General features: G+C 58.1%; 122 protein-coding genes and 1 pseudogene (2 of these 123 only partly in view). 55 read left to right on the top strand and 68 right to left on the bottom strand.

Going from position 1 to position 110,348, the window contains the following annotated elements:
* The 4 genes in view from ICY20_RS18460 to ICY20_RS18445 are tightly spaced (at most 3 nt apart) and all read left to right on the top strand, a layout consistent with a single transcriptional unit that may run on beyond the window.
* Window positions 1-426 carry the 3' portion of an ABC transporter substrate-binding protein gene (locus tag ICY20_RS18460; protein WP_194938356.1) on the top strand. 1,188 nt of this gene lie to the left of the window's left edge, so only the last 426 of its 1,614 coding nucleotides appear in the window; its start codon lies beyond the left edge, outside the window; its stop codon occupies window positions 424-426.
* The gene (locus tag ICY20_RS18455; protein ID WP_194938262.1) at window positions 423-1,373 is read left to right on the top strand and encodes an ABC transporter permease; all 951 of its coding nucleotides are present in this window, start codon (window positions 423-425) and stop codon (window positions 1,371-1,373) included. Before ICY20_RS18460 ends, ICY20_RS18455 begins: the two co-directional genes overlap by 4 nt.
* Before the next feature lie 3 nt (window positions 1,374-1,376).
* The gene (locus tag ICY20_RS18450; RefSeq protein WP_194938261.1) at window positions 1,377-2,276 is read left to right on the top strand and encodes an ABC transporter permease; all 900 of its coding nucleotides are present in this window, start codon (window positions 1,377-1,379) and stop codon (window positions 2,274-2,276) included.
* Window positions 2,273-3,892, top strand: a complete 1,620-nt coding sequence (locus ICY20_RS18445) for a dipeptide ABC transporter ATP-binding protein (protein ID WP_194938260.1) — start codon at window positions 2,273-2,275, stop codon at window positions 3,890-3,892. The genes ICY20_RS18450 and ICY20_RS18445 overlap by 4 nt, the downstream gene beginning before the upstream one ends.
* A gap of 165 nt (window positions 3,893-4,057) precedes the next feature.
* Here the strand turns inward: ICY20_RS18445 and ICY20_RS18440 are convergent, their stop codons facing one another.
* The 4 genes from ICY20_RS18440 to ICY20_RS18425 form a co-directional block, all read right to left on the bottom strand.
* The gene (locus ICY20_RS18440; RefSeq protein ID WP_194938259.1) at window positions 4,058-5,398 is read right to left on the bottom strand and encodes an ABC transporter substrate-binding protein; all 1,341 of its coding nucleotides are present in this window, start codon (window positions 5,396-5,398) and stop codon (window positions 4,058-4,060) included.
* A 175-nt stretch (window positions 5,399-5,573) separates the two neighbouring features.
* Entirely contained in the window at window positions 5,574-6,587 is a 1,014-nt protein-coding gene (gene dmpG, locus ICY20_RS18435) for a 4-hydroxy-2-oxovalerate aldolase (protein ID WP_159957124.1), read from the bottom strand.
* Between the two features lie 10 nt (window positions 6,588-6,597).
* On the bottom strand, window positions 6,598-7,536 hold the full coding sequence (locus ICY20_RS18430) for an acetaldehyde dehydrogenase (acetylating) (protein WP_194938258.1): 939 nt from the start codon (window positions 7,534-7,536) through the stop codon (window positions 6,598-6,600).
* A 43-nt stretch (window positions 7,537-7,579) separates the two neighbouring features.
* Window positions 7,580-8,887, bottom strand: coding sequence for an MFS transporter (locus tag ICY20_RS18425; protein WP_194938257.1), 1,308 nt, complete (start codon window positions 8,885-8,887; stop codon window positions 7,580-7,582).
* A gap of 198 nt (window positions 8,888-9,085) precedes the next feature.
* Here ICY20_RS18425 and ICY20_RS18420 point away from each other — a divergent pair, with 198 nt between their 5' ends.
* The 10 genes from ICY20_RS18420 to ICY20_RS18375 all read left to right on the top strand — a co-directional run bounded on the left by ICY20_RS18420 (window position 9,086) and on the right by ICY20_RS18375 (window position 23,478).
* Window positions 9,086-10,825 carry an IlvD/Edd family dehydratase gene (locus ICY20_RS18420; RefSeq protein ID WP_159957130.1) on the top strand — a complete coding sequence of 580 codons (1,740 nt, stop codon included), beginning with the start codon at window positions 9,086-9,088 and terminating at the stop codon, window positions 10,823-10,825.
* A gap of 104 nt (window positions 10,826-10,929) precedes the next feature.
* Complete coding sequence (locus ICY20_RS18415) at window positions 10,930-11,652, top strand: FadR/GntR family transcriptional regulator (protein ID WP_159957132.1); 723 nt, start codon at window positions 10,930-10,932, stop codon at window positions 11,650-11,652.
* Between the two features lie 76 nt (window positions 11,653-11,728).
* Window positions 11,729-12,265 carry a sterol desaturase family protein gene (locus ICY20_RS18410; RefSeq protein WP_159957134.1) on the top strand — a complete coding sequence of 179 codons (537 nt, stop codon included), beginning with the start codon at window positions 11,729-11,731 and terminating at the stop codon, window positions 12,263-12,265.
* Between the two features lie 154 nt (window positions 12,266-12,419).
* Window positions 12,420-13,787, top strand: a complete 1,368-nt coding sequence (locus ICY20_RS18405) for a cytochrome C (RefSeq protein WP_194938256.1) — start codon at window positions 12,420-12,422, stop codon at window positions 13,785-13,787.
* On the top strand, window positions 13,784-14,296 hold the full coding sequence (locus ICY20_RS18400; protein WP_194938255.1) for a sorbitol dehydrogenase: 513 nt from the start codon (window positions 13,784-13,786) through the stop codon (window positions 14,294-14,296). Before ICY20_RS18405 ends, ICY20_RS18400 begins: the two co-directional genes overlap by 4 nt.
* Window positions 14,293-16,503: a GMC family oxidoreductase gene (locus tag ICY20_RS18395; RefSeq protein ID WP_194938254.1), complete on the top strand. Its 2,211-nt coding sequence runs from the start codon at window positions 14,293-14,295 to the stop codon at window positions 16,501-16,503. Before ICY20_RS18400 ends, ICY20_RS18395 begins: the two co-directional genes overlap by 4 nt.
* Window positions 16,504-16,796: 293 nt before the next feature.
* The gene (gene mexE, locus ICY20_RS18390; RefSeq protein WP_159957142.1) at window positions 16,797-18,038 is read left to right on the top strand and encodes a multidrug efflux RND transporter periplasmic adaptor subunit MexE; all 1,242 of its coding nucleotides are present in this window, start codon (window positions 16,797-16,799) and stop codon (window positions 18,036-18,038) included.
* A 15-nt stretch (window positions 18,039-18,053) separates the two neighbouring features.
* Window positions 18,054-21,233, top strand: coding sequence for an efflux RND transporter permease subunit (locus ICY20_RS18385; RefSeq protein ID WP_159957144.1), 3,180 nt, complete (start codon window positions 18,054-18,056; stop codon window positions 21,231-21,233).
* Window positions 21,230-22,645: an efflux transporter outer membrane subunit gene (locus tag ICY20_RS18380; protein ID WP_159957146.1), complete on the top strand. Its 1,416-nt coding sequence runs from the start codon at window positions 21,230-21,232 to the stop codon at window positions 22,643-22,645. Before ICY20_RS18385 ends, ICY20_RS18380 begins: the two co-directional genes overlap by 4 nt.
* Before the next feature lie 305 nt (window positions 22,646-22,950).
* Entirely contained in the window at window positions 22,951-23,478 is a 528-nt protein-coding gene (locus tag ICY20_RS18375; RefSeq protein ID WP_194938253.1) for a hypothetical protein, read from the top strand.
* Window positions 23,479-23,653: 175 nt separating this feature from the next.
* On the opposite strand, the gene ICY20_RS18370 is transcribed toward ICY20_RS18375, so the two are convergent.
* The 3 genes from ICY20_RS18370 to ICY20_RS18360 form a co-directional block, all read right to left on the bottom strand.
* The gene (locus ICY20_RS18370) at window positions 23,654-23,914 is read right to left on the bottom strand and encodes a hypothetical protein (RefSeq protein WP_194938252.1); all 261 of its coding nucleotides are present in this window, start codon (window positions 23,912-23,914) and stop codon (window positions 23,654-23,656) included.
* 308 nt (window positions 23,915-24,222) lie between these two features.
* Entirely contained in the window at window positions 24,223-27,768 is a 3,546-nt protein-coding gene (locus tag ICY20_RS18365; protein ID WP_228758479.1) for a hypothetical protein, read from the bottom strand.
* A 114-nt stretch (window positions 27,769-27,882) separates the two neighbouring features.
* Window positions 27,883-28,899 (bottom strand): AraC family transcriptional regulator, encoded by a 1,017-nt coding sequence (locus ICY20_RS18360; protein WP_194938250.1) that lies wholly within the window; start codon window positions 28,897-28,899, stop codon window positions 27,883-27,885.
* A 167-nt stretch (window positions 28,900-29,066) separates the two neighbouring features.
* Between ICY20_RS18360 and efeU the strand changes: the two genes are divergently transcribed.
* From efeU to efeO (ICY20_RS18340), 4 genes are read left to right on the top strand one after another with little or no spacing between them, the layout of a single operon-like run.
* A complete protein-coding gene (gene efeU / locus ICY20_RS18355; protein ID WP_194938249.1) occupies window positions 29,067-29,912 on the top strand; it encodes an iron uptake transporter permease EfeU in 846 nt (281 codons plus the stop codon).
* 10 nt (window positions 29,913-29,922) lie between these two features.
* Window positions 29,923-31,125: an iron uptake system protein EfeO gene (gene efeO, locus ICY20_RS18350; protein ID WP_194938248.1), complete on the top strand. Its 1,203-nt coding sequence runs from the start codon at window positions 29,923-29,925 to the stop codon at window positions 31,123-31,125.
* A complete protein-coding gene (gene efeB / locus ICY20_RS18345) occupies window positions 31,122-32,444 on the top strand; it encodes an iron uptake transporter deferrochelatase/peroxidase subunit (protein ID WP_194938247.1) in 1,323 nt (440 codons plus the stop codon). The genes efeO (ICY20_RS18350) and efeB overlap by 4 nt, the downstream gene beginning before the upstream one ends.
* Before the next feature lie 24 nt (window positions 32,445-32,468).
* Entirely contained in the window at window positions 32,469-33,287 is an 819-nt protein-coding gene (gene efeO / locus ICY20_RS18340; protein WP_194938246.1) for an iron uptake system protein EfeO, read from the top strand.
* A gap of 30 nt (window positions 33,288-33,317) precedes the next feature.
* On the opposite strand, the gene ICY20_RS18335 is transcribed toward efeO (ICY20_RS18340), so the two are convergent.
* Both ICY20_RS18335 and pssA read right to left on the bottom strand, forming a co-directional pair.
* Window positions 33,318-36,704: a hypothetical protein gene (locus ICY20_RS18335; RefSeq protein WP_194938245.1), complete on the bottom strand. Its 3,387-nt coding sequence runs from the start codon at window positions 36,702-36,704 to the stop codon at window positions 33,318-33,320.
* A 96-nt stretch (window positions 36,705-36,800) separates the two neighbouring features.
* Window positions 36,801-38,144 (bottom strand): CDP-diacylglycerol--serine O-phosphatidyltransferase, encoded by a 1,344-nt coding sequence (gene pssA / locus ICY20_RS18330; RefSeq protein WP_194938244.1) that lies wholly within the window; start codon window positions 38,142-38,144, stop codon window positions 36,801-36,803.
* A gap of 119 nt (window positions 38,145-38,263) precedes the next feature.
* Between pssA and ICY20_RS18325 the strand changes: the two genes are divergently transcribed.
* Window positions 38,264-38,743 (top strand): nuclear transport factor 2 family protein, encoded by a 480-nt coding sequence (locus tag ICY20_RS18325; RefSeq protein ID WP_194938243.1) that lies wholly within the window; start codon window positions 38,264-38,266, stop codon window positions 38,741-38,743.
* 142 nt (window positions 38,744-38,885) lie between these two features.
* Here ICY20_RS18325 and ICY20_RS18320 read toward each other — a convergent pair whose 3' ends face one another.
* From ICY20_RS18320 to ICY20_RS18305, 4 genes are all read right to left on the bottom strand, one after another.
* Entirely contained in the window at window positions 38,886-40,043 is a 1,158-nt protein-coding gene (locus ICY20_RS18320) for a PQQ-dependent sugar dehydrogenase (RefSeq protein WP_194938242.1), read from the bottom strand.
* An 11-nt stretch (window positions 40,044-40,054) separates the two neighbouring features.
* Entirely contained in the window at window positions 40,055-40,369 is a 315-nt protein-coding gene (locus ICY20_RS18315) for a hypothetical protein (protein ID WP_194938241.1), read from the bottom strand.
* A 210-nt stretch (window positions 40,370-40,579) separates the two neighbouring features.
* A complete protein-coding gene (gene lpxO / locus ICY20_RS18310) occupies window positions 40,580-41,479 on the bottom strand; it encodes a lipid A hydroxylase LpxO (RefSeq protein WP_194938240.1) in 900 nt (299 codons plus the stop codon).
* 255 nt (window positions 41,480-41,734) lie between these two features.
* Window positions 41,735-43,051: a Wzz/FepE/Etk N-terminal domain-containing protein gene (locus ICY20_RS18305; RefSeq protein ID WP_407692631.1), complete on the bottom strand. Its 1,317-nt coding sequence runs from the start codon at window positions 43,049-43,051 to the stop codon at window positions 41,735-41,737.
* A gap of 400 nt (window positions 43,052-43,451) precedes the next feature.
* Between ICY20_RS18305 and ICY20_RS18300 the strand changes: the two genes are divergently transcribed.
* Window positions 43,452-43,838, top strand: coding sequence for a TIGR03067 domain-containing protein (locus ICY20_RS18300; RefSeq protein WP_159957187.1), 387 nt, complete (start codon window positions 43,452-43,454; stop codon window positions 43,836-43,838).
* A gap of 138 nt (window positions 43,839-43,976) precedes the next feature.
* Here the strand turns inward: ICY20_RS18300 and ICY20_RS18295 are convergent, their stop codons facing one another.
* Window positions 43,977-44,789 carry a class I SAM-dependent methyltransferase gene (locus ICY20_RS18295; protein WP_194938239.1) on the bottom strand — a complete coding sequence of 271 codons (813 nt, stop codon included), beginning with the start codon at window positions 44,787-44,789 and terminating at the stop codon, window positions 43,977-43,979.
* A gap of 155 nt (window positions 44,790-44,944) precedes the next feature.
* On the opposite strand from ICY20_RS18295, the gene ICY20_RS18290 reads away from it, so the two are divergent.
* From ICY20_RS18290 to ICY20_RS18280, 3 genes are all read left to right on the top strand, one after another.
* Window positions 44,945-46,183, top strand: a complete 1,239-nt coding sequence (locus ICY20_RS18290) for an MFS transporter (protein ID WP_194938354.1) — start codon at window positions 44,945-44,947, stop codon at window positions 46,181-46,183.
* 68 nt (window positions 46,184-46,251) lie between these two features.
* Window positions 46,252-46,830 carry a hypothetical protein gene (locus tag ICY20_RS18285; protein ID WP_194938238.1) on the top strand — a complete coding sequence of 193 codons (579 nt, stop codon included), beginning with the start codon at window positions 46,252-46,254 and terminating at the stop codon, window positions 46,828-46,830.
* Window positions 46,831-46,862: 32 nt separating this feature from the next.
* Window positions 46,863-47,189, top strand: a complete 327-nt coding sequence (locus ICY20_RS18280) for a DUF2388 domain-containing protein (protein ID WP_194938237.1) — start codon at window positions 46,863-46,865, stop codon at window positions 47,187-47,189.
* 1,125 nt (window positions 47,190-48,314) lie between these two features.
* On the opposite strand, the gene ICY20_RS18275 is transcribed toward ICY20_RS18280, so the two are convergent.
* The 4 genes from ICY20_RS18275 to ICY20_RS18260 form a co-directional block, all read right to left on the bottom strand.
* A complete protein-coding gene (locus ICY20_RS18275; RefSeq protein ID WP_194938236.1) occupies window positions 48,315-49,850 on the bottom strand; it encodes a sensor domain-containing diguanylate cyclase in 1,536 nt (511 codons plus the stop codon).
* Window positions 49,851-50,430: 580 nt separating this feature from the next.
* Window positions 50,431-50,793, bottom strand: coding sequence for a response regulator (locus ICY20_RS18270; RefSeq protein ID WP_194938235.1), 363 nt, complete (start codon window positions 50,791-50,793; stop codon window positions 50,431-50,433).
* Window positions 50,794-50,816: 23 nt separating this feature from the next.
* Window positions 50,817-52,259: an ATPase domain-containing protein gene (locus tag ICY20_RS18265; RefSeq protein ID WP_194938353.1), complete on the bottom strand. Its 1,443-nt coding sequence runs from the start codon at window positions 52,257-52,259 to the stop codon at window positions 50,817-50,819.
* Window positions 52,260-52,806: 547 nt separating this feature from the next.
* Entirely contained in the window at window positions 52,807-53,817 is a 1,011-nt protein-coding gene (locus tag ICY20_RS18260) for an AraC family transcriptional regulator (protein WP_194938234.1), read from the bottom strand.
* Between the two features lie 152 nt (window positions 53,818-53,969).
* On the opposite strand from ICY20_RS18260, the gene ICY20_RS18255 reads away from it, so the two are divergent.
* The 4 genes from ICY20_RS18255 to ICY20_RS18240 all read left to right on the top strand — a co-directional run bounded on the left by ICY20_RS18255 (window position 53,970) and on the right by ICY20_RS18240 (window position 56,491).
* Window positions 53,970-54,647, top strand: a complete 678-nt coding sequence (locus ICY20_RS18255) for a glutathione S-transferase family protein (RefSeq protein WP_228758477.1) — start codon at window positions 53,970-53,972, stop codon at window positions 54,645-54,647.
* Between the two features lie 132 nt (window positions 54,648-54,779).
* On the top strand, window positions 54,780-55,532 hold the full coding sequence (locus tag ICY20_RS18250; RefSeq protein ID WP_194938233.1) for a methyltransferase domain-containing protein: 753 nt from the start codon (window positions 54,780-54,782) through the stop codon (window positions 55,530-55,532).
* Window positions 55,533-55,664: 132 nt separating this feature from the next.
* Entirely contained in the window at window positions 55,665-55,874 is a 210-nt protein-coding gene (locus ICY20_RS18245; protein WP_194938232.1) for a hypothetical protein, read from the top strand.
* Window positions 55,875-56,056: 182 nt separating this feature from the next.
* A complete protein-coding gene (locus tag ICY20_RS18240) occupies window positions 56,057-56,491 on the top strand; it encodes a hypothetical protein (RefSeq protein ID WP_194938231.1) in 435 nt (144 codons plus the stop codon).
* 210 nt (window positions 56,492-56,701) lie between these two features.
* Here the strand turns inward: ICY20_RS18240 and ICY20_RS18235 are convergent, their stop codons facing one another.
* The 7 genes from ICY20_RS18235 to ICY20_RS18205 all read right to left on the bottom strand — a co-directional run bounded on the left by ICY20_RS18235 (window position 56,702) and on the right by ICY20_RS18205 (window position 63,583).
* Complete coding sequence (locus ICY20_RS18235; RefSeq protein WP_194938230.1) at window positions 56,702-57,280, bottom strand: lecithin retinol acyltransferase family protein; 579 nt, start codon at window positions 57,278-57,280, stop codon at window positions 56,702-56,704.
* Window positions 57,281-57,376: 96 nt separating this feature from the next.
* Window positions 57,377-57,850, bottom strand: a complete 474-nt coding sequence (locus ICY20_RS18230; RefSeq protein WP_194938229.1) for a DUF2514 family protein — start codon at window positions 57,848-57,850, stop codon at window positions 57,377-57,379.
* Window positions 57,847-58,356 (bottom strand): glycoside hydrolase family 24 protein, encoded by a 510-nt coding sequence (locus ICY20_RS18225; protein ID WP_194938228.1) that lies wholly within the window; start codon window positions 58,354-58,356, stop codon window positions 57,847-57,849. Before ICY20_RS18225 ends, ICY20_RS18230 begins: the two co-directional genes overlap by 4 nt.
* A gap of 59 nt (window positions 58,357-58,415) precedes the next feature.
* Entirely contained in the window at window positions 58,416-59,072 is a 657-nt protein-coding gene (locus ICY20_RS18220) for a hypothetical protein (RefSeq protein ID WP_194938227.1), read from the bottom strand.
* 334 nt (window positions 59,073-59,406) lie between these two features.
* Window positions 59,407-62,502, bottom strand: a complete 3,096-nt coding sequence (locus tag ICY20_RS18215; protein WP_194938226.1) for a host specificity protein J — start codon at window positions 62,500-62,502, stop codon at window positions 59,407-59,409.
* 60 nt (window positions 62,503-62,562) lie between these two features.
* Entirely contained in the window at window positions 62,563-63,141 is a 579-nt protein-coding gene (locus ICY20_RS18210; RefSeq protein WP_194938225.1) for a tail assembly protein, read from the bottom strand.
* A 43-nt stretch (window positions 63,142-63,184) separates the two neighbouring features.
* Window positions 63,185-63,583: a hypothetical protein gene (locus ICY20_RS18205; RefSeq protein ID WP_194938224.1), complete on the bottom strand. Its 399-nt coding sequence runs from the start codon at window positions 63,581-63,583 to the stop codon at window positions 63,185-63,187.
* Window positions 63,584-63,706: 123 nt separating this feature from the next.
* Here ICY20_RS18205 and ICY20_RS18200 point away from each other — a divergent pair, with 123 nt between their 5' ends.
* Complete coding sequence (locus ICY20_RS18200) at window positions 63,707-64,252, top strand: hypothetical protein (RefSeq protein WP_194938223.1); 546 nt, start codon at window positions 63,707-63,709, stop codon at window positions 64,250-64,252.
* Here the strand turns inward: ICY20_RS18200 and ICY20_RS18195 are convergent, their stop codons facing one another.
* From ICY20_RS18195 to ICY20_RS18065, 27 genes are all read right to left on the bottom strand, one after another.
* The gene (locus ICY20_RS18195; protein WP_194938222.1) at window positions 64,253-65,029 is read right to left on the bottom strand and encodes a C40 family peptidase; all 777 of its coding nucleotides are present in this window, start codon (window positions 65,027-65,029) and stop codon (window positions 64,253-64,255) included.
* Between the two features lie 4 nt (window positions 65,030-65,033).
* Entirely contained in the window at window positions 65,034-65,717 is a 684-nt protein-coding gene (locus ICY20_RS18190; protein WP_194938221.1) for a phage minor tail protein L, read from the bottom strand.
* A gap of 60 nt (window positions 65,718-65,777) precedes the next feature.
* A complete protein-coding gene (locus tag ICY20_RS18185) occupies window positions 65,778-66,188 on the bottom strand; it encodes a hypothetical protein (RefSeq protein WP_194938220.1) in 411 nt (136 codons plus the stop codon).
* Entirely contained in the window at window positions 66,185-67,402 is a 1,218-nt protein-coding gene (locus tag ICY20_RS18180) for a hypothetical protein (protein WP_194938219.1), read from the bottom strand. Before ICY20_RS18180 ends, ICY20_RS18185 begins: the two co-directional genes overlap by 4 nt.
* Window positions 67,399-67,737, bottom strand: a complete 339-nt coding sequence (locus ICY20_RS18175; RefSeq protein WP_194938218.1) for a phage tail protein — start codon at window positions 67,735-67,737, stop codon at window positions 67,399-67,401. The genes ICY20_RS18180 and ICY20_RS18175 overlap by 4 nt, the downstream gene beginning before the upstream one ends.
* Before the next feature lie 42 nt (window positions 67,738-67,779).
* Entirely contained in the window at window positions 67,780-70,851 is a 3,072-nt protein-coding gene (locus ICY20_RS18170) for a phage tail tape measure protein (RefSeq protein ID WP_194938217.1), read from the bottom strand.
* Between the two features lie 70 nt (window positions 70,852-70,921).
* On the bottom strand, window positions 70,922-71,164 hold the full coding sequence (locus ICY20_RS18165; protein ID WP_194938216.1) for a hypothetical protein: 243 nt from the start codon (window positions 71,162-71,164) through the stop codon (window positions 70,922-70,924).
* 282 nt (window positions 71,165-71,446) lie between these two features.
* Window positions 71,447-71,737 carry a DUF1799 domain-containing protein gene (locus tag ICY20_RS18160; RefSeq protein ID WP_194938215.1) on the bottom strand — a complete coding sequence of 97 codons (291 nt, stop codon included), beginning with the start codon at window positions 71,735-71,737 and terminating at the stop codon, window positions 71,447-71,449.
* A 17-nt stretch (window positions 71,738-71,754) separates the two neighbouring features.
* Window positions 71,755-72,135 (bottom strand): phage tail assembly chaperone, encoded by a 381-nt coding sequence (locus tag ICY20_RS18155; protein WP_194938214.1) that lies wholly within the window; start codon window positions 72,133-72,135, stop codon window positions 71,755-71,757.
* A gap of 3 nt (window positions 72,136-72,138) precedes the next feature.
* Window positions 72,139-72,795, bottom strand: a complete 657-nt coding sequence (locus ICY20_RS18150) for a phage tail protein (RefSeq protein WP_194938213.1) — start codon at window positions 72,793-72,795, stop codon at window positions 72,139-72,141.
* Window positions 72,796-72,868: 73 nt separating this feature from the next.
* A complete protein-coding gene (locus ICY20_RS18145) occupies window positions 72,869-73,285 on the bottom strand; it encodes a phage tail terminator-like protein (RefSeq protein ID WP_194938212.1) in 417 nt (138 codons plus the stop codon).
* Window positions 73,282-73,878 carry a hypothetical protein gene (locus tag ICY20_RS18140; RefSeq protein WP_194938211.1) on the bottom strand — a complete coding sequence of 199 codons (597 nt, stop codon included), beginning with the start codon at window positions 73,876-73,878 and terminating at the stop codon, window positions 73,282-73,284. The genes ICY20_RS18145 and ICY20_RS18140 overlap by 4 nt, the downstream gene beginning before the upstream one ends.
* Complete coding sequence (locus ICY20_RS18135; protein ID WP_194938210.1) at window positions 73,875-74,243, bottom strand: hypothetical protein; 369 nt, start codon at window positions 74,241-74,243, stop codon at window positions 73,875-73,877. The genes ICY20_RS18140 and ICY20_RS18135 overlap by 4 nt, the downstream gene beginning before the upstream one ends.
* A gap of 51 nt (window positions 74,244-74,294) precedes the next feature.
* Window positions 74,295-74,621 (bottom strand): helix-turn-helix domain-containing protein, encoded by a 327-nt coding sequence (locus ICY20_RS18130; RefSeq protein ID WP_228758476.1) that lies wholly within the window; start codon window positions 74,619-74,621, stop codon window positions 74,295-74,297.
* A gap of 91 nt (window positions 74,622-74,712) precedes the next feature.
* Window positions 74,713-75,216, bottom strand: coding sequence for a DnaT-like ssDNA-binding protein (locus ICY20_RS18125; protein WP_194938208.1), 504 nt, complete (start codon window positions 75,214-75,216; stop codon window positions 74,713-74,715).
* 59 nt (window positions 75,217-75,275) lie between these two features.
* On the bottom strand, window positions 75,276-75,860 hold the full coding sequence (locus tag ICY20_RS18120) for a hypothetical protein (RefSeq protein WP_194938207.1): 585 nt from the start codon (window positions 75,858-75,860) through the stop codon (window positions 75,276-75,278).
* A 46-nt stretch (window positions 75,861-75,906) separates the two neighbouring features.
* Complete coding sequence (locus ICY20_RS18115) at window positions 75,907-76,869, bottom strand: major capsid protein (protein ID WP_194938206.1); 963 nt, start codon at window positions 76,867-76,869, stop codon at window positions 75,907-75,909.
* Between the two features lie 12 nt (window positions 76,870-76,881).
* A complete protein-coding gene (locus ICY20_RS18110) occupies window positions 76,882-77,610 on the bottom strand; it encodes a hypothetical protein (protein ID WP_093546469.1) in 729 nt (242 codons plus the stop codon).
* An 82-nt stretch (window positions 77,611-77,692) separates the two neighbouring features.
* Window positions 77,693-78,778, bottom strand: coding sequence for a minor capsid protein (locus ICY20_RS18105; RefSeq protein ID WP_194938205.1), 1,086 nt, complete (start codon window positions 78,776-78,778; stop codon window positions 77,693-77,695).
* The gene (locus ICY20_RS18100; RefSeq protein ID WP_194938204.1) at window positions 78,753-80,171 is read right to left on the bottom strand and encodes a DUF4055 domain-containing protein; all 1,419 of its coding nucleotides are present in this window, start codon (window positions 80,169-80,171) and stop codon (window positions 78,753-78,755) included. Before ICY20_RS18100 ends, ICY20_RS18105 begins: the two co-directional genes overlap by 26 nt.
* Window positions 80,168-81,469, bottom strand: coding sequence for a terminase large subunit domain-containing protein (locus tag ICY20_RS18095; RefSeq protein ID WP_194938203.1), 1,302 nt, complete (start codon window positions 81,467-81,469; stop codon window positions 80,168-80,170). The genes ICY20_RS18100 and ICY20_RS18095 overlap by 4 nt, the downstream gene beginning before the upstream one ends.
* On the bottom strand, window positions 81,456-81,917 hold the full coding sequence (locus ICY20_RS18090) for a DUF2280 domain-containing protein (protein ID WP_194938202.1): 462 nt from the start codon (window positions 81,915-81,917) through the stop codon (window positions 81,456-81,458). Before ICY20_RS18090 ends, ICY20_RS18095 begins: the two co-directional genes overlap by 14 nt.
* Before the next feature lie 31 nt (window positions 81,918-81,948).
* Window positions 81,949-82,572 carry a putative metallopeptidase gene (locus ICY20_RS18085; protein WP_194938201.1) on the bottom strand — a complete coding sequence of 208 codons (624 nt, stop codon included), beginning with the start codon at window positions 82,570-82,572 and terminating at the stop codon, window positions 81,949-81,951.
* A 56-nt stretch (window positions 82,573-82,628) separates the two neighbouring features.
* On the bottom strand, window positions 82,629-83,096 hold the full coding sequence (locus ICY20_RS18080; RefSeq protein WP_194938200.1) for a hypothetical protein: 468 nt from the start codon (window positions 83,094-83,096) through the stop codon (window positions 82,629-82,631).
* A 62-nt stretch (window positions 83,097-83,158) separates the two neighbouring features.
* A complete protein-coding gene (locus ICY20_RS18075; RefSeq protein WP_194938199.1) occupies window positions 83,159-83,413 on the bottom strand; it encodes a hypothetical protein in 255 nt (84 codons plus the stop codon).
* A 56-nt stretch (window positions 83,414-83,469) separates the two neighbouring features.
* Window positions 83,470-83,814, bottom strand: coding sequence for a hypothetical protein (locus ICY20_RS18070; RefSeq protein WP_194938198.1), 345 nt, complete (start codon window positions 83,812-83,814; stop codon window positions 83,470-83,472).
* Window positions 83,811-84,137 carry an MFS transporter gene (locus ICY20_RS18065; protein WP_194938197.1) on the bottom strand — a complete coding sequence of 109 codons (327 nt, stop codon included), beginning with the start codon at window positions 84,135-84,137 and terminating at the stop codon, window positions 83,811-83,813. Before ICY20_RS18065 ends, ICY20_RS18070 begins: the two co-directional genes overlap by 4 nt.
* Window positions 84,138-84,211: 74 nt before the next feature.
* On the opposite strand from ICY20_RS18065, the gene ICY20_RS18060 reads away from it, so the two are divergent.
* Window positions 84,212-84,820 (top strand): hypothetical protein, encoded by a 609-nt coding sequence (locus ICY20_RS18060; protein WP_194938196.1) that lies wholly within the window; start codon window positions 84,212-84,214, stop codon window positions 84,818-84,820.
* A gap of 130 nt (window positions 84,821-84,950) precedes the next feature.
* Here ICY20_RS18060 and ICY20_RS18055 read toward each other — a convergent pair whose 3' ends face one another.
* From ICY20_RS18055 to ICY20_RS18005, 11 genes are all read right to left on the bottom strand, one after another.
* A complete protein-coding gene (locus tag ICY20_RS18055) occupies window positions 84,951-85,253 on the bottom strand; it encodes a hypothetical protein (RefSeq protein ID WP_194938195.1) in 303 nt (100 codons plus the stop codon).
* Window positions 85,254-85,407: 154 nt separating this feature from the next.
* Window positions 85,408-85,953, bottom strand: a complete 546-nt coding sequence (locus ICY20_RS18050; protein WP_194938194.1) for a hypothetical protein — start codon at window positions 85,951-85,953, stop codon at window positions 85,408-85,410.
* Complete coding sequence (locus ICY20_RS18045) at window positions 85,950-86,594, bottom strand: recombination protein NinG (protein ID WP_194938193.1); 645 nt, start codon at window positions 86,592-86,594, stop codon at window positions 85,950-85,952. Before ICY20_RS18045 ends, ICY20_RS18050 begins: the two co-directional genes overlap by 4 nt.
* On the bottom strand, window positions 86,594-87,010 hold the full coding sequence (locus ICY20_RS18040; RefSeq protein ID WP_194938192.1) for a recombination protein NinB: 417 nt from the start codon (window positions 87,008-87,010) through the stop codon (window positions 86,594-86,596). Before ICY20_RS18040 ends, ICY20_RS18045 begins: the two co-directional genes overlap by 1 nt.
* Window positions 87,007-87,345 carry a hypothetical protein gene (locus tag ICY20_RS18035; protein ID WP_194938191.1) on the bottom strand — a complete coding sequence of 113 codons (339 nt, stop codon included), beginning with the start codon at window positions 87,343-87,345 and terminating at the stop codon, window positions 87,007-87,009. The genes ICY20_RS18040 and ICY20_RS18035 overlap by 4 nt, the downstream gene beginning before the upstream one ends.
* On the bottom strand, window positions 87,342-87,848 hold the full coding sequence (locus tag ICY20_RS18030; RefSeq protein WP_194938190.1) for a hypothetical protein: 507 nt from the start codon (window positions 87,846-87,848) through the stop codon (window positions 87,342-87,344). Before ICY20_RS18030 ends, ICY20_RS18035 begins: the two co-directional genes overlap by 4 nt.
* The gene (locus ICY20_RS18025) at window positions 87,845-88,642 is read right to left on the bottom strand and encodes a hypothetical protein (RefSeq protein ID WP_194938189.1); all 798 of its coding nucleotides are present in this window, start codon (window positions 88,640-88,642) and stop codon (window positions 87,845-87,847) included. The genes ICY20_RS18030 and ICY20_RS18025 overlap by 4 nt, the downstream gene beginning before the upstream one ends.
* Window positions 88,629-89,606, bottom strand: a complete 978-nt coding sequence (locus ICY20_RS18020; RefSeq protein WP_194938188.1) for an SIR2 family protein — start codon at window positions 89,604-89,606, stop codon at window positions 88,629-88,631. The genes ICY20_RS18025 and ICY20_RS18020 overlap by 14 nt, the downstream gene beginning before the upstream one ends.
* Window position 89,607: 1 nt before the next feature.
* On the bottom strand, window positions 89,608-90,468 hold the full coding sequence (locus tag ICY20_RS18015) for a BRO-N domain-containing protein (protein WP_194938187.1): 861 nt from the start codon (window positions 90,466-90,468) through the stop codon (window positions 89,608-89,610).
* Window positions 90,469-90,537: 69 nt separating this feature from the next.
* Entirely contained in the window at window positions 90,538-91,152 is a 615-nt protein-coding gene (locus tag ICY20_RS18010; RefSeq protein ID WP_194938186.1) for a hypothetical protein, read from the bottom strand.
* A gap of 50 nt (window positions 91,153-91,202) precedes the next feature.
* On the bottom strand, window positions 91,203-91,439 hold the full coding sequence (locus ICY20_RS18005; protein ID WP_194938185.1) for a helix-turn-helix domain-containing protein: 237 nt from the start codon (window positions 91,437-91,439) through the stop codon (window positions 91,203-91,205).
* A 112-nt stretch (window positions 91,440-91,551) separates the two neighbouring features.
* On the opposite strand from ICY20_RS18005, the gene ICY20_RS18000 reads away from it, so the two are divergent.
* The 10 genes from ICY20_RS18000 (at window position 91,552) to ICY20_RS17955 (ending at window position 98,998) form a co-directional block, all read left to right on the top strand.
* Entirely contained in the window at window positions 91,552-92,388 is an 837-nt protein-coding gene (locus ICY20_RS18000; protein WP_194938351.1) for a S24 family peptidase, read from the top strand.
* Between the two features lie 4 nt (window positions 92,389-92,392).
* A complete protein-coding gene (locus tag ICY20_RS17995) occupies window positions 92,393-92,632 on the top strand; it encodes a hypothetical protein (protein WP_194938184.1) in 240 nt (79 codons plus the stop codon).
* 268 nt (window positions 92,633-92,900) lie between these two features.
* On the top strand, window positions 92,901-93,134 hold the full coding sequence (locus ICY20_RS17990) for a hypothetical protein (protein WP_194938183.1): 234 nt from the start codon (window positions 92,901-92,903) through the stop codon (window positions 93,132-93,134).
* Between the two features lie 68 nt (window positions 93,135-93,202).
* Window positions 93,203-94,078 carry a protein kinase family protein gene (locus ICY20_RS17985; RefSeq protein ID WP_194938182.1) on the top strand — a complete coding sequence of 292 codons (876 nt, stop codon included), beginning with the start codon at window positions 93,203-93,205 and terminating at the stop codon, window positions 94,076-94,078.
* Complete coding sequence (locus ICY20_RS17980) at window positions 94,075-94,950, top strand: DUF3037 domain-containing protein (RefSeq protein WP_194938181.1); 876 nt, start codon at window positions 94,075-94,077, stop codon at window positions 94,948-94,950. Before ICY20_RS17985 ends, ICY20_RS17980 begins: the two co-directional genes overlap by 4 nt.
* A gap of 404 nt (window positions 94,951-95,354) precedes the next feature.
* Entirely contained in the window at window positions 95,355-95,981 is a 627-nt protein-coding gene (locus ICY20_RS17975; protein WP_194938180.1) for a PDZ domain-containing protein, read from the top strand.
* 130 nt (window positions 95,982-96,111) lie between these two features.
* On the top strand, window positions 96,112-96,876 hold the full coding sequence (locus tag ICY20_RS17970; RefSeq protein WP_194938179.1) for a hypothetical protein: 765 nt from the start codon (window positions 96,112-96,114) through the stop codon (window positions 96,874-96,876).
* Between the two features lie 136 nt (window positions 96,877-97,012).
* Complete coding sequence (locus ICY20_RS17965; protein WP_159957296.1) at window positions 97,013-97,339, top strand: DUF2388 domain-containing protein; 327 nt, start codon at window positions 97,013-97,015, stop codon at window positions 97,337-97,339.
* Between the two features lie 92 nt (window positions 97,340-97,431).
* Window positions 97,432-97,755, top strand: a complete 324-nt coding sequence (locus tag ICY20_RS17960) for a DUF2388 domain-containing protein (protein ID WP_194938178.1) — start codon at window positions 97,432-97,434, stop codon at window positions 97,753-97,755.
* Window positions 97,756-98,518: 763 nt separating this feature from the next.
* The gene (locus tag ICY20_RS17955; protein WP_194938177.1) at window positions 98,519-98,998 is read left to right on the top strand and encodes a hypothetical protein; all 480 of its coding nucleotides are present in this window, start codon (window positions 98,519-98,521) and stop codon (window positions 98,996-98,998) included.
* A 51-nt stretch (window positions 98,999-99,049) separates the two neighbouring features.
* On the opposite strand, the gene ICY20_RS17950 is transcribed toward ICY20_RS17955, so the two are convergent.
* A complete protein-coding gene (locus ICY20_RS17950; RefSeq protein WP_194938176.1) occupies window positions 99,050-99,361 on the bottom strand; it encodes a DUF1654 domain-containing protein in 312 nt (103 codons plus the stop codon).
* Window positions 99,362-99,881: 520 nt separating this feature from the next.
* On the opposite strand from ICY20_RS17950, the gene ICY20_RS17945 reads away from it, so the two are divergent.
* The 10 genes from ICY20_RS17945 (at window position 99,882) to ICY20_RS17900 (ending at window position 105,823) form a co-directional block, all read left to right on the top strand.
* Window positions 99,882-100,049, top strand: coding sequence for a hypothetical protein (locus tag ICY20_RS17945; protein ID WP_194938175.1), 168 nt, complete (start codon window positions 99,882-99,884; stop codon window positions 100,047-100,049).
* Between the two features lie 879 nt (window positions 100,050-100,928).
* Complete coding sequence (locus ICY20_RS17940; protein ID WP_194938174.1) at window positions 100,929-101,195, top strand: hypothetical protein; 267 nt, start codon at window positions 100,929-100,931, stop codon at window positions 101,193-101,195.
* Complete coding sequence (locus ICY20_RS17935) at window positions 101,173-101,403, top strand: hypothetical protein (protein ID WP_194938173.1); 231 nt, start codon at window positions 101,173-101,175, stop codon at window positions 101,401-101,403. Before ICY20_RS17940 ends, ICY20_RS17935 begins: the two co-directional genes overlap by 23 nt.
* Window positions 101,400-101,627 carry a hypothetical protein gene (locus tag ICY20_RS17930; RefSeq protein WP_194938172.1) on the top strand — a complete coding sequence of 76 codons (228 nt, stop codon included), beginning with the start codon at window positions 101,400-101,402 and terminating at the stop codon, window positions 101,625-101,627. Before ICY20_RS17935 ends, ICY20_RS17930 begins: the two co-directional genes overlap by 4 nt.
* Before the next feature lie 57 nt (window positions 101,628-101,684).
* Window positions 101,685-102,845 (top strand): coiled-coil domain-containing protein, encoded by a 1,161-nt coding sequence (locus ICY20_RS17925; RefSeq protein WP_194938171.1) that lies wholly within the window; start codon window positions 101,685-101,687, stop codon window positions 102,843-102,845.
* Window positions 102,846-102,898: 53 nt separating this feature from the next.
* Window positions 102,899-103,888 carry a RecT family recombinase gene (locus ICY20_RS17920; protein ID WP_194938170.1) on the top strand — a complete coding sequence of 330 codons (990 nt, stop codon included), beginning with the start codon at window positions 102,899-102,901 and terminating at the stop codon, window positions 103,886-103,888.
* On the top strand, window positions 103,888-104,550 hold the full coding sequence (locus ICY20_RS17915) for a lambda exonuclease family protein (RefSeq protein ID WP_194938169.1): 663 nt from the start codon (window positions 103,888-103,890) through the stop codon (window positions 104,548-104,550). The genes ICY20_RS17920 and ICY20_RS17915 overlap by 1 nt, the downstream gene beginning before the upstream one ends.
* A gap of 2 nt (window positions 104,551-104,552) precedes the next feature.
* Window positions 104,553-104,795, top strand: coding sequence for a hypothetical protein (locus ICY20_RS17910; protein ID WP_194938168.1), 243 nt, complete (start codon window positions 104,553-104,555; stop codon window positions 104,793-104,795).
* Window positions 104,792-105,253 (top strand): hypothetical protein, encoded by a 462-nt coding sequence (locus ICY20_RS17905; RefSeq protein ID WP_194938167.1) that lies wholly within the window; start codon window positions 104,792-104,794, stop codon window positions 105,251-105,253. The genes ICY20_RS17910 and ICY20_RS17905 overlap by 4 nt, the downstream gene beginning before the upstream one ends.
* Before the next feature lie 81 nt (window positions 105,254-105,334).
* Window positions 105,335-105,823, top strand: coding sequence for a hypothetical protein (locus ICY20_RS17900; RefSeq protein ID WP_194938166.1), 489 nt, complete (start codon window positions 105,335-105,337; stop codon window positions 105,821-105,823).
* A 4-nt stretch (window positions 105,824-105,827) separates the two neighbouring features.
* Here the strand turns inward: ICY20_RS17900 and ICY20_RS17895 are convergent, their stop codons facing one another.
* Together ICY20_RS17895 and ICY20_RS17890 are read right to left on the bottom strand one after the other, a co-directional pair.
* Entirely contained in the window at window positions 105,828-106,040 is a 213-nt protein-coding gene (locus tag ICY20_RS17895; RefSeq protein WP_194938165.1) for a hypothetical protein, read from the bottom strand.
* 35 nt (window positions 106,041-106,075) lie between these two features.
* A complete protein-coding gene (locus tag ICY20_RS17890) occupies window positions 106,076-107,071 on the bottom strand; it encodes a DUF2971 domain-containing protein (protein WP_194938164.1) in 996 nt (331 codons plus the stop codon).
* Here ICY20_RS17890 and yejK point away from each other — a divergent pair.
* Entirely contained in the window at window positions 107,064-108,071 is a 1,008-nt protein-coding gene (gene yejK / locus ICY20_RS17885) for a nucleoid-associated protein YejK (RefSeq protein WP_194938163.1), read from the top strand. The two genes, ICY20_RS17890 and yejK, sit on opposite strands and share 8 nt — an antisense overlap.
* Before the next feature lie 4 nt (window positions 108,072-108,075).
* Here the strand turns inward: yejK and ICY20_RS17880 are convergent, their stop codons facing one another.
* Window positions 108,076-108,369: a hypothetical protein gene (locus ICY20_RS17880; protein WP_194938162.1), complete on the bottom strand. Its 294-nt coding sequence runs from the start codon at window positions 108,367-108,369 to the stop codon at window positions 108,076-108,078.
* A gap of 77 nt (window positions 108,370-108,446) precedes the next feature.
* Here ICY20_RS17880 and ICY20_RS17875 point away from each other — a divergent pair, with 77 nt between their 5' ends.
* The 5 genes and pseudogenes from ICY20_RS17875 (at window position 108,447) to ICY20_RS28265 (ending at window position 110,161) form a co-directional block, all read left to right on the top strand.
* Window positions 108,447-109,205, top strand: coding sequence for a DNA cytosine methyltransferase (locus tag ICY20_RS17875; protein WP_407692630.1), 759 nt, complete (start codon window positions 108,447-108,449; stop codon window positions 109,203-109,205).
* A complete protein-coding gene (locus ICY20_RS28460) occupies window positions 109,169-109,372 on the top strand; it encodes a DNA cytosine methyltransferase (protein ID WP_407692629.1) in 204 nt (67 codons plus the stop codon). Before ICY20_RS17875 ends, ICY20_RS28460 begins: the two co-directional genes overlap by 37 nt.
* Window positions 109,373-109,414: 42 nt before the next feature.
* Entirely contained in the window at window positions 109,415-109,846 is a 432-nt protein-coding gene (locus ICY20_RS17870) for a hypothetical protein (RefSeq protein WP_194938161.1), read from the top strand.
* A pseudogene (locus tag ICY20_RS28310) lies at window positions 109,843-109,911 on the top strand (DUF4406 domain-containing protein); the annotation flags it as partial. The gene ICY20_RS17870 and the pseudogene ICY20_RS28310, both read left to right, overlap by 4 nt.
* Before the next feature lie 82 nt (window positions 109,912-109,993).
* Entirely contained in the window at window positions 109,994-110,161 is a 168-nt protein-coding gene (locus ICY20_RS28265; RefSeq protein ID WP_267464007.1) for a DUF4406 domain-containing protein, read from the top strand.
* On the opposite strand, the gene ICY20_RS17860 is transcribed toward ICY20_RS28265, so the two are convergent.
* On the bottom strand, window positions 110,136-110,348 hold the final stretch of the coding sequence (locus tag ICY20_RS17860; protein ID WP_194938160.1) for a hypothetical protein. The gene runs 399 nt beyond the window's last position; the window shows 213 of its 612 coding nt (coding positions 400-612); its start codon lies beyond the right edge, outside the window — the gene reads right to left on this strand; its stop codon occupies window positions 110,136-110,138. The genes ICY20_RS28265 and ICY20_RS17860 overlap by 26 nt on opposite strands.

Raw genomic sequence — 110,348 nt, 5'->3', positions numbered from 1 at the left:
GACCAACTGCGCAAGGTCGGTATCGAGCTCAAACTCAGCGTGGTCACCCGCGCCGAATGGGTGGCCAACAACTCGGCCGGCAACTACGACCTGACCATCAACTACATGACCCGCGCCGACCCGATCATCCTGCAAACCATCCTCGACCCGCGTAGCGCCAACAGCGCCACTGTCGCCACCAACACGTTTGAGCCAGGCGCACTGGGCAAAGCCAAGGCCTTGTTCGATGCCGGCATCACCGCCACCCAAAGCCCGCAACGCGCAGCGGCCTATGGCGACCTGCAAGACTTGCTGATCGATGAAAGCTCGGCCTTCCCAGTGTACGAGCGCGTGTGGCAGGCGGCGACGTCGGCCAAGGTGAAGAACTTTCGCTGGACCGCCGAGGGCTTTGCGCTGCTGGGTGATATCGAGATCGGCACGCCATGAGCCGCTACCTGCTGGGCCGTGTCGGGCAGGCACTCTTGGTGTTATGGGGCGCCTACAGCATCACCTACTTCATCCTGTATCTGCTGCCGGGAGACACGTTGACCCTGATGCTCAGCGCTTCGGGGATGGAAGCCGATGCGCTGTCAGTGGAAGACCTGGCCAAGGCGCGGGCTTATTACGGTTTGGACAAGGGCGTGTTCGAGCAATATTTCAGCCTGCTGTGGGGGGCGCTGCGCGGTGATTTTGGCCAGTCGCTGTCAATGAACCGCCCTGTGGCCCAATTGCTGGTTGAACGGCTGCCGCAAACGCTGTCCCTGGCCGGGCTGGCGATTGTACTGTCATTGCTCGGCGGTATTGGGCTGGCCTACTTGACTGCCTATATCCGCTGGCAACCGCTGAAAAAAGCACTGACACGCTTGCCGTCCCTGGGTTTTTCGGTGCCGGTGTTCTGGATGGGGCTGTTGCTGATCCAGGTGTTTGCGTTTGGCCTGGGCTGGTTTCCGGCTACTGGCAGCAAGGGCGTGGAAAGCCTGATTTTACCTGCCGTCACCCTGGCAATCCCGAGTGCTGCGGTCTACGCCCAGGTGCTGCAGCGCAGTTTCCAGGGGGTATGGCAGGAGTCCTACATCATCACCGCCTACGCCAAGGGCCTTAGCCGCAGCCAGGTGCAGGCGCGCCACGGGTTCAAGAACGCCGCGCTGCCGATCCTCACCCTGATCGGCTTGCAGGTGGGCAATACGGTGTCCGGCGCAGTGCTGGTGGAAACCATCTTTGCTCGCAACGGCATTGGCCGGCTGGCCCAGGAAGCCGTGTTGCGCCAGGACATCCCGGTGGTGCTGGCCATCGTCGCGGTGTCGGCGGCGGCGTTTGTCCTGGTGAACTTGTTGGTCGATCTGCTTTACCCGTGGTTCGACCCGCGCATCTCCCACACGCCAAAGGTGTCCTGAATCATGACTGTTCTTGAGCAGAACCTGCGCGGCAAAGCCCTCCCGGCCAGCCACCCGCTGTGGCGTCGCCGCAGCCGCCTGCAACGCGCCACGGCGGTGGTGTTGCCATTGCTGCGCCGGCCCGGTTTCAGCCTGGCGGTGCTGCTGGTGTTGTTTGCCTTGGTGTCGGCCGTAGCGCCACACCTGCTGACCAGTTTTGACCCCTACGCCACCTCCCCCGTCGACAAACTGCGTGCCCCCAACCTCACCCACTGGTTCGGCACCGATGAGCTGGGCCGCGACCTGTTTACCCGGGTGGTGTACGGCTCCAGCCTGTCGATGCTGGCGGCCTCGCTGGCGGTGGGCATCGCCCTGTTGGGCGGCTTGGGGCTGGGCATTTTGTCGGGCTTTGCCGGCGGGCGTATCGATTCGGTGATCATGCGCTTTGTCGATGTGCTGCTGGCTCTGCCCGGCGTATTGCTGGCCCTGGCGATTGTCACGGCCATCGGCTTTGGCACAGTGCCGGTGGCCATTGCAGTGGGCGTGGGCATTATTCCGGGGTTTGCACGCACTACTCGCGCCGAGGTGCTGCGGGTCAAGACGCTGGCGTATGTCGAAGCGGCGCGCCTGGGCGGGGCAAGTTGGGGGCGCACGTTGCTGCTGCATATTCTGCCCAACGCCTGGGGCCCGGTGGCGGTGTTGGCCACGTTGGATTTCGGCGCCGCCATCCTCGCCACCGCCGGGCTGAGTTTCCTCGGTTTTGGCGCTGTGCCGCCCGCCGCCGAATGGGGCACCTTGATCGCCAACGGCCGTCACTTCCTGATCACCGCCCCTTGGGTATCACTGCTGCCCGGCCTGTTCCTGGTGGCCGTGGTGTTCAGCCTTAACCATATCGCCCGCACCTTTGAGGAGAACCCGCGATGAGCGCTTTAGTGGATGTTCGTCAACTCAGTGTCAGCTATCGCACCCATGGGCAGGTCAACCAAGCGGTGCGCTCGCTGTCGTTTGCCATTGCACAGGGCGAGACGGTGGCGATTGTCGGCGAGTCGGGCTCGGGCAAGTCCACACTGGCCAACGCGATCCTTGGCTTGTTGCCAGCCAATGCGCACATCAGCACCGGGCAGTTGTGGGTGGAGGGCAACGACCTGACCCACGCCAGTGAACGCCAGAAGCGTGCCGTGCGCGGGCGTACGGTGGGCCTGGTACCCCAAGACCCAATGGTCAGCCTCAACCCAACCCAGCGCATTGGCCAGCAAATCGCCGAGGCGCTGGTCCTGGGCAAGGGTAAGCGTTACCCCGGCGTGGATGCCGATATCGTCGAGCTGCTGCAACAGGTGGGCATCGACAACCCGGTACTGCGCGCCCGCCAGTACCCCCATGAACTCTCCGGCGGCATGCGCCAGCGCGTGCTGATCGCCATCGCCCTGGCCGGCAACCCACGCCTGATCATCGCCGACGAACCCACCAGCGCCCTTGACGTGACCGTACAGCGCAAGATCCTCGACCACCTGCAACGCCTGGTCAGCGAGCGCGGCATCTCGCTGCTGATCATCACCCACGACCTGGGCGTGGCCACCGACCGCGCCGACCGCATCCTGGTGATGCAACAGGGTGAGTTGGTAGAACAAGGGCCGCCCGGCCAGATCCTCAACGCACCGCAGCATGACTACACCCGGGCGCTGATTGCGGCGGCGCCGGCGTTCGCCAAGCGGCGTGAACCGCTGATTCGTATCGACCCTATGGAAGAGCCGATCCTGAGCCTGAAGAACGTCGGCAAGACCTTCGCCCTGCCCAAGGTCAAGGGTGAGAACAGCACCTTCGTGGCCCTGGAAAACCTCAACCTGGACGTGTATGCCGGCCAGACCCTGGCGATTGTCGGCGAGTCCGGCTCCGGCAAAAGCACCGCCCTGCGCATCGCCCTCGGCCTGGAAAAACCTACCCAAGGCCAGGTGTGGTTCGAACAGCAAGACGTGACAAACCTGAGCTGGCGAGACTTCCGCCCACTGCGCCAGCGCCTGCAACTGGTGCAGCAAAACCCCTTTGCCGCCCTCGACCCGCGCTTCACGGTGTTCGACAGCATTGTCGAACCCTTGGTGTCGTTCGGCTTGCTCAAGGGCCCGGCCCTGGAGCAGGCGGCACGAGAGCTGATCAGCCGAGTGCATTTGCCGGTGAGCTTCCTTGATCGCCTGCCACGGGAGTTGTCCGGTGGCCAATGCCAACGGGTGGCCATCGCGCGCGCCCTGGCATTGAAGCCGGATCTGTTGCTGCTGGATGAGCCGGTGAGTGCGCTGGATGTGTCGGTGCAGGCACACATCCTCGACCTGCTGGAGGAACTGCAACGGGAGTTGGGCATTGCGTATGTGCTGGTGTCCCACGACCTGTCAGTGGTGGCCAACTTTGCCCATGAGGTGTTGGTGCTGCGCAATGGCACGGTGGTGGAGCAAGGGACGGTGGACCGTATCTTCAACCGCCCGGCCAGCGATTACACCCGGGAGTTGATTGCGGCGATTCCAGGGCAACAAACGGCGAATGCGGCGTGAGGCCAAAGGCTGGCCGATGCCCGCCTGATGCACAAAGATCAATAGGTGGGAGCGGGCTTGCTCGCGAAGGCGGTGGGTCAGCCAAGAAATACGTTGAATGATCCACCGTCTTCGCGAGCAAGCCCGCTCCCACATTTGAACCGAGTGATGCCTTGTATTGGCGGTTTATTGGGCAGCGCAATCCCGCGCCACGATGCCTTTTTCCTGGGCATACGCAGCAGACTTGGCCTCGATCAGCGGGCGCAAGGTAGCGCGGTCGGCCTGGAGCCAATCGGTCACCAGCACCCACTTCTGCCCATCCCACTGCTGAACCCGAGCCGAGCCGCCGCCTTCATGGTCGGCGCAGGACAGTTTCAATGGCGCCAGCAACCCTTCCAAACCCAATGCCTTCAGGCGCGCGGCGTCGATGTCCAAGTGTTCGAAAGCCCAGCGGGTTTCCTCACCGTTCAACGCCCGGTTACCAAACCTGGCCTGGCCGGTGCGCAGGGCTTCGACGGCAATCGCGGCGTTGATCAGGCCGATGTTGTAGTAGACCTTGCCAAAGTAGCTGTGGTCCTTGAGATTGCTCTTGCCCGGGTCGAGGATGTACTGCTTAAGCCTGCGGTGGATCTCAAAGGTGTCGCCCCCCGGAAATGGCGCCAGCGCCTGGTAGCCCTTGGCGGCGGTGCCGGCAGGGATCACATCGGCTTCGGAGCCGGCCCATACATCGCCGATCAGGCGATCCACCGGCACACCAAAGCGCACGGCGGTCTTGATCGCCACCGGCGTGGACACGCCCCAAGTACGTAAAAACACCCAGTCCGGGTTGATCTGGCGTACCTGGCGCCATTGGGTGGATTGCTCGCTGCCGGGGTCGGCGACCGGGATCTGGATATTCTCGAAGCCGTATTTTTCCGCCAGCAACTGCATCGCTGCCTGGGTTTCCCGGCCATAAGCCGAGTCGTGATAGACCGTGACGATCTTCTTGCCCTTGAGCTTATCCAGGCCACCTTCACGCTCGGCAATGTAGTTAATGCCCACCGAGGCCTGGCCGTAATAGTTAAGCAACAGCGGGAACGCATAGGGGAACACGCGGCCATCGGTGGATTCGGTACGCCCACCGGCGCCGTCGATCAAGGGGATGTGGTCCTTGGCGGCACGGTCCATCAACGCATAGGAAGCAGGTGTGCTGTGGGTGAAGAAGAACCCGGTGGGCGCGCCGTCCAGGCCGTCTTTGTAGCGTTCATAGCATTCGATGATGCGGTCGGTCTTCCACTCGGTCTCGCATTCCTGCCAGACCAGCTTGACCCCGTTCACGCCGCCCTCGACCTCGTTGATATAACGGAAGTAGTCGATCTCCCCCGCCCACCACGGAATACCGCTGGAGGCATAAGCACCCACGCGGTAAGTGGCCAAGGGGATGAACTGTTGATCATTGGCCGCTTGGGCGGCGGCCGGCAGCAGTGCGCCCAAGGAACTGAGCGCCACCAGGCTGGCGATGAGGGTGCGTTGCAAAGCGTTGTGCATGGCTGTGGGTTCTTATGAGAAGTGGTCGGTTGGGTCACCCCCACTCAACACACAATTCATGCCAACGCTTTAAGCCTTTAAATTCAACTAGTTGAATCAAATCCAAAACACCATCGGCGACGACAATCGGGCAGTTTATTGAACCGCTGTTGCGCCACCAACACCTGCTGCGCGATTACGCCTTGTTGTTGAGCAAGTCCAGCGCCACATCCACGATCATGTCTTCCTGGCCGCCCACCATGCGTCGTTTGCCCAGTTCCACCAAAATGTCGAGGGTCTTGAGGCCGTACTTGGCGGCGGCGATTTCGGCGTGGCGCAGGAAGCTTGAATACACACCGGCATAACCTAGCGCCAGGGTTTCGCGGTCAACCCGTACCGGGCGATCTTGCAAGGGGCGCACGATGTCGTCGGCGGCATCGAGCAAGGTGTACAGGTCGGTGCCGTGGTTCCAGCCGAGGCGGTCGGCGGCAGCAATGAACACTTCCAGCGGCGCATTGCCTGCGCCGGCGCCCATGCCGGCGAGGCTGGCGTCGATACGGTCACAGCCCTCTTCCACCGCCGTGATGGAGTTGGCCACGCCCAGCGATAGGTTGTGGTGCGCATGCATGCCGGTTTCGGTTTCCGGCTTGAGGGTGGCCTTGAACGCCCGGAACCGGTCGCGTACATCTTGCATGTTCATCGCGCCACCGGAGTCGGCCATGTACACGCAGGTGGCGCCGTAGCTTTCCATCAGCTTGGCTTGGGCGGCGAGCTGCTCGGCGGGGATCATGTGGCTCATCATCAAGAAACCCACGGTGTCCATGCCCAGCTCGCGGGCGTATTCGATGTGCTGTTTGGACACATCCGCCTCGGTGCAGTGAGTGGCGATGCGCACGACGCGGGCCCCGGCGTTGTAGGCGGCCTTGAGGTCGTGCACCGTGCCGATACCGGGCAGCAGCAAGGTGGTGATCTTGGCATGGCTGATCACGTCGGCGGCCGCTTCGATCCATTCCAAATCGGTGTGGGCGGCAAAGCCGTAGTTGAAGCTTGAACCTTGCAGGCCGTCACCGTGGGCGATTTCGATGGCATCGACCCGCGCCTTGTCGAGTGCGCGAGCGATGTCCTGTACGTTCTGGATCGAATACTGGTGGCGGATCGCATGGCTGCCATCACGCAGGGTTACGTCGCAGGTATACAGCTTTTTAGTCATGTCGGTTTCCTTAGGCCTTCAGCAGCGACTGCGCCATACGCTCGGCGGTCGCCAAGGCTGCAGACGTCATGATGTCGAGATTGCCGGCATAGGCAGGCAGGTAGTGGGCGGCGCCTTCGACCTCAAGGAACACAGAAGTCTTGAGCCCCGAGAACGTGCCCAGGCCTGGCAGGTGCAGCGGCGCGTCTTCGGGGATCACATCGAACTGGACTTTCTGCTTGAGCCGATAGCCCGGCACATAGGCCTGCACAGCGGCGGCCATCTCGACAATTGAGGCTTCTACCAGCGCCTGGTCGGCGGCTTCGGACAATACAAACACCGTGTCACGCATCATCAGCGGTGGCTCGGCCGGGTTCATCACAATGATCGCCTTGCCCTTGGCCGCGCCGCCGATGACTTCGATGGCCTTGGAAGTGGTTTCGGTAAATTCGTCGATATTGGCGCGGGTGCCCGGGCCCGCCGATTTACTCGCAATCGAGGCAACAATTTCGGCGTAATGCACCTTCGCCACCCGCGACACCGCAGCCACGATAGGGATGGTGGCCTGGCCACCACACGTGACCATATTCACGTTGAGTTGCGCCAGGTTCTGCTCCAGGTTGACCACCGGCACGCAGTACGGGCCGATGGCTGCGGGGGTCAGGTCGATCAGGCGGATACCGGGTTTGACCGCACGCAACAGCGCATCGTTAGCGACATGGGCACTGGCCGAGGTGGCATCAAACACAAAGTCGATGTCCCTGAACACCGGCATGCGCGCCAGCCCTTCGACACCTTCGTGGGTGGTGGCCACGCCCATGCGCTGGGCGCGGGCGAGCCCATCGGAGGCCGGGTCAATGCCAACCATCACCGCCATCTCCAGGTGTTTGGCGTTGCGCAAAACCTTGATCATCAGGTCGGTGCCGATGTTGCCGGAACCGATGATCGCCACTTTCAATTTTCCAGTCATATCACTACTCCAGGTCGGCAGGCGTCCATGCCCGCCTGGGCAATCAGGACGCCTGGCCAAGCGCTGGGTTGGGCGCGGCCGCGGCTTTCTTTTCCAGTTTTGTATAAACGATGTACGTCAGCACCACACCCGAGAGCATCACTGCCGCCAGGAAATACAAACCGGACGACAGCGTGCCGGTGTATTCCTTCAACGCGCCGATACCAAACGGGCCGATATAGCCGCCCAGGTTGCCGAACGAGTTGATCAGCGCAATGCCGGCAGCAGCCGAAGCCCCCGAGAGGAAGCGACCCGGCAGCACCCAGAAAATCGCAGTCACCGAGAACAGGCTGAAGGCCGTCAGGCACAGCGCGGCCAGTTGCAAGGTCGGCAGGCTCAGCCAGGCACTCAAGAACAGACCCACTGCACCCAGCACATACAGCACGGTGAGATGCCCGTAGCGGTCGTTTAAACGGTCGGAACTGCGTGGCACCAACAGCAGGCCAATCACCCCAAACACATAAGGGATCGCCGAGATGAAGCCCGTGGTCAGGTCACTGCCACCGAACTGTTTGACCAAGGTGGGTAACCACAGGCTCAGGCCGTAGGTGCTCAATGTGCTCGGCAGGTACAGCAACGCCAACAGCAACACACGACGGTCGGCCAGGGCCCGCAAAGGGTTGGTGTGCTCGGTCTGGCCGTAGATTTCACGATCTTTATGCAGCTCACCCAACAACCATTGGCGGTCGGCCTCAGCCAGCCAGCGTGCGTCCTTTGGTGTATCCGGCAGCAGTTTCAAGGTTGGCCAAGCGAGCAGGATGGCAGGCAGGCCGATGGTGATGAACAGCCACTGCCAACCCGCCAGGCCCCAGATGCCATTCATGCCCAACAACCAACCGGCCAAAGGCCCGGTGACCATCAGCGCGACAGGCTGGGACAGGATGAAGAAGCCCAGCACCTTGCCGCGATGGCAGACCGGGAACCAGCGCGTGATGTAGTACAGCACCCCTGGGAAGAACCCGGCCTCGGCCGCACCCAGCAAAAAGCGCATTACATAGAAGCTGTAGCTGCCCTGGACGAAGGCCATGCCGACGGTGATCGCGCCCCAGGTCACCAGGATTCGCGCAAACCAGCGCCGTGCGCCGAAACGCTCAAGCAGCAGGTTGCTGGGCACCTCGAAGAAGAAATAGCCAATAAAGAACAGCCCTGCGCCAAAGCCATAGGCCATGTCGCTGAGGCCGATATCGGCATTCATGTGCAATTTGGCGAAGCCCACCGCCGAGCGATCGATGAAGGCGACGAGGTACAGCAGGATCAGGAAGGGAATCAACCTGAGCGTGAGCGTGCGAATAATCCGAGCGTCCGGATTCATAGTCTTCTCCATCGTTGTTTTTGTTATGGAATGCGTCGATCCGGCCGGTCCGCCAGCGGTCAATCGACCGCCGACATTGGCAACTGGCGAAAACAATATAGTAATACAAATACTCACGCAATCGTTTCAAAACGGCTTTTTATGCGGTAGATTCGTCGTGTAAATTTTGATTAGTCATACAATAAGAGTGACCTCGCCATGACAGGTAAAAAGACTCCGCTTCGTTCCGCCCAGTGGTTTGGCACGTCCGACAAGAACGGTTTCATGTACCGCAGTTGGATGAAAAACCAGGGCATCCCAGACCATGAGTTCCAGGGCAAGCCCATCATTGGCATCTGCAACACCTGGTCTGAGCTGACGCCGTGCAACGCCCACTTCCGCAAAATTGCCGAGCATGTGAAGAAGGGTGTTCTGGAGGCCGGCGGGTTCCCGGTGGAGTTCCCGGTGTTTTCCAGTGGCGAGTCAAACCTGCGGCCTACCGCGATGCTTACCCGCAACCTGGCGAGCATGGACGTCGAAGAAGCCATTCGCGGCAACCCGGTGGATGCCGTGGTGCTGCTGACCGGCTGTGACAAAACCACCCCGGCCTTGCTGATGGGTGCTGCCAGTTGCGATGTGCCCGCCATCGTCGTCACCGGTGGGCCGATGCTGAATGGCAAGCACAAAGGCAAGGACATCGGCTCGGGCACCGTGGTGTGGCAGATGCACGAGGCCTATAAGGCCGGGCAGATCAGCCTGGATGAATTCCTCTCTGCCGAAGCCGGCATGTCGCGCTCGGCCGGTACCTGCAACACCATGGGCACCGCCTCCACCATGGCCTGCATGGCAGAAGCCTTGGGTACATCGCTGCCGCACAACGCCGCGATCCCGGCGGTGGATTCACGCCGTTATGTGCTGGCGCATTTGTCGGGCATGCGTATTGTCGACATGGTGCATGAAGACCTGCGCCTGTCGAAGATCCTCACCAAGGCCGCGTTCGAGAACGCCATCAAGGTCAACGCCGCCATCGGGGGTTCGACCAACGCAGTCATCCACTTAAAAGCCATCGCCGGGCGCATCGGTGTGGAGCTCGACCTGGAAGACTGGACCCGCATCGGTCGCGGCACCCCGACGATTGTCGACATGCAGCCGTCGGGGCGCTTCCTGATGGAGGAGTTCTACTACGCGGGCGGCCTGCCCGCCGTGATCCGCCGCATGGGTGAAGCCGGCCTGCTGCCCAACCCCGATGCGCTGACCGCCAATGGCCAGAGCATCTGGAGCAACTGCCAGGCATCGCCGCAATACAACGACGAAGTGATCCGCCAGGTCGACAACCCGCTGGTGGCCGACGGTGGCCTGTGCATCCTGCGTGGCAACCTGTCGCCACGCGGCGCGGTGCTCAAGCCATCGGCCGCGACCCCTGAGTTGATGCAACATCGTGGGCGTGCCGTGGTGTTCGAGAACTTCGACGACTATAAGGCGCGTATTGCCGACCCGGACCTGGACGTCGATGAAACCTGCGTGCTGGTGCTCAAGAACGCTGGCCCCAAGGGTTACCCTGGCATGGCTGAAGTCGGCAACATGGGCCTGCCTCCCAAAGTGCTGGCCAAGGGCGTGACCGACATGGTGCGCATCTCTGACGCAAGGATGAGCGGCACTGCCTATGGCACCGTGGTGCTGCACGTGGCGCCGGAGGCCGCTGCCGGTGGGCCGTTGGCCGCCGTGCGCAACGGTGACTTCATCGAACTCGACTGCGCCGGTGGCCGCCTGCACCTGGACATCAGCGACGAAGAACTGCAAGCGCGCCTCAGTGACCTCAAGCCGGACACCAGCGCCAAGATCTTCTCCAGCGGCTACGCCCGCCTCTATGTGGACCACGTGCTGCAAGCCGACGAAGGTTGCGACTTCGACTTCCTGGTGGGCTGCCGTGGCTCCGAGGTACCGCGCCACTCGCACTGATTCACAGGCTGCGCGCCAGCTTCTGGCGCGCATTTGCGTCCCGCCAAATCGATCCGAAAGCGATGCTATGATGCAGCGTATTTCGTCAGAGCCACGTCGTCGTCATGAATTACCAGACTCTCCAGCCCGGCAAAAGCATGCATGCCCAGATCGTTCAGGAACTGGGCATGCACATCGTTTCCGGGCGCTTCAAACCCGAAGAAAAGTTGCCGGCTGAAGCCTTGTTGTGCGAGGAATACAAGGTCAGCCGCCCGGTATTACGCGAAGCCACTCGCGTGCTCAGCGCCAAGGGCCTGGTCTACTCAAAGACCCGTGTGGGCACGGTTGTGCGCCCACGCGTGGAGTGGCATCTGCTCGACCCGGACGTGCTGTACTGGCTGATGCAGTCGACGCCTCACAGCGAATTTTTCCACACGCTGGCCGGGGTGCGGCGCATCCTCGAACCGGAGATTGCCGCCCTGGCGGCCACCACGGCGACCGAAGCGGACATCGCCAGCATCGAAGATGCCTACCGGCGCATGGAGGCGGCGAAAAGCCCCGCCGAGCTGTTGCAGCCCGACCTGGACTTCCACCGCGCCGTGGCCAACGCCACCCACAACGACTTGCTGGCCAACATGTGCAACATGCTCTCGCTGCCGTTGCGCGAGTCTATCAACGTCACCAACCAACGCCCCAATACCCAGGCACTGAGCCTGCCGCGGCACAAGGCGATTCTGACCGCGATCAAAAATCGCGATGCGCTCAGCGCACGGCACGCCTCCCTGGTGCAACTGGATGACACCCGTTCGGCCCTGGATACCGTGATGAATGTGTTGACGCCGTTGTAGCGTTGATTGCAGGCCAGTGGCATGCTGCGCGCGCATTTTGCACCACCCCATCGCGCACTACAGGGATATTCCGCACATGGCTGCCTCAAATAAATGGCTGATGTCATCAGTCGCTTATTACCTCGATTTCTTCACCGTTCCGTTTTTCATCCTCATTGCCCTTTTCCTCGCGCCGTTCGACGCGGGCCTGGCGTTGATTGGGCTGTTGGCTTGGACGTTGGTGGAGTATTCGGCTCACCGCTTTCTGTTTCATTCGCTGTACCGTCGCGAGCACTGGACGCACCATGTCGATGTGCTGGCCTATATCGGTGTGTCCAGCTGGAAAACCAGCTCCACCTTCGCCGCCCTGCTGCTGTTTGCCTGGTACACCGGCCTGACCTCAGTATTTATTGGCGCCGTCACCGGCTACTTCTATTACATCTCGGTGCATTACGTGATGCATCGCCCCGAGCATTGGGCCTACCGATTCATGCCAAGGCTGGTGGCCAATCACGACTTGCACCACCGGCAAGGGATCGAGAAGAACTTCGGGGTTTCATCGCCGTTGTGGGACCATGTGTTTCGCACCTTCATTCGGCCTCAACGCTGCAGTGCCGATAAAGAGCGTGCTTGAAGCGCCTCAGCGATTGTTTTTATTACGAATAAATCTAGTCGCCCATACACCTGCGTCTCCTGCCTTATCTACGCTCAAGCCCGTGCCAGGAGGCGCATTGAAGAGTCCATGACGGACCCCCTGTCTCCTGGTGCCTGATGCCAAGGAGATACCGATGAGAAAGGAAACCCATCGCCCCCGGCCCGGGTTCGGCTGCGCTTTGTTTGGCGCATTGCTGAGCCCGCTGGTCGACGCGGCCCCCACACTGTCTACGCAAATCCCCTTCGATGTCACGGCCACACCGCCGTTTTCCCTCACCAGCCTGCAACAGAACTTCGATGACATGTCGTGGCAGACGTTTATCGCGCTGAACTGGCCTGCCCTGGCCGATGGCAACCCCAACACCGGCGTGCAGATCGGCCAGCAGGATGCCGCAACGGTGTGGGAAAGCTACAAGGAGAGTTACCAGGTGTTCCTGCCGCAAGGGCAAAAACCGTTGCCGTTTCACGCCCCGGCGAGCGTGCCCAAGGCTTGCGAAGGCAAGGGTTCCGGGCGTTTGCTGCAACAGATGGGCAAGGTGCCGGATGTGCTGGACGAGTTTATCCAGCCGTTTGAAAGTGGCCCGCTGGTGGACCAAAGCGGCGTGTACACGCGCAATGAAATCGTGGTCAACCAATCGATGTTCGACGGCATCGTCAACAACGGGCTGTACAGCATCCAAGGCCAGCAGGCATTTTTTGCCGCCAACCCCACCAATGCGGTGGCGTTCAGTTGCGGCAACCCGGCCACCAGCGAAGTGGGTTCGCTGATGGTCAAGGCGGCGTGGAAGGTATTGGACGGCAACGACAAGCCCGGCAACTTCCATACGGTGGATGCGCTGGTGTATACGCCGGGCAACAGCGACCCAAGTAAGGGGCCGGTGGTGGCCGAGTCCTGCACGGCCGAGCCGGTGGGGCTGGTGGGGTTGCATATCGTGCACAAGACCACCAGCGCGCCGCAGTGGGTGTGGTCGACCTTCGAGCACATCGACAATGTGCCGGAAAAAACCACGCCGCCCGCCGAGCGTAAAGGCCCGTACCTGTTCTACAACGCCAGCAGCCATGCCGAGGTCAACCAGCCACCGCCCCGGCCGTGGAACCCCGCAGTAAAAGCCACACCCTCACAGATCGTGCGCGAAATCCCCCTGACCGATGCCACCAAGGCGCTGAACAGCACCTATCAAACCCTGTTGCGCAGCGTGAACCCCAACAGTGTGTGGGCCAACTACCAGTTGATCAGCACCCAATGGCCCACCCTCAGCGGCCAACCGCCGTGCCAAATCTCGGCCACCGTGCCGTTGGGCAAACCGGCGCCGTCGTTCCTTGCCAATGCCACGCTGGAGACCTATATCCAGGGCACCGTGCCCCAGGCCTCATCCAGCTGCATCGCCTGTCACGGCAACGCCGCCACCCACGTGACCCAGTCGCCGCGCACCAGCTTTGCGGACTTCACCTACCTGCTCGAACGCGCCCAATCCACCGGCGCAACAAGGAGTCAGCCATGAGCACCGACCTGGACAATTTCACCGGCCTTAGCGTGGTGCTCACTGGCATCAATCAGGAACTGCTGGCACCGTCCGTGGACCCTATCGGGCTGCCCACTACCTTTCTCAATTTTATCGGCCCACGCCTGGGGCAAAGCGTGCTCAATGCCCTCCTCGCGCAGTACGCATCGCTGGTGGCCGAGCAAGCGACACCGCAACAAATCGGTACCGCGATCCTGATGCAGAACGGCCAGCCTGCGCCTACGCAAACGGCTCAAGCGGCACGCGCGATCATGAAACTCTGGCTGCTTGGCGTGTGGTACCAGCCCTACACCCAGGGCGAGTTCTCCACCGGCGAGCAAACCGTGGTCAGTGACGAGGCCTATACCCAAAGCTGGGCCTGGAACATCGCCCAGGCCCATCCCATGGGTTACAGCGAGTTCTTCTTTGGCTACTGGAACAGCCCACCGCCGAGCCTTGAGGATTTCACCGGGGTACCCGCCAGCACGCAGCCAGGAGCATCATCATGAGTACCGAACAAGCGGATGTAGTGATCGTCGGTGCTGGCCTGGCGGGCAGTATCATTGCCTATCAACTGGGCTTGGCAGGCGTGAAGGTACTGGTGCTGGAATCCGGCCCGGAAATTCCACCCAACCGTAACCAGTACCTGGAGCGGTTCTATACCGCGACGCTAAAAACCCCCGAGTCCCCCTACCCGCCCGTGAGCACCTTGAGCCCGGCGCGCAACCCCACCGAGCAGAACGCGCCCCGCGCCACCATTGCCGACCTGATCAATGGCTGGAACAACCCCGACGTCAGTTACCTGGTGCAAAAAGGCCCGCTGCCGTTCACCAGCACCTATGAACGGGTGGGCGGCGGCACTACCTGGCATTGGGTCGCGACGTGCCTGCGCATGCTGCCCAATGACTTTCGCATGAAGTCGCTCTACGGCGTGGGTGTGGATTGGCCCATCGGCTACAACGACTTGCAAAGTGCCTATTGCCGGGCCGAAGCGGAAATCGGCGTGGCAGCCAATGTGGCGGACCAGGCATACCTGGGCATCACCTTCCCTGCCAACTATGAGTTCCCCATGACCAGCATCCCGCTGTCGCTGGTGGATGGCAGTTTTGTCAGTGCAGTACAGGGCCAGTCGTTCCAAGGCCTGCCCTTGGTGGTCAGCCCGACCCCGGCCGGGCGCAACTCCCAGCCGTATGCCGGGCGACGGGTCTGTGCGGGCAACACCAACTGCACGCCCATCTGCCCGATCCAGGCCAAGTACGATGCCACCGTGACCATGAACAACGCGCTCAACACCGGCAATGTGCGGGTGCTTTACAAGACCGTGGCGAGCAAGGTCACGGTGGCGGCGGACAAGACCATCAGCGGTATCGAGTTCATCCAGTACCAACTCGGCGATGGGCCGCCGACCGGCACAGGTGTTGCCGTGGGCCAGCGCTATGTAATCGCCGCACATGCCATCGAGACGCCCAAGTTGTTGCTCAACTCCACCAGCAGTGCCTGGCCCAACGGGGTCGCCAACAGCAGCGGTCAGGTCGGTCGCAGCCTGGCGGACCACCCGATCTACCTGGCCTGGGGCTTGATGCCCGAGGGCAAGACGGTGTTCCCATACCGGGGGCCGGTGTCGACCTCGGGCATCGAAAGCCTGCGCGACGGGGCGTTTCGCAGCCAACGTGCCGCGTGGCGCATCGAGATCGGCAACGAAGGTTTCAACTGGCCGATTGGTGACCCGTACACCACCGTCGCCGACCTGATCGATGGCACCAACGTCAGCCGTACCAACCCGTTGCCTAATACCAGCGACGCCTCGCAAGTGCTGTTCGGCACGGCGTTGGTGCAGCAGTTGAACAACCTGCTGACACGGCAATTTCGCGTGGGCTTCCTGGTGGAACAAGTCGAAGACGACCCGAACAACGCCAACTGCTACATCATGCCGTCCAGCCAGTACAAGGACCGCCTGGGCATACCGCGCCCGGAGATCCACTACGACCTGTCGGACTACACCAAGGAGGGCTTCAAGCAAGCACGCATCCTCGCAAGCCATGTGATCACCGAACTGTTGGGCGCCACCGAGTTGACTGCCGATATCGCCCCTGGGTTGTTCGACTATCAAGGAGAGTCCTATTCCTTCCAGGGCGCCGGGCACCTGATGGGCACCTACCGCATGGGCGCCGACCCCACGACATCGGTGGTCGACAAATACCAACGCAGTTGGGACCACGCCAATCTGTTCCTGGTGGGCGACGGTGTGTTCCCCACCACCGGCACGTCCAACCCGAGCCTGACCATCGCTGCATTGTCGATCCAGGCCGGTGACACCTTGTGCAACGACCTCAAGGCCGTGACGGTGCAGGTGCAAGCCAACCAACCCTGGCAAGCCACCGGCGTGCAGATCAGCGGGCCGAGCCCACGGTTGGTGCGTTACGTCAGTGGCAAGTGGTTGGCCAGCCCGGTTGGAGGCATGGTCGATGGTAATGGCAGCCCAGGCCTGATCGCCAAGGCGGGGTACACCTTGCCGGGAGCCAATGAAGGCGCGTTGATCGGCCGCGTGGGCAGTGGCGGCACGCCGTTTCTGGTGGGGGATTTGGCGGAGATTCCGCCGGGGCAAACGGGGGAATTGCAGCTGTGCATCAATGATGACCTGGAAGGTCGGTATGGGATTGGGTTGGGGGATAACCAAGGGGCGCTGACGGTGCAGGTGGGGTTTGGCATGTTGTAATCAATGTGGGAGGGGGCTTGCCCCCGATTGCGGTGTATCAGTATCAGATGTGCTGGCTGACACACTGCCATCGGGGGCAAGCCCCCTCCCACATTTAAAGTGTGTTGCGCGCCTTGTAACAGTGCTTTGTCATCAACCACATTGATAGCACCCTAACGAAAAGCCCATCCTAGAGGGCTTTTCCAGCGCTTATATCATTCCGAATGATAGTTACCTTTGCTTCATTCGATTCGTGACATAGCACCCCGCCGCGCATGATCCGCCCATCTCAAATACATTGGCGGATGCACCTCATGGAACAGTCACTCAAACATTTGCGCTTCCCCCTGGCGATTCTGGCCGTGGTGGTGATGAGCGCATGCGGCAAGACCCCGGAACAAGCGGCCGCCATGCCTGCTGCTGCCGTCAGCGTAGCCAAGGTGCTCGAACAACCGGTCAACGAGTGGGATGAGTTCACCGGTCGCCTGGAAGCCCCCGAAACCGTGCAGATCCGCCCACGGGTGTCTGGCCAGATTGACCAAGTCGCTTTCATCGAAGGCGCTTTGGTCAAGAAAGGCGACCTGCTGTTCCAGATCGACCCGCGTCCGTTCCAGGCTGAGGTGCGCCGCCTTGAAGCCCAATTGCAACAAACCCGCGCCGCCGCCACCCGCAGTGATAACGAAGCCCAGCGCGGCGAGCGCCTGCGCCAGAGCAATGCGATCTCCGCCGAACTGGCCGACTCGCGCACCACCGCCGCCCAGGAAGCCCGCGCCGCAGTTGCCGGTATTCAAGCGCAGTTGGACCTGGCCAAGCTGAACCTGAGCTTTACCCGCGTGACCTCGCCCATCAGCGGCCGTGTCAGCCGTGCCGACATCACCGCCGGCAACCTGGTGACCGCCGATGTCACCCCGCTGACCAGCGTGGTCTCCACCGACAAGGTGTACGCCTACTTCGACGCCGACGAGCGTGTGTTCCTCAAGTACACCGAGCTGGCCCGCCAAGGCCGTCGCGGTGCTACCACCCCGGTGTACCTGGGCCTGTCCAACGAAACCGGCAACCCGCACCTGGGCCAGATGAACTTCGTCGACAACCAGGTCAACCCGGCGACCGGCACCATTCGTGGGCGCGCCGTGTTCGATAACAGCAAGGGCGAATACACCCCTGGCCTGTATGCGCGACTGAAGCTGGTCGGCAGCGGCACCTACTCCGCTGTGCTGATCAATGACGAAGCCGTTGGCACCGATCTCGGTAAAAAATTCGTGTTGGTGATGGACGGCGACAAGCCGGTTTACCGCTCGGTGGAACTGGGGCCGAAGATCGAAGGTTTGCGCATCGTGCGCAACGGCCTGAACAAGGACGACACCATTATCGTCAAGGGCCTGCAACGTGTGCGCCCAGGCTCGCCGGTCGCCCCGGAAACGATTCCGATGGCCAGCAAGGAAACCCTGGCCGCCTTGGCCCAACAACGACAAGCGCTTGAAGCCAGCAACCTGGAGCAAGTGGCGCCGGATAAAACCGCGCCCAAGCTCGCAGCCGTTGCGACTCCACGCGGTTAAGGGATACGACTCAAGATGAATTTTTCCAAGTTCTTCATTTCGCGGCCGATCTTCGCAGCGGTGCTGTCGCTGTTGATCCTGATTGCCGGTGCGATCTCGCTGTTCCAATTGCCGATCAGCGAATACCCGGAAGTCGTACCGCCGACTGTAGTGGTGCGCGCCAACTTCCCGGGTGCCAACCCCAAAGTCATCGGTGAAACCGTGGCCGCTCCCCTGGAGCAAGCCATTACCGGCGTCGAGAACATGCTCTACATGTCCTCGCAGTCCACCGCCGACGGCAAGCTGACCCTGACCATTACCTTCGCCCTGGGCACCGACCTGGACAACGCGCAGGTGCAGGTGCAAAACCGTGTGACGCGCACGCAGCCAAAACTGCCTGAGGAAGTGACGCGCATCGGTATCACCGTGGACAAGGCCTCCCCCGACCTGACCATGGTGGTGCACGTCACCTCCCCGGACCAGCGCTACAACATGCTCTACCTGTCCAACTACGCGATCCTCAATATCAAGGATGAGTTGGCGCGATTGGGCGGTGTGGGTGATGTGCAGCTGTTCGGCATGGGCGACTACTCCCTGCGTGTGTGGCTGGACCCGAACAAGACCGCTTCGCGCAACCTGACCGCCACCGATGTGGTGACGGCGATTCGTGAACAGAACCGCCAGGTGGCGGCCGGTGCACTGGGCGCACAGCCTGCGCCTAATGACACCAGTTTCCAGCTGTCGGTCAACACTCAGGGCCGCCTGGTCACTGAGGAAGAGTTCGAAAATATCGTGATTCGCGCCGGTGACAACGGCGAAATCACGCGCCTCAAAGACATCGCGCGGGTTGAGCTGGGTTCCAGCCAATACGCCCTGCGCTCGTTGATCGACAACCAGCCGGCCGTGGCGATTCCGATCTTCCAGCGCCCTGGCTCCAACGCCATCGACATCTCCAATGAAGTGCGCGCCAAGATGGCGGAGCTGAAAAAGAGCTTCCCTGAAGGTATGGATTACCGCATCGCCTATGACCCAACGGTGTTCGTGCGAGGCTCCATCGAAGCGGTGGTGCACACCCTGTTCGAAGCGCTGATCCTGGTTGTTTTGGTGGTGATCCTGTTCCTGCAAACCTGGCGCGCCTCGATCATTCCGTTGGTGGCGGTGCCGGTATCGTTGATCGGTACGTTTGCGGTGATGCACCTGTTTGGCTTCTCGCTCAACGCGCTGTCGCTGTTCGGGTTGGTATTGGCGATTGGTATCGTGGTGGACGACGCCATCGTGGTGGTGGAGAACGTCGAGCGTAATATCGAGCTGGGCCTTGAGCCCTTCCCCGCCACTGAAAAAGCCATGAGCGAAGTGACCGGCCCGATCATCGCCACCGCGTTGGTGTTGTGTGCGGTGTTTGTACCGGCAGCCTTTATCAGCGGCTTGACCGGGCAGTTCTATAAGCAGTTCGCCTTGACCATTGCGATCTCGACGGTGATCTCGGCGTTCAACTCGCTGACCTTATCGCCTGCGTTGGCCGCGGTGTTGCTCAAAGGTCACAATGCGCCGAAGGATCGCTTCTCGAAGTTCCTCGACAAGATGCTCGGTGGCTGGTTGTTCCGCCCCTTCAACCGCTTCTTCGAAAAAGCCAGCCATGGCTATGTCGGCACTGTGCGCCGGGTCATCCGTGGCAGCGGGATTGCACTGTTCCTGTACGCCGGCCTGATGGTGTTGACCTGGGCAGGTTTTGCTCACACCCCGACCGGTTTCGTACCCGCCCAGGACAAGCAATACCTCGTGGCCTTCGCCCAACTGCCAGACGCCGCGAGCCTGGACCGCACCGAAGACGTGATCAAGCGCATGTCCGACATCGCCTTGAAACAGCCAGGCGTGGAAAGCGCTATCGCCTTCCCGGGCCTGTCGATCAACGGTTTTACCAACAGCCCGAACAACGGCATCGTGTTCGTGACCTTGAAACCCTTCGATGAGCGTAAAGACCCAAGCATGTCGGCCGGTGCGATTGCCGGTGCGTTGAACGGCAAGTACAGCAGCATCCAGGAAGCCTACATGGCGATCTTCCCACCGCCGCCGGTACAGGGCCTGGGCACCATTGGTGGCTTCCGCCTGCAAATTGAAGACCGTGGCAACCTGGGTTACGACGAGCTGTACAAAGAAGTGCAGAACGTCATCACCAAAAGCCGTGGTGTGCCGGAGCTGTTTGGCCTGTTCACCAGCTACACGGTCAACGTGCCCCAGGTCGATGCAGCCATCGACCGCGAAAAGGCCAAGACCCACGGCGTGGCCATCAGCGACATCTTCGACACCCTGCAAATCTACCTGGGCTCGTTGTATGCCAACGACTTCAACCGCTTTGGTCGCACCTACCAGGTCAACGTGCAGGCTGAGCAGCAGTTCCGCCAGGATGAAGACCAGATCGGCCAGCTGAAAGTACGCAACAACAAAGGCGAGATGATCCCGCTGGCGACCTTTATCAAGGTCAGCGACACCTCCGGCCCGGACCGCGTGATGCACTACAACGGCTTTATCACCGCTGAGATCAACGGCAACGCTGCACCGGGCTACAGCTCGGGTCAGGCTGAAGCGGCGATTGAGAAACTGTTGAAAGAGGAATTGCCCAACGGCATGACCTACGAGTGGACCGACCTGACGTATCAGCAAATCCTCTCGGGCAACACTGCACTGTTCGTGTTCCCGCTCTGCGTACTGCTGGCCTTCCTGGTACTGGCCGCCCAATACGAAAGCTGGAGCCTGCCATTGGCGGTGATCCTGATCGTACCGATGACGCTGCTGTCGGCTATCACCGGGGTGATTATCTCGGGCGGCGACAACAACATCTTTACCCAGATCGGCTTGATCGTATTGGTAGGCCTGGCGTGTAAGAACGCGATTCTGATCGTCGAGTTTGCCAAGGATAAACAGGCCGAGGGTCTCGACCCACTGGCCGCGGTACTGGAAGCCTGCCGCCTGCGTTTGCGGCCAATCCTGATGACCTCGTTCGCGTTCATCATGGGTGTGGTGCCTCTGGTGTTGTCCAGCGGTGCCGGTGCCGAGATGCGTCATGCCATGGGTGTGGCGGTGTTCTCCGGGATGATCGGTGTGACCTTCTTCGGTCTGTTGCTGACGCCAGTGTTCTACGTATTGATCCGTCGCTATGTGGAGCGCCAAGAGGCGCGCAAAGCGGCCAAGGCCTTGAAGCTGGAGACACAGCAATGAGCGTGAAAGTCTTTTTGCCGAGCTTGCTGGTACTGGCGTTGAGCGCCTGTGCCGTAGGCCCGGACTACAAAACCCAAAACCTGGAGGCGGCCAATATCACGGCCGCCGCCGACACCAAAAGCTATGACCACGCCAAGTACGAAGGCATCTGGTGGCAGCAGTTCGACGACCCGACCCTCGACCAACTGGTGACCCAGTCGCTGAGCGGTAACCGTGACCTGCGTGTGGCGTTCGCCCGACTGCGAGCGGCCCGCGCGATTCGTGACGATGCGGCCAACGACATCATGCCGGTGGTCACCTCCCGCGCCAGCAGTGAAGGGGGCAAGGGCCAAATTCCTGGCCAGACCACCAAGCGTGTCACCAGCGAGCGCTATGACCTGGGCCTGGACATGGCCTGGGAGGTGGACTTGTTCGGTCGCATCCGGCGCAACCTGGAGGCCAGCGACGCTGACCAACAGGTCGCCGAAGCCGACCTGTACCAACTGCAAGTGACCATGATTGCCGAGTTGGTGGACGCCTACGGTCAACTGCGCGGCGCCCAATTGCGCGAACGCATTGCCCTGGACAACCTGAAAAACCAGCAGGAATCGCGCACCATCACCATCAGCCTGCGTGATGCTGGCGTCGGCGATCAGTTGGATGTGGAACGCGCCGATGCGCGCCTGGCCGCCGTCGAAGCCAGCGTGCCGCAACTGCAAGCCGAACAAGTGCGCGAGCGCAACCGCATCGCCACCCTCCTCGGCCAGCGTCCCGACAAGCTCAGCGTAGACCTGAGCCCCAAAGACCTGCCGGCGATTGCCAAGGCCTTGCCGATTGGCGACCCGGGCCAACTGCTGCAACGTCGCCCAGACATCCTCAGCGCCGAACGTAAACTGGCCGCCGCCACTGCACGTATCGGCGTGGCCAAGGCCGACCTGTTCCCACGGGTCAGCCTCAGCGGCTTCCTCGGCTTTACCGCCGGGCGCGGTTCACAAATCGGTTCGGCCGCCGCGAATGCTTGGTCCCTTGGCCCGAGCATCACCTGGGCCGCCTTCGACCTGGGCAGCGTGCGCGCTCGTTTGCGCGGGGCGAACGCTGAAGCCGACGGCGCTTTGGCGACGTATGAGCAGCAAGTGTTGCTGGCGCTGGAAGAGTCCGAGAATGCGTTCAGCGACTACGGCAAGCGTCAGCAACGCCTGGTGTCGCTGATCCGCCAGAGTGAATCGAGCCGCGCCGCCGCCGACTTGGCCGCGATCCGTTATCGCGAAGGCACTGTGGACTTCCTCGTACTGCTCGACGCCCAGCGTGAGCGCCTTGCCGCAGAAGACTCCCAGGCCCAGGCTGAAGTGGATTTGTATCGTGGCATTGTTGCTATCTACAAGGCGTTGGGCGGTGGTTGGCAGCCGGATACGGTGGTAGCCAGCAACAAGTGATGTAAAGAGCTCCTTTGGTTGGTCGCATCCAGCCAATTTTTAGCCCTGCGGCCTGTTCGGACGCGGGGCTTTTTTTTGAGCTTTATTTGTGGGATTGGTCCTGAATAGTTGAGGGAATTAACCGTAGGAACTAAAGAGCTACGTCGTAGGCTCATTCCTAATCCTGCCCAGGGCATGTGAATCAGCGTATTTGCATTGACTTATACGCTGCGCCATTCGAAAAACATCAGCGCTGGCGCTATTAAAGAATAAAACCTTACTGTCGACAAGCGGATGTAACGTTCAATTTCCCGGAGGGTTTTATCATGGCGATTTTGCTGACGGCGGAACAAATGCGATATACCAAGGCGTCGAATCCTTATCAGATAAAGAATCCTGGGCAGGTGACGAATCAGTTTACGATAACGGAGGCATCTGAAGCGGCGCAGACATTGAAACTGAATGACCGTGAAGACATCAACTCATTGAAAACCTTTCTTAAGGGCTATGACATGACCTCCATTAGCACTGATGAACTAAGAGATGTTGGTCGTCGCCTTTATAAAAGTGAAATGATCAGCTATCGCTCGTTCGGCATGTTCATCGTTGGCAATGGCGCGAATGATGACAACGGGCGACCAACGCAAACCCACGTTAAATTCAACGCAATCGCTCTATTTAACGAAAAGCTTGAAGATACTATTGCTTTTTTTAAATCCGAACCTGCGCTTTCCAAAAGCGAAGGAGCAACGGACCACTTGCAAGGTATGGTAGATGCTAATCACGCGATAAACGCCCTGGCTTATTTCGTAAACTCCAACAGTAGTAATTTGGCCATTGACGAACGCGCCTGAGGCAAAATAGGCCCCGTGCATTTAGAAAACCTAAACGTACTGGCCGTTTTAGCAGGCTACCGTCCGTAACGAGTCGTTCCTGAATAAGCTTTTGGAAGCTCTTCGCCATTTCTTACCCGCACTCGGTAGGTGCCCAGAGGGCCGTTATAAGAGGCATTTGCGCCAATACCGAAAGTCACCCTATTCCAAGAACCACCGACCTGTCTCTCGATAATGTCTCTGGTGCTCTGCCAACACCGAGAACAGATACTCGTGCATCAATATTTGCATTAGAACATCCATTAGCAGAGGTTACAGTAAACGGACCATAGGCCGTTTGTTCAACGCCTCCCGACACGATCCCGCTGTAACTGTCGGTAATATACAAACACACCGCACTCGCCTGAAACGACGACAGCGCCAAAGCCAAAAAAGGCACAGCAAAAATACTTTTCATGATTTTCACCTCAAGGTTAAGTCATTAATAGCTTCGCACTCAGCGGCATTACATCAATCGCTCTCATTTATGCACAAGGCGCCCTCGACTCAGAACGCCATCCCAGCAGTTGCAGTAACGCGCTGACAAAAAAGACAATGCATGACTTATTGCCCTAAGTAAGCCAGTCGCATCCTAAAATATTGAAAGACCGATCTGTAGTACGCTTGAAGCGCAACGTCAGTTATGTCCTAGTACCGCCCCACCGTGCACGCTCGGGCAAAGCCCCTATTAGCGTAAGTTGACAAGGGTGCGGTATCTCGCGGCCTTCAAAAAACAAGATGCTCCTGCACATGGTTTTTGAACGCTTGGTTTCGCGCCACTTGAGTCGTCGGCGGCTGTTCGGGTTTAGCCGCACCTGGCGGTTGAGGCATCCTTTTGTAAACCCCGATCAATTTTCCGCTTGCCTCATCCACCGCATAAATCAACTGAGGCCCCGGCTCACCGACGGAGCGCTTGCTGACGATTCTTATACCCACCTGGTCGGTGATCGGCTGTGCGCCGAAGGTAGTCAGCGCCTCTTCTATCATGGTCCGATTCTGCTTGAACAACGCCGGGTCAGTCTTGAGTTGCGACAACAGCGCCACACTGGTCATGGTGGATTCAGCATTCATGCTGCCCGCACGCGAGCCATACATGCTTACGCCCGTTTTACCCACCAATTCAGGCGCTTCGGAGCCAGGAAGCAGCAGGTCGGCAGGGTCGACATGCCCCTTAGCAAGGTTTAACAAACCCCGCGCATTTTCAGTGTTCTTTTCCAGTCGCGTCAGGTAGGCAAAATCCACCGAGCCTTGGGTTACCGTTCCAGGGAGATGGTCCAGTTCATGAATCAACGCATTGCTCATGGCACCTCCATGGGAACCAAAGTGCTGGTAATAATGCTTGGCACCATCGATGTTGACCTCAAAAAACTTCCCGGACTTGTCCACTTTGTAAGCACTCGGGTCAGTCTGTGCAACCCAGTTGTGGTCTTTGGAGCGCATGAACTTAATGTTTTTCGTGGTCAGTGCTTGAGCCTTGGTCTTGAGCCCCGCAAGCCGCGACGTCATCATTTTGCGGGCCTGGGTGGGCGACATGCCTTGGAAGTGCTTTAGCACAAAGTCAACGTCGTCCGTTAATGCAGGGTCCGCCATCACTTTAAGTGCATCGTCCAGTTTGGAGACAGCCAATGGCTGGGCACGTTGGACGATGTTCTTGACCTCCGCGCGTGTGGCTTGCAGTTCGGGTTTGAGCGCTTTGATGCCCGGTAGGCCGGCGTCAATGACCCCGGTTCCGTCAAGCGACTCCCTGCGCATTTGTCGAGGCCGGCCAAAGCGCTGTTCGTCCAGTTGCGCATGCCAGGCGGCACGCACGGCACCTTGAGGTTTGCTGAGCCGAGCGACGGTGTTTTTCTCTAACCACTTCCCCACCTTGAGCAGGGGCTCGGAAAGCCCCGCGGCAGGGTTCAGCAGCGCGTTAGTGAGGCTGCCTACTGCCCGAGTGGTCGCTGCCAGCTTTGAAAACCCACCCTCCGCTCGGGTGACCGCTGTTACACCTTCGGCTACACCGCCGCCGACGACTGCAATCGTCATTACTACGTCGGTAGCGCAACCGGTCATGGCACCCAGGTCTTTACTGACGCGGCCGGACACGATGTCGTCATAGCAGGCTTTAAATGGAATCAGGATATTGAGCACCGTCTTCCCTGCCAGTTTAAGGTTGCCGACGAAACGTTCCTGAGGAGTTTCACCCTTTGCCAGTGCCTCCAGTTGATCGGGGTGCAGTACCAGGTTTTGTCTCGCTACATACTGGGCAATCGCATCGGCCCGTTGCGAGAAAAACCCCAGCGGGGAAATCAATACCGACGATGCTTTGGACGCGGGCACTGTCTCACGCAACGCCCGGATCTGGACCTCGGACTCCCCAGCATTTTTCCCACCTGCGTGGGACTTCATCCGCGTAACCCAAACGCGCGGGACAATCGCTTCGCCCTTGGCCAGCGTGGCGAGAAAGTCCGGCCGCTCGACGTAAATACCGCTCATGGGGAAAAACTCAAAACACTTGGCGTCTTTACCCTTCCCGGCACTTACCAGAAAACCGTAGCGCCCCTGGACCGCCGCCGCTTGCTCATCAGCGCCTTTTATGGGGGTGCCTTTCCCATTGATGGATTCGGTTTCGACCCGATAAAACGTCAGCTCCTGGGTTTGCAGCGCTTGGCGATCGGCGTAGGGCATTTTGCTGAGAATATCTTTCAAGCCTGTTGAGATCGCGTCGCGCAAACTACCGGTATTGTCCTGGATGGATTGATTCAGTGATTGCTCAGAATGCTTGAGCGCTTTGAAGTGCGGTTGCAGGCGCAGGATCTCGGGGTCGTATTCATTTTTGTGCAGCGTGGCGCCAATCAAGTTCTTAAGATTGCTAGCCTTGAACGTGTTGTTTTTGAGCTGCCCCATCATGTGCAAGTCCACGAGACTTTGCTGATACCCGATGCCTGGCATCGGCCATGTCGGTCGGTACTCCACCGTGTGCATTGGCTTGCTCAGGTCGCGATCGGGAAACACCGACTTCAAGTCAGCCGTCGCCAACTCACGCCGGGTTTTCACCGGGGTGCTCAATACCGTTGTGGCCTGGTGAGTGGCTTCGATGTAGGCGTTGTAGTTTTTTGCGGCGACAGCGACGTCGTCGACGGTGTATTGGTCGTCCGCACGGGTGGCAATGACGCCGTGCATTTTCGCCCAGTCCAGCAGAGGGTCTGTCTCAGCCGCGTGAAACAGTACGGTTTGCTCGGGTGTCAGCGGTTTGAGAACCGCACGGTCCAGCACTTGGCCAAAGGTGAGGACGCGGCTGGAGCCCTCGGCGGACTCCTCAAGCAAGGCGACGGTTTTTCTGAGCGCCACCCAGGCGGGCGCTCCGACGTGCAACGTGTCAGGCACGCCACGCACCAGAAACTCCGGCGCGACGCTCGCCAGCAGGATGTGCGCCGTCGCGTCTACCGCTGCGGGGCTAACGCCTTTGTTGCGCACCAAATGCTCTTTCAGATCACCGCGTACTTCTGCCAGGCTACGCCCGGCGTTGGCTTGGGAATACAGGTCATAGCCTGCGATACGGTTTCTGCGCATCCCCAGTTCGGGGTCGATTTGCAACATTTGGGCGGTGAGCAGGAATTGGTTGCGTTGCTCGGTTGTAGCCCCGGCAACTCTGCGACCTATCGACTCCATTAACGTGTGCTGCCTGAAGCGATTGAGCCCTGCGTGGTCCTTGAGGTGGCGGCTGATTTGATCATCCATATTGCCTGCGGTCAGCGGCATGCTGTCGAGAATGCCGTTGCCGACATTGCGTTCAAACGCCGCCAACAACTGTGTGCGCTCTTGTGGGCGCAAGGCAGTCTGCCCGCTCAAAAACAGGCCGGTGTAGCTATCCAGGGCGGGGTTCGACGGCAGTGGATGCCGTTGCCAGTTGATAAGGTTGCGCACTTGAGCAGCAGTTTGGGGCAGGTTTTCAGCCCCCAGACTCGGCAAAACACGCTTGAGGTAGCGCTTGGCCGTCAGGTCCCTTTCGGGTTTTTCACCACGCGCCGTCAACGTAAACACAATGCCCGCCAGATCCACGGCTGCGTTGTCCGGCTTGCCGAGTACGCTGCGTTCCAACGCGATGACCCAACGCTCCCTGTCTCGCGCATCCGCCACAGCAGCGGAGATTGCCTGCTGCGAGCCCTGCGACTCGGCCCGCCATTGCGAAGGCACTTGATGTTCCACGGTTGGTAGCGTGACGAAAGGCGCGGGTTCAAAACGTGCAGTCGAGGGAGGTGGTATGGCAACAGGCACTTTTGACAACACGTCGTTCGCTCACACAGAGAAAAAGGCGCCTAGAGTGCGAGGTTCAGCGAGTTGACTGAATAGGAAAAAGCTGTTGAGCGAGTGTGCGCATTCGACGCAATCCGTAGCCGGTATTCAGCCCGCATCGCCCAGGATAAGGCTGCGATAATGCCCGGGGTTTGAGCCCGACCACTTGCGAAAGGCTTTATAGAACGAACTGGTGTCAGCAAACCCCAACCGCGTTGCAATCTCGGCAAAACTGATCTGAGGCTCCGCCAGCCACACGATCGCCAGCTCCTTACGCACACTGTCCTTGAGCCCCTGATAAGTCTGCCCTTCTTCTGCTAGTCGGCGGCGCAGGGTCGACGCTGAAATACAGTGAGCGGTGGCAAGGCCTTCGGTTTCGGGCCAGGTGTCAGGAGGCATCTGGCGCAGCTCATGCTTGATGCGAGCGGCAAAGCTCTCGGGGTCGCGGTATTTGACCAGGATGTTGGCCGGCGCATGGGCCAGGAAGCGCTTGAGCTCTTCGGCACTGCGCTTGACCGGCAGCTCCAGGCAGTCGGCGGAGAAGATCATGCGCGTGCGGGGTCGGTTGAAACGCAGGTTATCGGAGAACATCACCTGGTAGTCATCGCAAAAGTCTGGTTTTGAACCGCGCAGCTCGATCGCCAGGATCGGAATCCGTCGCCCCGCCAGCCAACACGCCACGCCGTGCACGATCATCCAGTAGGTAAAGTAGGTGAAGGCTCGATTCGGTTGAGCCTCGGGCTCAAGCAATACGATCTCTGCCAAGCCTTGCTGGCGCACCAGTTGAGCTGGCATTCGCTCCAGCATCAGTGACAGAAACCCCAGGCCGGTTTCCAGGCTATCGGCCAGGGTTGGCTGCGCCATCGCCACACGGCAGAGGAACGCCAGGCTGCCGGACTTTAGCTTGCGTGGGTCCATGCCAAAAAACTCGTCATCCGTGCGCCGCGCCAATAAACGCCACAGGCGCGCATAGGACGTGGCCGGTACACGCGCATGCGTTTGCTCCAGCAACGCAGGATCGATACCGGCTTTAAGCAGGACCTCAATGCTGGCTGCCCCCGGCGCGCAGCTCTGTAACAAGGCTTCGCGCACAAGGTGAATGGAGATGGTGTCTTTTTCCGACATGGGAGATTGTGCATCCGTCGCCGCAAACAAGGGCGAGCATCATAAGGTGGCTTGCGCTTCGCCACCACCGTTCAGCCCATGTTCAGCAAACGTCAAGATTGCTTGTTTAGTAATGAGTATCATTATGTTACAACTTAGCTTCCTATCTAGTTGTCATGCGGTGCCGAATGCTCGTTCCCTTTCTGATCATGCTGCGCGAAGGCATTGAAGCCGCCCTGATCGTTGGCATTATCGCCAGTTACCTGCAACAGACCGGCCGTGGCCAGTGGATGCCCGCCGTGTGGATTGGCGTGTTCCTCGCCGCCGCCCTGGCCCTGCTGGTGGGGGGTGGCCTGGAATTGGTCAGCGCCGAATTCCCGCAGAAACAACAGGAGCTGTTCGAAGGCATCGTCGGCCTGGTCGCTGTGGGCATTCTCAGTTCCATGGTGTTTTGGATGCGCAAAGTGGCGCGGTCCATCAAGCATTCCCTGCATCAATCCCTCGACCACGCGTTGGCAGGTTCCAAGCACCAGGTCACGGCGCTGATCCTCATGGTGTTTTTTGCCGTGGCTCGCGAAGGCCTGGAAACAGTGTTCTTCCTGCTGGCGGTGTTCCAACAGAGTGAAGGCCCGGGCGCGCCGATTGGCGCCCTGCTCGGCCTGATTCTGGCGATCATCGTCGGCTTTCTGATCTACACCGGCAGCATGCGTTTGAACCTTGGCGCGTTTTTCCGCTGGACCGGCTTGTTCATCCTCGTCGTTGCCGCGGGCATTCTCGCCAACTCGGTGCAGGCCCTGCATGAAGCGGGCGTGTGGAACCACCTGCAAACCGTGCTGTTCGATTTCAGCGCCGCGCTGCCGATGGACAGCCCGTTGGGCTCGGTACTCGCCGGTATGTTCGGCTACCAGGAAGCGCCGACCGTCAGCACCCTGGGCGCCTACCTGATTTACCTCGTGGTGGCGCTGGTGATGTTCTTCCTGCCGGCGCCACCGGGCAAGCCGGTCGCCAGACCTTCTTCCGTTTCCAGCCAGTAAGGACCGTCCCTTGTCCAACCCTACTCCTCAACCGGCTTCGCCACCCCGCGCCTTGCGCTGGGCCGTGGCGGGCTCGGTGGTCGTGATGATCGCCGCCGGTGGCCTGTTCTATTACGCCTCGCAACTGGCCGCGAGCAAGCGCCAGACCAACCACAATGAAATCGCCGTGACCATCCATGCCCACGCGTGTGAGCCGAATGCGCTGACCGTACCCGCCGGGCATGCCAGCTTTCGCATCATCAACCGCTCCGACCGGGCAGTGGAATGGGAAATCCTCGACGGCGTGCTGGTGGTGGAAGAACGGGAAAATATTGCACCCGGCCTGAGCCAGGTGATCAACGCCAACCTGCTGCCCGGCGACTACGCGATCACCTGCGGGCTGTTGAGCAACCCCCGCGGCACCTTGCATGTCACGCCAACCGCCGAGTCCGACGCCCAGGCCAAAGCCAAGCCGTCGATGGTGGCGTTTATCGGCCCGTTGTCTGAGTTCCGCGTGTACCTGAGCAGCCAGGGCAGCGCACTGATCAAGGCCGCGACCGCACTGCAACAGGCCATCGCTGCCGGTGACCTGGCCCAGGCTCAGGCGCTCTACGTGCCGGCCCGCGAAGCCTACCAGCGCCTGGCCCCTGCGTCTCAACGCCTGGCAGAGTTGGACAACGCCATCAACGCCCGCGCCGACTACTTTGAAAAGCGCGAGCAAGACCCAGCCTTCAGCGGCTTCCACCGCCTCGAATACAGCCTGTTCCAGCAACGCAGCGTTGATGGCCTGGCGCCGACTGCCCAGCGCTTGGTGACCGACGTCACTGCCCTCAAGCAGCAACTGCTGGCCCAGTCTCTGCCCCCGGAGCAACTGGTGAGCATCGTGGTGCGCAACCTCAACAGCCTGGCGGACGTGCGCGCCATCAGCGGTGAGGAGGAACGCTACAGCCACACCGATTTGAATGGTTTCGTCGCCAACCTCGAAGCCGCGCACAAAGTGGTCGAGCTAATGCGCCCGTTGCTGACCAAATCTGCCGCCGACCTGCTGCCAAACATCGACAGCGCCCTCGCCGCCTTCGATGCCGAGTTGCAAGGCTTCAAAGTCGAAAAAGGCTACGCGAGTTATGACAGCGTCACCGCCGATCAGCGCAAGCAGATCGCCGACAAGGCCAAGGCTCTGGCCGCCGCACTCGATGGAATCGACCCCGCCCTTGGCCTTTCCGGCCTGCAGTGAAGACGACCGCACACATGAGTGAAACAGAACACACCAACCTACAGCGTCGCCGTGTCTTGCTGGGCATGGCGGCCACTGGCGCGGCGATTGCCAGCAGTGCCTTGACCTGCCCGGCCATGGCCGCCACCGCTGAGCAAGTCACCACCGCACCGCGCAGTGACAAGACCCAAGACCACCACGACTTCTTCGGCAAGCACCAGAGCGGCATCGTCACCCCACGCCCAGCCTGCGGCATGCTGGTGGCATTCGACGTATTGGCCAGCGACCGTGACGACCTTGAGCGCCTGTTCCGCACGTTGAACGAGCGCATCGCGTTTCTGATGACCGGCGGCACCGTGCCGCAAGTCGACCCGAAGCTGCCACCCACAGACTCCGGCATCCTCGGCCCGGTGGTCACGCCGGATAACCTGACCATCACCGTCTCTGTCGGCGAATCCCTGTTCGATGAGCGCTTCGGCCTGGCCAAAGCCAAGCCCAAGCGCCTGAGCCGCATGGTGGGGTTTCCCAACGATGCACTGGAGCCGGCACAGTGCCACGGCGACCTGAGCTTGCAGTTCAGCTCCAACACGCCGGACACCAACATTCACGCCCTGCGCGACATCGTGAAAAACCTGCCCGACCTGTTGCTGGTGCGCTGGAAACAGGAAGGCAGCGTACCGCCCCAAGCCCCAGCCCGCCCTGGCGAACCGGCACAAAGCGCGCGCAATTTCCTGGGTTTTCGTGACGGCTCGGCCAACCCGAACTCCAACGACAACAGCGCCATGAACCAGATTGTGTGGGTGCAACCCGGCAGCGACGAGCCGACCTGGGCCGCCAATGGCAGCTACCAGGCAGTGCGCATCATCCGCAACTTCGTCGAGCGCTGGGACCGCACCCCGCTGCAAGAACAGGAAAGCATCATCGGCCGCGTCAAGACCACGGGCGCGCCCATGGATGGCCGCCAAGAAAGCCAGGTGCCCGACTACGCCAAAGACCCCGAAGGCAAGTTGACCAAGCTTGATGCCCACATCCGCCTGGCCAACCCGCGTACCCCGCAGACACAGGCCAACCTGATCCTGCGTCGGCCGTTCAACTACTCCAACGGCGTCAATAAAAACGGTCAGCTGGACATGGGGCTGTTGTTCATTTGCTACCAGGCTGACCTGGAGAAAGGCTTTATCAGCGTGCAAACCCGGCTCAACGGCGAGCCTTTGGAGGAGTACCTCAAGCCCGTGGGCGGCGGGTATTTCTTCACCTTGCCGGGGGTCACCGGGCCAACGGATTTCATTGGTCGCACGCTGCTGGCTGCAACGCACCCTCAAACAGCTGCCAACACCTAACACAAACCCCAGAGCGCAATTTCCATGAAAAAGTCGTCTATCGCGTTGTCGTTGTTGCTGACCCTTTCGCCGCTTGCAGCGTTCGCCGCTACCGCGCCCCTGGACCTTGTAGGCCCAGTGTCGGACTACAAAATCTACGTCACCGAAGAAATCGGCGAGCTGGTCACCCAGACCCAAGCGTTCACCGACGCCATCAACAAGGGCGACCTCGCCACCGCCAAGAAGCTCTACGCGCCGACCCGCGTGCACTATGAGTCCATCGAGCCGATCGCAGAGCTGTTCAGCGACCTCGATGCGTCCATCGATTCGCGTGTCGACGACCATGAAAAAGGCGTGACCGCTCAAGACTTCACCGGCTTCCACCGCATCGAATACGCGCTGTTCTCGCAAAACACCACCAAAGGCCTGGAAGCCCTGACCGCCAAGCTCAACACCGACGTCAACGACCTCAAGACCCGCGTCGACGGCCTGACCTTCCCGCCTGAAAAAGTAGTGGGCGGCGCCGCTGCCCTGCTCGAAGAAGTCGCCGCCACCAAGATCTCCGGTGAAGAGGACCGCTACAGCCACACTGACCTGTACGACTTCCAGGGCAACATCGACGGCGCCAAGAAAATCGTCGACCTGTTCCGTGGTCAGATCGAGAAACAAGACAAGGCCTTTTTGGCCAAAGTCGACAAGAACTTCGCCACCGTGGACAAGGTCCTGGCCAAGTACAAGACCAAGGATGGCGGCTTCGAGACCTACGACAAGGTCAAGGAAAACGACCGTAAGGCCCTGGTAGGTCCGGTCAATACCTTGGCTGAAGACCTGTCGACCCTGCGTGGCAAGTTGGGTTTGAACTGATAGAGCTCGCCTACACGAGAGGTCGCGGGTTTAGCGCACCGACACGAACCCGCTTAATGGCACGCCAAAAGGCCGGCCATTAAGCGGGTCAATGGCGTACCAACGGCCGTTTTTGTTCATGGCACGCACCGCAATACCCTGGCTTGTACCTGAAAACCCCACCTCAGGAGACACGGGTGTCGCTGTGGTACCAGAAGCCGCCATTAGATAGCTGCGCGTCTTCTCCTCGGCCGTTATCAAATGCGGTGCAGCCTTACCCAACTTTTTGATTCCACCTGCCACCAGTATCGGCAACTTCGTCAGGCCCTTCACAGCCGCACTGACCATTTGCGGGTAGCCATCGAACGGATTGAGTGCGGCACTGGTGAACAACACGCTTTCCTTTATGAAATCGAACGCCTTGTCGCTGAAGGACGCCACCGGCTTCGCCCAGGCCGTTTTGGCTACAAGCGGGCTGACCGTGGATGTCATTTGCCGCAGTACACCCGTGACGGGGGTTTGCGCCAGCGCCCTTCCTGCTCGTATCAATGAGCGTGCCCGACCCGCGGCCGCCAGTGCCACCGCGCCCACATCCAGTGCCAAGCTGAATAACCCGCTACCGATGTTGCCCGCCGCAAGCTCTTGATAGGCGCCTACAAAAGGCACCAACCCCAGCAAGATCTTGTGATCGCGAGCGACGGCCTCTCGGTGCTGCTCAAGGGGCAGCACACCCTTTGCCCGTTTGAACATCGCGTCTTGCGACTCATAGAAGTTGTCCTGGGCGATTCGTGTCGCAATAGTGGCTGTCTTCGACGACGAATAGCTGTTGGGCACGTAGTCAGCGGCGATGAGCCCGGTTGGCGGCAATGCGCCAGCCAGTTCACCGCCAAGCTTTTCAACAATCACCTTTGAGGGTTTGAGACCTGATCGAGGCGCGCTGCCTTTGGCGTAGGCGTCGATGTCAATCGCCAACTCAGTTCCGCGCACCATCGGGACACGAATTGCACCGTACGGGACCGGGACACGCTTAATCTCAACCACGCCCCCTGGTACCAACCGACGCGGAAGGTCCTGACGCTTGACGATCGTCCCATTGGCAAAGACTTCGTAATAGTTGACGGTATTGCCGTGCTCAGCGCGTATGAGGGTACCTTGCCGGTATTTTAAGGCTTCGCGATGCTCATCAGTTTCGTTGGCTAGATTCTGTCCTGTTTCACCGCGCAAGGTAAAGAGTTCGACCTTGGCCAGTTCCAGCGTCCGGCGGTCTTCCAGTGGCAGACCGGCGATTGTGAGTTTTATTTGGGTCGCATAGGCATCCTGCAAGGCGCTGCGGTGTTCGTTGACAGCCTCCTTAAGCACATTTTCTATATCCGGCAGGCGGCGAATGCGCGCGTCGAGTTCTTCGCGCTTTTGGGCAGGCACCTCAACTTCGCGGGCCGGCTGATAGGGCGTCTTCTTTGCTTGGACGGGGGGCAGATCACTGCTCAACACCCATTTGCCGGGAATCAGGTCGCCGCTCATATAGGTTTCTACCAGCGAACGCGTCCGCGGTTCGGAAACCCGCATATTACGGCGCTCCTGAGCGTCGACGATGCTGACCTTCATGCCTTCCAGGCGACTGGCCGTGACGCCGGGAAATACCTTCAGCAGTTCGGCAACGGCCATTGACCTGCGCGTTGGCAAATCGGATGCACAACGGGTAAATGCACGGCTGACGTCTTCGCGCTGTTGCTGAAATGCCAAAGACGCAGACTGGATCATCGACTTGGAGTACTCGCCATCGGCGGCAGCGGGAATCACCCCGTTGAGCACGGCCCAATCGGTAATGATCGGCAAACCAAGCAACCGCATCAGGGTCGCCTGGGCCTCACTGGTCGGGCCTAGCACCGTCATCGCGCTGATCTGTTCTTCGTCCATCGCCCGAGAGGTGCCTGGCGCGATGTTGTCCACCATCGCACACCCCAGGCGCAGCTCCATCCAAGCCGGGGTTCCCATGCCGATCGCATCTGGCACATTGCGCACAAGAAACTCCGGCGCTGCCTGGGCCAGGCCGATATGGGCGGCCAATACCGCCAGTTTCGGGTCGAGGCCTACGACCTCTTGCAGATGCTTTTCCAGGTCGCTGCGTATGGCGTCGAACGTACGCCCCATATTGGCAGGCTGGTAGAGGTTATAACCGGCCAATTGCCCCGGTTTGCCCGGTGCCTGTGGGTCGGTGTGCAGTTTGATTGCAGCAATGAGCATCTGTTGACTCGCCGCTTTAGGCGCTACGGCACCGATTTCGCCCGTGCCGTACCCCTTCACACTGCGGGCCAGGCGCTCACCCAACGCCAATGCGTCGGGGCTGGCGAGCAGGCGTTGCAGGTGAGCGGCTGGATCTGACCGTAGGTCCTCGACGCCTAGGCTCTCCAGGTAGTCAAGGGGCTCAGGGGGCGTTGCGCCCAAGTGCACGTTGGCCAAAGCGCCCAGCGTGGCCTTGTCTGCCGTTGACAACTGCCCTGGTGCCCACTCCCAATCCATGAAGCCTGCGTAGTTACCCAAAGGCGGGGCCGGTGGCAACGTAGTGCGCAGCCAGTTGATGACATTGCGTACCTCTCCAACCGTCTGCGGGGTTCCCAGGTTGTTTTTCTCAATGGCCTGGCTCAGCGTATCGGTACCGTCGAGGTGCTGCGCACCATCCCAGGCGGTGGCGTCCGGCAAGCCCTCGATGAGCTGCTCCAACCGGCTCGCCAAGCGGGGACGACTCTCAAGCTCAGCGATAGCCTTATTAGCCTGCACGAGGGCACGCTCTATCGATCGTGCTTGCTCGGGCTGCATCAACAGGCCTTGAGTGCGTAACTGCTGTTTGAGGTGATCAGCCTCTTCCACGGATGACGGGTTAGCGATGTCGAAGGCCTGGAGAACCAAATGCCGTGGCACCCAGGTTTCCTCACCGGCCAGAGGGTTGAGGCCCCGGTCCTGGGGGTCCAATACTTCACGTGCCGCGCGTAAAGCCGCTGAAGCCTGCCACCACCCCGAATCATCGCTTGTGGAGAAACTGACAGCCGTGCGCACGCCACCTCGGTCGGCGTATCCATGGAGGGTGTCTTTATGCAAAGTGAGGGTATGCATTTCAAGGGCCTTGCTGGTCAGCCAAGCCTGCAGGGTTGGCTCGCTCCAACGTTGCTGGTACAGCGCCAGCGAGGGCGCGAGGCTGCTGTTGGCGGGCACTTCAAGCATGGTGTAACCGTTTTGCATCGCATCGCCCAACCGCTGCCCCAGAAGGATGTCGGCAGAAGAACGATCATCTCCCTGCGGTTCTGCGGCGCGTCGAACCCTCAGCAGCGGCGGCGAATGTACAACCGGCAATGGGTCATGCTGCAGCGTAAGGGCAGCGTCCCCGCCGCCGTTGGTATTGAATACGGTAACTTGTCGGCGAATGAGCGCGGGGATTGTCATGAGGTCGTTCTCTTCGGGTGATATACGCCAAAAGAGTGGTCCCGAGCCGAGCAAACGTTCTCAGTAAATCGTGAGAAAATTCGTCACGAGAAGCGCTTAGAGAATCCGATACAGCAACCGCTCGATCCTCACCCGGCTGACCCGGCGTAAAAACTTGCCAACTGCTTGCGGGTACTCCACCAGCGTCTGCAAGTCCTGGTATCGCTGAATGCGCGTGGTATGCAGGAAGATCTGCGCCAACTCGGTACGTCGCGGCTCAAGCCATTGGCCCTGTGGGTCGTCGATCAACAAGGCGTTTTCCAGGTCCAGGCGAAACGCCCGTGGGTTGAGGTTGTTGCCGGTAAGCAGGGTGTAACGCTGGTCGACCCACATGCCCTTGAGGTGATAGGTGTTATCGCCATCACGCCACAGGTGCAAGCTCAGCTGGCCGCTGTCGATCATCGGCTGGTGGCGTTTGGCGAAGCGGCGCAGGCTGATCTCATACAAGTAAGGCAACGCTGCGATAACCCTGAACGGCTCGCTCGGCGGGATGTAGAAGTCGTTGGCGGTCTTGTCGCCGACAATGATGTCGATCTTCACGCCACGTGCCAGGGCGCGGTTGATTTCGCGGGTCACCGGCAGCGGCAGGTTGAAGTACGGTGTACAGATAGTGAGTTGGTGTTGGGCGCTGGCGATCAATTCGAGGATCACCCGGCTCAGCGGGTTGTTCTTGCCCACGCCAAGCAGCGGGCTGACCGACAAATGACCATTGGCCAACTGCCCCGCCGTGGTGTCGTAGGCTGCGTGTTTCAAGCGGCTGCGCAGATCGCCGATGTCGTTGCGCAAACTGCGGGTGGTGGGTGGGTTGGGCAAGTCAAGACGATGCACGGCCTTGGAGGCCACCAGGCCATGCTCTACCAGGTGCTGCATGGAGTCGGCCAAGGGTTTGCTGTGGATCAGGTGATAACGATCAAAGCGGTACTTGTCGAACTTGTGCAAGTACACATTGTTCAGGCTCGCGCCGCTGTACAGCACCGTGTCGTCAATCACAAAACCCTTGAGATGCAACACGCCAAACAGCTCGCGGGTTTGCACCGGCACGCCGTATACCGGCACCTCACTGGCATGGGATTGGGTCATGGCCTGGTACCAGGCGCTGTTGCCCGGCTGCTTGCCGGCGCCGATCAGCCCCCGCTGGGCGCGCAGCCAGTCGACCATCACCACGATTTCCAACTCCGGCCGCGCAGCCTTGGCCGCGTGCAGCGCGTCGTAGATCTCCTGCCCGGCTTCGTCGTGCTGCAAGTACAGCGCGACGATGTAGATACGCCGTGTGGCCTGGGGGATTTTCTCCAGCAGGCAACGGCGATACGCAGCCGCGCCAGACAGGACCTCGATGGCATCAGGAGTGAGGGGGAAACCGCGCAGTTTGGGCAACAGGGAGCGTTTGAAGAACGACGGCATAAGGCTCGCAATGGGTCGAATCCGAAGAGGCCCCGAGCTTACACCATGGGGGTGCTCAGGTCTCGTCGCCGGGGATAGACTGTCTCGCCTTGCACTGTGTCGACTTCAGGAGCCGTGATATGTCACCGATCCAAGAACCCCGCCCGCCACTGCCGCCGTTCACGCGTGAGTCGGCGATTGAAAAAGTACGCCTGGCCGAAGACGGTTGGAACTCCCGCGACCCACATCGCGTATCCCTGGCCTATACCCTGGATACACAGTGGCGTAACCGTGCCGAATTCGCCCATAACCGCGAAGAAGCCAAGGCTTTCCTCACCCGCAAATGGGCCAAGGAGCTGGGCTACCGGCTGATCAAGGAGTTGTGGGCGTTTACCGATAACCGCATTGCCGTGCGTTATGCCTATGAGTGGCACGACGATTCGGGCAACTGGTTCCGCTCTTACGGTAATGAGAACTGGGAGTTTGATGCGAACGGCCTGATGGCCAATCGGTTTGCGTGTATCAATGACCTGCCGATCAAGGAAAGTGAACGCAAGTTTCATTGGCCGCAGGGGCGACGGCCGGATGATCATCCCGGTCTGTCTGAGCTCGGGCTATAGACTCACACCGTGCAAATGTGGGAGCTGGCTTGTGTGGTGAGGGGGCTTTCACTGGAGATCCAGGGGGCTGCTACGCAGCCCAGCGCGGGGCAAGCCCGCTCACCACAGCAAGCCCGTTCCCATAGGGGATCGTGTAATTGGCTTAGTCCTGGTTCAGGCCCACGCGATACAGCACGCCATTGTCCTCATCGGTCAGCACGTACAAGTAGCCATCCGGCCCTTGCCGCACATCGCGGATGCGCGCTTTCAAGCCGCCCAGCAAGCGCTCCTCGTGCACAACCTTGTCACCCTCGAATTGCAGGCGAATCAGCTCCTGACTGGCCAACGCGCCAATAAACACGTTGTGCTGCCAAGGCTTGAAACGGTCGGCGTCGTAGAACGCCATGCCACTGATACCGGGTGATTTTTCCCAGACATGATGGGGCGCTACCGTGCCTTCCACGCTCTTGCCCTGTGCTTCGGGGATCGCGGCCATGGAATAGTTGATACCGTGGGTCGCCAGCGGCCAGCCGTAATTCTTGCCGCGCTCGATGATATTGATCTCATCGCCGCCACGGGGCCCATGTTCGTTTTCCCAGATCGTGCCACTCCAGGGGTTCAACGCCAGACCTTGCGGGTTGCGCTGGCCGTAGGACCAGATTTCCGGGCGTACGCCCTCCTGGCCGACGAAGGGGTTGTCATCCGGCACGCGACCGTCCGGGTAGATGCGCACAACCTTGCCTTGCAGCTTGTCGAGGTCTTGGGCAGTGGGCCGGTCGTTATTTTCGCCGAGGGTCACGAACAGGTAGCCATCCCGGTCGAAGGCCAGCCGCGAGCCGAAGTGGTTGCCGGTGGAAAGCTTGGGCTCCTGGCGCAGGATTACCTTGAAATTAGTCAGACTCTTGAGGTCGGCCGACAATTGCCCGCGCCCCACTGCCGTACCGGCCGTGCCGCCCTTGCCGCCGCCTTCGGCGTACGAGAGATAGACCGTACGGTCTTGCTTGAAGTCTGGCGACAACACCACATCGAGTAAACCGCCCTGCCCCTTGGCCCAGACTTCGGGCACGCCGGTCAACGGTGCTGACAGCTTGCCGTCCGGGCTCACAAAGCGCAGGTGGCCGGGGCGCTCAGTCACCAGAAAACCTTGCTTGTCCGGCAGAAAAGCCACCGCCCAAGGGTGATCCAAGCCCTTGGCAACCGGCGTGACGCTAAGGCTGCCTTGTTCACTCGGAAATTGCTGGCTATCCGCCGCGTACACGCCCGCCAAAGGCAGCACAGCGGTTGCACACAGGGCAGCGAGAAGGGTTTTACGTAGCAACATAAGACGAGTCCTTAGCGGCGATTACCGTTGGCATCATAAGTGGGGGCTTGGGTTTCAGGGGCTGGGCGGCTGGGGGCGGGATCGCGCTTGGGGTAGCTATTGCCGATACCCCGGTTTTCCAGGGTTGGCGTGCGCTGAGTGGGCCCGATCTGCGTGCCGCGAACCGCCGGCGCATTGGGCTGGGTGCCTTGCATGCTGTTGGGGTTGGCCCGGTGAATCGGGCTGTTGTTGGAATCTGTGCGGCCGGGCAGGTTTTGCGCCTGCCCCATCGGCATCAGGCCAAAACCCAGCAACAGCGCTGCAACGTGACGCATACAACTGTTCATGACAAAGCCTCTCTGGAGCGAGTGGTACGTGCTTTCGATAACACGCTACGCCCTGGGTTCGGCTTTGGTAACTAAATAGTTTCTCATCAGGTGCAACACGATGTGTCGGGGTGCCCACAGAAACGTTTCTCGGCCCCCGTCAGCCACCTGAAGATTCGGCCCTCTGAAGGAGAACAGCCTTGCCGCCAGCAATCTGGGGCGCCGGTTTGCTCAGATCAGCACGAAGATGAGCGCCAGTGCAGCGAAAATCGCCCACTTTTCGAGGTAGTAACGTGCGCGGTTGCGCTTTTTCAGCTCTTTGCCCCGTAGGCGAATCTTGTACAGGCGGGTAAACGCACGGTTCAACCCACCGGTCTTGTCACCCGCATCGTTCGGTGAGCCTGCCGCAGCCATCACATGGCGGCTGAACCAGCGGTTGAACGCTGCGGCCCAGCGGTATTTCATCGGCCGCTCGATGTCACAGAACAAGATGATACGGTTCTGCTGCGTGGTGTTCTCGGCGTAGTGGATATAGGTTTCGTCAAACATCACCGGCTCACCGTCGCGCCAGTAATAATTCTCGCCGTCCACATTGATGTAGCAGCCAGGGTCGTTCGGCGTGTCCAGCCCCAAGTGGTAGCGATAAGAGCCCGCATACGGGTCGCGATGGCGCACCAGCTTGGAGCCCGGCGGCAACTCGGCAAACATCGCCGCCTTGATCGAGCCGATGCTCTGCACCAGCTCAGTGGTGCGTGGGCACAGCTTCATCGCCGAAGGGTGGCTGTCGCCGTACCACTTCAAATAGAAGCGCTTCCAACCCGACTTGAAGAAGGAATTGAAACCTACGTCATTGTATTGGTCCGAGCGTTTGATCTCACCCGCGCGCATCAGGCTCTGACCCTCCCGGCGGATTTCTTCCCAGTGCTCCTGCAAGGGCCTCAGGTCAGGGAAATCGCCCGGTGAAAGATAGGGTCGGCCAGGCAGTTTGGAGAACAAATAGAGGAAGCAGTTGATCGGCGCCAGGAAGGTTGAATGGTCGCTGAGCTGGCGGCCCAGCTTGTGTCGCACCCGTCCACGCAGGTGTACATACGCAATCGAGGTAACGTAGAGAGCAACAATGATGAGTTTCAAGGAATTTCGTCACACGTCAGAAGAGAACAGGCTGCTCCTGCGTGCCCACAACGGCCGAGGATTAATAAGCAGCACCTGAAATCACAATTCACACGGTCGACCTGAACGTACGGGCAGCCACCCGACACCGGGTCATCGGCAGTTATTTAGCCACAGTTTGTAACCAAAAGTTAACCAAGAATTGTGAAACGCTGTCCACTGAATGCGGTTCAACGGGCTCGCGTTGCAGTGAGCCCATCGCGATTTCGGCCAGGCTTATAGGCGCGGCAGGCTACGCTCGTCTGCCATCGAAAAAGGCCCGGCCACGCGTCGAACCTGAGCGAAATGCAGGATCAATGCGACCAACATCCCAAGCATTAGCCCGGCCAGCACACTCAAGCCAATAACCACTAATTTCCTCGGTTTGATAGGCCCCAGTGGCTCTTGTGCCTGCCGGTCGATGGTCACCAATTTGAGTTCGCTCATATCGATATTAAGGCCACGCAACCGCGCTTGTTCGGCCCACAACCGTTCAACGTCCTGCAGGAACACATCCTCGTTCGTACGGCCGTTCAGCACCTCTACCTCACGGTTCACGTCAAGCATGCTCAGTTCCTTGCCGATTTCGGCAATGCGCACGTTGGTAAAGTCGTCGTTGGTGCGCAACTGCAACACTGTTCGCTCTGCCTCCAGTACCTCGGTGCCCATGAAGTACAGCGGTACCGTCTGGCTGGCTACCACCGTGCGCATGACCTGGCTGGACCCGTGCTGATCCTCGCTCCCCATTACAGAGGGCACGGTAGGTTTTCTGATGCCAATGGTCGTGGCAATCGTAATGGCCTCGGCCAGTTCCGCAAGACGGCTCGTGCGCTCCATTTTCATCTGCAAGCGCAAGGCGCTGAGCTCATCCTGCAAACGGGCGCGCCTGACCTTGTCGGCCTCCAGCAGCCTGGCGATTTTCGATTCTTTTTCCGTGTCGTAGTTGGCGCGGGCCGCGGCGATCTTGCCCTTGAGTTCATTGAGTCGATTATTGACGATCACCTTTAGGTCAGCGCCTACCTGCTCGCGCTCCAGGCTGATGGCGAAGTCGACAAACCCGTTAAGGATCGCCACCCCGTCAACGCCCTCGGGATACTGCATTTCCAAACGGACAAAGCTGCTCAGTGACTCGGATTGTTTCGGGTCGGGCAGCACCAGCTTGATAGCGTCGCGGTTAAACGCTTCAAAACTCTGCTCCAGGCTTTGACCTGGTCGCTGGAAAGCTTCAAACAGCGAGGGGTTGGCTCTGAAAAAACCCAGCCGGGCTTCGTAGGAATCCAGTTGCGCGGCAACCTTGGCCAGTGCATCAGCCGGCGGCAATTTATAGACTTCTGAGCGATTGAGTGCATCCAGTTCATTGATGGCCGCAGGCCGCAACACGCTGCTTACCTGGTAAACCCGCGGCGCAAGAAAGGCATAGCCTACTCCCAGAAGGCCAACAAGAATCGTGCAGCCGATAACCCATTTTTTTTGTTTCCAGATGGCATGAAACAGCTCAAAAAGATCGACTTCATCCGAAGCCATATGACGGTGAAGCTGGGGAGTGTTATTCAAAATTCATACACCCTGATGAGTTGAAATTCAGCGCCCAAATACTCAGACCTGGATAACAACTGGATAAACAGGGGGCAACGTCTGGGCTCACGATACTCGTGGCCCTCCGCCAGCAACAGGAGCACCCACTTGACTGGCCCGCTAGCCTAAGCAGCACACGGTTGACTTCAGTCACATGGATGTCATTACTGACAGACATGCAGAGCATAGACGGTCCGTTACAAGACGTTACCCAACGGCCAGGCAAATTAACGCTAATTACCTGTCAATAAAGGAAAAATCAGAGAAAAAACTAAAAGATAAGATGATTCCTACACTTGATTACACGTCAGATTACGCAGAACGCTGTATTACCGCTTTCAACTAGCGGTTAGCCCTTGCACAGAAAAAGGAATTTTACATGTCATCCATTACAGATCCGGACTACCTGGCCCTCCAAGGTGCCTGGGAGCAAACCTCACTCGAAGACAGCGGCGTGCTCAACCCGCCCGACGCCCATACCGCTCCAGGCGCAATCACCACCATCACCGGCGACCGCTTCGAAGTGAACACTGTCAATGGCGAGGTATTGCTGGCGGGCCGATTTTTCCTCGACAGCACGACCCACCCCAAGAGCATTACCTGGGTCGATGACATAGGGGACGATGCCGGCAAACAGTTGCCCGCCAGCTACCGCCTTGACGGAGATGAATTCGTATTTATTGCAGCTGATGAAAGTATGCCTAGGCCAACCTTATTCAGTACGGGCCCAGGTCAAACCATGCGCACGTTCGTACGCCGTTCGTGATTGGCGCTAGCCATCCGAAGTTGCGACACCATTTTCACAAAGCCTTCACTTTCCCGTCTATAGGGTGAAGCCTACCTACTCCAGTGAATCCCTTAGCCCGCCCTCCTCGCGTGCTTTTTTTGCTTGGTGAAAACCCAGTCAACGGGCGCGCTTGCTTGCGGTCAAGGTGAAGCACAGCGGCAGTTGCGCTGGCTGGTGTTCGTACTGGTCATACAGCTCTTCGCGATTGGAATGGGGGTACTCCTGCAAATGACTGATCTGCAGGTTGGCGCCAATGGCCGCGCTGACCACATCGCCCATGGTGTGCACAAACCAATACGATGTCGGCCCCGCTTGCTCGCCCAAGCCCTCATAGACGATGGACTCCCGCAGCACAAAGGGCTCGCGCTGAAAGTACGAGCTGGCGGGCAGCATCGGGTTGTCAGCCCTGGGGTCGAACACCTCAAGAAACGGGTGGGTTTCGTACATCACCAGACTGCCGCCAGGTTTCAAGGTGCTCGCCGCATGACGCATGAACTGCGCAACATCCGGCATCCAGCCCAGTACTCCGATGGTCACCAAGGCGATATCAAAACGCTCGTGCAGATGCGCCGGCAAATGGTGGATATCACTTTCGATAAATTCGGGGTGATGGGGTGAGACCTCCGCCAGCTCGCGGGCCTGTTGCACAAAGGCCCGGGATTGATCCACCCCCACTACCGCGCGTGCGCCGAGGCCATACAACGACAGGCTTTCACGACCGTTGTTGCAGCACAGTTGCACCACATCCTTGCCGGCCACGCCGAGGCTTTGCAGCACAGCGGTGATCGTTGGGTCGAGGCAGGAAAATCCAGGGTTACCTACTGACGTGAGCAAGGCGGCCCAGGTGTCGGTGGTTTTGTGCAGGCTGGCGGATTGATCCCAGGCCTCCTTGTTGCAGGCAATCGCCTGCTGAGCTGAGGGCATGTCCATTGCGTCTCCAGAAAATCGTGTTAGCGGGGCTCAGAAAGTAATCCAGCAGCGCGCCGATTAAAACCCCAGGCAGCACGCGAAACTTAACGCAGAAGTCGTAGGTCAGTAGCGCAATGAGTGTTCAGCCGTTGAACGCCCCTTCTGTAGTCATCGTCATGGCCAAACACGCCGACCTGCGTAATACCCTGTCACTGGACAGCCTGAATTTCTTTCTCGCCGATGTGCGCGACGGTCTCGGCCCGTACCTGGCGATCTACCTGTTAGCCGTACACAAGTGGGACCCGGCCAGTATCGGCGTGGTCATGACCCTGGCCGGTATCGCCGCGCTGATTACCCAGGGCCCGGCGGGCGCCCTGATCGATCGCACCCGCAGCAAGCGCGCGGTCATCGCGCTCGCCGCGCTGCTGGTGACGGGCAGTTGCTTGATACTGCCCTTTGTCAGCTCGTTTACCTGGGTCGCCTTGACCCAATCAGCCAGCGCCGTGGCCGCGTCGGTCTTCGCCCCGGCGATTTCCGCGATTTCATTAGGCATCACCGGCCCACGGGCGTTTACCCGCCGTACCGGGCGCAACGAAACCTTCAATCACGCGGGTAATGCCGTGGCTGCACTGCTCGCCGGCGGGTCTGCGTATCTGTTCGGGCCGGTCGTAGTGTTTTACCTGATGGCATTCATGGCATTGGCCAGTGTGGTGGCGGTCAGTTGCGTGTCGGCGCAAGCCATCGACCATGATGTCGCCCGTGGCTTCGACCCCGCTCACTCCACGCATCACGAACAGCCCTCCGGCATCCGGGTGTTGCTGGCCAACCGCCCGTTGCTGCTGTTCGCCATCTGCTGCGCGCTGTTCCACCTGGCCAATGCCGCGATGTTGCCGCTGGTCAGTCAGAAGCTCGCGCAGATCAACCTGCAGATGGCAACGCCGCTGACCTCGGCGTGCATCGTCGCCGCCCAACTGGTGATGGTGCCCGTGGCCTGGCTGGTGGGCGTCAAGGCGGATCTATGGGGGCGCAAGCCGCTGCTGCTGGCCGGTTTTATGATCCTGCCGCTGCGTGGCGTGCTCTATACCTTGTACGACGATCCTTACTGGCTGGTGGCCGTGCAACTGCTCGACGGCATCGGTGCAGGGATCTTTGGTGCGCTGTTCCCGGTGATCGTCAAGGACCTGACCCAGGGCACTGGCCGCTTCAATGTCAGCTTGGGCGCCCTGTCTACCGTATTTGGGTTGGGCGCCGCGCTGAGCAGCAGCTTGGCCGGGTTTGTGGTGCAACAGGCCGGCTATAACGCGGCGTTCCTGACCCTGGCCGGCGTTGCGACCGTGGCTTTGGCGCTATTGTGGGTGGCCATGCCGGAGACCTTGGCGAAACCCGCGCTCACGGGCCATGTAACCGCAGTCTGATATAAGCCACAATGTCGCCCGCAAGGACAGATGACAGCCCTACCTCGACCACAAATGGATTTGGCCCTTTGAAAAAGCACCTCATTTATCCGTTATTGATACTACTCGCGGGATGCAGCACGGGCCCCTACCTCCATCCGGAATCCGCCCTGGGCCAAAACGCATTGCTCGAACGCACCTGCCCCGGGCCGAAAGCAGCCATCAGCTATGCCCCGTTATCAGAAGAACTCAGCTGGGTGCATGTGCTGGTCTACGTCGCACCACCCGGCACATCGAGCTGGCCGGGCAACCTACGATCCACCGATACCGAGTTGCGCCTGTTTGGACGGCTCTATACACCGCAACGCCTGCACACCCTCGGTACTGACCAGCCACCGACGCTTCGGGTCAGCGCCGCATCGCCGGTCGTCACCGTGACGCTGGCCAGCGGCGAGCGCTATCGCGTGACGATCGAACAACTCAAGACCGGCTTTGATCCACGGGCCGTATTTCACAGCGGGTTCAAAGGGACTGCCCTAGGCAAGGGCGATATGGATGACTTCACCCTCACCTTCCCCGACATCTTCGTCAACGGCGAAAAAGTCCCCATGGCCCCCATTCACTTCAAGAAACGCGAGGAACGCTACGCGCCCGTGTTTAACTGCTGAACACCCACCTCACTGCAAGGAAGCAATAAAGAATGACGTTATGGAAAACACTGGCGGCCGTCTTTAGCTTGTCGCTCGGCAACACCACATTTGCCGCCGAAAACAACAACCCGTTCCAGGCCACGCTGATGATCACCTCGATCGTTCCCACCGTGATCATTGGCGGCGCAACGGCGGCAACCGCCTATATCCCGGAGTTGTTCAAATCATCCAAGAGCGATGCCCTTGTATTCATGGGGTCGGATGGCGAGATCCGTGGCGCGCAATTTGAGCAAGCGGTGCGCTATTACCGCGCCACGTATCACCCGCCACTGATGACCGACCAGCAACTGGCGCAGGCTATCGTCGCGGCTTTTTGAGTTTGGAGGGTGGTGAGCAGGAACGTCGTCGGTTTCGCCATACAACTGTCGCCTCACATATGCGACAATGCGCGCCAAATTCCAACACACATCCCAAATTTCTGCTCAGCGACCGGGTTTCGCACCTTGATGTCGCTGTTGATGCATGCCTGAAGGCTCCTGCCGCCACGCTCGCAACCCATTGATAGGTAAAGTAATTGATCTCCACAGCTAACATCACCATGCGGTCTGAAACGCATACTGGTGATTAATGCTGATCAGTGTTTACTGGGCCAAGTCGTCATGAGTAATCAACGATAAACCACCGAAATGCACCCGTTGGTCCCAAGATTGGTCCCAACGGGCAAATTTCAGCCCATGCCGAAACTGCATACCCTTTCCCCGGCGTCCTGCCGACTGAACACAAACCACCAAATTGCCCCACTACTCCCCCGAGACACGTCACATGGCAGCATTCGACCCATGGCAGTCAGTAGACTGATCACCTGGAGGCTGTCAAAAGCAGCTTGGTGCGAATCAAATCCGGCAGGCTGTTGTTTAGGGAGAAACACATCACTCATGTATCTTTGTTTACCCGCAAGCGATCAACGACAGCCTTCCACACCTCAACCCGAGTGGACGCCATCGCCTGCTGTGTTGCATTCCGAATCAGTTGAGCTCCCGCGGAGCATGCGTGCAACCAAAAGCCTCATGGTAAGCACGTATAGCAGCAGCGTGGCGTTTAACCGCATGCAATGCGCTCAACCGCAAAGACCAGATCTTTGAACCCTGTCGATTGGTAAGCCTGGCAGATCGGTGGTTTCGAATAAGGGGTGGACTTGCACGAGCCATTAAATTAGCGCGGGTTATGCGCTTACCAGTAGGGGGGGCATGGTAGGCCAGTGTAGGAGCGTTGGTTACTGCAGCCACTAAAATGCCCCCGCACGAGGCTAACCGTAGGGGCGCTTTAAACATAAACCGCGTTATTCGCACCTGTCATCAAGGGCCGTAGGTGAGCCATTGTTACCTTTCGAGGAATGCAGCTAACGGCCAAAAACTGAGTTTCGGAAGCGTCCAAGAAATACGGAGCTATTCACCGTTCATCTAAATGGATCTGCAGAATATTCGATCTATAGCCGAGCCGCATTATGTTTCTACGACTTCCCGCGACTGATGCTCTACTCGATTGCGCCCCAGTTTTTTTGCGTGATACAGAAGAACGTCGGCTTTTTCCAACAAATCAATCGCTACAGTTACGGCACGCTGATGGTTGGAAATGACACCTGAGCTGATGGTGACAATGCCTGCCGTACTGCCTTTGTGTTCTATTTTTGCGGCCTCAATTGCTGAACGCACTTCCTCAGCGATCTTTATTGCACCTGCAAGTTCTGTTTCTGGAAGCAGGATTACAAACTCTTCACCACCATACCGGGCAGCGAGGTCGGCGGGACGCTTTATATTTTTACCTATCAACTCTGCGATTTGCCTTAAGCATTCGTCGCCGAGAACGTGACCATAATGGTCGTTATACTGTTTGAACCAGTCTATATCGATAAGTATGAGCGCTAAGCTATTTCCAGTGCGGCATGCTCTCGACCACTCTTGTGCCAATGTAGCGTCGAAACACCTACGATTGGGCAACCCCGTAAGGCTGTCTGTTTTAGCAATATGTTCCAAATCTTGATGCGCGAGACGCAGTTCTTCTTCCGCCACCAACAAACGTTGAATTTGTCGGTAAAAGAGAAAGCCTATGCTGGTCAGCACCAAAATTATAAGCACCAACATAATCGATGCCTGATAGACGTAAGTCCACCATGTTGCAAATACCGAATCTAGCGACAACCCTGCCGCAGCCACTATCGGAAGGCCCCGTATGCGGCTGTACGCATAGACTCGTTCGACCCCGTCTACGACGGAAGTCCAGTTCGCTGTTCCTTCGTCGCTGTTTTTTAAGTATCGACTAAACAGCTCTCCCTTTGTGATATTAGTCGTCATTAGCGCGTCAATCATTGGTCGTCGGGCCAGCAAATCGCCACTATCTAGTGCCAGCAGTATCACTCCTTGTTTTTCGACGTCTAAGCGTTCAAAGAAATTTTGAAAGTATGCGACGGGCAACGTTGCCAAAACCACGCCGCTGAAGCTGCCATCTGGGTATTGGGTGCGGCGGCTTACAGGAATGATCATGTCGCCGGTGGTGCGGCTCAAAATGATTTTGCCTATATGTATGGCCGATCCAGGATGGTTCTTGTGGTAGGTAAAATAAGAACGATCGCTATTATTCTTTGCGACAGTCTCTGATGAGAACGAATTTACTACCCAGTCGCCATTCTTGTCGTAAATGAACAATCCTTGAATTCCATCGGTTGCCTCAACGTTCTTGGCCATCAATTTGGACAACCGAAGTCGCTGCTCGGCGTCAAGTTTGTCATTTTCAACGCGCTCAGCAAGGTTACTGAGAATATTTTCAGCCTGGCGCAAGGTGTCTTGAGCCTGCTGATCAGAAGCGCGAACAATGTTATGGACAGCGATTTTGGCATTAGTCAATCGTTCGTCCGCCGATTGTTTTAACTGCCAGGCAATTGCGAAAACCAAGGTGACACAGACAAGGGAGATGAAAGCTATCAGGCCAACAGACAGAGCTTTAGGTGTTAATCGGCCAGACACGAGCGTTATGTTTTTCATTGAGTTCATCATAGCGTTGAAATGCTGAACCTTCCTGTGAGTTATCTAAACTCATCAAGATCCAGGTTGAGCGTATCCACAGCGATCGGGATTCCGAGTCAATATAGGTTTAGTTACCCCAACATGCACGCTATAAATCTAAAAAGAGTCATCGTTGCGAAACCGCAAACGGGGCAGCAAGGGCGTGGGAACCAGGATAGGTGGCCTGATGACATGCCCTCCGCACACTCAGTGACAGGCGCAATTTTTGCACCAAAATAGAGCGCCAATCCCATGATGGTCCCATGGGGCCATTTTAAACGCCAAAAACCACAAACCCCCAACTTTCTCTCGGAAAATCAGGGGTTTGTATTTTCAGAATATGGCGATGAAGGAGAGATTCGAACTTGCAACAAGTCAATCAGCTAAACAATTCACTCGGCGTCCGCGCAATGACGGCTTCCGGCCAATAGCTTCCTGTCGGGACCGGCTGAAATCGACCCGAAGCGGCTGTTCATGAGTGAGTTCTGTCGTCCAAAAACGGAAACCAAGAATGTCTACGGAAACCAGGGTGATTCAAATTGCCTTGAGCGGCTGCGAGCTACTCGGAACCTAAGAGCTTTCTAACCTCGGCGATGATCAAATCGATATTGAATGGCTTTGCCAATACTGCATCAAACAGATCCGATCTCTGCATACCGATGTGTGCCTGAGCACCGCTCATCAAGATGATCGGCAAATCGTGAGCGGAAGGAAGTGCCCGTACAGCTGTAGCGAATTCTAGACCGTCCATGACCGGCATCATAAAGTCGGTAATGATTAGGGCAGGCCTTTCCCTATCGAGTACCTCGAGCCCTTTTCGACCATTGCTGGCGGTTACCACCATGAACCCCTCATCCTCCAGCGCGAAACTGAGAATGTCAGCGATCAAATACTCGTCGTCGACGACCAGGATGGTGGTCATTTCAGTTCAACCCACTCAAAAGCTTAAGAAATCGAACCTGGAGGTGACTCAGTGGGGGCTGACGGTTCATGTCTTGAAGCCTTTGTCAGAAAAACATCTTTATCATGGATGACTACCTCAAAGCGCGAGGGGTCATAAGAGCTGTCTCGTACTTTAAGAATGGAAAGCGTCCTGCTTAGTTCAGAGTGATTCTCAGAGAAACGCATAAGCATCAGGTTGTCGACGATGCTGGACAGGTCAGAGTTTGGCGCGCTTACCTCGGATCCAAATAGATCACGCATTTCCCAGGATGCGAATACGGTTACGCCCCTGGATCGCAGCTCATTCATGAGCGCACTGAAGAAGTCAGTAATTCGCGCCGGATTTGTGGAGACTCGTGTCATACCGCTAAGGCTATCTATGAACAGGCGCTTGATACTCTTTTCTTCAACGATCCTCAGCAGTCGTGCGCCCAGCCCATCAAGCAGGCCTTCCGTGGTGGGCTGCCAGGCAATGCTCAAAGCGCCGCTGTCCTCCATACCCTTGATATCGATACCCAGTGATTGGCCTTTGAGTCGCAACCGTTGTGGGCTTTCGTAAAAGCCAAAATGCAGCCCCGGAGCATCGACCGTCGACTCTGCAAGAAATTTGAGACCCAGAGTCGTTTTACCGATGCCGGAGGGGCCCATGACCAGAGACACACTGGAACTGTATAGGCCTCCACCCAATATGCCGTCCAGCGAACCAATGCCACTAGGAATACGCGTCATGTCGGCGCTGTCAGGGGCCGACGGGTGGCTGTAAAGACTTTCGAGTCGAGGGTAAACCACCAATCCTTCGTCGGTAATCTCACACTCATGAAGGCCTGTCATTGCTCCACTGCCGCGAGTTTTACGCAGTTGAATACGACGTACGGAGCGAGTGCCAAATAGCTCTTCGCCCATTTCAATTACACCATCAACCATGGTGTGCTCAGGGCTGCCGTCGTCGAGGCGGGAGCTGGTGAGAAATAGCACAGTGCAACCCGCGAAAGCAGCGTGCCCTTGCAACTCAGAAATGAATTTCTTGGTGTCGATGTGCGAGTCGGCTTTTGAGCGAGCATTGAGCAGGCCATCTACCACCATCACTGTTGCTTTTTGGCGACTTATCTCGCGCCGAAGCAGTTTCACCACCTCGTCCAGTCCTTCGTTTTCTAGGGTGTCAAACGCGCTGACAAACTGAATTTCGGCGCCGACTTTGGATGAGTCGAAAAAGCTCAGAGTAGAAAGAAACTGAAAAAGACGGTCGTGTGACTCGGCCAGCAGTGTGGCGACCAGAACCCGGCCTCCATTATTCGCATGATGGAAGCCAAGTTGGTTGGCTAGGATCGTTTTGCCAGACCCTGGCCGCCCTTGGATTATGTATGAAGCGCCCGTAACCAGCCCTCCCTTGAGCAGAGCGTCAAGCCCTTCGATTCCACTTTGGAGGCGTTTTAGCTTTTCCACGATGCGACCCTGATCTAAAAAACAGGCTGTTTAAGCCGAGTGAGGCGGAATGCTAACGCCATTTTCGCTCTGGGGCCATTCTCGCCTAGAGCATGGCGGTCTAAGAGAGTGGTATGCCCAATTTTAGTCGCCTTTACCTCGGACTTCATTACTCTAAAGTCATTGCGGAATCAACGTTGCTAGCAGATGCCCCTTCTAATCTTGCAGCGATTCAATCGCAGTAACCAACCCCGAGCGCTTGCATGCAAAATGCAGGGGTGGGAGCCTGAATCGCCCAAGATTTCTTAAATAGTGTGCGACCGCTTATGGCCGAGGCTGTGTAAAAACGCATTCACCGTTTTGAACTCTGCACTGCTACATAAAATCTGTCAGCGTTTGGATAGTCAGACAGACCTGAAATTTGTGTAGGAGCGCGATTTTCTTTGCGATTCTGACTGCCAAGCTCGCTCTAAAACGCTTTCACACAGCCTACGCCGAAAGCCGCCGTTCGTAAGGGGCGGCTTTCGGCCAGAAGCGGACATCTCAGTTCACATATTGCCAGCGTCACACATCATGCATTGGAAAGTCGCCACTGACTGAGTGAAACCTTCTCCCACTGCCTAAATGCCCGGTGATAAGAGTTGACGTCCTCGTAGCCGAGCAGGTAGGCCACCTCTTTTAGTTCAAGGGTCGTATCAGCAAGCAAATGAAATCCGACTTGGCGCCGCGCCTCATTGAGCAGTGCGCTGAACGTCGTACCCTCTGATGCTAATCGTCGTTGTAACGTTCGCTCGCTCAGCAATAGTTCTTGGGCGAGATTCTGCAAACTTGGCCGCCCCCCCGCCAAGGCTCGTTTCAGAACTTCAATGACCTGCTCACAGAATCCTTCGGGAGCCTCAATCTCTCGCATTGCTGCGGTAAGGCCAGGGTTCATCATATGCAACACGTCCGGATTGTGTTCAAGAAACGGTGAATCGAGGTCGGCGGCGCTAACGGTCAACTCGTCACGGTCCGCGCTGTAGCGAATGGGGCAACCGAAATAAATCGAGTGGGTTTCTGAGGTCGGCGCTGGCCGTCTTAAACTCAATTCGACAGGTACCAACTGTTTGCCGGTGCCTCGTCTTCCTAGTTCTAGTACCAGAGCAAAACCCGCGTCCACTGAAATGTAAGGCGCCGGCCCAGTACCTGAAGGCCACTGAATCGTGAATGACACACTGCCCTTACGCTCTTCGATGCCAATTTGGTCGGGACTGCATAGGCGTTTGAAGCGGGAATACCTCGCTATTCCGTCGCGGTAGTCGGCCCCATATAACGCAGCGAGGAATGCCATTTTGTGTTTCGCACTGGGCGTGTCGCGTACCATTTTTATCGCGAAAGCAGGGTCTGCAGAAAGCGCCTCGATGGAATTCCAAACGGCAAAGAGCTGACGAGTGCTTATAACAGTGGCTTCGTTCAGGTGAATGTCATGGGGCAGTTTAGCCTGCTGTTGAATCAACGCGGGATCGAGCACCAATTGCTCTATCGACTGCCAGAATACTCTGGGCAATTTACACCGCTCCGCGCTGTTCTGAAGGTGCGACATTTCTATGCTCCGAACCGCATGTGAGCGGCCGACGTAACAGAACGCCCGGCTAATGGCGCGTTCCGCAAGTATTCTGGCGTAAACCGCCCACGGGGTTATGCAGCTCCGCTCTTAACATTGTCGTCACTGAACCGGGCCAAGAGGAGCTCACGATGACAATGACGTTCTATACCAATCCCAACTCTCGCGGGCGCATGGTGCGCTGGATGCTCGAGGAAATCGGTTGCACCTATGAAACGATCATTCTGGATTACCAGCAGACCAGCCAGGATGATCGCTGGGGCGGTGCTGCGCTGGCAGTACCGGCGGCGGCCGCCCCAGCTGATCCAAGCGTTATTTTCTTTCGCGACGTGAACCCGATGGGGAAGATTCCCGCACTCGTGCATAACGGGCAAACCATAACAGAAACCGCTGCGATCTGTGCGTATCTGGCCGAAGCGTTCCCCGATGCAAACTTGGCTCCCGTGTTATCGGAGCGAGCCTCCTACTACCGCTGGATGTTTTTTGCAGCGGGCCCCTTGGAGCAGGCTGTGACCAACCACCGCGCCGGCTTCAACCCAGCGCCGGATCAGGAGTTCTTCTTTGGCTATGGGAGCTACGAGCGCACCGTGGATCAACTCGAGCGCGCAGTGTCGGCTCACCGGTTCATTGCAGGAGAGCGTTTCACCGCTGCCGACGTTTATGTGGGCTCTCACATCGGCTGGGGGCTAGGGTTGGGCACCTTGCCGCACAGAGCTGCGTTTCTTGCTTACGCCGAAAAACTAATGGGCCGTGACGCTTATAAACGTGCGGTAGCGAAGGATGCAGCGCTGCTGGGGGCGGCGAGCTAATACGCGAAATGAGCCTTCACAAACGCCGCTAAGGTCGATTGCTGCCAATCTTCGCAGGCAGCTTTCGCTACGAGGAGGCATGATGGCTAAACGGTGCAATACGCCTACTCATAAACACATTGAGGCTTAGTAATGTCGACCAACCTACTCGACTTCACCACACGTTTGCTGATCGACGCAGGAATCGGAAAAGGGATGCGAGTCCTGGACGTAGGCTGCGGTTCGGGTGATGTATCTTTTCTGTTGTGTGATCTGGTAGGTAATGACGCAGAGATCATCGGAATTGATCGTGACGCCGAAGCCATCGCCATTGCAAGCCAGCACAGTGAATCACGAGACCACCCTGCGCTGAGATTTCTCCAGTGTGATCTTTTAGAACTGCACGACTCTCTCGGTACTTTTGACGCAATCGTTGGGCGGCGTGTCCTGATGTATCAGAAGGATGCGATGGCAGCGATGCGTGCGCTGTCAAAGTATTTGCGCCCCACTGGCATAGTAGTATTTCAAGAACACGATACGACGATGGTGCCTAAAAGTCTGGATCCCTTCCCTTTGCATAAAAGAGCGCAATCTTGGATACAAGAAATGATTGCTCGCGAAGGGGCCGATCTACACATCGGTTTCAATCTGCACGGAATTTTTACACAGGCAGGGCTCACCGTTGAAAACGTGCGAGCCGAATGCCTGATACAAACACCTGATACACGCTACAGCCTTGGCGCCATTGTTCGGGCGTGCTTACCGCGAATCACTGCATTAGGGGTAGCCAGTAGAGAAGAGGTCGAAATTGAAACGCTGCAAGAGCGACTGGATCAGGAGCGTTCAGCCTCTTCAGGCATCTACATCGGCGATGTGATGTTCGGAGGCTGGGCACGCAAAATTTGACTAATTTAAATGTCGATGATGCCCCAGCACATTCACCCGTACCCGCGTCTGGTAGAGAGCGGGCAATCATAACTTTGGACCGGGTTACTAAACACCTGCTGCTACGCTGTTGACTCCAACAGAGGAACGCCGATGCCAAACTCAGACCTACTCCCCTCCCTGCTTTCGAAGCTCTACGAAAACCAGCTGGCCCTTGAGGCTTCCATCATGGAACTCTCGAATTGGGTAGAGCTGCGCGGCTCTCCCGAAGTGGCCGAAAACATCCGAGGAGCTCTGCACACCGTTGATGAGAATGAAGAGTTCATAAAGCTGACGCTGGCTGTACTGATGGCGCCAGAGTAGTCAATCGCTCATGAATAATTGCACTCGCTTAGGCGCGAGCCACCATCACAGCTCAAGGTGATGTGATTTCTGCGACGCGTTCGGGTAGCATCCAGCAAGAAAAAAGCCAAAATGCCACTACAGACTACGGTCTGCTCTTTCAGCGCGCTCCTAAAAGATAATTAGGTAAGGAAACCACCAGCATGATGCGCTTCATCACAGTTATCCTCTCCCTGGCAGTTACAGCAGGTTGTGGAACGATGCCCCCGTCGAATCGTGACACCGACAGAACCCTATTATTAGCCAAAGCAAATGACGGGGCGAAATCAATCGAGGCTGAAAGTTTAGCCGAACAATATAGCGGCGATGCTGCGCTCCGGTTGGTCACGTTGTACGTCACCTCAAAAGGTCTGTACGCCGCATATTGGGATTTAACGAGAGGTTCTTACGGCCTCGCGTTCAAAATCAAATATCCTGAAATCGCTAGTGTTGAAAATAAAACCATAACTATCGGCTGGTCCCAAGTCGCAATGCTGGTGATTAACGATATTGACGGCTACCAGACAGGATTTGCCTATGTAACGCCGGGCAGCGAAGTGGCTCTTACACTTAAAAGAAACATCGCAGCCAAGAAGTGATTGCGAAAACCAGCAGTGTTCGTAGAGTTTGAATTGCTCGCTCACGCAGGGGAGCAGATATCCCTGTCACATAAGCCTGGCATGCGTAAAGCGCGATCAATCCTTGTTCGCCAGCGCGGGTGATGCCGATAATTTTCCATCATGCGCCGCACCTAGTTGAGCAGGTTCGGCCGCCAACCTCCGAGGCGGCACGAAAAATTTCAAAAGTTCTTATTTTTTGGTCAGTATCTTTTTAGCTGCAAATACCGCGGCAACGCCAACCCATCCTATGGGTCCGCTGATGACGGTGGCCGCCCCAAGCAATGCGGACTTCGACGTAACCTTCAAGGCCGCCTCTATAGGCTTGTCCGAACCAGATGCTGCGTCATAACCATTTTTCAATGCTGACCCGGTAGCTACCACAGTGGCCACTGCACTGATACCCGGGACAATGTGGGCCAACGTTCTTCCTGCGCTGGAAAATACCGAGCGAACCTGCTCGCTGGAATTTGTCCCGTAGATGCACCAGCTTACGAAATGCTCACAGTTGTTTGTGAGCAGGTTGTACGAGTCCTCTCCTAACCGTGTATACCCTCGCGCAATTCGCTCCTCCGCGTCATGCACAGCAAGCAGATGCGGTGTCACAACTGTCGGCATGCCACCGCTGAATTTGTCCAGGCTAGCTCGGCAGATTGGTCCGGAAACACTGTCTCCAAATCCCGAGTAGTGAATCACCTCGCCAGAACCTATGTAGATCCCATGGTGCGTATAACCCAAACGCACACTCACCAAATGATCACCCCTGCGCATAGCCAGCTTCCTTTTAAATTTTCGCGATCATGTCATCCAGCCATGACGCCACGCAAGATTTGCCCACCTTGCGATTATGCGCAAACTCAACCCTCATTAGCGCATCGAATCAAAACTCCGCTCACAGGCCAGGCCCGCTATTCGGGCTCGGTCATACGCAACCGCCAACTCTCCCGCTCTTTTGTCAGCCCGCTGGAACAGGTCGGAGAGCACCATGGCGGCGCGGGTGGCTGACGCGCCTCGCTTGGCAGCTCCGGGATCAGCGCAGGCTGTGGCGGCAAACTTACCGGCTTCGACGTGCAGCCGGTCGCCACCAGCATCAGCAGTGCCAGCATCCACAGCCGCAGCTTTGTTCTGTTCTCGCGCATCGCTTGCTTCCTTATTTACGGACGTCTGACGGCGCTGTTCTTCTTGGCGGGCTGCGGCGCCTGCGTTGGTTATGGCGATCGCCTGGTCTCGCTCGATATCCGCCAGCTTCTTGCCGTATCGATTTTCCTGCACTTGCCAGGTACCGGCGGCGGTGATCGCCATCGCCAGCAGGACCGCAGCCAGAATCTGCCCCAACGTCACGACATCACCCCGCCCGCCAGGCGGTACTGCTTCAACAGATCATCCAGTCGGTGTTCGTGCTGGCCGTACCCGGCACCTGGCAGGCTGGCCCAGATATTCCGGCATTTCGAGATTGCCGTCTCGATCCGCCCGGCAAGCACATCAGACAATGCGCGGCATTCGCGAATGTGCTGTAACGCCACCAGGTCCTGGCTGATCGGGCTAAAATCCGGCAGCTTGAGCAAGGCCTTGTAGTGCGGCCAGTCCTTCAGCATCTGCTGGTACCGGCCTGAAGCATTGGACTTCAGGCCCTTGCTGTTGATGACCTTCGACGCGCGCCCCTTGGCGAACGGGTGATCGGTGAAGTCCCTGAACACCTCAGGCTTGCGGTCGATACCGGTCACGATCACGTCGTAGCCATCCATGGCCGTTGCTGGCGATGTACTGGTGCCCTCAGACCAGCCGAGCATATCGAGGAAGGCCAGCGCGTTACGGCCGCCGGCGGCTGATTCGGAAAGACGTGCCATTGCTTTTCTCCAGGCAATAAAAAACCGCACAAGGCGGCCATTTGGATTTAATTGAATAGTCAGGAAATTGGTTTGGCGAACACTACGGGCGTGTAGAGCGAGGTTTGAATGTCTACGCCAACAACCTGAATTACCAACCTGTTGCTTCCGTAGTCCCACACCGCATACATATTTCCCTGCCGTGATGTACCGCCTGCCACATCCATTGCAATATTATTCAGAAGCATATAATCACCAGTATCGAGCGGGGTGTAGGCCGTCCAACTTAATCTATAAACGCCCTGCCCAGTCTGAGTCGCCCCCAGATAACTCCATCCGGAAATAGTTCTCGTGAATTGCGCAGCGGGTGTACCACTATCAAACAGCAGTTTTGAATTTGCATCCCAAATACGAAAACCGAAAGTCGCGGTGGGAGCAGATTTAAACGCTGCGGCGAACCACTTCCCCGACGTCCCCTGCCCTGCAATCCCCACGAAGGAAAAGCCAGTCCACGCCCTAGCCGATCCTTGCACCAAACAAAAACAAAAGGTGTTTGACTGGCCGGGCCTTACGAAGACGAGTGGGGGCTCATCTGAAGTTATGACTGTGGAGAACGGGACGTACACGCCAGAACCAGAACCACTCCAAGTGCCCCGATCAAGCACTACAAGCCTTGCAAATTCAGAGTCCAGTGTCACCACGTCGTTATTGTTTTTGAACGTTACTCCAAAAGTCATCAGCGATACCTCATTACTAAAAGACGCTGAGGGCTAAGTCCAATCGGCCCTGTCGAAGTAGAGGGACAACCAAAATACAAGGTCACCCCATCAACACCAACCACTGGAGTGTATTGAATGGCATAGTTACTTTGACCAGACGTGCTATATGAGGCAATTGGCACGCATACAGCAGAGTGAGTTTCCGGACGAATACCGGGTATTGAAATGAATCTCGTGCGGCCAGGTGCGGGAACGCCTGCCTGTACTATCTCCGAATATACAATCCGAACAGTAAAAGAGTTCTCATCCAGTTCAAGGAGCCCGGTCGGCCCCCACACTCTTACGCCATAGCTCATGCGGAAAGATCCCCCCACTGATAGCGCTTAGTGTCAAGCTCGTCATAGACCTTGCCGCCACGGTTATTGATGGTCTGCCGGCCACCTACGCCAACAGTGCTGTTCAGCTCGAACTCGCCGGTGACAAAGTTGATCATCAGACCGGTCTTCCCTGGAACGTAGTTCGCCGACTGAATGCTTTCGGTCAGTTTAGCTACGCCGATGGAGGCGTTCTGGATGAAAGCCGTATCGATGTACGCCGCGTTGTCCTGCACCACGAATGGGTAAAAGACGTTTTCGGTGTTTGGGTCAATGATCGCGAAACGGCTTGCAGCGATCAGCACTTGACTGGTGATGATGCCCTCGTCGTTCTCGACACCTACGCCGATACCAGCGAGATACGGCTTTCCGTCCACGGTAAGCTGGGTCTTGATGCTGTACATCGCCGCCAGCTCAGACTTGAGCGCCTCGATTTCGATTTGGGCACCACCGCCTGAATCGATCTTTTCCAGCAGGTGCTGGCTGAGCTGGGTCTCTGAAATCTGGTCGGCGAGATAGTCCAGGATCGGCCCAGCATCCGAAGACGACTGGCCATCAACCGGGCCGAAGAACGCGCCCATGTTCCCGATGCGATCCACCAGGCGCGCCCAGAAGAAGAACCGCTTGCCAGCGGCCAAGCCCATGATCGTCAGATCGGTCTGCGGGTTTGCGTAATCGCCGAACTTGACCGCAGTGGCGATATCGGCGGTTTCGCTGTACCAGATCTCCGTGCGCTGCAGGTCAGCGGTGCTGAGGTCCTGGGGAATCGACCACTGCAACTTGATGCCGAACACAATCGATTGAGCGGTGAAGGACGAAACTACGGGCGGCGGCGTGGTCTTGCCGTTCAGCACGGTCTCCGCCGAAGTGGCAAACACAGAGCCGATGTCGAGCGAGTTGATCGCCCGCACCTTGGCCACGTAGCGCCCAGCGTAGATCGCGCTCACATCGACCGAGGTGGTACCGGTGCGGCCCTGATAGATCCAGTCGCCGTCGTTCTTGCGCCAGTAGACCTCGTAGGCGATCGCCGCCTCAGGCTTCTCCCAGCCAATGGTCATAACGCTGATGGCGCTGCCCTGGTCGACGAAGTGGTCATTGCTGACTGTCACGTTGATCGGCGGCGGCTGCACGCTCGGCGGGATCACCGTCACCGGCGGCTGCTCGATGCGGCTCCCGTTGTCGATTGCGCTGTACTTGCTGGAGTTGTGGCGAACCGCGCTGATGGTGAACTTGATCTCCGTATCGGAGGAATCCTCAAGCACGGACATAACTCGGAACTGCTGCACGGCCAAGGTCGCAGAGTCGATGGCCCACATCGAGTGCGTGGGCGGCAAGTCGGCCAGTGGTTCAGCCAACACGATCTGTTGCACGTCCGACGGGAAGCCCGTGGTGTCCAGGGTGATGTTGCCGTTGTCCCAGGTGATGCCGGTACTGTCCCAGGTCAGCGGGTAGCCCACCGACTTGACCGCGCGGGAGATGGCCTTGCCGTTCGGCATGATCAGCGTGATGGTGTCGCCCGGGTACGCTGTCACATCGGCATCAAGCACCAGGGTGTCGAGCGTGGAAGAGCGCAGACGCCCACCGATGCGACGGCCTGCGCGGTCATTGTCCGCGATTCGGATAATCTGCCCTGGGCGCGCCAGCGTGCCGTCAAGGCCCACGGAAAAGCCCACGCTCTCGGTTTCCAGGCGATTGGTGAGCAGTGCCCACTTACCAATTCGCTGAGCCTGGGCTTGAGAGGTGCAGCCGGTCGCGGTGATTTCCGTCTGCTGGATGCCATAACGGGCAATGCCGGGCTGGTCATCAACATACTCGACCTTCTGCCGATAGAAATCCGTCGGATCGTTCCAGCTCACCAGGGCAACGGTGTAGCGTGTCTTTTTCGCTGAACCGAAGTACCCGAACTTGCCGTCAATGACGTTGGCATTCGAATAGGTATAGACCGGGTCTTCTGGCATGTCGCAAATAGCGGTAACTGAACCGCCAGCCCAATACGCCATCCCCCGGAATGTCGTTGAAAGATCCTGCAATACGCGCAAGGCGTCAGCGCGCACGGACAGGTAGAGGTTGCAGGTGAAGCGCGGATGAGTGCCGCCCTTGCCGTCTGGCACCATCTGGTCGCAGTACTGGCTGATCCGATACAACTCCCACTTATCGACCTGGCTGGCATTCAGCAGGTGGCCCAGGCCGTAGCGGTAATGCAGCAGCAGGTCGTAGAAGATCCAGGCCGGGTTATCTGTCCAGGCGCTTTTGAAACTGCCATCCCAAACGCCAGCGTAGGTGCGAGTGGCCGGGTCGTAGTTGCTCGGCACCCGGATAATTCGCCCGTACAGATCGAACGAGCGGGTTGGAATCGACTGAAATTGTGAAGCGTCAAACTGGACACCAAGCATCGCCGAACCTGGATAGCGCAGTTTCGCGTCGATGACTTCAGTGATTGCGTCGATGGTGGTGGTATCAGCGATTGCTGAACTGGTGGCGTTTGGTGTGAGCCTTACGACACGCACCTGCCACCCACTGTTGGCCGGCGGCAGATCCACGCGGTGGGAGCGCTCGTACTTCGTCGATGTTTTCCCGCTGAATGACGAGTCAACCAACGGCACATACGGCCCGCCGTCAGTGGAAAGCTCAATCCTGTACCGGACGCTGTAGCCGTTGGTGTCACCGCTCGTGGTGCTGGTCTGGGAGAGACGAGGTACCGAGATGCGAATACGCACAGCGGAGAGTTGCAGGTTGGTGACAGCCCTCACCCAGGGCTGGTCATAGCGAAGCTCAACACCCACGGCGTTCTCGCTTTCAACCGCCGGGAAGCCTGAGATATGCAGTTGATCCTGGGCACCAGTGCGGATGTCGAGCGATATCCCGCTGAAGTTTAAGGTGCCATCCGCATTCGCCAGCGGGGTTTCGCCTAGGTAAACAGACCGCATGCCGTCTACCAGCCCGCCGATTTCCCCCTCACTCACCAGGTCCAGGATTCGTGCATACGCAGTGCTCTGCAGGTTGTCCGGCGCCTCAACGGACGGGCGTGGTTTATCCTCGCCGCCTTTACTGCCGGCGATAGCTAAATTGGTCATGGCTTTCCTTCAGGCGAAAAAAAGCCCGCTCACGGCGGGCCTGGTGGAGAGGTATGTCGCTTACATCTGGTCTTCGGAGTAGATGCCGGCGCTGATGACTGCACTGCCTGTAGTCATCCGGCCGTACAGCAGCGGAACAGGATTACCCTGGACACTGGTGTTCACGGGGCCATTGAAGCTGTAACTGGGCCTGTTATTGGGGCCGTCTTGAGTGCCGAGGCCTTTGGCCTGAGGGCTCAGTAGTTGCGCAGCGCCACCAACCGTAAGGCCGATACCAAGCTGAACCGCCCAGCTTTGCCCGAAATAACTGCCGACGGCAATAAGCACCACGCCGACAATAGTCTGGATAAGACCAGCACGTTTGGAGCCCGCAATAACTGGGACAATGCGGATCACATCACGACCAGTTGGCTTGCCCAGGTCGTCCTCTCCGATGTTCTCCCTGCCGTTGAAAATCGCGTACTTGAGCCCCTTGCTTGAGCTTTCCGCCATATGCTGTTCAAAGCCAGGAAACTGCTTTAGATAACCGACTACATCACGAAACCCCGCGCTGGTGGTGATTCTGTGCCGCCGACCAAACTGCCGACCGAGCGATCCAGAAAGCAGAACGGTTTGCATTTTTTCGACTGACTGAGCCATTTTTTCTCCGGGTAATAAAAAACCGCCCGGAGGCGGCTTGTTGTCATTGCATCGTAGGGGATAAGTCCAGACTCATCGCTGAGTCTATGGAGATCCTGAATTTCTTGGTCGCACCTGGCTTTATCGTGGTTTCGCGCTCTTTAAGCCCGCTGCCACACGTGGATACAGAGACGATGTGCTCCCCTGGTGTTACGCGGAATTTTGCAGTTTCACCGGTCCCCACCTCTGCCGCGCGAACACCATCAATGCTCACGGTTCCATTGCATCCCGAACCCGCAAAGCCTTTGTCCCGAGTGACGACGAGAAAAGACTCGCCTTGGACGGAGGCTTGATAGGCAAACAACCTGGTAGATGGAACGGGGTCGGCTTGACTGGAGGGGATCGGCGAAGAAGCGCAGCCCGCCAGAAGCAACACTGACGCCAATCCAACATAAGAACGCATATCGTCAGCTCCTTGTGATTTGGGCAGACGATAACATTTACGGCGGCTGTACGAATCCTCAGTAACTGGGCCATGGCGGCCGGTAGTAGCCTCTCGCTACCAAGAACTGCCAAGGATATGCACATGCCAATGAAACAGGACTTCGACTCAGACCACTTCCAGCGGTGGCCTTACGTCCCCGAACATCGAGACGATGGCGACCATAACAATGGTGCAATCGATCTGGTGGCCTATCCAGATCGCATTGTTGAAATCCATGAGGCGACTGATGCCAATGGGCTTCGCCCCCTTCTAATGGAGCTCAACAGTGCTACTGGGCAGTTTATGACCTTGGGTAGCGCTTCGGGCTTCGATGGCGCCGCCTATCACTCATACCTGGAGCTTACATATCGCAACCAGAAACAGGCGCGCGACATAGAAGCGATTCACGCTGTGAACGACGCCTGGGAGCAGTGGGTCAAGTCGAAATACCCAGACTACGCCGTACCGATTCTGGCAAACGTGGTATTGGCGTATCGTTCATTTTCACTCCGTGGAAGTGAGCCGCAATATCTGATAACCGCTTACTATCGCGCGACGGAAGAATCGACTCATCGTCAGCTTGTGGAGCTTTTCCATCTTTTCCTACACGAGCTTCAAGAGCTTCAGCCATTTGAGCCTCCAGTTTGACTAAGCGTTCTTGATTGCATCCCGGTGCCGCCAATAGCCGACCGAGACCTCTGACCAGTAGCCGCCGTACACATCGCGTTTGCTGTCGCGGTTGTACAGGTGATGCAGGATCGAGCCGGGCGCAGGGTAATGCTCCGGCTCGGTTTTCAACACGCCGTCGGCCAGGTAGATCGCTGCATGGTTCGGTACAGGTGAACGAATCTGCATCAGCACCAGGTCACCGTGCTGAAGAGTCGAAACCTTCTCGAAGCCGGCGGCAGGTAGGTTATCCAGGTAAAGGTTGCCACCTTTGTCCCACCAGCCATCCTCGCGCTCGTAATCACCAAGCTCGATGCCCATCTCGCGACGGTAGAAGTCGAGGATGATGCTCAGGCAGTCGCTGATGCCGTGGGCAAAGGCCCGGCCGATCAGCGGCGCCTCATAGCCGACAGGCGCAAAGCTCACCAGCTCGCCGGCGCGCACTACATCGTCCTCGCCCTTGCGCACTTCGAGGATGTACCAGGGAAGGCCGGACGCCTCGCACGATACCCGGTCGGCCTCGCTTGGCGCTGGCGGATAGTCTGGGTGACTGTGCACCACGGCCAGGATCTTGCCCAAGTCCTCGGCGGCGGCGAAGTCCTCAGGCGACAGTCGGAAATGCTCGCTGGGCGTCGAGGCGGTGTTGCGGCACGGAAAGTAAACCTCTTTGCGGCCTTCACGCACCAGCAGCCCGCAGCATTCGCGTGGGTACTCGGCGAGTGCGTGCGCCTCGATCGCTGCCTTGCTTGATTTGTTCATCGGGTCAGGTCCTGATCAGGCCGGCGGCGGGGAATGAACCGTACGGAAGCGGGTTATTGGCACCGAAGCGGAGCTTGCAGCTGCTGAGGCGCCCGCCGCATTTGTCCTTGGTCGCATCGGTCACGATGATGTCGTTCTCGTCAGCCACCGGCGGGCCGTTGTAGCCGCAGTAGGGGCCACGATAGCCGCCGCAGGAGAGCCACCAGCACACGTTGGCCACGATCTGCCGCCTGGGCAGTTGAACGCCCTGAAAGTCCAGGGCCGAGGCCAACTCAAACTGCACAACGGCGTTATCTTCTGAAGACTTGCGCTCCACGTACCAGATATCCGGCGGCAGTTCCTCTTCAGGGTCGGCCTCCGGCTGCCCGTCTAGGTACTTGCCCAGCGTGCGATGGCGAATCAGCTTCGCCCCCACGAGGTCTTCGAAGTACAGCACCAGGGCGGTGATGAAACCGCCAACGTTCCCTACCGAAAGCGTCGGGGTTGGCTGGGCACCCTGCCCCGTCATCTCGAACCCGCCAGCCTTGATCGGCCAGGGCGAGTACTCCAGGCCCTGCCAGAAGATCGGCGACTCCTGCGGGTATCCGTGGAACCGGTAAAGCTCAGCACCCAGCGACGTGGCGTCGAGCTCAAATAGCTCCACCCACGCGCCGGGCTCCAGGGTCTGGATGTCGGCCGTGATCGGCATGGGATTTCCTCAGGCAAAAATAAACCCGCTCGATGGCGGGTGGCGGTGTGCGGCTAGGGGTCAGCTGGGCGCGACCGGGCGCTTGGTGCTGTCAGGGAAGTCGGGATTGGTGTCGGTCCACTTGCGCAGGGATAACCAATAGTCTTTCCATTGCTTCTCGGTCCCTGCAACGTCATCCGCGCCGAGTTGAACGGCTGTGAGGTTTTCCAATGCAAGCGGCATCTGCTCATTGCGCCATGCGTTCTCAACCGGCGACTGTTTGGCGTTCAGGGTTCCCTGAGTGATTGCCCAGGTTCCGTCGGGTTGCGCGGTGTAGTCCAGAGCGTTTTCGTCTTCTGGTCGTGCCCCTCCCATTTCGATACAGCCATCCGGGCAGTCGCCGCCAACGTACATATAGTTTTCGCCAACCCTGGCGTAGACACTAAGCACTATCGGTTTTTCCTCTCCCGGATCTTCTTCTACATCGCTCATGCTTTAACCTTCCATACTTTGATGCGGCATGGAGCGGCGGCAACCGATACAGCTGGAGCCGTACTGTTAAGCCAGCCACTAACATTATAAATAAGTCCAGTAAGCGCTGTTTTAAGAATAATGTTACTGCCGACCTGGCCACAAATCGCCCCGTAAACTTGACCGGAAACTGTGGCAACGCAAACCTGATACCAGTTTCCTGAATACAGAATCTCCACCTGAGTAATAACGTTAAATCCGGCAAAGGGATTCGCGGTGGAGTATTCAGAGTTCAGCGCTACCGTTGCAGGTGCCGCTTGCGTACCACCATTCGGGTAGATGATGGTGAATTCCGCCAGGTTGCTTGCCAGCTTAGCGTCAAGAGCAGTTTGCAAGTCTGGCTGCGCAGAAAGCGTGCCAGTGATATTGCCCCAAGATGCCGAAGCGCTGATCGCCAGCCAGGTGCCCAAGCTCGACAAGAACCGAGTAGCGCCCGCAGCCGGTGCCGGAACCAGGCCCTTGGTACCCGCCGCCCCTACTGAGGCCCCAGCCATATCAGGCACACCGGATGCAGACCCGGTTCCGCCTTGGCTGACTGAAAGCGGGCTTGTAAGGCCGGTGAGCGCGGTGATGTCGCTGTTTGCCCCCTTGCCGGCTTTGTTGGCCACAGTGGCAGCCAAGTCGGTGATTTGCTTTTGCAATTTACCGAAGGCGGTAAGGACAGTGTCCGTCGCAGCGATCACCGCTGGGTTGGTGGTTACCAAGCCGGTAAGCGCACTCCCAAGGGTTCGGGCAAGAGTCCAGTACTTGTTAACCGCACCTTCGGGCACCGCATCGGTTGAACCCGGCGAAGCCGTCAGCAGAACGTACTGGGTGCCGCTCCAGCGATACTGGCTGTTGGTATCAGTCGTGATGTAGATCTTTCCCGTTTCACCGGTTGCAGGCAGCGCGGCGACGCTACTGAATTCGAGAACATCATCCACGTAGCTCGGTAGCTGGGCCGCCGGTACCGTGCCGTTGGCATCCAGGCCAGCCACGCCGTTGGGCTGCCCCTTCTGCGCACCAGGAATTGCCGCATCAGCCTTGGCCTGCGCGCTTTCTGCCGCCGACTGAGCCGCCGTCGTACGCTGGTCCAATTCGGAAAAGTTGGCGTTGATGACCTGGCCGCCTGACTGCAAACTCTGGCCGGTTCCGTCGTTCGGTGCCGAGCCGATTTTGAGAGGAACAATACTCATGGATGGAATGCCTGTTCGAAGGTTGCTGCCAAGGTGTAGACGCTGCCGCCCTTATTGCTGGACTGATACTCCTTGCACTTGATCAGGAGGTTTTCTCCAAAAGGCTCGGTCCAACTGAAGGCAATCGCGCCTTTGTGCCGATTCAAGAAGGCCTTGATCTGAGCAATTTTGGCCTTCTGCCCGGTGAAGGTCAGCGGCCAGGACTCGGACTTATTGTTGATCCCGTCCTCGGCCGTCTGCTCGTAGCCGTCGCCGAACTTGGCTGACTTCACGCGAAACGTAGTGGTACCGGTGGGCTCCTTGTCGGGAGTCCAGCTGAAGGTTTCCGTCGCCATGCGGCTCCCCAGAAAAAGAAACCCCACCGAAGCGGGGCTTGGTTATCGACCGTTGATCTTTGACCAAATTTGACCGCCCGGTAGCAGCTCGCGGGCGATCTGCTCTTGCGCGCCCTGCTTCGCTGCCTTGGCGTAGGCCTGAGCCACAGCCTGGCTTTGGGCATCGTCAGACGCCCCACTACCCTGCCCCTCTGGCACCGTGAAGTGCTGCTGAATCACCACCTCAGTGCTTGAACCCTGCCCACCGCCAACTGCCATAACGCCCAGCTTGCCGCCGGCAGTTCGAGTCAAAGGCATGATCGCCTCGTCCCCAGCCTCACCCATGACGCCAGTCTTGCCGTTTGCCATGCCGAAAGCCGTTGGCTTGCTGACAACCGCGTTGGTGAATGCACCGCCGTCGGCGAACATCTGTACGCCGTTGGACCAGGCCCCACCGAGGGCTTGAGGAAACGCCACTGACCCACTGCTCGCATCGAACTGGCTGCCGAAGTTGCTCGCGCCCTGTGCCGCGCCACCAGCAGTTGCTGAGGCTGTAGCGCCGCCGCCTCCAAAGTAAGAACCGGCGGCAGATGCGGCGAGCCCAAATAGCGAGCTCAGCGCCGATGACGCCGCCTGCCGGGCAGCAATGCGCGCCATGTCTGCGATGATCGACTTGGCGAAGTCAGCAAACGAAAGCTTGCCGGTCAGCGCGAAGTTGACGATGGCGTCTTCCATGGAGCTGAAGGCGTTGCCGAAAAGGGTCTTCGTCTGCCCTGCCACATCCTTGGCAGAGTTGAGATAGTTGTCCCAAGCCGCCGTAGCGCCATTGGTCCAATCGCCCTGGGCATTCTCCACATCCGCATAGTTTTGCCGGATCTGGTCGGTGGCCTTCTTGTTCGCATCGGCGAGCGCCTGCGATTTGCGGATGAACTCTTCGTCCGACATATTGCGCGAAGGGTCGGAGCGTTGGCTTTCCAGTTCCAGCGACTGCTGAGCAAACCGGTCTTGCTGGCCGTTCAGCTCACCGTTGAGCGCGTTCTGGCGGTCTCCCTGGCCTACGCCCAGCACGGCGCGTTGCCCGGCCAACTCCAAGGCCCGCTGTTGCTGCCCCAGCGCCTGCACGTAGGAACTGATCGCCCGTTCCTGCTTAGCGAGTCGCCCGGTCTCGTTGGTCGCCAACACTTCAAGCTGGCTATCCGCATCCTTCTGCGCCTTGACCATCTCTGCGCGCGCGTCGGCGATCTTCTGGTCGAGCTGGATACTTTGCGCGGCCGATGTGGTCTTCTTGCCCTTGGCGGCTTCCAGGGCGGCAATCTCGGCCTCGTATGCTGCCGTGGTCTGGTCGAGTTGGTTGCCGATTAGCTCTTGGCGCCGCAGCAGGTAATCAGCCTCAGATAGCAAGCCGGCCTTCTGTGCCGCTTCCAGTTCCTTCTGGTAGTTTTTGTAGGTGTCGGTGATGGCCGCTAGGTCGTTCTTGGCGTTGTTGAAGCTGGTCAGATCGACCTGGGTGCCAGGTGTTTTCGCATCCTTGAACTTGTCGTTGATATTGGAGATGTTTTTATCGACCGTCGCCTGGGCCAGGCGTGGGTCATTCGGCGAAACCTTGCGGATATCATCGAGCTGCTTTTTGTAATCCTTGATCGCTTCAGTTCGCTTTTGCTCATTGGTCCATGAGGATTTGGTGAGTGCGTCCACCTTCTGCATCGAAGTGATTGCGGACTGTTGCGCCTTGGCTCGCTCGCCCTCCTGCTTGGCGATGTCGGCTTCAGCATCACGCTGGTCTTCCAGCATGTTCAGCTGATTGGTGTAGTAATCAACCATCACCTGCTTGTTTTGGAAGGCGCCGACATCGCCCGCCTGTGCACTCGCCAGGTCACGTCGGGCCTGTTCGATATCGGCGCCGATATCCGGACGGCCGACGTTTTTGAGGTTGTCGGCAGCACGCGCCACGGCTTTGTAGCCGCGCTCCCAGAAACTGAGATTTTCCAGGATCTTCGGCGTGCGTTCGTTAATTGCGTCGGCGTATTGCTCGGTCGCCAGCTTCACTGCGCCAGCATGGTCGCCCTGCTCTTCCAGCGCGGTGATCTGCGAGTAAACCGAGGCAGTCAGGTAGTGATACTGCTCGTTCAACGCAGCGGACGCCTTGACCGGGTCGTCTGCCAGCTTTACGAACTCGGCGACCGTCTCACTGACCGCCTTGCCGGTGGCTTCCTGCATCGACACGGCGGCCTGGGTGATACCTGTGAAACTCTCGCCAGCGATCTTGCCGTTGTCCGCCAGCATCGCCAGGACAGCGGCAGCCTGACCGGTGGTGCCCACTGTTGCGCTGACTTGCCGAGCCATGTCGCCCAGTTGCCCGGCGCTCACACCGGCGTAGTTACCGGTAAGGATCAGCGATTTGTTGTAGCTGTCCTGCTCTTCACTGCCCTTGTAGTAGGCAACAGCCAATCCGCCCACAGCAGCAGTTGCCAGGGCCAGAGGAGCCAGGATTGCGAGCAAACCTGCAGCGCCCGCACCAGCACCTGCGCCCAACTGAGCCACGGCACGCACGCCACTACCCCAGTCACCCGAGGACAGAGCGTTGCCGAGCTGTACAACGTTTTCCTGAGCCTGCCGTGTACCGAGACGCAACCTGTCGAAACCGGTGGTGGTTTTTTCGAGCTTGGCGTAGTCCTTGTCTATTTTGCCCAGGGCACTATTGTACTGCTCTTGGCTGATGCGCCCCTCGTCCAAGTGCTTGCCCAATTGCTCAACCTGGGTATCCAGCTTTGCCAGCGCTGCGCGGGCCGGGTCGATGGCACCCAGCAGGCTATTCAAGGCCTTTTGCTCGTCCAGGGCAGACTTAGCCAGGGCCACCTGCTGCTTGTCGAGCTGCGCGGAGATCTTCGCCGCCTCGGCCTCGCCATAGGCGCCGGTCTTGGTCAGCTTGGCGAGCGCCTCGCGCTGCTTCGCCAGGTCCTGGGTGGTTTTGGCGCTGGTGGAAAGCGACTTTTCCAGGGCCTGCATTTCGTTCATCAGCGAAACGGCGGACTGCTCGGCCCGGCCGCCGGCCTTGGTCATTTTCTCCAGGTCAGTAGCGGCCTGGACTGCATCGCCGGAATCAACCCGAATGCCCAGTTCGGCAATTGTGGTCATGATCTGCTCCAGGCAGGCAACAAAAAGCCCGCACTAGGCGGGCTTAAGTGTAAATAGGGGAAACTACTTTTTAAGAAGGTTGAAACCTCGTACCGCAGGCGTGGCATAGCCAAGTACGACGCCATTCTTCTAATTTGTCATATTGCGCGACATTGAATTTCCAGTGGCGAATAAAGCCGATTACACCGACGGCAATAAACGCCACACCGATAAAGAATCTGCTCCAATCGATGCCCCAGTAGGTGTTCATGAGCTTCATGCCGTCGTAAAGGATGATGGAGCCCACGCCTGCAAGAATTACGGGGCCGAGCAAGCGCTTACCTGGCGGAGGGGAAACGCTTGCGGCTAAGTCTGTCTGGTGCCTACCAGTCGTCTGGACAGTCACACTCGGCCCCGTTCCCGACTGCGCTTGATGGGTTGACCGAATCTGAGACGTACCAGCCGCGTAGATGACTGATAGAAGCTGGACGTTCTGACCTTGGCAGTGCGGACAGGCGATAGCGTTTGGACTTACCACAAACTCATTCCTTTGAATTAATAGGGAGCCCTCATTTTAAAGCAGCAATTAACATTCTTGCACCTAGTGGCACTTTGCTCAGTCTGCCTCTGCCATAACGCGCAGGGCTTCCCCCTCCAGCACTTGAAGATCAGGAAAGATTGCAGCGAGTTTCTTTTTCTTGATGCCGAGGAACCCGGCCACGTCGCGAATGCAGCTGTAGTCGAGACCGATCGCGCCGCCGGCGCCTGCTCGCCACTGGGTGGACATGCGGTTGAAAAGGAGGAAGGCCGGCCAGTTGCATGGCCAGACCTCCACTTCCTCAACCAGATCACCAGGGGCAAGGCCGAACATGCCGATAATCGCGTCGGGCACGCTTGGCGAGTACATGGCGCGGGCAGCGTCGGTCAGTTTCCCAAGCGTGCCTGGCTGTATGCACCCTCATGAGCCTTAACGACAGCCTCCGCGGCACCCTGGCAAGACTTCACGAATGCGACGATGTTGTCGTCGTTGTATTCGTCGTCGAACGCCCACCCGACAACCAGGTCCTTGATCTGCTGGGTTTGCTGCTCGGTGTCCACAGCGACAATCTCCGACCAAGACGGTTTGTCGCCCAGCGCGGCCCGTGCCTTATCCTTCTTCTCGTTCCATTCATCGAACAGAGCGGCAAGCTCGACGCGATCACGGTATTTGAAGGTGAATTCGACCTTCTCGGGCGCGCTGCCGACGATTGGAATCAGCACGAGCGCGTTGAACGTCGCGTTCTGCGCGATACGGATCTTAGCCATGGATTACACCACCGCTGTCAGGTAGCGGGTCGGCTCGGACTGCAACGCCAGGCTGACGGTACGGGTCAGCAGGTTGTTACGGGACACGGCCGGCTGTTTGGAGAACGACGTGTAGGTGCCGTAGAGCAGCGTGTCGTTGCCAGGCAGGTTAAGACGCGCCGCCTCGACCTGCTTCCCGGCGTCCGCCTTCAGCAGCACTCCGTTGAATGCCTGGATCGGGTCGTCAGCGAGGGTTAGCACCATGCTTGCCGCCGATTTGTCGGTGGGAATCTGCTTGCCTTGGTCGTCTTCGAGGAACACTACGTCCAGGTAGTTCTGATCGCCGCCGGAGAAGGCCACATCGGAGATCTGCGGGATTTGCACCCAGCTCATCACCTTGCGCATCGTCCCGCCGCCGCTGCCTGCCGGGAAGATCTGCGTGTCGCTGGTGTCGATACCCTCCAGGGTGATCGCGATAGCGGTCGCAGCCTTAACACGCACCACCTTGCTGTCCAGCTTGCTCCAACCGGAAGTCAGCAGGACGATATCGCCAGCCGCGAGAGTGCCGCCGACCACAGTGGCCACAGCCTCAGTCGCATTGCTAATGGTGGCGAACGCCAGTGCAGCTGCGTAGGTAGCCGCGTGCTGGAAGGTGCCGCCGTTCGGGAGTTTGTAGCCCATGGGGTATTTCCTCTTTGCAGATATGAAAAAACCCGCTCAATGACGGATTCTCGGGGTTGCCCAATGGGCTGGATCAGTTGGTGTCGCAGCGGTACGAAAAAGAGACCGCCGCGGTGTAGGTGGAATCGCTGTTGATGCCAGGGCCTTGATCTACCGGCGACATAGTGATGACAGTCACCTCGCCCTTCGTGTCCCGACCATAAATAGGGAACAGCTCGATCAGTTCCGCCACCACCGGGTTGGTCTTGGCCTTGCCGGTGCCCGCCGGCGCAATGATGCTGACCTGAAACACGCCCGTATACAGTCGGTGATCGCCGCCGAGCGTGTTGCTTGCGGTATCGCCCGGCAGGTTGAAGGCTCGAAGGTAGGTTTCATCTGCCGCCGGCGTGTAGGCCGTGTTCTCGAAGACGATCTTCAGCTTCTCTGACCTGGCAGCGTTCCAGGCGATCAGCCTGGTTTCGTAGATGGCGGCGATGATGGCGTGACTCATACCTGGTTGTTCCTGATGGCCTCCAACACGATCTGCTGGAAGCGAGCCACGGTGACCCGAACCATGCCGCCGGGGGCCTGGGTCGAGTGGCCGAATTCCAGCGGAATCGCGTAGGGCAAGTTGTTGATGATGTAGGCCATCTGGCCCGCGGTGAAGTCGCTCATTGCAGCGACCAGCGCGGCAGCGGTTTCGGCGCCGCTCGGGTCCACCTCGTCGAAGGTGACGCTTTCGACAACGCCCAGCGAGATGTGCCAGTTCGCACGAAACCGGCCCCCGACGTAGCCTTCGGGCGCGTTGATGTCCATGTCGTCGTTGAGCTTGCGGCCCTTCTTCAGCATGCCGCCCTTGGTGAGGTTGGCCGGATCACTGCGCAATGCATTGTTGTGGTCGTCGACGGCCTTGTTGTACTGGGTCGCGATGGCGTTCTCGGCCCAGATCTCCGGGTTACCCACGGGCGACATGCGGATCAAGCTGCTACCGACCTCGATGATAATCTCGCGCACGCTGGCGTCGATGGCTTCGCTGGTTTGGGCGGCGAACTCGGCCAAGCTCAAGGCGAAACTACCGGATCGGCCGGCGCCTACGCGACTCATGAACGCACCTGCAGCTCATACAGAATCGGCGTACCTGCGGGGTTGATCTCTTTCAGTGGAGGGACAATTGACCAGGTGCGGCCTTGGGCGACCACCTTGTCGAGCAGATCCGGCACCCAGGCCAAGCCCTGCGCGGCGATCTTGAGTTTCTTGTCGCCCTGCTTGATGAGGCTGTTGTTTTGGAATTCTTGGCCGGTGAAGTCGAGCAGGATGCCTTGGGCGGTTTGCTCGACGGTTGCGCCTGGCGCTTCGCCGCCGAGCTCAGGATCGTACTCGCCCGGCTGCGTCTTGCTGATGGTCACGGGTTGGCCGAACTCTGTGATCATCTCCAGAGCCATCACGGCCATTTCGTCGTAGAAGGCCATGAGCACCTCATAAAAAAGCCCGCTCGAGGCGGGCTTGAATGGCTAGGAACGCTATTCGCTTGCGAGCGTGACCTTGGCGAAACCGCGCTTTTTCAGCTCTTCAATAATCTCCTCTACAGACGCTTCACCCAAAGTAATCTCGGTAAAAGCATCTTGGATGAGTGCCTCCAGTTCGCTTTCGTTTACCTCAGCGAAAAGCGCTTTGTTCAGCTTTGCCCAAGTGCTCATTTCTGGACTGTGCATGCCACGCTCATAGCGGCCCGCCATCACACTCGAAATATCAGCAGCGATAGAGAGGTCCGCCTGAGTCATTCCTGCCGCCTTGCGAGCGTTACGTAGAGCCTCTGGGAAACTTTTGTGCTTAGGATTAGGTAGCATGTGAACACCTCTCGTTGGTTTGTGCATTCATAATGCATCACCAATAAGTAGTTCGCAAGTATCATTTTGTATTTTTCTTGATCTTTTTAGATCACACCCTGACAGCAAGCAATCCCCGACGCTGTAGATAATCCGCGAACTGCGTCGCGCTCGGCCGATCAGGCGCCGCCGGCAGTAGTCGGTTGCTGGTGGACGGGATCGCCGCATATTGCCGCGTTACAGCGCCCTCAACACGGTCGAGCAGCACGGCGCCTTTGCGCTTCTCCACCGGATCGATATCGTCCTGATGGATCTCAGCAGCAAGAGCCATCTGTCCGTACTGAATCCGCGCCGGCAGGTAGTTGTTCGCCTTGATTTCACGATCGAGCAGCACTTCCTGGCGCGGCCAGGACAAGCCCTGCTCGCTGCTGGTCTTGCGCCCCTTCCAGACCATGCCATCCATCGCCAAGGCCGCTCGGCGCAGCAACGCTTCCTGCTCGGGAATGCCTGCGGGGATGACCGTACCAAACTTCACGGCATACATGGCCAGATCCTCGGCGCTCGCGTAGCTTTCGGCGTCAGGCTTGCCAGTGCCGTCCTCGATGATGAGTGTCATGCGTCAACTCGCTGGAATGGTTTGAAGATTGGCCGCCGGGTCACCGACAGCCAGCATTATCACTCCTTGGGCAACTCAGCTACGAGCTTTTCCAGGGATTCTTTCGAGGCGTTGGCGCGGTAGGGCACCTTGGCTTCGTCCAGCTTCGCTTTCAGTTCCGCGACTTCGCCGGCCTCGTCAGTAGCCTGCGCGACTGCGGCCTTCTTGAGCGCTTCAATCTCACCACGCAACTCGCCGACAGTAGAGGCCAGGTCGTCACGCTCCTTGGTCAACTCACCAAGAGAGGTATGGGCGGACTCAAACGCACCAAACAAGCAGATCGCCAACTCACCTGCTTCTGGACGCAAAATCTCACCGGACTTCAGGCCGTCAACCAAGAAGACAACTGCATCGTTTTCAGCGCGCAGCCCAGCAATAAGGCGTTCCAGCTCAGCCTGATTGTCGGTGCCGACAACCTGTACTCGAACGTCCTCCTTTACCGAAACATCGACGCCAACCGACTCATAGGCGTCTACCACCTTCGGCCAATCGCCAATCACCAGCACGCTGGTTACACCCGCTTCTGGCTTATCGAAGTGTTCCGGGTTGCGATAACGCTCATCCGGATCGAAGCCATCGAGCTGATTGCTGTAAGTCAGTTTCATGAATATCTCCGTGGCGGCCATTACTGGCCGCTCTCAGGGGTTGTTATCAGCCGCCGGCTGGAGGCGTGGCAGTCAGTTTGATCATCACGCCGGCGGTGACCTTGTTGCTGCCCGCGTGCTTGACCCAGTTAGCCGCGGAGCCAACGGCGGCCAGGGTTGGGTTGGAGCCGCCGGTGGTGGCTTTCCAGCTGTAACCCAGCACGTCGATGTTCACGGTGCCTTCTGCGCGGTAACCGATGCTCAAGTTCTCTTCGTCGTTGACCTCGTAAGAGCGGAAGCCTGGAGCCTGAGACTCGGTGATGGTTACGGCGTTTGGCAGCAGGCCGAAAATCACGTCTGCCGGCGCGGTGTCGGTCACCAGTACTGGCTTGCCGAGCGTGCCGGGCAGGCCGCCGTAGATCACGACACCCGCTTCTTCGTAGATCTTGTTGGTGATCGCCTCGTCAACGATGTCGAAGTACGCAGACGAGTGCATGACCCAGAGCGCGATGCGGCCGAACTTGTCGCCGAACTTGCGCATGCCGCGCGTCAGCGTCTTCTTGCCGTCGGTTTCGATGTTGGCCGATACCACCATTTCAGCGTTGGAGCCGATCGCAGCGCGCAGGCCCGCGGTGGCGTACTGGATGAAGCCTTCCAGGGTCGCGTCGGCCACGTCAGCACCGACGATCTGGGAGAACTCCTCGACCGGACGACCGCGGCGCTTGAACGCCTCTTCGGTGGTCTGGTAAGGGCCGTACTTCCATGGGGCTTTGACGCCAACAGCTTCGCCGGCGCTGATTTTCTTGGCAGTTACCTTACCGTCGGAGTTGACGTCGCGGTGCTCCAGCGAGCCGTTCAGCTTGTAGAGGGCGCGCTTGCGGAAGTCGCCTTCAATCAGCTCGTTGTCCAGGACCATCGCGCCGTTGGACGACGCGTTGAACACATCGAGGTTGTCCTGGACACGCTCCAGGTATGCGGTTTGCGCCTCATCGTTGTAGATGATCAGGTCGCTATTTACGGTTGTAGCCATGGGTCAATCCCCTTACTTGGGCAATTGCAGATATGCGGTTTGGCCGTGCTTGCGCTGGAAGTCGCGCTTCTGCTCGGAGGTCATTTCGGAGCGCTTGAATGCAGCCTTGCCGCCACCCCCGCCCGGGGCAAATGTCCCTGAAGCCCTTGGCCACAGATGAGGTGCGCTTTCGCGCAGAGATTCCGCCCATTCGAGGGGAGTCAGAGGGGTCTTGCCGTCTTTACCGAGGATGACCTGGCCGGACTCATCAACGGCGACTGCATCGCCATCTTCGTTTAGGGTGAACACGCCTTTGGCGCGCAGGATGATGTCGTCGGTTGCTTCCGGCAGAGCGCCGGCCTTAAGTGCTGCGCCGCGTACCGAGTCGCCCAGAACTTTGCCCTGGAACTTGGCAGCGAAGGACTCTGCTTTCTCGGCACGCTCGCTGATGGTCTTCAGCTGCTTGTCGTAGTCGCCACGTAAACGCTCGGTGCGACGGTTGAAAACCTCGTCCACCTTGCCCTCGGTCAGCAGCTTGGTTTCTTCATCCTGGCCCGCACGACTGAGCAGGCCTTTGACGGCGTCGATGTCGATGCCCTCAAACTGGGTTTCAAACTGAGTCAGCTTGCCGGAGGTTTCCTTCAGCTTGCCCAGCAGCTCAGAGTTCTTGGTTTTCAAACCGGAAACAGATGCTTCAACGGCAGTCGCGATAGCGGCCTTGATTGCCGGGTTTTCCAGGTCGATTTCGTTTTCTTCTGCCACGGTGATGCACCCCTTGGGTTGGTCTGCCCGCTTTGCAGGCAATAAAAAACCGGCTCATAGCCGGCTGATTGAATGTGTTCGGTTAAATTCCTGCGCGCTCGGAGGCCAAAGGCTCCAGGCTCTTCATCTGCACGAGGGTCAGTGGAGCAAAGTTGCGATCAAGCTGCAGTTCGGCGAAACGCTCGACGGTCAACCCGCCTTCGCGAAACAGCTTGGCTCGCACCGGCCCAATAGCTACGTCCTGAAACGACGCTGGCTGCTGCTGGAGCCAGTGGTAGTAGTCAAGGCTTGCACTTACCTGCCCTGCCCCATCAGCCCCGACTGAAGCGCGGGTAGCGCCCTTTGCAAACATCTCGCTGAGCTTGGTCAGAAGGATGAAGGTGGTGCGGCAGTTCGGGTGAAACGGTGGCCGTGGCCCCGCATCCACCGGATACCGGCGCTTATCCATCGATCGGCATTGCTGGCTGGTCTTGCTGTCGAGCGTGGCGACCATCTCGACTTCGGAAACGATGTCGGTATTGGCCTTGGCCACCTCCATCCGCGCCTGGGACGACACATGCTGAATAGCGGTGTGAACGACCGTGCTGGCGTTGCGGTTGGTGGTAGCGAGAATGCCGTCTTTGTACCCTGCCGCCTTGGTACCGCGAATGTTGCGGATGACCTGAAAGTTCGTCTGCCCTTCGAAGAATCCCTGCCGGATGGTGCCGGTGACGCGCTCACGCTCTGCGCCAGTCCAGCCCTTGATGAAGGCCTTGAGCAGCTTCCCACCACCAGTACCGCGCACACTGAGCGGGTTTGTCAGTACAGCGGTACGGATTGCAGCGGCCGTAGGCGCCACCACATCCAGCGACACACCCACCGGGGCCGATCTGGCAAGGCTGGTCGCTTCGAACTGCGCCTCGTAGTTGGCGATATCCACCAGGTCGAGGTTCAGTTGCGCGCTGTAGCGGTCGAAGATACCCAGCAGCAGGCTATCCACTTCCTTCAGCAGCGCTTCCAGGCGCTTCGTGTTGTACTCGGTGAGGTCCGACTGGGTGAGCCGGTCTCGGATCGAGCGGTCAATCTCCTTGAGGAAGGGAGCGAACTTGCCCACCTCCCCAGCCTTGAGCTTTTCGAGGAAAACCGCGTGCCGGATGGTTGCATCAAGGATTGCTTGGTTTGCCGCCATTCAGTTTGTCCTCGTCATCCAGGTCCAGGCCGTCGCCCTGCTCTTCCAGTTCGCCGTCGATCTGCTGGTCAGTACGCTCTGGCGCGATCAGCCCCAGCTTGCGAAGGTAGGCCCGTAAGTCAGCCTTGGCGAAACCGCGTTGCTGCCAGAGCGAAACCAACGCAGCGATCATCTGCGGATCAGCAGTCAGCTCGACGAACTCTTGATTGACTTGGTAGGCAACCTTCTTGTCAGCGATGCCCATATAGGCGCAGCACCACATAATGGCTCGGGTATAGGCCTCGCTGACGTTGGCAACACAGCCGGCAAGGACTGAAGTAGAGGCCGACTGATCGCCACGGGACTCGGTAGCAGTCTTGGTGGCAAGCGATGCCACCACCATCCTGGCGCCCAGTTCAATCATCATCTGATTCTTGTCGGCCATGGCCTCCTTGACCAGCGTGTTCGGTGCAGGCTGGGCGTAACCGAATGCTCCCCCGACCGGCAGCATCATCGGGGCTCTGGAACCGACATAAATTCCGTTTTTCTCCATCCAGTCGCGCCAGGACTCATCGAGCCCGCTGATCCACGGCTGGGCCTGGCCGCACCAGAACACGCTGTCTTCGTAGTCGGCGCTGTTCCGGTAATGGCCCAGGTTGATCATGGCGATGTCGTAGAGCGGCGATTCGTCGATGCTCGGGTCATTGTTTTGCGCACCGACGAAGGTGAACGGGATCTCCTTGAACCGGCCACTCACCCCAGTGGGGCTGTAGTTCTCGACAATTTCCAATGGGCCGCCACCTCTTGGGCCTGCCCGGCGCCAGACGCGGCAAACAAAGCCGTCATTCTCCAGGGCAAGCTCCCGGTACTGCTCAACCGTCTTAAAGCCGAAGCCATCAGGGATTTCCGGCGACTCTTTCAACACCACCATGGTCAGCACGCTATGGCCGTTCACCATGCCAGTGCGCCAGTTGATGATGTCCTCAGCGCAGTAGGTGAGGATCACCGCGTGCCCGCCGATACCGTTGTCTTGGTGGTAGTCGACGTACAGGCCATGCCGGCCAGCCTCCAACACCTTTTCCAGCGTGCCTTGGGAGTGCTGGTAAATGCTTACCCCGGAACCGTTGGCGTTGTCCTGCAGGTATTCCAGTTTCTTGGGCACCGTCAGCGTCGGGTCTTTATGGAAGGCCAGGCCGAGCAAACCATTCCGGGTATGCCCTGTGGCGTTTTTGAACACCGCCCGCTCGCGATAGGCCCGATTGCGGTCCTGATTCTCCGGCGACTTGTCGTGAGAGTTGATGTACGGCAGCCGTGGCACCACTCGGTGCTGACCGGCGCAGACGTCGCGGACAGTTGCCCAGCGGTCCAGCACTTCCAGGTACTCCGCCCGCTTGAAGGAGACGTCGTTGCTCATCGGGCGTATCCCATTTTAATGGCGGTGACCGGTTTGATGATCGGGTACTCGCGGTGGATGAAGTAGCCGCCTGCGTCGTTCGCGTGATCGATACCGGCAGTTTTATCTGGCTCCCCGTTCGTACCCCACACCTGCTGTTCCAGGCCATCGGCGTAGGTCGGACAGGTAAACGGGTTGATCAGGTAGCGGCGCTCGCCCTGCGCGTTGCAAAAGACGGCGTTCATTGCGTTGATTCGATCCTTCACCGGCGGGTTTGCCGCTGGAGCGATGACCGCGAACCCGGCCTGTCGAAGCATGGCAAGGTCAGTGATGCTGGCGTTCACAGACTTGCGCGAGTCGCCCGAGGCGTCCGGGTAGATCCTGATTTCGCAGGTCTTCTTGAAGTCGTTGCCGTCGTGCTGCCAGTAGCGTTCTTTGATGCGCCGGATCATGTCGGGCGTGTCGTAGCCGTCGACCAGTTCATCCACGGCCCTGGGCAACCCTTGGTCGCGCTTGACGTGGGTGATGGCCGCCATCTTGCCGACGTTGAAGTCCATGCCGATGAACAGCGGCTCACCTGGCTGCACAGTGTCAAAGCATCCGTTGAGCTTGCGGTCATAGGCCGTGTAGATCGTGCCGGACGTCAGGTTGACGAACTGCCCACGTAGATAAGCTTGAATCAATTGCGGCGGGTACGACTCCATCAGCGATGCGATGTAGTCATCCGGCAGGTTCAGTTCGTTGTCGAACGTACTGGCCTGCACCAGGCCGTACATGTCGTTCAGCTTCGGCTTGTCACGGAGCTGCTTCACGAACTGCTGGTAGACGAACTTGAAACCCTCAGGCGTCGTGGTTACGTCCACCCCGTTCTTGAGTCCGGGCAGGTTGTAACGCATCCGCGCAATGATCTTGCGCCAGGCCTGCTGAGCCTTCAGCAAGCTCATCACGTCCAGCTCATCGACCAAGGCCTGGCCGATCTTGAAGCCGACGATGGTCTGCGGCTTCTCCATCGAGCGACAAATCACAGTGCCGCGATACTGCCGGCCGCTGTAGATATGAACCTCGTGGTTCGCCTGGTTGATCTTGGTCTTCAGCCCCCAGTCATAGGCCACCTCATCCATAGTCGGATAGAAGATGTCCCGGATCTGCGGGTAAGTCGGTGCGAAGTAGCCAGCGTTGACGCCGGGCCACTCCATGAAATGTTTGCTGAGCGCCGAGCAGCCCACCCAGGTCTTGCCTGAGCCGAACCCGGCAACGAACGCACGAAACTTGTGGGGCAGCTTGAGGAACTGAGCCTGAGGAACGTTAAGGCTCGGCATTCGGCTTCCTCGCGTCTACCACGTCGACCTGAATCCGGGTCGGGATCACAGGTTCATCGCCCGCCTCTTCCTTCTTGGAGCGGTTGACGAACATATCGCCGGTTTCTTTCGCCGCCTGCTCCAAGATCTGCATAGCCAGGCCGATATTTTTCATCGACTCGGCCCTCTCCACGAAGCGGTTCATGGCCCGGAGCCGGAAGGCGCGGTTGGCGATTGGGATCTCGGCAGTTTCTTCGCGGAAGCGCTTGCGGGTGTCGTTGAACAAGGTCACCCACTTCACAGCAAGCCCCTTCCCCGCAGACTTGGTTGGGTCGTGCGTCTCCACCTGCTGGCGGCTCACCACAACCCCGTATTCGTTCTTGACGGCTTCCACCACCTGAGACGGTGTGTCAAAGCACGCCAGCGCCTGAACGATGAAGCTCTTCACCTCATTTTTCAGGACTGCCATAAATTCTCATCCGTCTAGAGCCTGTCAAGAATCAGGCCGATCTGAGCAGACAGGTTCCGCAGGCCCTCGAAATGTTCAATTTCCCCACCTCGGCGGGACTGTTTGCAGCATCCACCAACGCCTGAACGTTAGGGCTTGCACCGTAGCGGCGGACGACACCAACGAACTCTTCTACGTCGTGGCCGCGCATCTCCAGTTTGGGTGCGCCGTCCTTGGTGAAGGCTGGTTGGCCGTACTTATCCGCGGCGTGGGCGATGTGGTAGCACTCGTGCTCAATGAGGGCGCAGAAGTCGGTGTCGCTGCACTCGGCGCAGTAGTCAGCAGCCAAGGTGATGATGAAAGCCGGCACGTCGCCGAACCAATCACGCATCTGTTGCTCCATCCGAGCCTTCTGCCAGCCACCGGCGCGGAACGCTACCTGTTCGGCCTGGCCCAGGACTGTACGCCCCTGCTTGGCGAAGCTCGATGACGCCCACATGGTCCGGATGTCTGCATCCAGTAGGTGGGCATGGTCTTCGTTGTGAATGCTGCCGGTGTCGGCAAGGATCTCGGCCTGGAGCCATTCCCACACCTCAGGGGCTGGGGTCAGGCGGATACCGAAGTCGGATAGGTCGGACAGCTCAAGCAGTGACGATGGAGGGTATGGCCTATCCATCTTGCCTCCAAAAACAAGAAACCCCGCGCTTGGCGGGGCTGAGCTATTGACCAACGCTACTTGAAGATTGGCGTGACCGCGATGCGGTACAGCAAAGATCTCGCCGCCGCGCCGATTGAAACGTTTTGAGGGCCAAGATTTACGACATCAATCTCTTTTTCGCCCTCGTCGCCAAGCCATACGTTTCCATTACGACCGATCCTGATCGCCCATACCGAAACCCAAACATTCTGTCCGTCTGCAGAAACTACACTCTTTTCAAAAACGTACCTGCCTTCCATCACTCCACCAACGATCTGCATGGTCAACCGCCCCCTAGCATTGCCATAAGGGGTTTCCAGTGAGCAGAGCAGGCCTGCTTCACGCTTGAAGGTGACGCCATATTGAACCTGGGCATCCTTCAGCGCAAAAAACCATTCCTGCGAACTCAACAGATGATCACAGAAAGCCAAAATGCTTTCGCAATCGGATCTCGCACCATTCATTGATTGTTGACTGTTTAAGTCTACCGGCTGAAAACCCATGACTCTCTCCCATCCTAATTGGACGAGCAGTATGCCATCAGTTCGAAGTGGCCCACTACGGCTTACCCTTCCCCGCCATCCAGCAGCACGTCAATCAGCTTCTGCTCACCCAGGCGCATCGCGCCCAAGCATTGCAAGTCGTCGCACTTCGGCCCCAAGCCAAATACCGTGACCTGGCCTTTGGGGCCGATCAACGTCAACGCACCAACAGTGCATTCAGGATGCTCGCCGGCATCGAGGTCGTCAGCAATCTTCCGGAGGGTCTTTGCGGCATCGCGCCAACCTTCACGCTTGAACTCCAGCACCTTGACGGTCATTCAGGTCACCATGATTGCGCGCCACGATTTGGCGCATTCGGAAAACGTGGCGCGGATTACTTACTCCGGCGCTCCACTCCACCTGGCGCCTTGTCGCATTGCAGGCAGTGCTCGCAGTTCAGCGTCCGGCAAAGCCAGACTTTTACTCGCTGCCAGTACGTGACCATGAAGATGTGCCGCATACCAGCCAGGGCCAGGGACACATGCAGTGTCAGGCCGGCGGTGGTCGGGCCGAAGAAGATATTCTGGCTGCGCGCCATGACCACAAACCCGCTGATGGAGATGGCGGTGTAGATCAGCTTGCCCAAGATGCCGTCACGCACCTTGCCGCTCAGTACGCACCAGGTGGCCCACAGCGAAATCAGGCCACAGGCGATGGAGTTGATCAGTTCAAGATTCATGGGTTGCCTCCCCCGAACCGCTGGCGGATGAGCGCCCAAAGGTCAGCGGATTTGATGGCTCGGTTGATTGCCGCCAGAAGCGAACCACCGAAGGCCCCCAGCAGGAAGCCGATGCCGGCGACGATCTTCGGCTCGGTCACGCCCAGGTAGGTGCTGACCATGCTCGTCAGGTAGATCGAGCAGGCCACGCCAGTGATGAGGAAGATCACCCAGGCTCGCCAGTCACCCAAGTCGTCCTTGTGCCACCAGCTGGCGATCACCGCCCCAACAAGGCCCGCAATCAGCAATTCGAACCTGTCAAACAGACGGTGAAAAAAATCCATATTCGGGCCTATTGACGTTCAATAAGGTTCTGCAGCAGCCTCTCGCAAGAAGATATGAACCTTAGGAAAATATAATGGATGTAAGTGAGTGGACCCTTACGGCAACTGCAGCAGCAGCAGTTGCCGCGGCAGTGTCAGCCATCACTAGCGCAGTGAGCGCAAGTGCGGCACGCCGTGCGATAGCCCAAAATGAATCAATAACGGCAGCCTCGAGAATCAGGGAAGACCATCTGCGAGAAAATGCTCGCCTGCTAGAGCACGCGACAACCACGCTTGAGCGCGCCTACGCAGCCCTCATGGGGGCAAACGAACAGCTCAATGTGCCTCCGCGAAATCGAATCAACTGGCTCACATCCGCAAGGCTGATTGAAGAGTTCAAAAGCACAAAACTAAGGATCGACGATCCTCTACTGCTTCAGGAATGCTTAAGCCACGAAATGCACTGGCGGAACCAGTTTTCATTTAAGCTGGAGCAACTCGGGGTTTCTCATCCGGACTATTTCCGACAGTCTGGAAAAGAAATAATCCAACTGACATCCGCAGTTATAGTGTGTGGTTTTTCGACTTGGCCCGACGAATACAATGATCCAATAGATAAGTACAGCACCGTGAAAGAAGCTGTCAATCAGATCGGCGTTTCACACATGTGGGCCCATCTAAGGTTCCACTTAGAGTTACAATAAAGACTAATGCCCTACTCCCGGCCCCGCTTTAAATAAGTGGGGATTTCCCCAGAATGAAAAAAGCTCGCTACCAGAGCGAGCCTTTCATTGTTGCCTCATGAAAATTAAAACTTGAGGCTCTGATGGAGAACTAAAGCAGCCCATGCCCCACAGGGGCGTAGGTCACTATTTTGATCCCCATCTTAGACCACTCAAGTTTCAAATCTTCGATTTTCAGCGTTGCCTGATATAGCTCTTCATGATCCATATCATTCACCTCCGCAACCCATTGATATGCAGGTCGCGAATTCAACATTTGAGCCAGTAATTTCGAGTCAGACTCGCTATCTAACATAAACTCAAAACCTGGCGCGGTAGGGCCAAAATTCGACGGTTTCACGATCCAATGGGGTTCGTGCCCATCTGGCGCCTGCGTCACAACATACTTGCTCATATCGTCCTCCGTGAGTGGAGGTATGACAATATCAAACAATGCATACAAAAAACCCCGCATATTCGCGAGGCTCTTAACATCAATCCCTAACGCGCAAGATCGACAGGATGGGTAAATATTCTCTCACTTTCTCACTTAATGCAATGGCTATTTGCTATGCAGCTCGACTTTCGATCAAACCCTCCGCATCGAGCAGTTCCTGAGCGGCAGTTAACCCCTCATTCACTTGGTCATCCAATGCCTTGCGGATCGACGAGCGCCACCGGTAACGGGTCGATTCCGGCTTGCCGTCATTGTCCCAGTTGGTGATGTCGTACCAGGCGGCCGGCAGCACTGCGGCGGAGCGCTTGCCCTCGGCACCGGCAACCTGCGGAATCGCCCAGGTCAGGATCGCGCACTCGCGGAACCGCTTGGGCGCCGGCGATTTAACCGAGCTGAGCAACTCCAGGATCGCGCCATGCTTGCGCTCTTCATGGGTTGAGTACTTCGCCACCAGCGCTCGCCAGTGCGCCGGGGTGAGCGACTTGTGCAGCCGGCCAAACACCCAGCAGTCCTGAAGCAGCGCTGCCTCCCTGCCTACGATCTCCCCCTTCTGCTTGGCGCATTGCACTTTCGGCTCGAAGTCGCAGCCGCCGGCGGAAGTGATTGTCTCGGCCGCCAAGGCTCGAACTACTGCTGAAACAACGTTGCGATAGGTCATGCGGCTTCCCCTTTTTTCAGCTCTCTGGTCTTTGCCCGGTATTCGGCGGTAATGGCTTTCAGTTGAGCTACGGTTTCTTTTCGCGGCGCGTGATCGGCCTCCAGTGCCTCGACAGCCTCCATGCCGATGCGGGCGATAAGCCCAGCACGGAAACCCTGTGAAACCGTCTGGCCTTTGCGGGCGAACTTGGACGAGCCCGCATTGCAGCTCTTGCACTGAAGCCAAATATTGTTTGATACCAGTCGCAGCTCTGGGCGGGCACCTTTGCCCATGAAGTGGCCGGCATCGAATGCGCCGCCGGTCTTCCAGCCCTGAGCGGCCAGAATCGATTCCTGCGAGTCACCACAACTGATGCACCCGCTGCCAATGCTCAGTTCATAGGTGCGCCTGTAGTCACGTACAGCCTTCTCCGCATCCTTGAGGTGATCCGCCCTGCTCTTCAGCTTCTCCTTGCGCACCTTGATCTCGGCGCGCTCGATCTGGTCCAGGGCCTTGCGGGCCTTCGGCGCGTGCCGTGGCCCGTCGACGAGTGCGCACTTCGGACTGCACACCGCCTGCCCCATCCGCGAAGGGACGAATGAGGCCCTGCACGTAGAAACGCGGCACTTCTTCGGCTTGGCCGGCTTCCGTTCGATCGCCATCAGTAGCGCCCTCCCCAATTGTCCTTCTGTGTCCAGCGCACCTGGTGCTCGGCGCCGAAGGCATGAACCCATTCGATCAGCTCGCCGCACTGCTTCACGGTGAGCTTGCTGGTGCGCTCGTAGATGACGTCAAAGCCGTTGCCGTCTACCGCTGGGATCATCTGTGGCTGATCACCCGACTCACGCAGCCAGGCGGCAGTCAGCAGACGCTTCCAAATCAGGGTGTCCCACTTCTTCCCGGCGTGTTCCACCTGGGCGGCGATATCGGCCAGGGCCGCGTGCAGGGCCTTGTTCTGCTTCCCGCTGCGGTCCACTTCGGTGATGGCCAGCTTCTTGGGCTTGGTCAGGTCCAGGGCGGCAAGGTGTCCCATGGCGCGGTTGCGGTCCGATTCGTTACGGATCTGGAGGCTGGTCATGGCTTCACCTGAGCAGCCAGCTTCGATTCGGCAGCAATACGAACGCCAGAGGCTGCGGTTGCGTAAAGCGCAGCCAGGATCGGGAAGCCACCATAGATGAGGGCGGCGACAAACAGGAGGGGCACCAAAACACCAAAAGCCTTCTTCAAGAGCGTGCGCCCCTGAATCTTCTCGGCCAAGTCCGGAGTCATCACGAACCACCCCATGAACGTCAGTGCGACCATGAAGCTAATCAGCCAAAAGGCGAATTCCTTCACGTCGGAGTTCCCGAGGACAAGGCAGACCAGGAGAGCGGCGTCGAGAGCACGGGTGAATACTTGGCCAGGCGTCTTCATTGCGAGATCCCCTTCAGCAGCTCTTGCAGTTGCTTCAGCTTGCCCACGGCGGCGGCATTGGTTTCGCGCTCAGCTTCAACCGACAGCGCCACTTCCTCGATGCGGCCGGCCAGGGCCTTGAGGCGCAGACCAATCTCATCGGCCAACCCGATCACCTCGACGGACAAGCCGGCGAGAACATCCAGGGCGCCCGCCTCTGGCTTCTTGATCGAAACAACAGCCTGATTGGCTACCTGGGTCACGGCCTGCTCCTTTTTTGGTTTGGGGGTTGCTGCGTCACGCTGAAACTTGCCGCCGACTGGCTCGCGGATCAGGCCCGCTTCCTTGAGTTCGCCCAGGGCGCGGCGTATGGCGTACGGCGATGCGCCTGTGGCCTTGGCTGTCGTGACCGCGCCGTGGATTTCGTGATTGCTCCAGCTCGTTTGGATCGGGACGTAGCCGAAGACCTTTTGAGCAATCGAAGACTGCCCGGCGAGTACCTGTTGCTGTCTGGCTTCATTCATTGCGGCGCCCTCTCCTGCTCCAAGTCCCGCGCCTGCTTCAGCAGCAGCGCCCGGCGATCTGCCAACTCATTGGCCGCATCAATCCGCATTTCATCCTTCCTCTCGGCGTTGGCCGCACGCATTTCCAGCATCGATTCCTTCACGAGCTGCAGCTTTTCGCGCAGCGCGGGAGCGGGCCGGGTAACGGCGCCGGTGATCAGCCCGGCAAGGGCACGCCCGTCCTCGGTGATCGGCTCGATGCTCAGGTCTGCTAGGTACTTCTGGCCGTGTTCGCGAGGAATGCGCTTCAGCTCCACGGCCTTGGTGACGGCCTGAATACGGCGGCTCGCGTCGAACCCCACGGAGACGTGCCAGTTAACCTGTTTGGTGTCTTGGCGGGCCTGGCCGACGAACCGCTCGTAAGCGCTGATAAACGCCATGCGCGCGCCGATCTTGTCGCCGGCGTCGAGGACAGGTTTCGCGGCGGCTAGGGCCAACTGGATCTCGTCGGTCAGCACCACGGTTTCGAATTCGTCGTTGGTGGTCATTGCGATGGCCCAAGCCTCGTCCTTGCCCGGACGACCGTCGGAGGCCTGGACGCGTTGGAGGATGTCGGCCATGGCAAGCTTGCCTTTCACCTCGAAGCGGCAGGCCTTCAGCGCGGCTTTGACCGCTGGCACCGGATAGGCGCAGAGGTCTTCAGCCATCATGGCGGCAGTGCCTGGGTTCACCTCCTGGCCCATAGCCTCTGCGGTTGCGCAGATGGCAGACGCCAGCCCGGCAACCTGCTGGTCGTTCATTTCAAAGGTATTCATTGCGGTCACCTGCTTGGCGCTTAGCCAGAACGATCTGGGCAGCCTCCTCCGCTGCTGAGAGATTCGCCTCAGTCCGTTCCATCTGGCGGGCGGTCGTGCCGTTGACCCGCTGCCCAGTCACCCACTGCGTGTGGTAGCTCTCGGCGTTGACCAGCAGCTCGTTGAGGCTGTGGCACTTGCGCAGGACGGCGGCGTCGCTGGTTTTCAAGAAGTGGGCGGCGACGTGGTGGGCGACATCGGCACCCAAGCGGTCAACCAATTGACCGAGCTGACCACCGACCTTGGCGTTCCACACCGGCCAGGCGCTATACCGCTTGCGGTAGGCCATGGCGTAGTTCGCCCAGACCTTGAAGGTTTTGCAGGCCTGGTCTTTGGGGCCAGGCATGTCGGCGGGGATCTCAACCCGTGGAGTGTCGGTGCGATCCACCACCAGGACCAAGCCGCGGGACTGAGCCGGCTTGCCGGTGGCGTCCTGCAAGTCCTGACTGGTTTCCTGATCTGTATCCTGATGATTAGTATCCTGATTTGTCGGAGATTTATCCGACCCTTGCCCGGATTTTTTTCCGACCATGCTCGGAGATTTATCCGAGGTAGATCGGATTTTTTTCCGACCCTTGTTGTTTGGTGGGGTCGGATATTTTTCCGACCCGTCCAGCTTCTGGTTCCACTCGACGGCCTTCTCGGTCAGGCGGAACAGCGTGATGTTTGACGTGCTTGAAAGCTCAATCAAACCGGCCTCTTCCAGGGCCTTTAACATGCGGTAAGCGGTGTCTGGCTTATCGGTGAGCAGCGGCAGCTCCTCGATAATCTTGGCCTTGCTCAGCGCGAAGAAGATCCCATCATCAGTCTTGATTGGTTTGGTCCAGCTCGGGCAACCGTAGACGAAGGCGAACAGCAGGGCCTGCTGAGAATTCAGCCCCCACTCCAGCGCCTTCACCTGGTTAATCGTGACGGTGTATTGCATGTCAGGCCTTCCCGACCTTAGCGGCCAATTCAAGGAAGCGATCCACGTACCAGTGAGGTTGGGTTTCGCGGGGGCATTGGGGGCTGGTGAGGTTCTTGCCGTAGGCCATGCCCTTTTCGGTCACGGACCAGAAGTCGACGGTTTCCTGTTTGGAGTTTTTGCGCTGCAGGACTTTGAGGAAGCCGTGGGCCTCCAAAGCAAGGTTGAAGGCGCGAGCTGTGCTGGCGATGGCGTGTTCTTTGATAAGCGCGGTGATTGCCTTGGTTGGCATCGAAGAGCCGCCAGCGGCGTCAGGCGCGGCGTCCACGGCATAACCCGGGAGAAATTTGGCATCCAGCCCGTTGTTGGGCGCGATCTGCGCGAGCATCATCATCTTGCTGGAGGGCGCCGGCTTCAGCAGGCGATCGAAGCATTCCAGAATGGCGAGTTCGCCAATGACCTTGGAGTTGTTCGTCTCCTGGACGGTGTAAGAGCCGGTCTTTCGAATGGTCGGCAGCACCTGGCCCACAACCCATTCCTCAAACTGCTCAGCAGCGGGTAGCTTGGATTTCATCACCAGACGGTAGAGATCGCGCTCAGGGATGATTTGCACAGCACGGACCTGACCTCCCATTTCGGTATGGCAGGTATTGACCGCTTTGCAGTGAGCTTTGATCGCCTTCGACGTGTTGGAGTAGCCCTGGGCTTCGGCGATGTCCTTGGCGATGAACCAGGGCTCCCCGTGGCCGTCGTCAATTACGCGGACGGGGAAGCCGTGGAAGTCGAAAGGTGTCACTGGTTTAATCCGCGCCACGTTTTGCGATTGCGAAAAACGTGGCGCGGGATTGTTGGGGCTATTGATCGATTCGGTGTGTTGGTGCATGATTCGCTCCAGTTGTTTACCGCTGTAGAAAAAGCCGACCTCGACCGTCGGCTTTTTTGTGCCTGGAATTCAGGCGATTGATTTCAGTGCCGGCTTGCCGTTGAGCAGAGCCTCAGCCTTGCGGCGCAACTCCCCCGCCTTCGCTTCAACCTGGCGGCATTGCTTGGCGAACGCTGGCAAGCGCGGCAGGTCCTGCTCGCACATCACCTGGTCGTCAAACACTTCGCTGCCGGTGTCGATCACATCGCCCAAGGCGCGGATCAGTGCGCCGAAGCTCTTGTTGGCGCATTGGTCACTGATCATCTGGCGGGCACCGGTCAAGCCGTGGCGGCTTGCCAGCTCGTTCAGGCAGTGATCTCGATATTCAGGCTCAAGGGCGCAGACCCATGACTCCTCCAGCCAGGACGGCATTTCTTGATCGCCGTTCAGCCACCGCTGTACACGCTTGAGCCAGCGGCTAGTCGCCTTCACGAACTCGCCGACTTCGCCTGTCAGTTCGGGCGAGTTGAAATCCGGCACTTCCTTCTTCTTGGCGCGATCAGGAATCGACAGGTGCAGCTCGCGACTCAGCGCCTGGGCGAAGTCGTCCTGGCTCAAGCTGGTGCGGGCGATCTGGTTTTGAGCATGGGCGACCAGCACCTGATCACGGGTTTGTACGGTGTGTCTGGAACTGGACGTTTGCATGGGGACTGCTCTCTTCTAATCTGGCTTCAATGGAACGGCGAAAAGGGATGTCAGGCGGCGCCGCGCAGGACTTTGTGCGCCAGGTCGAGAAGATCGGGGCGGAGACCTGCGATGGTGATCTCGCCCCCAGATGCGTCTTGAAGGCGCTCCGCCAGATCGGCCGAGGCCTTTCGGTGGCCACCTGCCAACTGCCAGAGGTGGCCTACCGTCGTCTTAGCAGCGGCGGCCACTGACAGGCGCCGTTCGTTTGAAGCGCTGGCGAGCCAGTCACGCAGATGGTCATTCATGGGATCTCTCCTTAAACATAGGAGAAATTTAGCTTATGGCTAATATCGTAGCAAGGAATATTTAGCTTTGAGCACATTTAGCATTGAGCTAAACGCTGGCATTCTTGCCCGCATGGATATTTATGCGATTCGTAAGCAGAAACTAATCAGCCTCATAGGAACCCAGCGAAAAGGCGCGTGCGCCGAGCGCTGGGGGATGGCCCCTGCGCACTTGAGTCAGATTTTGTCGGACAAGACTGCGAAGAATTTGGGAGACGACGTAGCGCGGAGAATTGAGGCGATCGAGAAGCTGCCCAGAGGTTGGTTCGATTCCATGTCGCAAGGCGAGTCGATAGAGTCAGTTGACGGACGTTTTTCGGACGAGCAGCCGGACGCGCAGTCAGCACAAACTGCGGCAGAGCAGATAAAGCGGATGCTTTCGAAGGTCAAAGGATTAACTAGTGCCGCTCGTGACCGGATCATCGCGGCGGCGGACGAGACGAGCAACGTCATTACCGTCGACTTTTCTCGCCCGGGCCAGGTTGGTGACGAGGTGTGGATTGCCCACTACGACGTGCGCGCTGCGATGGGCGGTGGCCAGATCCCGCACGAATACCCGGAAATGCTCCAGGACATAAGGGTCAGCCCCAAACATCTGCGCGACCTGGGCGTCACGTTCAAAGAGCATTTCCACCTCAAGATGATCACCGGCTGGGGTCAGTCGATGGCCCCGACGATCAAGGATCGCGACCCCCTGCTCGTTGACATCACAATCCGGGAGTTCACCGGGGACGGGATCTACCTCTTCTCCCATGACGAAATGCTGTACGTGAAGCGCCTGCAAAAGAAAGGCAAGGACCGCTTCAGGATGATCTCGGACAACAAGCACCATGACCCCGAGGACATCCGAGTGGATGACACCCATATCCTGGCTCGGGTGCTTTACGTGTGGAACGGACAACCGGTGTGACGTCATGGCCTTAACCAAACCCAACCAGCAACTGCGCCGCGACCTGAAAGAGGCGGCGGCAACCCTTAAGTGGGCAGGCGTTGACTTGTTCGGCGTGGCGAAGCGAATGCTGGCGGCCGGTGATGAGCAAGGTGCCAACGATCTGATGAAGATCGCCTTCTCGTTTCAGGAAACCGAGGACAAGCTGACGGGGTATGCGGAAGAAGTTCGGGCAGGGAGAATTGCGCGAGCTAAGTCTGAGTAGGACAGGCAGAAACAGATGCGGGGGAGCGCCCCTTTCGACACCAAGGATAGGTAATGAAAACCATAATTACGTTTTTTGCCCTGGTCTCGCTTGCCGGGTGCAGTAGCCATAAGCAACCGCCCCCTCTCCTCCCCAAAGGCAATATGCCAATGACGGAGCGGGAGTACGAGGAATCCGAACGGCTACTCCTCGAGCAGCAGGGATCGCCACCCGCTCAGCGCGAAACGGGCGAAGACTGCCGCACCAAGCGGGACACGGAACAACGCAAATGACTGCATGGCGAGAGCAAAGCTTTTGGAGCAAGTTTTGGGTCTGGGCCTGGCTGGCGCTCATGGTGGTTTTCACAGCTGAAGCTGGCATTTGGCCGGAGGGCAGCTCATCCAACCGCAAGCGAGTCTTCAGCCCTGGCTTCGTTGTGCTCTGCGCCATCGTGGCGGTGGTTGAGCTGATAGCGCTGAATCACTTTTATGGTGTGGCGATTGATGGAAGGTGGGGGAAATAATCCAACAGCATGCGCACCCCGAACTCTAGCAGCGCCTGATCCGAAAACTAAAATATCAAGGATTGAAAATGTTCGAAATATTAGGCAGTTATGCATTTTTGGGCCCGCTAAGAGATGCAGAGTCCTCCGGTGAAAACGCAATTTTTAGAGGAAAGATTGAGGTTAATTCAGCCAGCGTTCGCTGCTACATCAAACCCTTTCCTACCCATACCCCTATCCCCGGCGGCGATGTCGTTGAAAATAGATCCATTGTTAGCGAGGCACTTGGCTACGCGCTTGGCCGGGTTTGCGGGTTCTCCGTGGCAAGTAACGCAGGAGTAATTATTCTCCAGCATGATCAGATTCCCGCCGCCGCCCTTAATAGGCTGATCAATCAAACGCCTGATGGCCGACGACAGGATGAATACTTTGCCTGGTTTTCTGAGGATATGAGGCACCCTGCATTGATGACCGAGTGCCCGTCCGATGCCCCGGAAGTTCTACGACTGAAAAACTTATCTAGAATCGCATCCGACCTCTCCACGCACAAATCAGTCCCTGGAATCGTTTCATTCGATGAGTGGACGGAGAACAGCGATCGCCATTTGGGAAATCTACTCGGAGGCCCAAGTGGCGAACTGACGCTGATAGACCATGGTCGCATCTTTAGGCACCCATCGTGGGCACCAGAATTACTCGCCACCAGCCCGCTTGAGTTGCGTAACGCCCTTATAGAATTAATAGACGGCCGGATTCCTAACTGGAGCACCAAGACACCGATCCGATCCGCTCGCAGCATGGCTTACAAAGCGTTCTCCCTGGCCTGGAAATCGGAAGGAAAGATCAAGGCAGAGAGCGTTTTGAATGAATTCATGGATCCTACAGAAGTCACACAGGTGCTAGACTTCTTGTCTTCGAGGCTGGAACCGAGCCACTACACGCCCCAAGTAGGCCTGATGATATGACTATTCTCGCAAGGATGAAGCAGAGAGTCGCCGACGCGGCTGTGCCGCTGCGCGTGAACGGTCACTGGCGCAGCATTCAAATGTGTCTCGATCAAGACACAGGGGAATACTTGAATGTGGGGGTTGTTTTCGCACACGAAGATAAGGTTGAGGTGCGCGTCCTTGATACCTTCGACCGCGTCAAATGCCTATATGGTAATCGAGTCAGCGTAAAAGACCTGACTCATTACCTTCATGACATTGAGGACTTCATTTTTGATAGCCGCAAGCATCTCCCTGACGCTATAAGCAGCAATGTCAGGCTTGGGCCTAGCCTTTTTGCATCTGGCGAGAACCCCGAAGCAGTCGTGAGTAGTTTCTTTGACGATGTCGTGACTCTAGGTCGACCGAAAAGCGGAACAAAAAATGATGCATTCCGATATACATCCACGCCAAAACTTCGAGACAGCCTGTTTCAAATAATGAGACAGAAAATGGACCTGGATGCTTCTGCAATAATTCAAGAAGACCGCTATCGGCTACGCCTGAAGAATGGGACGCTGGATGTAGATGTGCCGCTGCTCAGCTCATCTGCCGTGGGGTCAGTTGTATCTGTGTGGTACAAAAGCCCAGTGGTCGCTGAGAAGAATATTTTGCAAGCCTCATCCGATTTAGGACTCGTCACTAGCAACACAGACCGAAACGGCGCGCTGTCGATCCTGGTCCCGACTGAAAAAAGCGGAATGGATCGCTTGGAGTTCAGAAGAGTTTCAGACGTCATCGAAAAGCAGCTAGACCGCCTTGAGCGCTCCGGTATTGAAGTAATCCGAGCGCCCTCTACAGATGATCTTGCTGCAAAGACTATCGCTTGGTGGTCTTCCAGAGTTGCGTAAATCCCTCACCCTCGACAGCCCGGCCCAGCGCCGGGCTTGTTGTATCTGCCCTTCGTCTTCCGAACCTGAATCCGGCCATCCTGTGGTTTGTGATAGGCGCTGACGTATAGCGTCCGGCCCAAAGAAATCTGACGATTCTAGCCGTATACAAAATAGGGGCGAATAGCCATGATGCGCCCAGATACGAGTGCGTATCGTCAATCACCCCGGGGGTTGCAATGCTCGTACAGGTCTCGAAGTCGGTCCGTAATTTAGCCGTTGCCTCCTGCCTTGCAGGTCTTAGTGGCTGTTCTACCGAAGGCGCTATAAGCGATCTGGCCACGCTAGGCGCTATAGGCGGCTCAATGATGCCAGGCGTCGACTCATCCACCGTGATGGCCTTAGGGGCGGTCGCAGCGGGGTCTATGATCGTTGTGCCGCTCCTTTCAGATGATTCGAACAGAACAACCCCTTCCTCCGCGCCATCTCTTGCCGTTGCAGCGCCAGCGATTACGCTAGGCGTTCCCGCGCCCCTCGTCCCTGTGAGCGCGGCTACACCTGCACAAAGCTCCACGATTGCAGATCTTCTGGCCAAAGAAACTGTTGCAAAGTATCAGAACCGTTCATGCGACTACTTACATCTATCTTTGTCGGAGGCTGATCAGCTTATAGCCTCATCAATCCCAGAAGCCCCAAAAGTTGGGAATGCCAAGAAGTCCGCCGTGACACAAGTATTCCAAGGAAAAAACTGTCCGCCGCTGTCACCGCTGCCTGGTCGTATAGGTGCTTCCATATCCACGGTTGATCCGGTTAAAGCAGCTCGCCTTAAAATTCCAGCAACGGGAGTATGGGTTGAAGGGGCTACGCCTGGCAGCAATGCCGAAAAGGCGGGATTATCAAGAGGTGACGTCGTTGTGGCGATTAACGACAAACCCGTGGAGGACATCATTGATTTTCGCTTGGCCATTGGACAATCAGTCATCGGCTCTACGGCTAAGCTTAAGGTCTGGCACGGACAGCAGTTCTACAGCGCGCCCGTTCTGATAGGCTAATAGCCAGTTAGTAAGCGACATTCAGAAGGGGTCTGATGGACTGACCTTCCCCAGATAGAGAGCCCTGCCCAGTGCAGGGCTTTCGTATCCGCCCTGCCACGCTTTCGTCACACCTAATGGAGTTTATTAAATGGTCTATAAGACTGGCCGGGCATTGAGCATCATTGTGGCGGCAGGTTCTCTTGTCGGATGCGTTGACCCTGTTGGATTGGTGTTCAACACCGACGAGGTGCTAGCCTATCATCTCGGCCAATCCCAGCCGGGATCAGCTCAAAACGGTTTATCGACAGCCTTTAATGGAATGAGTTGCGACTCATTGCAACAAACCATAAAGGCCTATGAGGCACCGTTTTATTCGACGCCCGAAGGCGCGGCAGCCCGTCAGCACGCGACGCTGATTTACACTCAACGGGGTTGCTCCGCATCCGAAACAGACAAAGCTCATACGCATGCTGAAAGCAATAACGCAGCAGTAGCACCTCCGACCCCAGCGAGTCCCGCCGTTCTGAATGCGATCGCACTACCAGTAAAATCCAAGAGCACTTTGAATTATTGTTACGCCTATCTGACTGTTGGGGAAGAGCGGGGATCTACATGCAGCCCGGTAGTTGAAATTAACGATAGTGATCGGACCGGATCTGTCTTTCAGGTTCGGTTAAACAGTTACGTTGAAAAAGTGAAGCAATCCCAACCTGGTGTGTGGGGGGATTTTGAGTATGCAGATACGATGAAAATGCAAAACGCATTCATCTATCAGATGAAGCCGAAGGCCAATGCAGTTGCGTCAAAGCAAGATGCGGGGCTCATTTGCTACGAATCTCGTGCCGATGCGGACGCCCAGCTAGCGCAATCGAAAAAGAACGATTCCTCTATGAAAGTGATTGCATGGCCATAGCGGTGGGAATCCTCTCCCAAAGGTCAGCAGCATGCAGTCAAAGAGCCCGGACCAGCACCGGGTTTCTTGTATCTAGCGGGCGTCCTGCTTTGCTATGGTGTCGCCCCCCTCCAGATCGCAATGGACGCATCGAAGAATGTATTCATGGAAGACCCTGGCGATTGCCCTACTGGCATCGGTCAGCACGCAGGCCGTATCAGGTGATGGTGCCAACCCTATCGCTGCTGGGATATTTATCACAATCTCCTCGCCGACCATTTTAATTGGCGCGACCACATCTCTCACGACCGATCCGCCAAAAATCTTCAAGTCAGCCAAGACCGACGCCTTGGCGTTCATTGGTTCTGACGGCGAGATTCGCGGTGCTGAGTTTGAGCAGGCGTCCAGGTACTATCGTTCGGCCTACAAATCACCTCATATGTCTGACATGCGACTGGCCCAGGCGATAGCGACCTCGTTTTAATGCCCGCTTAAGACGGACCTTCGCCTTGTTCCAGCAGGAACGCACTCTGCTATGGTTGCGGCCCTCTCTGATCGTAATGGAAGCATCGCAGCATGGACTCATGGAAGATTGTAGCCGCAGCCCTCATGGTATCGATCAACGCTCATGCCTCTGAGGGGTCCGATGACTCCTATAACAACTCGATGCTGTCTGTACTGATGGCTCCAAGCTACACCGTTGCAGGAACTACCGGGCTCACCATGTTGGCCAGTAATAACTTCAAGCCTGCAAAGGCTGACGCACTCGCCTTTATTGGCTCAAACGGTGACATACGCGGCGCCCAATTTGAACAGGCGGTGCGCTTCTACCGTACGACCTATGCACCACCGCTGATGAATGATCAGCAATTCGCCCAGGCAATCGTAAGTACGTTCTGACCCGTTTTGGCATCGCTTAGAATCGAAGCTCCAGGAAGTTACCGTCCCCACGGTGTATACGCACCGCAACATTGGAGCCTGCAAGCATGTGAGCCGCCCGTTTTACCAGTTCGCTCTTTGTATCGGCTTCGATGAGGGGGCGAAACCCTCGCGATCTGAACATAGCCCAGCCCCTGCTAGTTTTCTCGATTCGATAGGTAATCATTGGCCTAGGCACTTATTGAGAGTGCAAATGAGCATAGAACGTAGACTCGACGAATCAAGGATTTCACGACCTTTTCACAGTAGGGCGCTTATGGTTAACCCAGCTCCTAGTGAAACCCTTTAAGCCCGCTAATCGCTATCGCGGGCTTTTCTTTGTCTTGAGTTTGATCGCATGACGGTAGACCAGCGCCGGGCGACTACTATGTGACCTACCCCGGTCCGCCCATGCACTCCGCTGTACTCGCAAGTGAAGTCCCTGCCTCCTTTACGAGCATTACCCACTCATCACTGGTAATGAGCTCCGCACGCTCCATAGCATCGGCTCGCCTCAACAAGCTGAAGTACTTAACCTCCGCGCTCATTTTGCTCTCGGTCAGTGCGAATAATTCACGCCAGGCCTTCATAGCCAGCCTTCGATGCTCCTGTTTCATCTGAGCCTCCAACGGGGCTATGGTTAGCGCCACCCTACTCGCTATCGGGGGTATTGAGTCAGCTTTAGACCAATGGTGGCTGTACGCCACGAATGGTAAAGTGCGGGCTCACTTACGGGAGGGATACCATGCGTTACCGCGCACCAATCGCGGCAGTTGCCTTTTTAGTGTCGATCTCGGCAAGTGCTGGCGTATTCAAGGACGAGACTGATAGGTTCACTGGCAATAGAGCGGTGACTTGGGACTCTTTACCTGCGCAGGCAAATGACTTTTCGTTTTCTACGGTTGCCCTGTATTTAAAAGGCTCGCCAAGACCTGGGTATTACAAGGTTCAGCTAATGACCTGGGGAGACAGCGCAGAATTCCGGGAATGCCATCACACCAACTGGCTGGTAGATGGCGTGCTTGATCCCTATCTGGAATATGAGTACTCAGCAACGAACGCTGGATCTGCAGCGATTGAGCGCTTCGATAAGCAGGTGGACCGGGCAAACCTTCAGCGGCTAGCCTCGGCCAAGCTCATTGAGTTTCAAGTCTGCGGTACTGAGGGGAAAATTTCCCAAAGTGATATGGAAGGCATGCGCAAGGTTCTCGAAGCGACAAAGTAAAATCAGCCCCCCCCTGAGAAAGCCCGCCCGCTGCGGGTTTTTTATTGCCCTCTAGAAAGGCGCCGGCTCTTCTTCCTGCTCAAACGCAGCCTCACCCTTCTCCACCATCTCAGCCTCCTGCTGCTCCCACCTAACCGTCACACTGCCGTCGTCATTGAGCGTCAACTCGAGTTCGTCAGTGTCGGCAATCACGCTCAGCACCTCTTCCCACTCCCGATCCCCGTCCGTGTCCAGGCGATGAATCGTCACCCAGCGCTGCGCCTGCGCCACGGGGTGATTGATCATCGATGAGACGCGCAGCCCCAGGCGTGCCATTCCGCTCATTTCCTGCCGTGCTGCCGGTGCCACCTGCTTCTTCGCCATGAAATCCCCTCCCAATTAAATGCTGTATATCCATACAGGTAATGGGAAAATCATAGCTCACTGCTAACTGGCGCGTAAAGCGCTTATGGCCCCAGTCAGCGGCGCGGAGAAACCCGGCGGATCGAGTTAATTTCGCCCGTCGCTAAATATTTAGCTTGGAGCTATTGACGATATTTTAGCTTGCGGCTAAATTAACTCCATCGCAGCGATACACCTGCTGCGAAGGGCCTCACAGCCCGGCGCTCTTTAACAGCACGGGAACCTCGCAGATCGATCCCCAGCAATGGGAACAGGGCGAGCAATAAATTCGATCTCCACGCCAGCTCTGGAACTGGCCGTGCTCACCAGATGTGAGTACGCGAAACCACGGAAGCCGGTCGGCGAAGAACACCGTCCACGAAATGTGTGACGCCGGCCAGAGATATGAATCGGGCGATGCGCGTGGTGGAGATGAAACACCCACAGATTTACTGATGCCGCTTCTATGAGGCGGCATTGGAAATCAACGGAGGGCAAAACTATGGCAACCGAATACGCAGACCTGGAGCCCGCAGATCAGGAAATCGTCAGCGATGCACTGGGGCGGGCAATTGCAACCTTTCAGGATGTGGGCCTGCCTGTAGAGAGTCTTGACCACGATGCCCTGCTGACGGCCTTGGTCGACTTGTTCATCCAGGCGAGCAACTGAATAACCAGCGCCACGACAGCCTGTCGTTAACTGCCCGATGCCCTGGTACTCCCCAGCACCAGACTGTATCGGAGTGTGATTTGTGGATCGGTTCGACGGTATGAAGGCCGGTATCGCCACAGATATGCAGCACAAGGCGACGGGCGCCCGGTAGCCGAGTGCGTAAGTCTTCCAGGTTCGATTCCTGGGCAGATCACACCCCGATGCAGATGAATGCCCAGGCTGATGGGTAAGTGTAAGACCTGAGGGATCGTGGGAATCGTGGCCGGCAGAGTGAGTAAGCGCCCAGATGGCCATGGCGAGTCCAAGAATAAGCGGCCGAAACCTTCGCCCCGGTGAAACTCCGGTGTCACTAAGGCCGCTAATAGTCGTGCCGGGATCAGCTCCGGTCATCTGCTCCAACCGGCGAATAGCTCAACCCGCATTGCGCAGGGTCAGCGCCAGCCTGGTACTGGCGAGCTACCTTGATCTGGCACAAGCGCCGTGACAGCCGGGAAAGACCGGCACCCATTCTAATAGGTGGCCACTGCCTTCCCAGTGAGCGAACAACAGGAGATACGGCCATGAAGTAGATCAACGATTCACCCGCGTGGCGTAGCAAGCCTGAAGGCTCCGCCCAACACCCTAACAGGCAGCGGAAAGCAGGGTCGTCGATGTCACCGCGCATCAGCCGAAAGGTAGACCCAACCCAAATGAAGAAGAACACCGCAGGCGAGTCCGAGGGCATAGCTGGCCAGACTCGACACATCCCGGGAAGTGCCGGGCGCCTGCACCCTTCCCCGCCTCTACCCGTCAGCACTCACCCCGCGCCCATCGGCAACCAGCGGGAGGAATGAGTGTTGACGAATACAGGTGAACAACACGCCTCTGGAGGCGACCATGAACCAAAGTCAGCACGCTTACTGCGACGTAGCGCTCGCAATGAACCAGCGCCGCAACATGGCCCTAGCCCTTTGCCTTGGACTGGTCGGCTCCAGCGCTCCAAAAACCTCGCCTCTCTACCGGGTCATCCCGGCTGGGAATGAGTTCTTCCACGTCGTCGATTCCGCCACCGGCAAGGTGAAGGGCTTCCGCCGCAACCACAACGAAGCCTGCGCCCTCGCCCGGCGCTTGGAGTCACACCATGTCCAGCATTTACGCGGATAGCGCCCAAGCCAGGGAGTCCGAAAGGCGTTGGGATTTACCGGACTTTGGCAAGAAGCAGCACGTCGAACTGTTCCATGAATACACGGCTGCCGACCTTGCCGAGCGCGAGACGCTGCGACTCAAAGAGCGCGCCAGCCTCAAGGCCCGCATTGGTGTAGCAATGGCGCAGATGGAGTTGATCTGCCCACCAGTCGAGGGTATCGGGTGAACATCACACAGCGAAACCATCAGAACGCCGTCAGCTGGATCGAGGGCGAAATCGAAAACATGATACGCGACCTCGGCAAACCAAACGCCAGTTCGGCGGCGACATCGTGCGTCACCCTGGCCTTCATGCTGCGGGTTATCGACGAAAACGAGCATCGGTACTTCCGAGCGCGCATCGACAAGATTTACGCCAACTACAACGCTTCAGTCACTTCTGCCGCCTGACGGCACCACTCAACCCTACAACTTTCAATGCTGCGCCTGGCGCGGCGAGGGATCGTCATGTCCAAAAACACCAAACAAGCACTCGCACAAGAACCGCTCGAAACGAGCGAAACCGAAGAATCTAAAAACTCCGTTGTCCCTGCTGTTGCCGTCACCGACATCGCCGAATATCAGCCGCACGAAGAACAGATCGTTCGCCTGGAAACCACTTACGCGAAGCTGGTCGTTGATTGCACGACCATTGAAGGCTTGGCAAACGCCAAAGAAGTTCGAGTCGATATCCGCGACGTCCGCTACGCCCTGGCGAATACAACCAAGACGGCACTCATCCCCTACCAACAAAAAGTCAAAGACGCCCAGGCTCGCGTCAACCAGGTGAAAGAGTTCGGCGAGAACTTGAAGGCTCGTGTGTTGGTGCTTGAAGAGCCAGTCGACGAAGCCATCAAAGCCGAAGAAAAGCGCGTCGCCGATGCCAAAGCCGAAAGGGAGCGGCTGGAGCAGGAGCGCATCGAAGCCATCCGGGCGAAAATCAACCGGTTTAGCTCTGTCGCTGCCGCCTATGCAAGCCGCAGCGCCGCCGATGTCGCAAGCGTTCTGCTGAGCGTCAAAGAGTCGGTGATCCTGCCCGAGGAATATGGCGAATTTGAAGCCGAAGGCACCATCGCTCGCGATAACGCGATTGAGCAATTGGAAGCGCTGCAAAAGGCTGCCATTGACCGTGAAGAAGCTGCTGCCAAGCTACTGGAACAGCAGAAAGAACTGGACGAACTGCGCGAAAAGCAGCGTAAGGCCGACGTCGAAGCCGAGGAACTGCGCAAGCAGCGTGCCGAAGAAGACCGCAAGCGGCTGAAACAACAACAGGACGATTTGGACCAGCAACGCCGTGATATCGAGGCACAGCAACGCCAACAGCGTGAGCAACTGGAAGAACAGAAGAACCAGCAGAGCTTGCGCGACGCGCAGTATCAGCGCGATCAGGAAGAGCTGGCCCGCCTGCGTGCCCAAGCTGCTGCGCCGACCCCGATCATCACCCCTGCTCACGCGCTGGTCGTGGAGAAGATTGAAGCGGCACCAGTCAGCTCACAGGTGACCACCGCTGAAAACGACGATGTAACTACGACCGCGCCGGCGGTAGACGACATTGTTGAGGTTGTAGCCCTGGGCTTTGACGTGGACCTCGAAACTGCTCGCGCCTGGCTTCGCGCCATCCGCTTCTAACCACCCTTTCCATCTGATGGACAGCACATCCCATGCTGGCTACGGAGAGCGTTATGACCGATACAACCCCCCAAGCACAAACCGGTCTCTCGACCTATCACGACCCATCGCACAATGCGGCCGCGCTAATCCTCGACCCAGGCACTATGCGGTCGATGAGCGACCTTGCCCTGATGATGTCGCAGGGCGTAACCACAGTCCCTAAGCATCTCAAAGGCAACCAAGCCGACTGCATGGCGGTGGTGCTTCAAGCAATGCAGTGGCAAATGAACCCATTCGCCGTGGCGCAGAAGACGTTCATCGTCAACGGCGGCGCATTGAGCTATGAGGCGCAGCTCGTTAACGCAGTGATCATCGCCAAGGCGCCAGTCACAAGTCGATTGAACTTCGAATGGTTTGGCCCCTGGGGAAACGTCATCGGGAAGATGCGTGAAGTCACCAGCAAGACCAAAAAGGACGAGGACACTGGCGAGTTTAAAAAGTACCGCGTTCCGGCCTGGAGCTTTGACGACGAAAAAGGGATCGGCATTAAGGTTTGGGCGACCTTCCGGGGTGAAGACGAGCCCCGCACTCTGGAGCTTTTGCTGACCCAGGTCCGCACCCGCAACTCTACGCTCTGGGCAGAAGACCCCAAGCAGCAAATCGCGTACCTGGTTACCAAAAAATGGGCGCGCCTCTTCTGCCCTGACGTGATCCTTGGCGTTTACACCCCCGACGAATTTGAAGATTCGTACGGTGGCGAGATCGACATCACCCCCGCCAAACAGACAGCGAACACCGCAGCCGCTGCCGGCGTGTCATTCGGGCCAAAATCCCCCTCGCCTGAAATTGACGGAGTATTCGCGGACCTGCTGAGCGTTGCCAAGCGCCAGGACATCGAAGCCTACGCGGCAGCCTGGGCGGGCCTCAAGCCGAAGCAGCGCGCAGCAATCGGCCTGGAATGCCATGAAGCACTCAAGAGCATGGCGGCGACCGTTGATGCTGACTTCACAGACATGACCAGCACCAACGGCGACCAGCCCCAGACAGAAGAGGCCGCGTAGTGAGAGCTGAGCTTCAGGGCACAGAGAAGTGGCATGCGGACCGATCTGGCCGCGTGACAGCCAGCCGCTTCAAAGATGTGATGGCCTGGGGGAAGCCGGACAAAAACGGCAAACGGGTTCCACAAGGCGCCCGCACCACCTACATGCATGAGCTGTGCTTTGAGCGCTTAGCAAAGCGCGCCAAGCACAGCGTCAGTAGCAAGTCGCTTGCGTGGGGGCATGAGCAGGAGAAGCCATCCCACGACGCGTACGAGATGCTGACCGGCAATGTGGTGACCAAATCAGGATTCATCGTTCACCCAAAGTACGACTGGCTGGGGTGCTCCCCTGACGGACTGATAGACATTGATGGCGGAATCGAATCGAAGAACCCCTTCAGCGAGGCGATTCACGTCAGAACATGGCTCGACGGGATGCCCGAGGAACACATGCCGCAAGTCCAGGGCTGCATGTTCGTGACGGGCCGTAAGTGGTGGGACTTCCTGTCATTCGATTCTCGTCAAGATGAAGAGTGCCAGCTCTACATCGAGACGATTTACCGCGACGAAGACTACATCGCCAACCTTCACAAAGAGCTGGTCCAGTTCAACTTGGAACTGAACCGCATGGTTGACGAAGTAGCAGACAAAGCTCGGGCGCAAGCCCATCGTTTAGGAGCCTGATCATGATCAGCAACCACCTCAACCTGGTCGAGCAGCAGAGCCGGTACGCCGATTCAATATCGGAGCGTACCGCGCTATTCCTAGCCGCAGGCGGAACGATCTACCAGGGCGAAAGCCCAGCGATCAACCCGCCACCTGCCAAACGCTCCACCAATATCGATCCCGAAACCATCCTCAAGCGCCGCAAGCCACCAATCACCAGGGCCGAGCGTAACGCACTGCGCAAAATCGCGGAGGCATTATGAGCAAGCGCAAGCCGCACAACCTCAAGGCACGCATTGACCGGTCCTGCCGGTCGCTGCTGGCATCCAATCACGTCGCCGTGGTCAACATCGACCCCAGTGGCCGCCAGGGCATGATCAACTATAAGTCGCTGAAGAACATCGCACCGGGGAAAATTGGCCAAGCCGTCTGCGGCATCCCCCACCGGTGGACGATCTACCTCAGCGCCCTCTGCATCGACGCCCGCGGCGACCGCTACAGCAAATCGGTGGAGGTGGCACCCGAAGGCGTCTACCTCTCCGACCACCTGGAAGACGTGATCGAGCATTGCTACAAGAAGCTGCGCGACGAGGCCAATCAAAGCCAGATGGTGGCTTCGGGCTGGATTGCTATCCCAAAAGCGATGTCGCTCGATGAGGCGCACGCTGCACGGATCTTCGAAGCGGTCGGCGCCTGGAATCAGCAGAAGGTCGCAGCGTGAAGCGAATCAATAAACAGGTCAGCGCAAGACGCAGGCCAACCTGGCTCGCACTGCCGGCCAGCGGAATAGAAGAGGTAGGCCATGGCAGCCGAACAGAAGGAACGCACGGCCAAGCTTGCCGAGAAGCGGCAGGAACTGGGCGAGCAGGAATTGCGGCACACAGTCCCGCACCGCACCCGGCAGATGCTCGGCGAGTTGATGCGCTGGCATGAGATAAAGGAAGTCAGCGAAGCGGTGCAGCTACTGGTGATGAATGGCCGGGCCGAGGATCTGCCGCCAGCGGCGCCGAAGATCAAAGGGCCGTCCGACATCATCCGTCATTACTTTCGCCAAGGAATGCGTGACCGACTGGAAGCGTTCACCGCCGAACTGGGCGAGACGAAGGATCGGGCGACCATCTGGCGATTGATCGCATACGCCCATTCGCTGGGTGCCGAGAAGTCCGCGCCAATGCTTGCAATTAAGCGCCACGAAATAGACATACCGCAAAACGTGGCGCGCAAATTAAGGCAGGCAGGCTTTGCCGAATCGCTTCAAATGAACGCCGAAGACGACGGTGAGAACGACTGATCGATCAACTAGCGCGCTTTGATTGTCGAGCAAGGCTAATGGCAACATCAATCGCCGCACCAGCCATTAAATCCCGGCTAGGGTCAGTTTGTTCATTATTTTCCAGTACGACTTTTGCGCGATCAGCGAGCTGATCCACGTCTATACCAAGCTCATCGGCGGCGACTATCAGCGAATTGATCGCGGCGTAAAGCGTTTTATCACTCTGCTCACCCATCTGAAATTTTCCTTGATGCAGCTCTATGCCGTTTTTTAGCACTTCTGATTTACAAATGCTGATGAGGGGTGCTGTTCGATCATCCAGCGGGCTACCTCCTGAAATTCGCCCGGCAGATCCTTGAAAATATGAGCTGTTCTAGGACTTATCATAGGCGACCCAATCAAAGGTCCAGAGAACTTTATAGGATCGTATCTGAACGCATAGCCCCAGTTATCCACTGCTGCCAGGCTAAGTGAAATATTCGTATCTTTTATCAAGGACCATATTTCTACTTGATCTTCAAGCTTCATTCTATCGCCCAAAAAAACTGATTTTATGCAATCTCTAGGAATATCCATTGTGAGCAATGGATAATTTTTGATTGCAGCGCCCGTGTCTTTCAAGTCTCTAGTTGAACGGACAATACGAACTTCTCTTTCATGCGCCCACACGCTTGGCTTCACGAATAGATCAGAAATTGGAACAACTTTCCCATGAAAGTCTCTTAAGTCAAATACTGGCCGGCGTTTTTTATACTTCACCGGATGCATTCCGGTAAAAAAATCGTGGGTCTCGTCGAACTCGATCAATGCACCAGAGTAATCATCCGCATATAGCCCCCACATCAGCAGGCTATCTGCATTACGACTCAAGCATAGAATTCCAATGGCGGCGTTTAAATCCCCTACAATTTTTCTCGCGTTGATATCGCTTCGCAAGCCGGGCGCTACGCGAATATGGCTCCTGTCGAGGCCCTTACGTCGCGGAGTAAGGACGCAAAAATTGAACTCTTGTCTATCTGCGACTAGATCCTCTTCGGTTATAAATTGAGGAAGTAGCTCAAAAGGGTCATTAAATGCGCTCGGCTGCGTGAAACGAATAGTCCCTGCAAGTATTTTCTTAGCCACGCTTGAGCTTACGTATTTGTATAGCCCCACGGGAACTCCTTTTTTCCTCTTGGCAGTTCCCTCGTAATACTCCATTCCAAACCAAATTGCCACCACCGGATACGGAGGATGGCGCTTATCTGAGGTAAACGAAATGCCCATTCGCCACAGCGTCATCCACAAGATTGACAAGAAGCCCGACGGCAGCCCAGCTGTCCTGTTCCTGGGCGCGTCCGAGCAGGTCGAAAGCCAGGCCCGCGACGACCTGATGAGCCAGCTCAACGAAAGCTACAACGCCACTGCCGGTAAGGGCTGGGGGTTCTTCCATCAAGAATCAGGCGCTTACCCATTGAGCGGCTGGCTCGGCAAGTACCTGGCCGGCGTAACAGACTTCCTAGACTTCAGCACCACCGCCGTCGAGCACCTGACCAAGCTGATGGAAGAGTCGAACCTCACCACCGGTGGGCACGCCCTCTTCTGCCATTACCAGCAAGGCATGACCGATTACCTAGTGATCGCCCTGGTGCAAGAAACCGAAGCGGTCACGATGACCGAAGAACTGGCCCTGATGACAGTTAAGCGCCTGGACCTGGATCACATCCGCCTGGCTGCGCGCATCAACATCAGCGAATGGCAGACCAACCGCCAGTCGAAGCAGTACATCTCCTACCTGAAGGGCAAGCAGGGCCGGAAGCTAAACGATTACTTCCGCGACTTCATCGGCTGCCAGGAAGGGATCGACGGCCCAAGCGAAACCCGGACGTTGCTCAAGGCATTCAGTGACTTTGTTGAAAGCGAGGATCTGCCAGAAGAGTCAGCCCGGGAGAAGACGCACACCCTGGTCAGCTACTCAATGGCCCAGGCCAAAATGGGCGAGCCAATCACCCTCGACGAGCTGTCTGGCCTGATCGACGAAGACCGGCCAAAGAACTTCTACGACTTCATCAAGGCGAAAGATTACGGGCTTTCCGAGACCCTGCCCCCGGACAAGAAGACGCTCAACAAATTCCGGCGCTTCACAGGCCGGGCTGAGGGGATGTCGATCAGCTTCGAGGCGCACCTGCTGGGCGACAAGATTGAGTTCGACGAGAAAGGCGGCACTCTGACGCTGCGCGGCCTGCCCACTCAGCTGACTGAACAGCTCAAGCGCGCCGCCGGCTGAGCAGCTAGACCAATCCGCGCTTCTTGTCGATTTCGTAAAGCGCCTGAGCATCCCCGGCATCCAGTGCAGCGTAGTACTCGGGATCCTTGATTCGATACAGCTGCTCTAATGTTTCGAGGTGCTCATCGTCGAGCCGGTCAAATTGAAGCTGCAGCTCTGCAAGATCCTGTCTATGCCGATCACGATCTTCGGTTAAATCGTGAAGCTTCTGACGGAATTGCGGGAGTCGGTAGAACGAATCGTAGAGCGCCTGCAAGGCGAACAGCGCCGTTAACAACCACCAGTTCCACTGCTCCATATCCTTGTCCTGTTCGTGCTCGTTCGCCCAACAAATACCCCATATCAACGAATCACGCCAGCCGGCGAGGACCCCCTATGCCCGATATCACCTACGGCTCTGTGTGCAGCGGCATCGAAGCCGCGACCCAGGCCTGGCATCCGCTGGGCATGCGCGCTGCCTGGTTCGCCGAGATCGAGCCGTTCCCCTCGGCGGTCCTGGCCCACCACTACCCCGACGTGCCGAACCACGGCGACATGACCAAGCTGGCAGCCCTGGTGCTGGCCAGCAAGATCCCGGCGCCGGACGTGCTGGTCGGCGGCACGCCGTGCCAGGCATTCAGCGTGGCCGGTATGCGCGAAGGCCTCACCGACCCTCGCGGCGCACTCACCATCAAATACGTGGAGCTTGCAGATGCAGTTGACTATGTTCGCGCCGGCCAGCGAAAGCCCGCCAGCGTCATCGTCTGGGAGAACGTCCCAGGCGTCCTCAGCGACAAAGGGAACGCCTTCGGATGCTTTCTTGGCGCGCTTGCTGGGGAAGACTGCGAGCTGCAGCCTCCAGGGAAAAAATGGCAGAACGCTGGTTGTGTGTATGGACCCAAAAGAGCAATCGCGTGGCGGGTCTTGGACGCCCAATATTTCGGCCTGGCCCAACGACGCCGTCGTGTGTTCGTTGTCGCAAGTGCTCGAGATGGGTTCGATCCCGCCGAGGTACTTTTTGAGCGCGAAGGCACTCGCCGGGACGGTCGTCGGAGTTTGCACTTCACCCTACTCTCACGGCACAAGGGGGGGGCTCTCTCGATGACCGAGAGGCATATGTGCTGGAGCCCGGGGGCGTCCGACGAACCAGTGTGATCGAGTGGGAGCGCTGCCAAGGCTTTCCCGACGATTACACCCTAATCCCCTGGCGCGGCAAGCCTGCCAGCGAATGCCCGGACGGTCCCCGCTACAAGGCGATTGGCAATAGCAAGGCCGTCACCGTGGTTCGCTGGATCGGCCGGCGCCTTCTGCAACAACTCTGAAATCCCCCCCACCGCCCGGGCATGGCCCGGCAAGGACTCCCCATGCCTACAGAAAACAAACTCACCTTGAAGCAGCAACGAGCCGACCAGGTCAATCAGGTGATCCGGATCATCGGCACCCACGGCCGGCGCTTCTTCTTCGACCAGGTCGCTGATCGCTACGCCAGCATGGAAGTGGATCAGCGCGGCAAGGTCTGGTTCATCGACGACTACAGTGCGCGGCGGATCTTCACGCACAAAACAACTTGGGGCGGCCGGTGGCGCGGCTTCAGCCATGGCGGCACGCTTCGGTCGCTCGTCGAAGGGTTCCGGGATTACATCCGCACCGGAGAGCCAATGCACCCTGGTTACCTCGGGCCTGAGCGATTCGATGACAGCAACATCTGGGGTTACGACGCGGAAGGCATGAAAGCAGTGCGCGAGCAGGCCGGCGGACTTCCAGTGTTTCGCCAGCCAGTCGCGGAGGCCGCATGAAGCGCATCTACCGGAGCGGCCCCATGCCCGGCCTGCCCGGCCTCAACTTCGCCGCCTTCCACGCAATGACCACCAGCTTGCGCGCCAGCGGCAACACCGTCACCAACCCCCGAGATCAACCCCGACGGCGGGACTTGGACCGACTGCATGCGCCGCGACATTGTCGCCCTGATGGACTGCGACACCGTGGCCACCCTGCCCGGCTGGGAGCATTCAAAGGGTGCCCGCCTGGAAGTGCTGATAGCCGAACGCCTCGGCATGACGGTTGTTAAGGCCCATGATCTGGTAACTAAACCTGCTGCGCACTGTGTCTGACAAGAAGCAACTGCGTGTCCATCATGACCAGAAGATTCTCAAGCGGGCTGAATTCACGAACGTTGATAGCTATTTCAGGATCGTAGCCGGTGAGAGCTCTATCTCGGGCAAGCTTTGTAAGTGATCTTATTTGAATAACGCTCTCAACCATGTCCGTGTTGGGCATCGACATTAAATCAATCGCGAC

The sequence above is a fragment of the Pseudomonas pisciculturae genome (assembly GCF_015461805.1).
Classification (GTDB): Bacteria; Pseudomonadota; Gammaproteobacteria; order Pseudomonadales; family Pseudomonadaceae; genus Aquipseudomonas; species Aquipseudomonas pisciculturae.
This window is presented reverse-complemented; position numbering and strand designations above follow the sequence as displayed.

Excerpts from the sequence above, each read along its gene's own strand:
- ICY20_RS18075 (WP_194938199.1), bottom strand. The coding sequence starts at position 83,413 with ATGACCGTCAAGGTGCTGGAGTTCAAGCGTGAAGGTTGGCGCGATGCC.
- ICY20_RS17875 (WP_407692630.1), top strand. The coding sequence starts at position 108,447 with ATGCCCGATATCACCTACGGCTCTGTGTGCAGCGGCATCGAAGCCGCG.
- ICY20_RS17940 (WP_194938174.1), top strand. The coding sequence starts at position 100,929 with ATGAACCAAAGTCAGCACGCTTACTGCGACGTAGCGCTCGCAATGAAC.
- ICY20_RS18405 (WP_194938256.1), top strand. The coding sequence starts at position 12,420 with ATGAGAAAGGAAACCCATCGCCCCCGGCCCGGGTTCGGCTGCGCTTTG.
- ICY20_RS18160 (WP_194938215.1), bottom strand. The coding sequence starts at position 71,737 with ATGTACTCGCCAAGCGTGCCCGACGCGATTATCGGCATGTTCGGCCTT.
- ICY20_RS17895 (WP_194938165.1), bottom strand. The coding sequence starts at position 106,040 with ATGGGTGAGCAGAGTGATAAAACGCTTTACGCCGCGATCAATTCGCTG.
- ICY20_RS18375 (WP_194938253.1), top strand. The coding sequence starts at position 22,951 with ATGGCGATTTTGCTGACGGCGGAACAAATGCGATATACCAAGGCGTCG.
- ICY20_RS17935 (WP_194938173.1), top strand. The coding sequence starts at position 101,173 with ATGTCCAGCATTTACGCGGATAGCGCCCAAGCCAGGGAGTCCGAAAGG.
- ICY20_RS18295 (WP_194938239.1), bottom strand. The coding sequence starts at position 44,789 with ATGGACATGCCCTCAGCTCAGCAGGCGATTGCCTGCAACAAGGAGGCC.
- ICY20_RS28265 (WP_267464007.1), top strand. The coding sequence starts at position 109,994 with ATGCGCCGCGACATTGTCGCCCTGATGGACTGCGACACCGTGGCCACC.
- ICY20_RS18370 (WP_194938252.1), bottom strand. The coding sequence starts at position 23,914 with ATGAAAAGTATTTTTGCTGTGCCTTTTTTGGCTTTGGCGCTGTCGTCG.
- ICY20_RS18280 (WP_194938237.1), top strand. The coding sequence starts at position 46,863 with ATGACGTTATGGAAAACACTGGCGGCCGTCTTTAGCTTGTCGCTCGGC.
- ICY20_RS18005 (WP_194938185.1), bottom strand. The coding sequence starts at position 91,439 with ATGAATGACCATCTGCGTGACTGGCTCGCCAGCGCTTCAAACGAACGG.
- ICY20_RS18290 (WP_194938354.1), top strand. The coding sequence starts at position 44,945 with ATGGCCAAACACGCCGACCTGCGTAATACCCTGTCACTGGACAGCCTG.
- mexE (WP_159957142.1), top strand. The coding sequence starts at position 16,797 with ATGGAACAGTCACTCAAACATTTGCGCTTCCCCCTGGCGATTCTGGCC.
- ICY20_RS18195 (WP_194938222.1), bottom strand. The coding sequence starts at position 65,029 with ATGAACAAATCAAGCAAGGCAGCGATCGAGGCGCACGCACTCGCCGAG.
- ICY20_RS18065 (WP_194938197.1), bottom strand. The coding sequence starts at position 84,137 with ATGGATTTTTTTCACCGTCTGTTTGACAGGTTCGAATTGCTGATTGCG.
- efeU (WP_194938249.1), top strand. The coding sequence starts at position 29,067 with ATGCTCGTTCCCTTTCTGATCATGCTGCGCGAAGGCATTGAAGCCGCC.
- ICY20_RS18185 (WP_194938220.1), bottom strand. The coding sequence starts at position 66,188 with ATGAGCGATGTAGAAGAAGATCCGGGAGAGGAAAAACCGATAGTGCTT.
- ICY20_RS18055 (WP_194938195.1), bottom strand. The coding sequence starts at position 85,253 with ATGAGCAAGTATGTTGTGACGCAGGCGCCAGATGGGCACGAACCCCAT.
- ICY20_RS18445 (WP_194938260.1), top strand. The coding sequence starts at position 2,273 with ATGAGCGCTTTAGTGGATGTTCGTCAACTCAGTGTCAGCTATCGCACC.
- ICY20_RS18270 (WP_194938235.1), bottom strand. The coding sequence starts at position 50,793 with ATGACCACCATCCTGGTCGTCGACGACGAGTATTTGATCGCTGACATT.
- ICY20_RS18205 (WP_194938224.1), bottom strand. The coding sequence starts at position 63,583 with ATGCGTTCTTATGTTGGATTGGCGTCAGTGTTGCTTCTGGCGGGCTGC.
- ICY20_RS17970 (WP_194938179.1), top strand. The coding sequence starts at position 96,112 with ATGGTCTATAAGACTGGCCGGGCATTGAGCATCATTGTGGCGGCAGGT.
- ICY20_RS18155 (WP_194938214.1), bottom strand. The coding sequence starts at position 72,135 with ATGGCTAAGATCCGTATCGCGCAGAACGCGACGTTCAACGCGCTCGTG.
- ICY20_RS18035 (WP_194938191.1), bottom strand. The coding sequence starts at position 87,345 with ATGAAGACGCCTGGCCAAGTATTCACCCGTGCTCTCGACGCCGCTCTC.
- ICY20_RS18070 (WP_194938198.1), bottom strand. The coding sequence starts at position 83,814 with ATGAATCTTGAACTGATCAACTCCATCGCCTGTGGCCTGATTTCGCTG.
- pssA (WP_194938244.1), bottom strand. The coding sequence starts at position 38,144 with ATGCCGTCGTTCTTCAAACGCTCCCTGTTGCCCAAACTGCGCGGTTTC.
- ICY20_RS18100 (WP_194938204.1), bottom strand. The coding sequence starts at position 80,171 with ATGAGCAACGACGTCTCCTTCAAGCGGGCGGAGTACCTGGAAGTGCTG.
- ICY20_RS18175 (WP_194938218.1), bottom strand. The coding sequence starts at position 67,737 with ATGGCGACGGAAACCTTCAGCTGGACTCCCGACAAGGAGCCCACCGGT.
- ICY20_RS18430 (WP_194938258.1), bottom strand. The coding sequence starts at position 7,536 with ATGACTGGAAAATTGAAAGTGGCGATCATCGGTTCCGGCAACATCGGC.
- ICY20_RS18200 (WP_194938223.1), top strand. The coding sequence starts at position 63,707 with ATGCCAATGAAACAGGACTTCGACTCAGACCACTTCCAGCGGTGGCCT.
- ICY20_RS17950 (WP_194938176.1), bottom strand. The coding sequence starts at position 99,361 with ATGGCGAAGAAGCAGGTGGCACCGGCAGCACGGCAGGAAATGAGCGGA.
- ICY20_RS18215 (WP_194938226.1), bottom strand. The coding sequence starts at position 62,502 with ATGACCAATTTAGCTATCGCCGGCAGTAAAGGCGGCGAGGATAAACCA.
- ICY20_RS18180 (WP_194938219.1), bottom strand. The coding sequence starts at position 67,402 with ATGAGTATTGTTCCTCTCAAAATCGGCTCGGCACCGAACGACGGAACC.
- ICY20_RS17880 (WP_194938162.1), bottom strand. The coding sequence starts at position 108,369 with ATGGAGCAGTGGAACTGGTGGTTGTTAACGGCGCTGTTCGCCTTGCAG.
- ICY20_RS18360 (WP_194938250.1), bottom strand. The coding sequence starts at position 28,899 with ATGTCGGAAAAAGACACCATCTCCATTCACCTTGTGCGCGAAGCCTTG.
- ICY20_RS17980 (WP_194938181.1), top strand. The coding sequence starts at position 94,075 with ATGACTATTCTCGCAAGGATGAAGCAGAGAGTCGCCGACGCGGCTGTG.
- ICY20_RS18135 (WP_194938210.1), bottom strand. The coding sequence starts at position 74,243 with ATGGCCTTCTACGACGAAATGGCCGTGATGGCTCTGGAGATGATCACA.
- ICY20_RS18000 (WP_194938351.1), top strand. The coding sequence starts at position 91,552 with ATGGATATTTATGCGATTCGTAAGCAGAAACTAATCAGCCTCATAGGA.
- ICY20_RS18425 (WP_194938257.1), bottom strand. The coding sequence starts at position 8,887 with ATGAATCCGGACGCTCGGATTATTCGCACGCTCACGCTCAGGTTGATT.
- ICY20_RS18315 (WP_194938241.1), bottom strand. The coding sequence starts at position 40,369 with ATGAACAGTTGTATGCGTCACGTTGCAGCGCTGTTGCTGGGTTTTGGC.
- ICY20_RS17925 (WP_194938171.1), top strand. The coding sequence starts at position 101,685 with ATGTCCAAAAACACCAAACAAGCACTCGCACAAGAACCGCTCGAAACG.
- ICY20_RS18140 (WP_194938211.1), bottom strand. The coding sequence starts at position 73,878 with ATGAGTCGCGTAGGCGCCGGCCGATCCGGTAGTTTCGCCTTGAGCTTG.
- ICY20_RS18210 (WP_194938225.1), bottom strand. The coding sequence starts at position 63,141 with ATGGCTCAGTCAGTCGAAAAAATGCAAACCGTTCTGCTTTCTGGATCG.
- ICY20_RS17955 (WP_194938177.1), top strand. The coding sequence starts at position 98,519 with ATGCGTTACCGCGCACCAATCGCGGCAGTTGCCTTTTTAGTGTCGATC.
- ICY20_RS18105 (WP_194938205.1), bottom strand. The coding sequence starts at position 78,778 with ATGGCGGCAAACCAAGCAATCCTTGATGCAACCATCCGGCACGCGGTT.
- ICY20_RS18300 (WP_159957187.1), top strand. The coding sequence starts at position 43,452 with ATGTCATCCATTACAGATCCGGACTACCTGGCCCTCCAAGGTGCCTGG.
- ICY20_RS18020 (WP_194938188.1), bottom strand. The coding sequence starts at position 89,606 with ATGCAATACACCGTCACGATTAACCAGGTGAAGGCGCTGGAGTGGGGG.
- ICY20_RS18085 (WP_194938201.1), bottom strand. The coding sequence starts at position 82,572 with ATGGATAGGCCATACCCTCCATCGTCACTGCTTGAGCTGTCCGACCTA.
- ICY20_RS17910 (WP_194938168.1), top strand. The coding sequence starts at position 104,553 with ATGATCAGCAACCACCTCAACCTGGTCGAGCAGCAGAGCCGGTACGCC.
- ICY20_RS17990 (WP_194938183.1), top strand. The coding sequence starts at position 92,901 with ATGACTGCATGGCGAGAGCAAAGCTTTTGGAGCAAGTTTTGGGTCTGG.
- yejK (WP_194938163.1), top strand. The coding sequence starts at position 107,064 with ATGCCCATTCGCCACAGCGTCATCCACAAGATTGACAAGAAGCCCGAC.
- ICY20_RS18030 (WP_194938190.1), bottom strand. The coding sequence starts at position 87,848 with ATGAATGAAGCCAGACAGCAACAGGTACTCGCCGGGCAGTCTTCGATT.
- ICY20_RS18440 (WP_194938259.1), bottom strand. The coding sequence starts at position 5,398 with ATGCACAACGCTTTGCAACGCACCCTCATCGCCAGCCTGGTGGCGCTC.
- ICY20_RS18145 (WP_194938212.1), bottom strand. The coding sequence starts at position 73,285 with ATGAGTCACGCCATCATCGCCGCCATCTACGAAACCAGGCTGATCGCC.
- ICY20_RS17995 (WP_194938184.1), top strand. The coding sequence starts at position 92,393 with ATGGCCTTAACCAAACCCAACCAGCAACTGCGCCGCGACCTGAAAGAG.
- dmpG (WP_159957124.1), bottom strand. The coding sequence starts at position 6,587 with ATGACTAAAAAGCTGTATACCTGCGACGTAACCCTGCGTGATGGCAGC.
- ICY20_RS18090 (WP_194938202.1), bottom strand. The coding sequence starts at position 81,917 with ATGGCAGTCCTGAAAAATGAGGTGAAGAGCTTCATCGTTCAGGCGCTG.
- ICY20_RS18225 (WP_194938228.1), bottom strand. The coding sequence starts at position 58,356 with ATGGCACGTCTTTCCGAATCAGCCGCCGGCGGCCGTAACGCGCTGGCC.
- ICY20_RS18380 (WP_159957146.1), top strand. The coding sequence starts at position 21,230 with ATGAGCGTGAAAGTCTTTTTGCCGAGCTTGCTGGTACTGGCGTTGAGC.
- ICY20_RS18420 (WP_159957130.1), top strand. The coding sequence starts at position 9,086 with ATGACAGGTAAAAAGACTCCGCTTCGTTCCGCCCAGTGGTTTGGCACG.
- ICY20_RS18115 (WP_194938206.1), bottom strand. The coding sequence starts at position 76,869 with ATGGCTACAACCGTAAATAGCGACCTGATCATCTACAACGATGAGGCG.
- ICY20_RS18335 (WP_194938245.1), bottom strand. The coding sequence starts at position 36,704 with ATGACAATCCCCGCGCTCATTCGCCGACAAGTTACCGTATTCAATACC.
- ICY20_RS17920 (WP_194938170.1), top strand. The coding sequence starts at position 102,899 with ATGACCGATACAACCCCCCAAGCACAAACCGGTCTCTCGACCTATCAC.
- ICY20_RS17890 (WP_194938164.1), bottom strand. The coding sequence starts at position 107,071 with ATGGGCATTTCGTTTACCTCAGATAAGCGCCATCCTCCGTATCCGGTG.
- ICY20_RS18260 (WP_194938234.1), bottom strand. The coding sequence starts at position 53,817 with ATGTCGCACCTTCAGAACAGCGCGGAGCGGTGTAAATTGCCCAGAGTA.
- ICY20_RS17965 (WP_159957296.1), top strand. The coding sequence starts at position 97,013 with ATGTATTCATGGAAGACCCTGGCGATTGCCCTACTGGCATCGGTCAGC.
- ICY20_RS18235 (WP_194938230.1), bottom strand. The coding sequence starts at position 57,280 with ATGCGCAGGGGTGATCATTTGGTGAGTGTGCGTTTGGGTTATACGCAC.
- ICY20_RS18170 (WP_194938217.1), bottom strand. The coding sequence starts at position 70,851 with ATGACCACAATTGCCGAACTGGGCATTCGGGTTGATTCCGGCGATGCA.
- ICY20_RS18050 (WP_194938194.1), bottom strand. The coding sequence starts at position 85,953 with ATGACCTATCGCAACGTTGTTTCAGCAGTAGTTCGAGCCTTGGCGGCC.
- ICY20_RS18395 (WP_194938254.1), top strand. The coding sequence starts at position 14,293 with ATGAGTACCGAACAAGCGGATGTAGTGATCGTCGGTGCTGGCCTGGCG.
- ICY20_RS18455 (WP_194938262.1), top strand. The coding sequence starts at position 423 with ATGAGCCGCTACCTGCTGGGCCGTGTCGGGCAGGCACTCTTGGTGTTA.
- ICY20_RS18010 (WP_194938186.1), bottom strand. The coding sequence starts at position 91,152 with ATGCAAACGTCCAGTTCCAGACACACCGTACAAACCCGTGATCAGGTG.
- ICY20_RS18040 (WP_194938192.1), bottom strand. The coding sequence starts at position 87,010 with ATGACCAGCCTCCAGATCCGTAACGAATCGGACCGCAACCGCGCCATG.
- ICY20_RS18255 (WP_228758477.1), top strand. The coding sequence starts at position 53,970 with ATGACAATGACGTTCTATACCAATCCCAACTCTCGCGGGCGCATGGTG.
- ICY20_RS18015 (WP_194938187.1), bottom strand. The coding sequence starts at position 90,468 with ATGCACCAACACACCGAATCGATCAATAGCCCCAACAATCCCGCGCCA.
- ICY20_RS18130 (WP_228758476.1), bottom strand. The coding sequence starts at position 74,621 with ATGCTACCTAATCCTAAGCACAAAAGTTTCCCAGAGGCTCTACGTAAC.
- ICY20_RS17870 (WP_194938161.1), top strand. The coding sequence starts at position 109,415 with ATGCCTACAGAAAACAAACTCACCTTGAAGCAGCAACGAGCCGACCAG.
- ICY20_RS17960 (WP_194938178.1), top strand. The coding sequence starts at position 97,432 with ATGGACTCATGGAAGATTGTAGCCGCAGCCCTCATGGTATCGATCAAC.
- ICY20_RS18095 (WP_194938203.1), bottom strand. The coding sequence starts at position 81,469 with ATGCCGAGCCTTAACGTTCCTCAGGCTCAGTTCCTCAAGCTGCCCCAC.
- ICY20_RS18320 (WP_194938242.1), bottom strand. The coding sequence starts at position 40,043 with ATGTTGCTACGTAAAACCCTTCTCGCTGCCCTGTGTGCAACCGCTGTG.
- ICY20_RS18275 (WP_194938236.1), bottom strand. The coding sequence starts at position 49,850 with ATGAAAAACATAACGCTCGTGTCTGGCCGATTAACACCTAAAGCTCTG.
- efeO (WP_194938246.1), top strand. The coding sequence starts at position 32,469 with ATGAAAAAGTCGTCTATCGCGTTGTCGTTGTTGCTGACCCTTTCGCCG.
- ICY20_RS18125 (WP_194938208.1), bottom strand. The coding sequence starts at position 75,216 with ATGACACTCATCATCGAGGACGGCACTGGCAAGCCTGACGCCGAAAGC.
- ICY20_RS18025 (WP_194938189.1), bottom strand. The coding sequence starts at position 88,642 with ATGAATACCTTTGAAATGAACGACCAGCAGGTTGCCGGGCTGGCGTCT.
- ICY20_RS18080 (WP_194938200.1), bottom strand. The coding sequence starts at position 83,096 with ATGGGTTTTCAGCCGGTAGACTTAAACAGTCAACAATCAATGAATGGT.
- ICY20_RS17985 (WP_194938182.1), top strand. The coding sequence starts at position 93,203 with ATGTTCGAAATATTAGGCAGTTATGCATTTTTGGGCCCGCTAAGAGAT.
- ICY20_RS18250 (WP_194938233.1), top strand. The coding sequence starts at position 54,780 with ATGTCGACCAACCTACTCGACTTCACCACACGTTTGCTGATCGACGCA.
- ICY20_RS18400 (WP_194938255.1), top strand. The coding sequence starts at position 13,784 with ATGAGCACCGACCTGGACAATTTCACCGGCCTTAGCGTGGTGCTCACT.
- ICY20_RS18240 (WP_194938231.1), top strand. The coding sequence starts at position 56,057 with ATGATGCGCTTCATCACAGTTATCCTCTCCCTGGCAGTTACAGCAGGT.
- ICY20_RS18190 (WP_194938221.1), bottom strand. The coding sequence starts at position 65,717 with ATGCCGATCACGGCCGACATCCAGACCCTGGAGCCCGGCGCGTGGGTG.
- ICY20_RS17975 (WP_194938180.1), top strand. The coding sequence starts at position 95,355 with ATGATCGTTGTGCCGCTCCTTTCAGATGATTCGAACAGAACAACCCCT.
- ICY20_RS18415 (WP_159957132.1), top strand. The coding sequence starts at position 10,930 with ATGAATTACCAGACTCTCCAGCCCGGCAAAAGCATGCATGCCCAGATC.
- ICY20_RS18150 (WP_194938213.1), bottom strand. The coding sequence starts at position 72,795 with ATGGGCTACAAACTCCCGAACGGCGGCACCTTCCAGCACGCGGCTACC.
- ICY20_RS18325 (WP_194938243.1), top strand. The coding sequence starts at position 38,264 with ATGTCACCGATCCAAGAACCCCGCCCGCCACTGCCGCCGTTCACGCGT.
- ICY20_RS18410 (WP_159957134.1), top strand. The coding sequence starts at position 11,729 with ATGGCTGCCTCAAATAAATGGCTGATGTCATCAGTCGCTTATTACCTC.
- ICY20_RS17945 (WP_194938175.1), top strand. The coding sequence starts at position 99,882 with ATGGCAACCGAATACGCAGACCTGGAGCCCGCAGATCAGGAAATCGTC.
- ICY20_RS18045 (WP_194938193.1), bottom strand. The coding sequence starts at position 86,594 with ATGGCGATCGAACGGAAGCCGGCCAAGCCGAAGAAGTGCCGCGTTTCT.
- ICY20_RS18060 (WP_194938196.1), top strand. The coding sequence starts at position 84,212 with ATGGATGTAAGTGAGTGGACCCTTACGGCAACTGCAGCAGCAGCAGTT.
- ICY20_RS18385 (WP_159957144.1), top strand. The coding sequence starts at position 18,054 with ATGAATTTTTCCAAGTTCTTCATTTCGCGGCCGATCTTCGCAGCGGTG.
- ICY20_RS18245 (WP_194938232.1), top strand. The coding sequence starts at position 55,665 with ATGCCAAACTCAGACCTACTCCCCTCCCTGCTTTCGAAGCTCTACGAA.
- ICY20_RS17900 (WP_194938166.1), top strand. The coding sequence starts at position 105,335 with ATGGCAGCCGAACAGAAGGAACGCACGGCCAAGCTTGCCGAGAAGCGG.
- ICY20_RS17905 (WP_194938167.1), top strand. The coding sequence starts at position 104,792 with ATGAGCAAGCGCAAGCCGCACAACCTCAAGGCACGCATTGACCGGTCC.
- ICY20_RS18220 (WP_194938227.1), bottom strand. The coding sequence starts at position 59,072 with ATGACTTTTGGAGTAACGTTCAAAAACAATAACGACGTGGTGACACTG.
- ICY20_RS18450 (WP_194938261.1), top strand. The coding sequence starts at position 1,377 with ATGACTGTTCTTGAGCAGAACCTGCGCGGCAAAGCCCTCCCGGCCAGC.
- ICY20_RS18120 (WP_194938207.1), bottom strand. The coding sequence starts at position 75,860 with ATGAAACTGACTTACAGCAATCAGCTCGATGGCTTCGATCCGGATGAG.